This window comes from Kitasatospora sp. NPDC085464, assembly GCF_044541955.1.
Lineage (GTDB): Bacteria > Actinomycetota > Actinomycetes > Streptomycetales > Streptomycetaceae > Kitasatospora.
Map to the genome: position 1 here is coordinate 56687 of NZ_JBITTM010000004.1, position 112705 is coordinate 169391.

Sequence of the window (112705 nt, forward strand, 5' to 3'; positions counted from 1 at the left end):
GCAGTCGGCGCCGCAGGTCCAGGAGTTCGGGCCGGTGACCGACCGCCGCGCGGAGATGAACGGCTACACGGTCGAGTTCGTCTCCTTCGCCGCCGAGGCCGACCTGGACGGTCCGCTGCAAGCACTGCCCGGCGGGATGTGCCACTGCCCGCACTGGGGCTACGTCATCGCCGGACGCATGCGCTTCGTCTTCGGGGACCACGAGGAGGTGTACGAGGCCGGCGACGCGTTCTACCAGCCGCCGGGCCACCGGCCGTACGTCGACGCCGGAACCGAACTGCTGCAGTTCAGCCCCACCGACGACCTCGCCGTCACCGAGCGGGCCATCATGGAGTGGATGGCCCGCCAGGAGGGCGGCACCCCGTAGTCGCCCCTGGCCGCGCCCGCCCGGCTCACCCCGGCCGGCGCTCCGGGTGGGTCAGGTTGGCGCCGTCGCGGGGGTCGAAGACGTGGATCCGGGCGGTGTCGACCCACAGCTCCAGCGGGTGGCCCTCGGCGGCGCGGGTCGCGGTGTTCAGCCGCGCGACCACGCGGTGCTCCTGCATGCCCGTGTCGGCCCGGCCCGAGTCCGCTGCGAGTTCGGCGAGTTCCTCCGTCGGCGCCGGCCCGCCCTCCTCCGCGAAGTGGACGTACACGTCGGAGCCCACGGACTCCCGGACCTCGACGGTGACGGTGCAGGTGACACCACCGGTGTGCTCGGCCGGCGCGGCGTCCTCGAAGTCCTCGGGGCGGATGCCGACGATCAGCTCACGGGGCGCGTCCGCCCGCTCCAGGGCGCGCCGGGTGCGGTCGTCCAGCGGCAGCGCGCCCAGCGAGGTGCGCAGCGCGTTCTCCTCCAGCTCGGCGCCCAGGAAGTTCATGCCGGGCGAGCCGATGAACCCGGCGACGAACAGGTTGACCGGCTCGTCGTACAGGTGCTGCGGCGAGCCGACCTGCTGGACGACGCCGGCCCGCATGACCACCACGCGGTCGCCGAGCGTCATGGCCTCCACCTGGTCGTGGGTGACGTAGACGGTGGTGGTGCCCAGACGGCGCTGGATCGCGGCGATCTGGGTGCGCATCTGGACCCTGAGCTTGGCGTCCAGGTTGGACAGCGGCTCGTCCATCAGGAAGGCCTTGGGGTCGCGGACGATGGCCCGCCCCATCGCGACCCGCTGGCGCTGGCCGCCGGAGAGGTTGGCGGGCTTGCGGTCCAGGTGCTGGGTGAGGTCCAGGATGCGGGCGGCCTCCTCCACCTTGGCGGCGATGGTCGCCTTGTCGGTCTTGGCCAGCCGCAGCGCGAAGCCCATGTTGTCGCGCACGCTCATGTGCGGGTAGAGGGCGTAGCTCTGGAAGACCATGGCGATGTCACGGTCCTTGGGCGCGCGGTCGTTGACGACCTCCCCGGCGATCCGCAGGGTGCCGTCGGTGATGTCCTCCAGCCCGGCGATCATGTTGAGCGTGGTGGACTTTCCGCAGCCGGAAGGGCCCACCAGGATCACGAACTCGCCGTCGGCGATGGTGAGGTTGACGTCGCGGACGGCGAGGGCGCCGTCGGGGTAGCGCTTGGTGATGCCGTCGAGGACGATCTCGGCCACGGTCCGCCTTCCTGGTCCGCCGGGTGGGGCGGTCTCAACCTTTGACTGCGCCGGCGGTGAGTCCGGCGACGATGCGGCGTTGGAACAGCAGCACGAAGACCACGATCGGGATCGTGATGATCACGGCGGCGGCCGCGATCGAGCCGGTCGGCTGCTCGAACTGGGAGCTCCCGGTGAAGAAGGCGATGGCGGCCGGCACCGTCCGGGCCGAGGTGGTGGAGGTCAGCGAGATCGCGAAGAGGAAGTCGTTCCAGCAGAAGATGAACACCAGGATCGCGGTGGTGAACACGCCGGGCGCCGCCAGCGGTGCGATGACCAGCCGGAACGCCTGCCAGGGCGTGGCGCCGTCGACCTTGGCCGCCTTCTCCAGGTCCCACGGGATCTCCCGGAAGAACGCGGAGAGGGCGTAGATCGCCAACGGCAGCGAGAAGGTCATGTAGGGGATGATCAGCCCGGCCCAGGTGTCGAAGAGGCCGAGCACCCGCTCGATGTTGAACAGCGGTGAGACCAGCGAGATCGGCGGGAACATCGCGATCAGCAGGGAGATGCCGATCAGCAGCCGCTTGCCGGGGAAGCGCAGCCGGGCCACCGCGTAGGCCGCCATGGTGCCGAGGACGACGGCGATGGCGGTGGAGATCACCGCGATGCCGATCGAGTTCACCAGGGCCCGGGTGAACTCCGAGGTCTGGAAGATGCCGCGGTAGTTGGCCCAGGTCCACTCGCGCGGGACGAAGTTCCCGTCGGTGAGGGTGGCGGGGTCCTTGAAGGAGAGCGCCACGATCCACCACACCGGGAAGAGCGCGTACAGGACGACGACCAGGTTGGCGACGCCCCAGCCGGTCAGCGTCCGGGCGTGTCGGGTGCTCATCGGCTCTCCGGTTCCGCGCCCGGCGTCGCCGTGCCGAACAGCTTGACGAAGACCAGGGCGATGAGTGCGACGCAGACGAAGATCAGGACGGAGATCGCCGATCCGATGCCCAGGTTGAGCGCGGTGAAGAGGTTGTCGTAGCCGAGGATCGACACCGAGCCGGTGCCGTTGGAACCGCCGGTCAGCACGTAGATGTTGTCGAAGATCCGGAAGGCGTCCAGGGTGCGGAAGAGCAGGGCGACCAGGATGGCCGGCTTCATCAGCGGCAGGATCACCAGGCGCAGCCGCTGCCCGAAGCTCGCGCCGTCCACCATCGCCGCCCGGACGGTCTCGTCGGGCACCAGGGCGAGTCCGGCGAGCAGGAGCAGGGCCATGAACGGGGTGGTCTTCCACACCTCGGCGAGGATGATCAGGCCGATGGCGGGCCACTGCTCGGTCAGCGGGGCACTGCCCTCGGGCAGCAGGGCGGCGAGGTAGCCGGTGCCGGGTGTCCAGGCGTACTGCCAGGAGTAGGCGGCGACGACGGTCACGATCCCGTACGGCACCAGGACGGCGGTGCGGACGGTGCCGCGGCCGAAGACGGCCCGGTGCATCACCAGGGCGAGGGCGAGGCCGAGGACGAGCTCGACGGCCACCGACACGACGGTGATCAGTACGGTGACGCCGAGCGCCTGCCACCAGTACGGCGAGCTCAGCACCGCGCCGTAGTTGGCGAGCCCGACCCAGTGCGCCTGCTCGGGGAAGCGCAGGTCGTAGCGCTGGAGCGAGAGGTAGACGGCGTAGCCGATGGGGTAGGCGGTGACGGCGAGCATCACGACGACCGCGGGGGCGCACAGCAGCAGGCCGAGCCGGCGTTCCTGGCGGGCGCCACGGGACGGCCCGGCCGGGGCCTTGCCGGCCGTGGCGCGGGAGGCGGTGGACGGTGTCACGGGATCAGCCCCTTCGAACCGAGGGCGTCCTGGATCTGCCCGTGGAGGTCGGCCACGTCCTTCTCCGGGCGGATGTCGGCGGGCGGGGAGAGGGTGTGCGAGACGGCGATGGAGACGTTCTGGTAGGCCGGGGTCTTCGGCCGGATGCTCGCGGAGTCCAGGGCGGCGAGCACGTCCGCGGCGAAGGGGTAGCTCCGGGTGAGTTCCGCCGCCTGGTAGAGGCTGCGCAGGGAGGGCGGGAGGCCGCCCTTCAGCGCGTTGGTCAGCTGGTTCTCCCGGTCGCGCAGGCACAGGGTGGCCTCGAAGGCGAGGTCGGGGTGCCGGCTGTAGGCGCCCACCGCGAGGTCGATCCCGCCGATGGTGACGCTGGCGGGGCGGCCGGGGATCACGGCGGGGTACGGGGCCCAGCGGAAGTGCTGGAACAGCTCGGGCTGGTTGGCCTTCATCGAGGGGTAGACGAAGGGGTAGTTGAGTTCGAACGCGGCCGTGCCGGACTCCATGGCGAGCCGGTTCTGGTCCTCCATCTGGTTCGGCAGCGACGGGTCGGCGGCGGGTGAGGTCGCCAGGTCGTGCATCACGGTGGCGGCGGTGACGGCGGGCGCCCCGAGCGAGGGGGCCTGCGCGTCGGGGGTGAGGATCGAGCCTCCGGCGCTGGTGATCAGGGTGTTGAACCAGACGGTGAGTCCCTCGTACTGGGCGCCCTGGATCTCCACGTAGTGCGGCTTGCCGGCGCGGGCCAGCTCGTCCGCCTTGGCCAGCATCTCGGCCCAGGTCCCGGGCGGGGTCTGCACCAGGTCGTCGCGGTACCAGAGCAGTTGGGTGTTGGAGTTGTACGGCGCGGCGTACAGCCGGCCCTGCCAGGTGGCGGTGCGCACCGCCGCGTCGAGGGTGTCGGCGGTGGCCCGGTCGCGCAGTTGCCCGGTCCACTCGTGGATCCAGCCTGCCTCGGCGAACTCGGCGGGCCAGGTGACGTCGAGGCCCAGGATGTCCACGTCGGTGTCGTGCGCGGCCATCCGGCGCACCAGCTGCTGGCGTTGGCCGTCCGCGCCGCGCGGCAGTTTGTTGTAGCGGATCGTGTAACGCCCGCCGGACTGCTGCCCGCAGCGGTCGGCGGCCTGCTGCAGGGCGCCCGAGTCGTCCGGGAAGTTGTACCAGTTCAGGGTGGCCTGGCCGCTCTGCCCGCTGCTCCCGCAGCCCGTCAGAGCGGACGCGACGACGGCCAGCCCGGCGGCGGCACTCGCCCACCGTGAGCGGAGACTGGGGACCCTCGGCATCGTTCTCCCGTGGTGGGGCGGACCGGCCCCGCCGACCCTAGCCCGGCGCCACCGCCGCTCCCCGACGTGCCGCGCCGCCGGCCATCCGGACGGGTGAACCCCGGCCGGGGTCACCGGCCGCGGCGCACGAGGCCGCCACCCGGGGCCGGTGCGTCGTGGCGACCGGGAATCCTCCACCCGGGTCCGACACGCCACGGGCGGCGGACCATCGCCCGCCGCCCCGGGGGGCGACGCCTACTGTCACCTTCGCCCCGACCGGGGACGAACACTGACAGAAGCGGAGAAACACCCATGAACCGTCGCCTCACCCGAACACTGATCCTGCTCGCCGCCGCCGGCCTGGCCGCCGTGCCGACCGCCGCGAGCGCCGAGGTCGTCTCCGGCGGCAACCACGGGACGGTCATCGTCGGCGACAACAATCAGGTCGCCGGCTACGACATCATCAACGCGGGCCACGACGCCACCGTCGGCTCCCACAACGGCGCGAGTGGGACGACGGCCGGGGTCGCCACCGGCGCCATGGAGGCCGCGCAGGCCACCGGCGGCAACTACGGGACGGTGATCGTCGGCGACAACAACCAGGTCGCCGGGGACGACATCGTCAACGCCCTCAACGACGCCACCGTCGGCTCCTACAACGGCACCTCCACGATGGCCGCGACGATGACCGCCGCCCTGAAGGCGATCACGGGCTGAGCCCCACGCGCCCCGCGACTCGCGCCGCCGCCCCGGAACGGGCTTCCGGGGCGGCGGCGCGTGTCCTGCCCACGTCCGGCACTCCGGCGTGGCCGGGACGGGACGGGAGTCGACGGAGGGAGGCGGGTCAGGTCCGGAAGAGGGCGACCTTGAGCGCCCCGGTGCCGGCCGCGTCCGCGAAGGCGTCGTACGCGTCCTGCATCTCGCCGAGGCCGAACCGGTGCGTGACCAGGCCCCCGACGTCCAGCCGGCCGACGGCCAGCATGTCGAGCAGCATCGGGGTGCTGTGGGTGTCGACCAGGCCGGTGGTGACGGTGACGTTGCGGATCCAGAGGTCCTCCAGGTGGAGCGTCGCGGGCCCGCCGTGCACGCCGACGTTGGCCACCCGGCCGCCGGGGCGCACCAGTCGGGTGCAGAGTTCGAAGGACTCGGGCACCCCGACCGCCTCGATCGCGACGTCCACGCCGAGCCCGTCCCGGCTCAGGCCCCGGACGGCCTCCGGGGTGGCTTCGGCCACGGTCAGGGTGGTGTCGGCGCCGAAGCGCTTGGCGGCGTCCAGGCGGCTCTGCGCGAGGTCGACCGCGATGATGCGGGCCGGGCTGTACAGCCGGGCGGTGAGGATCGCGGCGAGCCCGATCGGCCCGGCGCCGACGATCGCGACGGTGTCGCCCGGCCCGACCCGGCCGTTGCGCACGCCGACCTCGTACGAGGTGGGCAGGATGTCGGCGAGCAGCAGCGCGTCCTCGTCGCGGACCCCGTCGGGCAGCTTGTACAGCGAGGTGTCCGCGAAGGGCGTGCGGACGTACTCGGCCTGGCAGCCGTCGACCAGGTGTCCGAGGATCCAGCCGCCGCCCCCGGTGCACTGGCCGTAGCTCGCGGCGCGGCAGTAGGCGCAGCGGCCGCAGGCGGAGATGCAGGAGATCAGGACGCGGTCGCCGGGTGCGACGGTGCGGACGCCCGGCCCGGTCTCGGTGACGGTGCCGACGGCCTCGTGGCCGAGGACGCGGCCCTCCTCGACCTCCGGGACGTCGCCCTTGAGGATGTGCAGGTCGGTGCCGCAGATGGTGACCGCGTCCACCCGGACGACGGCGTCCTCGGGGTCGCGGACGACCGGGTCGGGGACGTCGCCCCAGGTGCGGCGGCCGGGTCCGTGGTAGGTGAGCGCTTTCATGCTGCGGTCGCTCCTCTCGGACGGCGGAGCCGTGGCGGTCCCGCTCGCCCTTCCAGCGTCATCCGCGGCCCCACCCGCCGCCAGGGGGCCGGTGGGGTGCTCCGACGGGGCCGTTGGACCCCCCTTCCGCCCGACGCGGCCCGGGCCGCGCGCCTACGCTGGTCCGTGGGCCATCGGGGTCGAGCCAGGGAGGTTCCCTTGGACAGCGCGTCGGAGGCCGGTGCGTCGCAGCCGGGCGCCCCCGTGCCGAAGCTGCGGCTGGACGAGCTCCTGGACGAACTCCAGGCCCGCCTGGACGCCGCCCGCGGCACCCGCGACCGCGTCCACAGCCTGCTGGAGGCGGTGCTGGCGGTCGGACGCGACCTGGAGCTGACCCAGGTGCTGCAGCACATCGTGGAGGCGGCCGTCACCCTGGTGGACGCCGAGTACGGCGCGCTCGGGGTGATCGGCGAGGACCAGCGCCTCTCGCAGTTCATCCCGGTCGGGGTCACCGACGAACAGGTCGCGCTGATCGGCGCGCTGCCGTCCGGGCACGGCATCCTCGGCGAGCTGATCCGCCACCCCGAGCCGCTGCGGCTCTCCCGGCTCTCCGAGCACCCGGCCTCCTACGGCTTCCCGGCCGACCACCCCCCGATGCGGACCTTCCTGGGCGTGCCGATCCGGATCCGCGACAAGGTGTTCGGCAACCTCTACCTGACCGAGAAGCGCGGCGGCGGCGACTTCGACGCCGAGGACGAGTCGGTGCTCGCCACCCTCGCCGTCGCCGCCGGCGTGGCCATCGACAACGCCCGGCTGTACGCCCGGGCCCGGCAGCGGCAGCGCTGGCTGGAGGCGAGCGCCGAGGTGACCAGCAGCCTGCTCTCGGGCAGCGCGGAGCAGGAGGTGCTGGACCTGCTGCTCGCCCGGGCGGCCGAGATCGCCGGCGCGGACCTCGCCGTGTTCGCCGTGCCGGTGCCGCAGGCCCGCGAGCTGGAGGTGCGGATCGCCGTCGGGCTGCGTGCGGAGGAGCACCGCGGTCTGGTGCTGCCGGTCGAGGGGTCGTTCGTCGGCTCCGCCGTGCGCATCGGCGGGCTGGTGGTCAGTCCCGACGTCCGGCGGGACCCGAGGATCACCGCCGGGCCGCCGCGCTGGGAGGGCCTCGGCCCGGCCGTGGCCGTCCCCGTCGGGACCGCCGAGCGCGGCATCCGCGGGGTGCTGATGCTGGCCAGGGCCACCGGGGCGGCGCTGTTCGAGGAGGGCGGGTCCGGGCCGCTGCTGGGCTTCGCGGGACAGGCGGCGGTGGCCATGGAGCTCGGCGAGCGGCGCCGGGACTCCGAGCAGGTCGCGCTGCTGCGGGAACGCGACCGGATCGCGCGCGACCTGCACGACCTGGCCATCCAGCGGCTGTTCGCCACCGGAATGACCCTGCAGGGCGCGACCCGCTTCATCGACCACCCCGAGGCGGCCGACCGGGTGCTGCGGGCGATCGACGACCTGGACGAGACCGTCCGGACCATCCGCGCCACCATCTTCGGCCTGCGGCTGCGCAAGCGCGGCCCGGCGGCGGAGGGACTGCGCGGCCGCGTCGTCGAGGTGGTCGACCGCGCCGCCCGCTCGCTCGGCTTCGCGCCGGCCCTGCGGATGACCGGCCTGCTCGACGTCACGGTGCCCGCCGAGGTCGCGGACGCGGCCGTCGCCGTCCTGGAGGAGGCGCTGTCCAACGCGGCCCGCCATGCGAAGCCGACCTCCGTCGAGGCCACCATCGCGGTCGGCCCGGACGTGACCGTCACCGTGACCGACGACGGCGTCGGCCTGCCCGAGGGCGGCCGCCGCAGCGGCCTGGCCAACCTCGCCGACCGCGCCACCGCCCTGGGCGGCACCTTCACCGCCCGGGCCCGCCCCGAGGGCGGCACCGAGCTGGTCTGGCGGGTTCCGCTGTCCTAGGGTCCGTCTTCAACGCCGGGTCCCAGGGCTCCGGGATCAGGGCCGGTCCAGTACCTCCCCCGGGGCCAGCCGGGGTGTCGGGGCGCCTTCGGGGCCGTAGCCGAGGCGGATCAGGATCTGGACGTGGCCGGGGCCGCGGTGCGGGTCGCGGGCCTCCCAGCGCAGGTAGGGCCACTCCATGGCCTGGTGCAGCAGGGAGGCGCGGACGCCGTGGACGGTGGCGGCGAGCAGGACGTGTTCCAGGGCGAGGCCGGCCCGCAGCCAGTCCCGCGGGGCGTCGTGCTCGGTGGCGAGGACGGCGATGCGGGGCTCGGCCTCGAAGCGCGCAGGGGCACGGTGCTCATCGGCGTGAATGGCCGAGAAGTCGCGCATCGGCAGTCGGCCGGCCGCGTCCTGGGGACCGAGCGCGCCGACCGGGATGCCGTACGGCGGTGCCTCGCCGCTGCGGATCCAGCTGCGGCTCTCGGTGCGCTGGGCTTCGTCGGTGGTGTTGCGGCGCTCGGCCTCGGCGGTGAGGTGCAGCAGTCGGGCGGTCTCCGCGTGGTCGGGCAGGTGGAGCAGGGCGCCCTCGGACCGGGCGGCGGTGGCCAGTTCGTCCAGGACGGCCGGGGGAACGGGCTCGCCGGTGAACGGGGTGCGACTGGAGTGGCGGCGCCAGATCGCCTCGTACAGCTTCTCGGTGCCCGGCACCGGTGCGCCGGCCGGAGTGTCGAGTTCGACGGCGGCCAGCAGTCCGGGTTCGGCCGGGTCGGGCAGCAGCCTCACCTCGGGCGCCCAGCCGAGGTGGCGGGCGGCGACCCTCAGGTTGAGGACGGCCGCGCCGACGGAGATGTGCAGCGCCCGGCCCTGCGGGTCGACGGCCGGGACGGCCCGGCTGCGGTCGGCCCGGACCTCCAGCGTCGAGGTGTCCGGCTGGAGCCGGAAGCGCCAGGGCTGGCTGTTGTGGATCGAGGGTGCCGCCACCGCGGCGGAGACGAGCTTCTCCAGCGCGGGGGCGTCGAGGGTGAGGGTGGGCATGGCCGCCTCCAGGGAGATCGATCACCTCCAGCATGCGGCCGGGAGCCGGCGCGCCGCTTGGGCCGTTCGGCTCCGTCTCCGGGGCCGGCCGGGCCCCTCGGGCTCACTGCAGGCGACGGGCTCAGTGCGGGCGCTGGTGGTGCTGCTCGGTCGGCTCGGCATGGGCGGCCAGGACGGCGGCCTGGAGGCGGCGCTCGACGCCCAGCTTGGCGAGCAGCCGCGAGACGTGGTTCTTCACCGTCTTCTCGGCCAGGAAGAGCTCCCGGCCGATCTGCCGGTTCGTCTTGCCCTCCCCCACCAGGGCGAGGATCTCCCGCTCGCGGGGCGTCAGACCGGCGAGAGCCGCGTCGCTCTCGCTCTGCTCGTCGTGGTGGCGCAGGCTCTCCATCAGCTTGCGAGTGGTGGCCGGGTCGAGCATCGACTGGCCGGAGGCCACCGTACGCACTGCGCCGACCAGGTCGGCGCCCTTGATCTCCTTGAGGACGTAACCGGCCGCGCCGGCCATGATCGCGTCGAGCAGGGCATCGTCGTCGTCGAAGGAGGTCAGCATCAGGCAGGCGAGGCCGGGCAGCCCGTCCCGGAGTTCCCGGCAGACGCTCACGCCGTCGCCGTCCGGGAGCCGTACGTCGAGCACGGCGACGTCCGGGCGCAGCGCGGGCACCCGGGCGAGGGCCTGCGCGCAGCTGCCGGCCTCGCCGACGACCTCGATGTCCGCCTCGGCCTCCAGGAGGTCCCGGACGCCCCGCCGGACCACCTCGTGGTCGTCCAGCAGGAAGACGCGTACGGGCCGGGGCGTGTCCATGGCCTGCTCCGTGGGGGTGCGCGGGCGGTGACACCACCGATTCTGCGCCGCCGCGAAGCGCTGCGCACGGGCGGCGGCGCCTCCGGCCGCGGCGCCGACCCGCCGCTCCGGGGTCACTCCTCCTCGAAGGCCGGCCCGGCGGCCGCGGGGCGCCGGAGCCGCCGCAGGTAGGGGTCGAAGGACGGCCTGCGTTCGAGGCGCACCCGGGCGTCCACGCAGACCGCGCCGTCCGGGCGGACGATGACGGGGTTGAGGTCGGCCTCGACGAGTTCCGCGACGTCCTCGGCGAGCAGGGACAGCCCGGTCAGGACGGACCGTACGGCGGCGAGGTCGACGGCCGCCCCGCCGTTCCGGCCGAACAGCAGTGGGGCGCTGCGCAGTTCGGTGACCATGGTGGTCAGGTCGCGCTCGCTCAGCGGGGCGAGCCGGGCCACCCGGTCGGCCAGGACCTCGGTGGCGGTGCCGCCCAGTCCGAGGACGACGAGCGGGCCGAAGACGCGGTCCTGCACCACGCCCGCCAGCAGCTCCAGCCCGGGCGCGGCCATCGGCTGGACGACGGCGCCGACCAGCTCCGCGCCGAAGCGCTTGGTGAACTCGCGGTAGGCCTCGCGGACGTCGGCGTCCGTGGCGAGGCCGGTGCGGACGGCGCCCACGGCGCTCTTGTGCACCTGCCCGGGCCAGTACGCCTTCAGGGCGACCTTCGCGTCGTGCCCGAGCCCGCGGAGCCCGTCGGCCGCGGCCACCGCCGCCTGCTCGTCCCGCACCCAGACGGTCGTGGTGAGCGGCAGCCCGTAGGCCGCCAGCAGGTCGGCGGTGGACAGCGGGTCCAGCCAGCCGCCCTCGGGGTGAGCGGTCAGGTAGCCGTCGACCAGGCTGCGGGCCGCCTGCCGGTCGCAGTCCGGGGCGGCGACGGGTGCGGACGGCGGTTCGGCGAGTCGGCGGGCGCGGTCCCGGGCGTGGACGAGGGCCCGGGCGGCGGCCACCGCGTCCGAGTAGGCCGGCAGCACGCCGCCGTCGGCGCAGCTGCGGTACCGGACGGGTACCTGCTGGTCGAGCAGCACGGCGACTATCGGGACGCGGCGGCGGGCCGGGCCCTCCACCAGGGCGCGCACCGGGTCCTCGCCGGTGGCGGCGCCCAGCGCGGTCGGCACCAGGCACACCAGGATCGCGTCGACGGCCGGTTCCTCCTCCAACGCCCGGAGGAGGTGGGTGAGTTCGACCGGAGTGACGGCCGCCGTGGTGTCCACCGGGTTCCGGACGGACGCGCCGGCGGGGAGCAGTTCGGCCAGGCCCTGCGGGAGTTCGGGCAGCGCGAGACCGGCTTCGGCGCAGGCGTCCGCCGCGAGGATCCCGATGCCGCCCGCGTTGGACACCACGGCGACCGCTCCGCGCGGTGCGGGCAGCGGCTGGGCGTGGAACAGGGCGGCGGCCGCGACGAGTTCGTCGATGCTGCGGGTGGCGGTGATGCCGGCCTGCCGGAACAGCGCCTCCCGGGTGACGGTGGGGGTGGCGGCCGCGGCGGTGTGCGAGGCGGCGCCGCGGCGGCCGGCGGTCGAGCGGCCGGCGTCGACGGTCAGCACCGGGATCGTGCGGGTGACCCGCCGGGCGGTGCGGGCGAAGGCGCGCGGGCTGCCGAAGGACTCCAGGTGGAGCAGTGCGAGGTCGGTGCGGCCGTCCGCCTCCCACCACTGGAGCAGGTCGTTGCCGCTGACGTCGTACTTGTCGCCGAGCGAGACGAAGCTCGACACCCCGATGCCCAGCCAGGTCAGCCGCGACAGCAGGGCGATCCCCACGCCGCCGCTCTGCACGGCCACTCCGGCGGTCCCGGGCCGGGGGAAGGCGCCGCCGAACTCGGCGTCCAGCCGGACGGCGGGATCGGTCTGGGCCAGGCCCAGGCTGTTCGGCCCGACCAGCCGCATGCTGTGCCGGCGGCAGGCCCGGATCAGCCGTCCGGCCTCCTGCGCCCCGAGGCCCGAGGTGAGCACCACCAGTGCCCGCACGCCCGCCTCGCCGCACTCCTCGGCCACGCCGGGGACGGCGCCGGCGGGCACGGCCAGCACGGCGAGGTCCGGCACGGCGGGCAGCGCGGAGACGGACGGGTACGCGAGCTCGCCGCCGATCTCGCGTGCATGCTGGTTGACCGCCCAGAGCGGACCGGCGAACCCGCCCTGCCGGATCTTCGCCAGGACGGTCCCGCCGACCGAGCCCTCCCGTCGGGACGCCCCGACCACGGCGACCGAGGCCGGGCGCAGCAGCGCGGCCAGGCTCGCCACGTCGGCGCGGCGCCCGCGCTCGTCGACGGCCGAGCGGTAGTGCTCGTCGCCCTCGTCCAGCGGCACCCGGATCCTGACCTCGCCCTGGGCGTGGTGCCGCCGGACGGGCAGGCCGAGATCGGCGAAGACCTGGTGGACGGCCCGGTTGCTGTAGAGGGTGTCGGCCTCGAAGAACCGGATCCCGGCGGCCCGGGCGGCGTGCACCAGGTGTTCCAGCAGCAGGGTGGCCACGCCCCGGTGGTGCCAGCGGTCGGCCACCGCGAGGGCCAGCTCCGCGGTCCGCGACGGTTCGTCCAGCAGCTCGCAGTCCGCCTCCCCGACCAGTTCGTCCCCCGCCCAGGCGCCGAGCGCCAGGACGCCGGTGCGCGACGGCCCGCACAGCCGGTCCGCGGCCTGGGCGGGCGCGTTGCGACTGACCCCGAAGAACCGCATCCGGCGGCTCTCCTCGGACATCCCGGCGGCGTGCAGGTCGAGGACCGCCCGGTGGTCGTCCGGCCCCAGCGGCCGCAGCTCCACGGTGGTGCCGTCGGCCAGCAGGGCTTCCGCGGTGGTGAGCGACGGGTGGGCAGCGGTCATGGCGCACCTCCTGTCTCCGTCATCCAGCCTCGCCACCCCGCCACGGCCCGGGGAAGGGCCGATCGGCCCCGCCCGCGGGCCGGACGGCGGCGGGCGAGCGGAGGGCGGCGGGCGGGCGGCCCGGCCGCGGGCAGGCGGCAGGCGGGCGGGCGGCGGGCGGCCCGGCGGCGGGATGCGCAGACTGGAGGCAGACCGGTCGGCACGGAGGTCACCTCGTGGCAGCGGACCCACCAGCGGAGCATCCCGACATGCCGGACCCGTGGACCCTCCGCTACCAGGGCTTCGACCCGGCCGAGGAGGGTCTGCGGGAGGCCCTGTGCGCGGTCGGCAACGGGTACGTGGTCAGCCGGGGCGCCGCGCCGGAGGCGGTGGCGGACGGGGTGCACTACCCGGGGACGTACCTGGCGGGCTGCTACGACCGGGCGGAGTCGGCCGTCGCCGGGCGCGTGGTCACCAACGAGGACCTGGTCAACTGCCCGAACTGGCTGCCGCTGACCTTCCGCCCGGCGGGCGGGGCGTGGTTCACCGGGCCGCCCGCCGAGCAGACGCTGGAGCTCGACCTGCGCCGGGGGCTGCTGACCCGCACCGCCCTCGTCGTCGACGGGCAGGGGCGGCGGACCAGGCTGGTACAGCGCCGCCTCGCCAGCCAGGCCCGGCCGCACCTGCTGGCCCTGGAGAGCACCTTCACCCCGGAGAACTGGTCCGGCCTGCTGGAGGTGCGCTCGGGCCTGGACGGCGACGTCGCCAACACCGGGGTCGCCCGCTACCGGGGGCTGGTCGGGCGCCACCTGGCCCCGGCCGGTCAGGGGATGGACGGCACGGGGCTGCTCCGGCTCGAAGCCGAGGCGCTGCACTCGCCGCTGCGGATCGCCCTGTGCGCCCGCACGAGCGCCGACCGCGCGCACACGGTGGCGACCGAGCAGCGCGAGGGCTGGACGGCCCACCTCCTCGCCCTGGAGGCCACCGCGGGGCGGCCCGTCACCGTCACGAAGACGGTCGCCGTGCACACCTCCCGCGACCGGGCGACCGGGACCCCGCTGCGCGCCTCCCGGCTGCTCGCCGCCGAAGCCGCCGACTTCGGGCAGCTGCTCGCCGAACACGCCCTTCGCTGGGCCGAGTTGTGGCGCCGCTGCGGGATCGAGGCCGACTTCGACGGCGCCGGCCCGCTGCACCTGGACCTGTTCCACCTGCTCCAGACGTACTCCGAGCACTCCGTCGACCTGGACGTCGGCATCCCGGCCCGGGGGCTGCACGGCGAGGCGTACCGGGGGCACGTCTTCTGGGACGAGCTGTTCGTGCTGCAGCTGCTCGACCTCCGCTTCCCCGAGCTCGCCCGGGCCGTGCTGCGCCACCGCCACCGCCGCCTGGAAGCCGCGCGGCGGCAGGCCCGCGCGCTCGGCCTGCGGGGGGCGGTCTATCCGTGGCAGAGCGCCGGCGACGGCCGGGAGGAGTCCCAGCAGCTGCACCTCAACCCGCTGTCCGGCCGCTGGCTGCCGGACCACAGCCACCTGCAGCGGCACGTCGGCTCGGCCGTCGCCTACAACGTCTGGCAGTACTACCAGGCCACCGGGGACCGGGACTTCCTCGCCTCGGCCGGCGCCGAGATGCTGCTGGAGATCGCCCGCTACTGGTCCTCCGCCGCCGACTACGACCGGGCCCGGGAGCGCTGGTCGATCCGCGGGGTCCTCGGCCCCGACGAGTACCACGACGCCTACCCCTGGGCGGACCGGCCGGGCCTGGACGACAACGCCTACACCAACGTGCTGGCCTCCTGGGTGCTGGCCCGCGCCCGCGACGCCCTCGACGCCCTGCCCGGCTACCGCCGCGACGAGCTGCGCGAGCGCCTGGCCCTCGGCACCGCGGAGCTGGAGCGCTGGCAGGACGTCGGCCGGCACCTGCACGTGCCCTTCCACGACGGCGTCCTCAGCCAGTTCGACGGCTACGAGCGGCTCGCCGAGCTCGACTGGGCGGGCTACCGGCGCCGCTACCCGGACCTGCGCCGGCTCGACCGGATCCTGGAGGCCGAGGGCGACAGCGTCAACCGCTACAAGGCCTCCAAGCAGGCCGACGCGCTGATGCTCTGGTACCTGTTCTCCGCCCACGAGGTGCGCGACCTGCTGCGGCGCCTCGGCCACCCGGCCGGGCACGAACTGCTGCGCCGTACGACCGACTACTACCTGCGGCGCACCGTCCACGGCTCGACGCTCAGCTCGGTGGTGCACGCCTGGGTGCTCACCCGCTCCGACCGCCGCGCGTCCTGGCGGTACTTCCGCGACGCCCTGGTGGCCGACCTGCGGGACAGCCAGCACGGCACCACGGCGGAGGGCGTCCACCTGGGCGCCATGGCGGGCGCGGTGGACCTGCTGCAGCGCTGCTACACCGGCCTGGAGGTCCGCGAGGACGCGCTCTGGCTCGACCCGCACCTGCCCTCCGCGCTCGGCCGCCTGGAGCTGGACCTGCGCTACCGGGGCCACTGGGGCCTCGGCATCGCCGTCGACCGCCGCACGGTCACGGTGCGGCTGCGCGCGGACCGCCAGGAGCCGGTCCGCGTCCGCCTGCGCGGCGCCGAGGCGACGATCCGGCCCGGCGAGACCCGGCGCTTCCACCTCTGACGGGCGCGCGGCCCTCGGCGCCCGCGCCCGCGCGCCTGCCCGCCCGCCTGCGCTGCGCGCCTGCCCGCGCGCCTGCCCGCCCGCCTGCCTGCGCGCCTGCGCTGCAGCCGGTGCGGCCGGTGCGGCCGCCGGGCCGAACCGCCGTCCCCACGAGGGCCTGCCGGCCCCGATCCGGGCCGAACGGCCCACCGCCGCCGGACGCCGTCGGCGCGAGGCTGGAGGTGACGAAAGGTGGCGACCATGCACACCGTGATCGTGTACGAGAGCATGTACGGCAACACCCGGGAGATCGCCGAGGCGATCGCCGAGGGGGTCCGCCGGGCCGACCCCGGGGCGGCCGTGGACTGCCTCGCGGTGGCCGAGGCCGACGCCGAGCAGACCCGGTCCGCGGACCTGCTGGTGGTCGGCGGCCCGACCCACATGCACGGCATGTCCTCCGGGCTCAGCCGCCGGATGGCCGCGGCGGCCGAGGGGCGCCAGGAGGGCCGCGAGACGGCGGCGGCCGAGGCACGGGAGACCGCCGCGGGCCCGGGCCTGCGGTCCTGGTTCCACGACCTCCCGACGACCGAACCGGGCACCCACGCGGCCGCGTTCGACACCAGGGTCGACATGGCCCGGTCCGGCGGAGCGGCCGAGGGCATCGCCCACCGGCTCGCCCACCGCCACTTCGACGTGGTCGCCGAACCCGAGGGCTTCATCGTGGAGGACAACGACGGACCGCTGCGCGCCGGCGAGCTCGACCGCGCCCGCGCCTGGGGTGCGGGGCTGGTCTGAGCGGGACGGCCGGAGACCCGGGGTCGGGACGGCCGGAGACCCGGGTCGAGCGGTCGGTGGGCGTTCGTCCCCGGTGTCCGGAAATCGCCGCTTGTCCGTAATGAACGGTTGTGTTCCCTATCTCCCCGGACTAGTGTCGGTGGAGGTGAACGAATCCGTCCCCTCCCCTCGTTCACCCCCGAGTCATTGGGGAACCTGCCATGGTCACCTCGCGCGCCCTGGCCACGACTCCGCCCGCGACCGCACGTCGGGGCCAGCACCCAGGGATAGCCCTCACCGTCATCGCGGCCACCCAGCTCATGGTCGTCCTCGACATCACGATCGTGAACATCGCGCTGCCGCACATCCAGCAGGCGCTGGGGTTCAACACCACCGACCTGTCCTGGGTCATCAACGCCTACACCCTGACCTTCGGCGGGCTGCTGCTGCTCGGCGGCCGGGCGGGCGACATCCTCGGCCGACGCCGGGTGTTCATGGTCGGCGTCCTGGTCTTCAGCCTGGCCTCGCTGCTCGGCGGCGTCGCGCAGTCCTCCGCCTGGCTGCTCGCCGCGCGGTCCCTGCAGGGCCTCGGCGGCGCGATCGCCTCGCCGACCGCGCTCGCGCTGATCGCCACCAACTTCAAGGAGGGCCCGGAGCGCAACCGGGCCTTCGGCGTGTTCTCCGCCGTCGCGGGCGCGGGCGGTGCCATCGGGCTGCTGCTCGGCGGCATGCTGACGTCCTGGCTGTCCTGGCGCTGGGTGTTCTTCGTCAACGTGCCGATCGGCATCGCGATCGCCCTGCTGGCGCCGCTCTACATCAACGAGTCCGAACGCCACCCCGGCCGCTTCGACCTCACCGGCGCATTCACCGCCACCGCGGGCATGGTCTCCCTGGTGTACGGCTTCATCCGCGCCTCCGAGCACGGCTGGACGGACCCCGTGACGCTGACCGCGTTCAGCCTCGCCGTCGTCCTGCTGGCCGCCTTCCTGCTCAACGAGCGGCGCGTGCCGCAACCGATCACCCCGCTGCACCTGTTCCGCGACCGCAACCGCTCCGGCGCGTACGGGCTGATGCTCTGCGTGGCCGCGGCGATGTTCAGCATCTTCTTCTTCATCACCCTGTTCGTGCAGGAGATCCTCGGGTTCAGCCCGCTGCGGGCCGGCTTCGCCTTCCTGCCGATCAGCGTGGCCATCATCGCCGCCGCCCAGTTCGCCGCCCGCAACCAACTGCGGTGGGGCCCCAAGCCGTTCCTGGTCACCGGCTCCGTCCTGGTGCTGGCCGGCGTGGCCTGGGCGACCCAGATCGACATCAACACCACCTACGTCGGCGGCGTCCTCGGCCCGACCCTGCTCTTCGGCTTCGGCATGGGCTCGATCTTCGTCCCGGTGATGCTCACCGCCGTCTCCCACGTCGCCCCGCACGAGACCGGCGCCGCCACCGGCATGCTCAACGCCACGCAGCAGGTCGGCGGGTCCCTGGGCCTGTCGATCCTGGTCACCGTCTACGGCACCGCCAGCCGCAACGAGGCCGGCAAGCAGGTCAGCGCGTTCCTGCAGCAGGCCACTCCGCAGGAGGCCCTGCGCTTCAAGGCCACCGGACAGCTCCCCGAGCCCTACTCCTCACAGGTCCTGGTGCACGGCATCGCCAGCGCCTTCCAGATGGGCCTGGTCTTCGCGGCGCTCGCGGTCGTGATCGCCACGCTGGTCATCAAGGTCCGCCGGCCGGCGGCGGACGTCAGTCCTTCGGGGGGCGGTGCTTGACAGGGCATCAGGGTGGGCGCAACGCTTACCAGTAATGGTTTTCATCTTCGATAACCATGGCGGTGGCTGCTGCCCACCGACGCCCGGACACGCCCCACACCCCCGAAAGAGGACACCCATGTCGCTCGACGTCTCCCCCGCCCTCCTCGCCCAGGCCCGGGAGGGCCGCGTCGACCAGGCCGACTTCCTCGCCACCGTCCGCGACTCGCTCCCGTACGCCTACCAGGTCGTCGCCGGGCTCAGCACCGAACTCGCCGCCGGCGACGACGAGTTCACCACCGACAACACCACGCCCAGCGACGAGCAGCGGGCCCAGCTGCTGCGCGCGCTCGCCAGCAACGCCATCCGGGGCAGCCTGGAGGACCACTTCGGCGTGAAGCTCGCCTTCGTCAACTGCCACCGCGTCGGCGCCTTCCGGCCCGGCGCCGAGGACAGCGAGGCGTTCCGCGAGTTCACCTCGCTGCACAACCAGATCCGCAACCAGAGCCCGGAACTGCGCAGCTGCTGACCGGCGGTCCCACGCGGGGCTCGCGCCGCACCCGGGCGCGGGCCCCGCAACGCACGACGCCGTGCTGCGCGGCGTTGCCCGCCGTTGCGGGTCCGTTGCGGTCGGGTGTCCGGATCGCGTGCCGATCTTGTCGGACCGGGACCGGGACGCCTACGTTCGAAGGGCACCACCGCTCCGGCCCTCCCCCGGGCCGTCCCACAACCCGCGGAGCCGCCCACCATGTCGCCGGACCCTCGCCCCCTGCGGAAGCTCGGCTTCCTGACCATCGGGCTCTTCGACGAGGCCGACCCGCGCCGCGGCCACGAATCCACCCTGGACCTCATCACCCTCGGCGAGCAGCTCGGCTTCGACCACGCCTGGCTGCGCCACCGCCACCTCCAGTACGGCATCTCCTCCCCCGTCGCCGTGCTCGCCGCCGCCACCCAGCGCACCAGCCGCATCGGGCTCGGCACCGCCGTCACCCCGCTCGGCTGGGAGAACCCGCTGCGCCTCGCCGAGGACCTCGCCACCCTGGACGTCCTGTCCGACGGCCGGCTCAACCCCGGCTTCTCCGTCGGCCCGCCCGTCCACTACGAGCACGTGCGCGGCGCGCTCTACCCCGACACCGGCGGGCACGAGGACTTCAGCCCCCGCCGCGCCGAACGGCTGCTCGCCCTGCTCCGCGGCGAGGACGCCTCCGACTTCGAGGGCACCGAGGGCATCGAGGCGTACTCCCGCAGGGTCCAGCCGCACGCCCCCGGCCTCGCCGCCCGGCTGTGGTACGGCGCCGGCAGCCTGCGCTCCGCCCGCTGGGCCGGCGAACAGGGGATCAACCTGCTCACCAGCAGCGTGGTGAAGGCCGGGACGGACGACGGGCCGCCCGACTTCGCCGCGATCCAGGCCGAACAGATCCGCGCCTTCCGTGAACGCCACCCCGACGGCGAGCGGGCCCGGGTCTCCCAGGGGCTGGTGGTCATCCCGACCGACAGCGCCACGCCCGAACAGCGCGCCAGGTACGAGGCGTACGCCCTCGCCCGCACCCCGCGCACGCTCGCCCCGCAGGGACCGGCCCGGCTGCTGTTCGCCCCCGACCTGGTCGGCACGTCCGAGCAGCTCGTCGAACGGCTGCACGCGCACGCCGGGTACCGGGAGGTCGACGAGGTCGCCTTCGCCCTGCCGTTCACCTTCGAACACCGGGACTACGTGCAGATCCTCACCGATCTGGCGACCCGGCTCGGGCCCGCGCTCGGCTGGCGGCCGGGCCACCCCGCTCCGGCGGCCGGCGAGGACGCGACCGGGTGACCGGGTGACCGACCTGCCCCGACCGAGCGACCCCCGCCCCGGCCGACTGGACCCGCGACGCGCCGGATATCCCCAACAAGCTTGCACTCGGCGCGAGTTGACCGCAACCACGGCGGTCGCTTCGGCGTCCTGAGCCGGTACGGACGGACGGCCGCCCCGGCCGGACGCCGCCACGGGGGAGATCACGATGGGGACCCACGACGCCGTACCCGCACCGCCACCGCCGCCGCCGCCACAACCGGCCTTGCGCCCCTGCCCGCGCTGCGGGCTCACCGACCAGGTCCGCAGCGTCCCGGCGGTGTACCACTCCGGGCGCAGCAGCGTGACGTCCCGGCACCCGCACGGTGACCACCACCACTCCCGGACCCGGGAGATCGTGTCCGACCTGTCCCGCGCCCTGGCGCCCGCGCCGATCGACAACCGGGCGTCCGTCCGGACCGCGGTGGGCGTGGGGGTCGCCCTGCTCGTGATCGCCTGCTTCACCTTCCTCGCCGGATCCTTCGCCGGCGACTTCAACGCCGACGACCCTCAGTTCTCCACCTTCCAGGACCACCACGCCTTCGAGATCTCCCCCATGGTGCCCGCCGTCGCCGTGATCCTCGCGGGCCTCCTCTTCCTGACCGCGGTACTGCTCCACACGTCGGCCGAGAAGGAACTTGCCGGACGGCCCCGGGCCGAACGCCTGTGGGCCGAGGCCTGGTACTGCGCCCGCTGCGGCACCGTCCACTTCCCGCCCGCCGTCGGACTGGGCACGGCCGCCCTCGACCTCCGGGAGTTCCGCCGCATCGTCTGGCAGACGGGCGGCTACGGCCACCTCCTCGACCGTTACTGAGTACCGCGCCGGGCGCCGGTGTCGGCGCCTGCCGGACTTCCGAAGGTGGCAGGCTCTGGTCAGATGAATAAGCGCTTGCTTAGAATCGGGCCGTCGAACTTCCCGAGCCGAGTGCGCACCCAGGAGACGTCATGACCGAAGACACCGGAGTCAACCGCCAGATCCGCCTCGCCCGTCGGCCGGTCGGGGAGGTCCGGGCGGAGGACTGGGCGCACGGGAGCGAGCCGGTGGCGGTGCCCGGGGACGGCGAGTTCCTGGGGCGGACCCGGTACGTGTCGCTGGATCCGGCGATGCGCGGGTGGCTGGACGACCGGCCGTCGTACCTGCCGCCGGTGGGGCTGGGCGAGGTGATGCGGGCGGGGTCGGTGGTCGAGGTCGTCGCGTCGAACCACCCGAAGTTCCGGGTCGGGGACCACGTGGTCGGGGCCTTCGGGGTCCAGGAGTACGCCGTGTCGGACGGCAAGGGCGCGATCACCGTCGATCCCGCGCTCGCGCCGGTGTCCACCTACCTCGGCGCCCTCGGGATGCCCGGCATGACGGCCTACTTCGGGCTGCTGGACGTCGGGGCGCTCAAGGAGGGCGAGACCGTGGTGGTCTCCGGCGCCGCCGGGGCGGTCGGCACCATGGTCGGGCAGATCGCCAAGGTCAAGGGCTGCCGGGTGGTCGGCATCGCCGGCGGTCCCGAGAAGTGCGCGCTGCTCACCGGGGAACTGGGCTTCGACGCCGCGATCGACTACCGCGCCGAGGACGTCCGCAAGGCGCTGCGCACGCACGCCCCGGACGGCATCGACGTCTACTTCGACAACGTCGGCGGGCCGATCCTGGACGCGGCGCTGACCCGGCTCGCGATGCACGCCCGGGTCGTGATCTGCGGGGCCATCAGCCAGTACAACAACGAGAGCACCGTCGAGGGCCCGTCCAACTACCTGTCACTGCTGGTGCGGCGGGCGCGGATGGAGGGCTTCGTGGTGTTCGACTACGCCCGCCGGTACGCGGAGGCGGCCGCCGAGATCGCGGGCTGGATCGGCGACGGCCGCATCAAGGTGAAGGAGCAGGTGGTGGAGGGCACCGTGGACGACTTCCCGGAGACCCTGCAGATGCTGTTCCGCGGCGAGAACACCGGCAAGCTGGTGCTCCGCCTCCGCTGATCCGCTGCCACGGATCAGCCCCGGGCGAGGAGACTCCCCGGGCGGCCGCTTCCCCCGGGCGGCCGCCCGGGGCCCTGCCCCGGGGCCCGGCTGTCAGAGCAGGCGCTTGATCTCGCCGCGCGCCCGGTAGAAGCCGCCGGACGCGGACTCCCGCACCTCGGCGACCACGTAGCGCGCCCCGGGGACCCGGATGTCCTTCGGGAACTGCACCCGCCACGTGGGGTCGTAGCCCTGCGAGAGCACCCGCACCCTCAGCCGGGCGCCGTCCTGGACGCACTCCACCTCGATCCCGCCGCCGGTGCCCGCACCCGGGGCCACCGCGACCGTCTCCAGCTCCGCTCCGGCCAGCACCGGCTCCCAGCCCGCGCTCCCGACCTCCGCGGTGCTCGGCAGCGTGCCGCCCTCGGCCGCCCGGACGGCCTGCTCGCTCGCGTCCAGGCAGGCCAGCGAGCCGTCGGTGGTCACCAGGTACAGCCGGCCGTCCCGGTACTGCATGCTGTACGCCGAGCCGCAGCCGGTGGCGAGCTTCCACAGCCGGGTGCCGTCGGCCGCGAAGCAGTAGACCGAGGAGTGGTTGTCCCCGGCGAAGACGTACTCGCCGTCCGGGGAGGCCGCGCAGGAGAACACGGCGGCGTCGCAGCGGTAGGCGGCCACCTCGGCGCCGTCCGACTTGCGCAGCCGGTGCACCCAGCCGCGCCCGGTGCCGGCGAACACCTCCTCGGCCTCCTGCCAGCCGAACAGCACCTCGCCGTTGGTGGGGGTGTGCCACCGCGGGTCGCCGCTGCGGTTGTCGTAGCGGGCGACGCCGCGCGAGTGGCCGTGGTAGACGCCGTCCGCGTCGCAGCGCACCATCCAGCCGGCCCGGCCGTCGGCCTGGCGGCGCCACTGGAACTCGTCCTCGTGGTCCACCGTGGTCAGGCCGCCGCGCTCGTCGGCGACGCCGAGCACCCCGTCGTGGATGTCGAGCCAGAAGATGTCGACGTCCTGGGCTATCTCGTAGGCGACCCGCGGGACCTTGCCGCCCAGGTCGTACACCTTGCCGTCGTCACAGCCGGCGTAGATCCACCAGTCGTCCGCGACGATGCACTTGACGCCGTCCGGCAGGCCGTAGCGGGCGGTGACCTCGCCGTCGTGGGTGAGGGTGTACACGTCGCCGCGCTCGTTGCCGACCCAGGCGTGCTCCTCCCCGACGAAGATCCCGAAGGCGGGCGAGCCGGAGCGGAACCGCCACAGCAGCGGAGCCTGGCGGGCGGTGGAACGGGTGCTGACGATCTGCCGCCTGGTCACCGCGCGGCGCTGGCGCACGCCCTGGACGGCGGGGGCGTAGCCCTTGCGGACCTTCTCGCCGATCTTCTTCGCGGCCGCGGCGGCCGCCTTCTCGGCGCTGGGGTAGCTGGTGGCCTTGCTCTGACCGGGCTCGCCGATCCGCCCGTACCGGACCGTCACCACCGCACCGGCGATGCGCACCTCGTAGAACTTGTGCGCACTCCCCTCGTCCTCGGACAGTTCGAGGTAGGTGACCTGCTCTCCCACGGCGACGGACACGGCGAAGACCCCTTTCGGGCAACGGAGATGGAATCGCGGGGGCGGCTCAGGCCCTCCGACGACCCCAAACTATGCCCTCGCACCGACAATCGCCCGGGCCGGGCCTTGTCCCGGGATCAGCGCCGGCCGCGCTCGTCCGTCGGCCCGGTGTCCAGCAGCCGGACCATGTGCAGCTTGGCGACGGCCCGCCCGTCCACCAGGACGGCCCTCGGCTCCCGCCCCCACACCTCGAACCCGCAGGCGGTGTAGAGCCGCAGGGCCGCCTCGTTGCCCTCCGAGACGGTCAGCAGCACCTGCTGCAGCCACGGGTCCGCGGCGGCGGTCCGCAGCACCTCGCGCACCAGGGCCCGCCCGGTCCCCCGCCCGGCCGCGCCGCGGGCCACCGCCATGCCGTACAGCGTGCCCTTGTGCCGCTCCTGGCTCCGCCGCGCCACCGTGAGCCCGGCGGTGCCGACCAGGGTGCCGTCGGCGTCGAAGGCCCCGAGCAGCGCGCCCGGCCCGTCCTCGGCCTCGGCCAGGCGCCGGAGCGTCGCGGCCATCGGCCTGGCGCACTCCTCGGCGTAGCCGGAGGTGAAGGCGCTCGGCGTCTCGCGCAACGCGGTGAGCCGGAACGCCCGGTACGGTTCGGCGTCCGCGCGCCCCAGGCGGCGGATGGCGACGGGCGCCGGGGCGCTCCCGGCGACGGGCTCAGCCGAGGCGGACACGGGTGCACCTCGTCAGGTACGGCAGCCGGATGACGTCCCGGCCCGCCAGGTCCGGGTGGGTCGCGAGCAGGTGCCCGACGTCGGCCAGCAGACGGGCGCGTTCGGCCTCCGGCAGCGCGATGACGTAGCTGCGCGAGGCGACCATCTCGACGATCCCGGCCGGCGTGGTCTCGTGCTCCCAGCCGATCTCCAGCCGCTCGGGCGGCCCGAACGGCGCCGGCAGGACGGGCCGGGTGTCGATCCGCTGCCGGGCCGGACGGTGCATCAGCGCCCCGAGTTCGGCGGCCCAGGGCTCGGACTCGTCCCGGACGTTCCACACCAGGGCGAGCGTCCCGCCGGGGGCGAGCACCCGGGCGATCTCCGGGACGGCGGCCGCCGGGTCGAACCAGTGCCAGGCCTGTGCCACCACGACGGCGTCCACGCTCCCGTCCGGCAGCGGGATGCGCTCCGCCGAGCCGGCGCGCACGGCCGCCTTCGGCACCGCCGCGGCCAGCTGCGCCCGCATGCCCGCGTCCGGCTCGACCGCCACCACGTCCAGGCCCGCCTCGACCAGCAGCCGGGTCGACTTGCCGGTGCCGGCGCCCAGGTCGAGCACCCGCCGGGCCTCCCGGGGCACCGCCGATCCGATCAGCGCCTGCGGGTACCCCGGCCGCCCGGCCTGGTACGCGGCCGCCGCGATCCCGAACGACCGGGCCCGCAGCCGTCCCGCCCACCGCCGCGTCGCCCCCTGCCGGGTCATCCCGCAGGCCCGCCCGATCTCCTCCCAGGTCGCCTCCTGCCCGCGCCGCAACTCCTCCACCAGCTCGGTCCGCCGCTCCTCCAACGCCTCGATCACCCCCGACAGCCGCCGCAACCCCGCCACCCCGCCCCCACCGGCCACGTCCTCCGCCACCCGCCGACCAAGATCGTCCGTCTCCATGGGACCGCACTGTAGGGATCGCTGCCGCGGTCCGTCAATGACTGTTGCCACGGAACGCAACAGTTGTTGCCCCGGCGGGCCGCCGCGGCCCCGGCCGTGGTGCGGCCGGGGCCTCCGCTCTACAACGGCCGGAGGGTCAGTGCGAACTGGGGAAGCGCCAGGAGGAGCAGGACGGTCCCCACCTCGATCCAGCGGTACTTCGCCCAGATGATCGCGCTGGTCCCGGCCAGCGCGGCGAGCAGCGGGCCGGCCGGGTCGCGCCCGGCCCGCGCGAACGCGCGGCGCAGACGGTCCGGGCCCGCGCCCGGGGCGATGTGCTCGAAGTACCCCGGGCCGGCCAGGTCTGCGCCACGCCCCTTGCGGTGACGCGGCACGAGCGCGGAGACGAAGCAGGCGACGGCCAGCAGCGCGCTCGCCACGGCGGTCCACCGCAGCAGCCGGCCCCCGGGAGCGGTGCCGCCGGTGTCCAAGGGGATGAAGGTCGCGAGCACCGCGCCCGTGAACGCCAGGAACACCGCCGCCTTGGTGTCGGCCCGCACGGAAGCGCGCGGGTTCGCGAAATCCTGGGCGCCGCCTTCACCGCCAATGCCCGTCAGTGCCAGCACATGCGTGCCGCACCTGGCGGAGGCCACGGCCCGGCACGGCAGGAAGAGCGTCCGCCGCTACGGCCGGTCTGACCCTCCGGGCGGCTGTAGCAGCGGCACCTCACCGGCCCTTCGACAAGGAAGGAAACACGATGGTCTTCGTCGGAGTCCACGGCCAGTGGGGCCGCGTCGACGTCACCCAGGCCGACCTGGGCTGCGGCCAGGACCGCGAGAGCATCTACAAGACCAAAACGCCCTCGCCGCTGACCTGCTACGAGTGCGAGTGGCGGCTGCACCTGGTCCACCGCACCCACGGAGCCTACGAACTATGGTTCCTGTGCCACGCCAACAACGCGCCCCACTGCGAGGCCAAGGCCGCCGGCGAGGGCATGCAGCACCACCTCCTCAAGCTCGACCTGGCCCACCACGCCCGCGCGGCCGGCTGGAACGCCGAGTCCGAGGTCCCCTCACCCGACGGCTCCTGGCGAGCGGACGTGCTGGCCACCTCCCCGGACGGCAAGCGCCGCCCTGGAAGCCCAGATGGCAGCCGTCGCCATCACCGGCATCGAGGCGCGCACCGCCCGCTACCGGGCGGACGGGATCGAAGTGTGCTGGTTCACCGACCGCAACACCGTGCCCTGGCTGGACGCCGTGCCCTGCGTCCAGGCCCTGTCCTCCCGAAGCTACGGCGAAGTGACAAGTAGCGCTCTGTAACTGAGGTGACGTTCGGTCATGCCTTGCGGCCCGATTGTCCCGGGATTTCCTCATCAAAGGGTGTTGCGAGGTTCTTGAAGAGGCGGGTTTTTTGAAGGAGTTGTTGAGGGTCCTGGGGGCTCGTTTCCGTTGAACGACATCTGATCTTCAGCGCAGACGACACCGTTTCTTCAGTAGTGTCAGTCCGAATGCCGGTGGTGTTCTATCCACCGCGCGTCAAACTTCGGCCTGGCGGAGGGTGTGCCAGGCAGGCGCGGTTCGCGACGGTTGGGCCACCGACCCTTCAGCTGCTAGTGGACCTTGCCGCGTCTGCGATCGATGTGCCGGCGCGGTCGCCGGTGCCCGGCAGGTCCTTGGCGAGCCGGCCTGCGAGTGCGCTCACCGGGCACCGACCGGGTGAGGACGCCGAGTGTGAGCAGAGCGAGCGCCGGCAGCACGGCGACGATGATTCCCATCGGCAAGGCGTCGGTGGCGCCACCCGCGCCGGCCAGCGGAGCAAGTGCCCCGCCGAACATGAACTGGCTGAAGCCGAGCAGAGCGGCGGCCGACCCGGCGTGTCCGCCGTGGTCGGCCAGGGCCTGGGCCGCGGCGTTCGGCATGACGAGGCCCACGCTGGAGACCAGGACGAACAGGCCGATCAGGAGCGCGGGCAGGGGTGCCCGTGTCAGCACCGCGCCCAGGACCGTGGTGCCACCGGCTGTGGCGCCCAGCAGACCGGCGAGCAGCAGCACGCGGGCGCCGGCCCGGGCCACCAGCCGGCCGCTGATCTGGGCGGCCGCAATGAGTCCGGCGGCGTTGACGGCGAACACGGCGCTGTACTGCTGCGGTGACAGGCCGTGGATTTCCTGCAGGACGAACGGCGAGCCGGAGATGTAGGCGAACATCGCCGCGAAGACCAGGCCGTTGGCCAGGACGTACCCGGTGAAGACCCGGTCGCTGAGCAGCTGCCCGACGACAGCCGGCAGCGGCTGGCGTGACGCGGAGGACCGGGTCTCCGGCAGTCCTGTGGCGGAGGCCGCCAGCATCACGGCGCCGAGTACGGCCAGGCCCACGAAGATCCCCGGCCAGGCCGTGACGCGCAGTAGCTGGCCGCCGAGGACCGGCGCGAACACCGGCGCCAGGCCGGTGATCAAGGTCAGTGCGGAGAAGAGACGTGCGGTGCGGGTTCCGGAGGTGCGGTCGCGGACCATGGCGTTGGCGATGACGATGCCGAACGCCCCGCCGATGCCCTGGACCAGGCGTAGGCCGACGAAGGTCCGGACGTCGGGCGCCACCGCGCAGAGCGCGCTGGCGATCGTGTAGAGGGCGAGGCCCGCCAGCAACGGACGCCGCCGGCCGTAGGTGTCGCTCAGCGGCCCGGCGATCAGCTGCCCGATGGCCAGCCCGGCCAGGCAGGCGGTGATGGTGAGCTGGGTGGCCGCGGCGCTGGCGCGCAGGTCGCCGGCGAGGTCCGGCAGTCCGGGCAGGTAGCCGTCGATGGACAGTGGTCCCAGGGCCACGAGCGCTGCGAGCAGGACGATGAATCGGGTTTGCCGGCCGGCGGCGTCGTTGCTCATGGCTCAGTACGCCACGGTGATGCGGCGGCGGATCGCGGTGCCGCTCTCGATCGTGTCGGCCAAGGCGATCGCGTAGTCGGCGTACGAGATGCGGCTGTTGCCGTCGTCGTCGGTGAGCAGGGTGTCCCCGGCGCTGCGGTAGGCCCCGGTCCGCTCGCCCGCTCCGATGACTGCGGCGGGCGACACGTACGTCCAGTCGAGGTCGTGCACGCCGCGGTAGAGGTCGAGCGCTTCGGACTGGGCCTCGGCGTTGGCCTTCCACAGCGCGGGGAAGTCCGGGTCGTCCATGACCCGGGCGCCGGTCGGCGTGCGTAGGCTACCGGCACCGCCGATGGTGACCAGGCGGGTGACACCGGCTCGGCGGAGTCCGTCGATCAGCGCACGGGCGGCACCGAGGATCGTGGCGCGGTCGTTCTCCTGGCCGATCCGGGGGCCGACGGCCGACAGTACGGCGTCGTGGGAGGCGGCGAGGCCGGCGACCGCGGCGGCGTCTGTGACGTCACCGGTGGTCACGGTCAGGGCCTTGTGCGTGAGTCCGTCGATGTGGCCGGCTCGGGTGACCGCGGTGACGGTGTGGCCGCGACGCAGTAGTTCCTCGGTGGTGGGCCGGCCGATGTTGCCGCTGGCACCGAACAGGACGATCTTCATGTGTTGCTCCTTGTTTCTGATGGTCAGAGGACGGGCTGGCCGTCGGCGATGATGGCCGCGGTGATGCCGCGCTCGTCGGCGGCGTGCTGGAAGCGCTGCTCGATGTCGGGTTGTTCGGTGTAGAACGGCGGGTTGTGGAACAGGCCGTAGTGCATGGCGCAGACGGTGCCGGCGCCGAGTGCGACGGCGGCCTCGACGCCCTGCTCGGGGGTCATGGTCGCCGGGACGTTGGCCGCGTAGCCCTCGAAGTGGGCGATGACGCCGTTGACCGGGACGAACGCGACGTCGAACGGGCCGTGGTCGCGGGCGATCTGCCACCAGCTGCCGTGCCACTGGGTGTCGCCGCAGTGGATGACCCGCCGACCGGCGCCTTCGACGACCCAGGCGACCTGGTCACAGTCGTTGCCGCGCCAGTCCAGCGAGGTCACCGGGGTGACGGTCAGCTCTCCGATGCGGCGTGACTGGCCCAGGTCCTGGGCGACGGGGGTGATGCCCACCTCGTGCAGCGCCGCCGCGCTCGGGGTGTGGCAGCCGATCGTGCCGGTGGCCGCGATCCGGGCGATCAGGTCGTGGTCGTAGTGGTCGGGGTGCAGGTGGGTGATGAGGGCGTGGGTGCCGGGCGGGGTATCGACCGGGTCGACCGGCCGGTGCGGCGGCCCCATCACCGGCGCCAGCGGAGCGACGTTCTCGAGCGGGTCGATCAGCAGGCGGGTGTCGCCGAGACGGATCTCGACGCCGGCCCAGGCCAGCCGACGCACGGAAAGGGTGGAGGTCATGGGCAGCGACGCTAGACGGACGTTGTTGAGAAAGTCAACAAGAGAGTTTTGGATCTCAACACCACGATGTAGGATGGTGGCATGCGCACCTACGGGCAGTACTGCGGCATCGCGAAAGCACTGGACACCATCGGCGACCGATGGACCCTGCTGATCGTCCGTGAACTGCTCGCCCTGGGTCCTTGCCGGCACACCGACCTGCGCAACGGGCTGCCCGGGATCGCCAGCAACCTGCTGGTCGACCGGCTCCGCGAACTCGAGGAAGCCGGCCTGATCCACCGCGAGGCCGCCCCGCCGCCGGTGGCCACCACCCTGTTCTCCCTCACCGAGCGTGGCCGCGCGCTGGAGCCGGTGCTGCAGGAGCTGAGCCGGTGGGGCGTGCCGCTGTTGCGTGAGCCGGGCGGCAACGACACCTTCCGCACCCACTGGCTGGACATGCCCGCCCGGGCACTGACCGACCACCGCCCCGACCAGCCGGCAATCGCCCTGCAACTGCACGCCGACGGCAGCGAGGACCTGGTCATCGAAGTCAAGGACGGCTCGGTGCACACACACGCCGGCCGGGTCGACCACCCCACCGCGTCACTGACCGGACCGCCGCACCTGCTGGCTGCGACTCTGCTCGGCGACCTCGATCTGAGCGCCGCAGTACAGCAAGGCCTGCGGCTCAGCGGCGAACGCGAGGCAGTAATGCGCATCCTGCCCCGCTGATCGACCGGCCGCTCGCGGGCCTGCGATCTCAAGCTCTACCGAGTCTGCTTACCGCTTCAGCAGGTCGATCGCGTCCATCACCGGCCGGTAGGCGGTGTTGTTGCACTTCAGCTCCAGCGCCCCGAGCAGCGGGGAGAGCATCCGCCGCCAGTGCCCCGAGTACGACGAGCGCAGCACCGTGCGCACCCGCGCCCGGTAGCGGGCCTCGTTCGCCGCGGCCTCCGCGGCCAGCGCCTTCAGCGTCGCCTCGCCGGCCACGGGATGGGGCCCACATCACTGACGGGTGGCGGCGGGCGACCCGCGCCAGCCCCGACACCGCCGGCTGAGTCGGCGCGCCGGCCGAGCAGCTGGTGGCGGTGAGGCTACCGGGGCAGCTTGGTGGTGCGTTCCGGGTGGGCGGTGGTGACGTAGCGCATGGCGGTGTCTTCGGTGATGCCGAAGAGCCGCATGAGCTTGAGCGGGTCGCCGGTGGCGAACGCCTCGTCGAGGATGCGGTCCTGGCGGAGCTTGTCGAGGGTGCGCCCCTTGGGCAGGACCAGGTTCAGCTGCATGGTGATCCGGCCGACAGCTGGGTGGTCCGGGTCGAGGGCCGTCTTCTGGGTGACCAGCAGGTGGGGGTTGACGCTGGTGGGCCAGCGCCGGTGGCGGTAGGTGAGCCAGTCGGCGGCCAGGCGGTGGGTGAACTCCTCCAGGTAGAGGGTGTGCCGCCGCATGCCGCGGCGCAGTACGAGGGTGCCGCTCCGGTCCCGCAGGACCAGGGCCCGGTCGCGGCGCCCGGACCAGCGGTGCCACAGGATCTCCTGCCAGGGGGCACGGGTGGCCTGGGTGTAGACGGGCCGGTCGGTGTCGGTGGTCATCGGAGTCCTTCGGAGGTGTGGGCGGGGTAGTGCGGCTGCGGCTCGCCGCGCTTCCAGGCCTCCAGGGCCCAAACAGCGATGTCACGCCCGACGATTTCGGAGCCTCCACCGGCCACCGCGACGAGCAGCCTGAACTCTCCGGTGCGCATCCCCTGAGCGAGCACCGTGAGCAGCGACTCCACGGCGGCCTGCAGCGTCTCGTCCCGGAGGGCCCTGTGACACCATTCGAGCAGCACGAGGCTGGTGCGGCCGTAGCGGCCGTCATCGTTGAGCGCACTGCGGATGAAGGCGATGACGGCATCGGTGAACTCGGTCTCGGTGAGCAGCTGTTGCTGGAACCACGACGGGTCCAGCAGCAGGTGGGGAAAGACGCTCAGCGCGAGCTCGCCGTCACGCCCCGGTCGGCTTGCCCACTCCATCAGGTGGCGAAAGACGGCGACCTGGTTTCCGCCCGCGAAGAGGCTCGTCAGTGCCCACTCGACAGCTCGGGCGACCGTCTGCTCATCGCCTTCCTCCCCGCGATGACAATGCCGGAGCAGTGAGATCGCGAAGGCCGGCCGGGAGGCACCGAAATCCATGCCACAGGCATCGGCCACGGTCGACCGGAGCCGCCAGCCTCCGTTGAGGCTCCAGCTCCTGAGCCGGTACTTCACCTCTCCGGCGAGCACCTCGTTCTGCGCCGCGATGCCCAGCGCGTACGCGGCCGTGCGACGGCTCTGCGCGCGGTCGGACCGAGCCAGTTCGTGGATGTGCCGCAGCGCCCGACGGCCCCCGCTCCAGCCGGCGGCGAGTCCCATCACGCGGCCCACGGGTCGGGCCAGTTCGGGCTCGGTGCCGGGGACGTCGTCCATCCACTCGGTCAGCAGTCCGGACACCTCGCCGTACTGCCGCCACACGTGCCGCAGCACAGTCTCCGCCTGCCGGTGCCGCTTGAAGCGGACAGGCTCCACCGTGAAGGTGTAGCCCTCGGCCTCCCGGACCTCGCTGGGCAGGTACTCGGCCCGAACGGTCTCCAGCAGTTCGTCCAATGACCGCCGGAAGACGAACCGCGGGTTCGGCCGTGGGGTCTCACCGCGCATGCCTTGACCCTGATCGCCGTCCCGGTCCACGGGCCGGAACACCGCATCGAGGCGGCCGTCGGCCAGCTTGAGCAGCCTGTCGGTCTCGTCCCGGACGAGCCGGTGATCAAGCCCCTCGAAGACGCTGGTCACCAGCAGGAACGCCAGTGCGTCCGGGTCCTCTCGAAGCGCGCTCAGGAGGTCGGGGACCTCCGTCTCGGCGAGGAAGCTGAGGCGCTGGCCCAGGTCGGCCAGGTCGGGTTCTTCGTCGCCGGCCCGGCTCACCGTGTCCACGAGTTCGGCGACCTGGGCCGGCACCAGCTCGGGTGCCAGCAGCTCGTCCAACTCCTGCCCCAGGGTGAAGCGTCTCGGCGACGCGACGGAGGGCGGCGGGGTCACCGATGGCGATCGCCTTCCGTCGGACCTCGACCCGTTGGGCGCTGAGCCCCGCGAGCGCCGTGGTGACGGTGTTTCGGGACACGCCGAGGTGCTGGGCCAGTTCGTCGCGGGTCAGGGCGAGTTCGGTCCGCCCCTCCCGGCTCACTCCCCCGGAGACATCGGCGAGCGCGACCAGCGCGGCAGCCAGCCGTGCCGTCACGTCGCCACCGGAGCGCGCCAGGTCCGACTCCCGCAGCCGGCCCATGGCGTAGCGCACCATCACGGGGAACAGGCCCTGCTCGGTGACGAAGCGCAGGAACACTGTCTTGGTGAGCACCGCGACCGTGCAGTCCGATATGGCGTGCACGCTCGCCGAGCGGGCGCCGTCGTCCAACACCGCCACCTCGCCGAGCAGTTCGCCGGGGCCGCGGAACGCCAGCAGCCGGACGTCGCCGTTGCGCTCCCGACGGCAGACCTTGGCGACCCCGGCCAGCAGGGCGAGGACATGGGTGCCCGGCTCGCCCTGCCGCAGCAGGGTGGCGCCGATCGGGTGCCGGCGCTCGAACGCGTCCTCCAGCATGCCCGTCCAGACCCCGTGGCCCATGAGGTGGCACAGGGTCTGGCCCAGCGGGTCCGGGCTTCGGTGTCCGTGGTCGGTCATGCGATGACCCTAGGAGGCGAGGCACTCGACACGCAGACGAATCCGCGCTTCGAGGACGGCATCGAACAGCTCCGGGCCGCGCCGGAGCGCACCACACCGCCGACGACCCCCTCGTCCGGGTGATCAACTGGCGTGACATTGACCGACATCGACGGCCTTTAGCACGAACTCGGCGAACTCCGCGGGGACTTGGGCCGGAAACCCTTCACATGGGCGAATCCGGGCCGGGTTGCCGGTGCGCGGGCGGCAGGGCGAGAAGCCTGGTGCGGGGCGGCGATCCGCCGGGTGTGGGACTGGTGTGCGAGATGTCGGTCATGTCCGGCAAGTTGCCACAAGTCGGTTGAGAGACAGTATTTTTGAGTCTTGGTCAGGATTGTCCTGAACTTGGCTATGCTGCAGCACCACGCCTCCGGAGCCGGTCGCCGTCCGTCCCCGTACTGTTCCGATCGTTTGAGGATGCTGAATGCTTCGACCTGGATCGTCACCCGCCAGACGGCGCCCCGCGCCCCTGCTCGGCTGGCTGCTGCCGACGGCCGTGATGGCGGCCGCCGTCGCGGTCGCCGCGGCGGTGGTGGGCGCCGGGGCCCGGGCCGGGGTGCTGTGGTGCGGGGCGACGGGCACCGTGCTGGTGGCCGTGGTGGCCGCCGAATCGGCCCGCCGGGGGCGTGCGCTGACCGAGCTGAGGGACCGCAGCGCCCGACAGGCGGAGGACCTGCAACGCCGGCTGGCCGGGCAGGAGAACGAGCTCGCGCGGCTGGCCGAGGTCGAGCTGCGCCGGGTCGTCTCCGGGTCCCGGTACGGGTACTCGATGGACATCCTGCTGAAGCCGGTCGAGCAGGGCGACGCGTCCGTCTCGCCGCGGTTCCGCAAGTCCCTGGTGTCCGTGGCGCACGGCATCGCCGTCGCCGTCGACGACGAGGTCAGCCGGCGCGACTCCGCCGAGCGCGCCTTCGTCAACATCGCCCGCCGGGTCCAGGCGATCATCCACCGGCAGGCCAAGGACCTGCGGGAGATGGAGGACCGGCACGGCAACGACCCGGCCGTCTTCGACGACCTGCTGCGCCTGGACCACGGCAACGCGCTGACCGGCCGCCTCGCCGACAGCATCGCCGTCCTGTCCGGCGCCCGCCCCGGCCGCCAGTGGACCCGGCCCATCGCGCTCTACAGCGTGCTGCGCGGCGGCATGTCCCGGATCCTGGAGTACCAGCGGGTGGACCTGCACCCGGTGGCCCAGATCTCGGTCACCGGACCGGCCGTCGAACCGCTGATCCACGCCGTCGCCGAGCTGCTCGACAACGCCACCCGCTACTCCCCGCCGCACACCCACGTGCACCTGAGCGCGTCCGAGGTGCAGAGCGGGATGGCGATCGAGATCGAGGACGGCGGCCTCGGCCTCACCGACGAGGCCCGTGCCCGCGCCGAGCAGGCGATGCGCGAGGCCATGGTCTCCAAGGACTTCGACGACCTCACCGAGTCCCCCCGGCTGGGTTTCGCCATCGTCGGCCGTCTCTGCCAGGCGTACGGCTTCCAGGTGTCGCTGCGCCGCTCCGCGTACGGCGGGGTGCGCGCGGTGCTGGTCGTGCCGCAGGAGCTGCTCACCACCGCTCCCCCGACCGGGCGGGCGCACGGCATCGGCGCCTTCTCCGGCCCGCGCCCGCTCCCGGCGAACCCGCCCCGGCACGCGGCCCCGGCCCGGGCCTGGGGCGCCCCGACCACCTCGGCCGGCGTCGGACCGTCCTACGGCTCGACCAACCCGTGGGGGTCCCCGTCCACCGCGGCGGCGCCCGCCGGGGACGACGAGGTGATCGTGACCGAGCGGACGGCCAACGGGCTCCCGCAGCGCCGCCGCCACCGGCCGGTGCCGCGGACCGGCCCCGCCGGACCGGCGCGCACCGCCGCCCAGCCGGCCGGGCCGACCTCGGGACCGATGGCGGGACCGGCGGCCCGGGCGCCCCGCCCGGCCAAGGAGCCGAAGCAGCCGGGCCTGTGGCTGGAGGCGTTCATGGACGGCTACAAGGGCACCGGCGGCGACGGCCCGGCCACCGGTCCGACCGGACACACCAGTGAAGAGACTGCAGGGAAGGGCGATTGGCAGTGATTCCGCACCGGAGCAACATGGACTGGATCCTCAACGACCTCGCGGACAGTGTCCCGTACGTACGCCACATCATCGTGCTGTCCGCCGACGGGCTGCGGATCGCCCAGTACGGCGCCGACCCGGACACCGCCGACCGCCTCGCCGCCGCCTGCGCCGGGCTGCAGAGCCTGGCCGCCGCCGTCGGGCACGAGTTCCCGCACGGCGACGGCTCGATGCGGCTGGTGGTGATCGAGGTCGACGGCGGCTACTTCTACCTGATGGCCGCCGGCGACCGCGCCTACCTCGCGGTGCTCGCCGACGAGGGCGTGGACGCCGGGCTGGTGAGCCACCAGATGCGCGACCTGGTGGCCCGGATCGGCGAGCACCTGTCCACGCCGCCGCGCAACCCCGAGGTGGTCGCGTGAACCGGCCCCCGGACCGGCCCGGCGGCGGGACGGCCGCATGAACGAGCACAGTGAGGCGCTTGCATGACGGCAGACCAGGGCGGCTGGGACGGCCCCGAGCCCGACCGCCTGTACGTGATCACCCGCGGCCGCAGCGGTCCGTCCGGGCCGGGCGTCTTCGACCTGGTCACCCTGATCGTCTCCCGCGGGGAGCCGACGCCCGCCCTGCAGCCCGAGCACGCGGCCATCCTGCGGCTGTGCCGCTCCCCGCTCTCGGTGGCGGAGGTCTCCGCCTACCTGGAGCTGCCCACGAGCGTGGTCATCGTCCTGCTGGCGGACCTGCTCGACGACGAACTGATCGAGGCCCGCGCCGCCGTACCGGCGGCGGAACTTCCCGACCGGGCCCTGTTGGAGGCGGTGATCCATGGACTTCAGCGGCTCTGACACGGTGGTGGGGCCGGCCGGCGCGGACCTGCTGCCGGACAGCGTCAGCACGGCGGTCAAGGTGGTGATCGTGGGCGGCTTCGGCGTCGGCAAGACGACGCTGGTCGGCTCCGTCAGCGAGATCCGCCCGCTGACCACCGAGGAGACCATGACGCAGGCCGGGGTCGGCGTGGACGACCCCACCGGGGTCGAGGCCAAGACCTCCACCACCGTGGCCATGGACTTCGGCCGGATCAGCATCAGCGACCGGCTCGTGCTGTACGTCTTCGGCACCCCCGGACAGGAGCGGTTCTGGTTCCTCTGGAACGGCCTGTTCGAGGGCGCCCTGGGCGCGGTGGTCCTGGTGGACACCCGCCGGCTGGAGGTCAGTTTCGAGGTGATCGGACGGCTGGAGGAGCGCGGCGTGCCCTTCGTGGTGGCCGTCAACGGCTTCCCGGAGGCACCGAGCTTCCCCCTGGAGGAGCTGCGCGGGGCGCTCGACCTGCCGACCGAGGTGCCGATCGTCGCCTGTGACGCGCGCAGCCGCCAGTCCAGCCGGGACACCCTGATGACGCTGATGCACTACCTGTACGAGCTGGCCGCGCCGCCCGTCCGCTGACGCCGCCTCGACCGACCCCCGTGACCGGAGATCCTGTGACCACCCCGCTCCCCGAAGACGCCGTCCCCACCCCGCCGCCCGGTTGCCCGGCGCACGACCGCGCCACCGCGCCGGCCGCGACGACCGGCCCCTCCGGACCCACCGCCTCCCCCGGGGCCCCCGGCCCGATCGGGACGCCCGGCCCGATCGGCCCCGGCGGCCTGCGGCGCCTCTACGGACCGGAGGCCGAGGCCGACCCGGCGGGCCTCTACGAGAAGCTGCGCGCCGAGTACGGCGAGGTCGCCCCGGTGCTGCTGCACGGCGACCACCGGGCCTGGCTGGTCCTCAGCCACGGCGCCAACATCACCGCGATGCGCACCCCGTCGCTCTTCTCCCGCGACTCGCGCCTGTGGACGGCGATGCGCTCCGGCGAACTCCCGATGGACTCCCCGCTGCTACCGGTGATCGCCTGGCAGCCGATCTGCGTGTTCGCGGACGGCGAGGAGCACCGCCGACTGCGCGGCGCCGTCCTGGACGGCCTGAACCGCTTCGACCGGCGCGGGATCCGCCGCCACGTACGGCGGTTCACCACCGACCTGGTCCAGGTCGTCGGGCCGACCGGCCGGGCCGAGCTGATCACCCAGTTCGCCGAGCACCTGCCGATGCTGGTGATGACCAAGCTGCTCGGCATGCCCGACGAGTACGGGCCGCAACTGGTCGACGCCGCACGGGACCTGATGAAGGGCACCGAGACGGCCATCGCCAGCAACGAGTACGTGGTGGCCGGCCTGCGCCGGACCATCGCGATCAAGCGCGAGGCCCCCGGCGACGACCTGACCAGCCGTCTGCTGGAGCACCCGGCCGGGCTGACCGAGGACGAGGTGATGGAGCACCTGCGGGTGGTGCTGCTCGCCGCCAACGAGACCACCGTCAACCTGATCGCCGACTCGCTGAAGATGGTCCTCACCGACCCGCGCTTCCGCGCCCACCTCTCCGGCGGCCAGATGACCCTGGGCGAGGCGCTGGACCAGGTGCTGTGGGACTCCCCGCCGATGTCCCTGGTGGCCGGCCGCTGGGCCACCGCCGACACCGAGCTGGGCGGGCAGCAGATCAAGGCCGGGGACCTGCTGCTGCTCGGGCTCGCCGCCGGGAACGTCGACCCGGTGGTCCGCCCGGACCTGGCCACCCCGCTGTACGGCAACCGCTCGCACCTGTCCTTCGGCGCGGGGCCGCACGAGTGCCCCGGCCAGGACATCGGACGGCACGTCGCCGAGGCCGGCATCGACATCCTGCTCACCCTGCTCCCGGACCTCCGGCTCGCCGTCGAGGAGGAGGACCTGACCTGGACCTCGGCCTGGATCTCCCGCCATCTGACCGCGCTGCCGGTGGAGTTCACCCCGCGCGACATCGAGCCGGACCCGGAGTCGGTCGCCGAGGCCGAGCGGGCGGCGGCCGAGCGGGCCGAGCTGGCGCAGCTGGCGGCCGAGGCGGAGCGGGCGGCGCAGGGCGCGGGGAGGGCGGGGGCCGCGGCCCCCGCCCTCCCCGCTCAGCGGCGCAGCTGGTGGGACGTGCTGACCGGCATCTTCCGCCGCTGAGGGAGGGGACCCGCGGGGTGAGGGCCGGGGGCGGGTGCGTCCCCGCCCCCGGCCCTGCCCCAGCCCCGGTCTCAGCCGTCGCGACCGTCCGTCCGGCGCCGGTACAGCGTGAAGGTGTCCACCGGCGTGAGGTCGCCGTGCGGCCCGTCGAAGGTGTAGTAGGTGACCTTCATGGTGGTGGTGCCGCCGCGCCGGTCACCGGGGTCGACCTCGAAGGCCGCGAAGCCGTGGGCGTGTTCGCGGTCCTGGACGGCGGCCCACGGCGCGTCCTCGGTGAGCCAGACCGATTCCCGGTACGGCGCGCCCGGCTTGGGGGCCTCCAGTCCGATGACCACCCGGCCCTTGGGCTGCTCGAAGAGGTCGTCCTGGGTGGTGGCCGCGTTGCCGCCGGCGCCGATGATCATGTGGACGGTTCCCCGCCCGGTGTCGATCATGTCCGTGCGGGTGTCGGTCGGCACCGGGGTGCGGGTGTCGTTGGGCAGGGTGCCGCGGACGGGGTGGGAGCGCTCGTAGTAGTGCTCGTGGCCGCACACCACCAGGTCGACCCCGTAGGCGTCGAACAGCTTGCCCCAGGTCTCGCGGATGCCGAGGTCGCTGCCGGCGCCGTGCATCGAGCTGGAGATCATCGGGTGGTGCATGCAGACCACGATCCAGTCGATCGCCCGGTTGCTCCGAGTCGCCCGCAACTCTCGCTCCAGCCAGCGCTGTTGGGCACCGCCGGAGTAGCCGCGCAGATAGATGTCGCCGGAGTTCTGGATGGCCACGTCGTCGTTGGCGAGGCTGATGAAGCGCACCGAGCCGACGGTGAAGGCGTACCACATGCCCCGGGTCTCCTCGTCGGAGGAGGCCGTGGAGTCGGGGAGGGAGAAGTAGGCCTGGTAGCCGAGCGCGCCGATCGGTCCGTTGCCGCCCTCGTTCTCGTGGTTGCCGACGCAGGGCATCCAGGGGCGCAGCCGGGTGGAGCGGCTGTTGCTGATGAACCAGTCGGCCCAGGTCGCGGTGCGGCTCTGGCCGTGGCGGCCGGCGTAGGAGGAGTAGCAGAGGTCGCCGTTGATCAGGTTGAACAGCGGCCCGATGCGTTCGACGGCGGCGACGATGTCCGCGGAGGCCGCGGTGCCGACCTGGCTGCTCATGAACACCGGGTACTTGCCGAGCGGCGAGGGCATGCCGTCGGGGAACGTGACCAGGCGCCGGAGGTTGGGTGCGGCCTGGTCGCCGAAGCTGGTGAAGGTGAAGGGCGCCCGGCCGCGCGGGGCGGTGGTGAAGGTGCCGGTCTCGGGATTGGCCCCGTCGTGGCCGGCGCTGTACAGGTAGGTGGTGCCCGGGCGCAGGCCGGTGAGGCGCGCGTGGTGGACGTACACCTCGACCTTGTCGATCGAGTCCCGGTAGGTCCGGGTCTCGGCCTGGACGACCCGGCCGAGGCCGCCGTCGGGTGTGCCGTAGCGGACCTGCGGGCGGCGGACGGACTGCGGGGTGAGCCAGGAGACGGTCATCTCCGCACCGGGGTCGTTGCCGAACTGCAGGTGCAGGCCGATGACGCCGGCTGCGCCGCTGCGGTGCGGGGTGGACTGCAGGAGCGGGCTGGTGGGGGCGTCATCGGCCGGTTGGGCGGCCGCGGGTTGCGCGGCCGTCGTCGTGCCTGCTGCCACGAGGGCGGCTCCGGCCGCCGAGGTGCCTTTGAGGATGGACCTGCGTGCAATGGTCATGGGGACTCCGCTTGCCGAGTGGGGGTTCGACAGGCAGTCACTTTAATGACATGTGCACGTAAGGTCGATCGTTTCGGCAAGCTCCCGTTTGACGGTCGTCGAACTGACGGAATATCGGCGGTGGCCGGCCGCGCGGGGCCGGATCTCGACGGGGCGGACCTCGCCCGGCCGGACCTCGACGGGGCCGGACCCCTGGGCGGTCAGACCTTGCGGCCCACTCCCCCGTACACCGGGACCTGCTCGTCGGCCAGCCCCGGAGAGGGGGCGTCACCCAGCTCCGGGTGCCAACGGTTGATCAGCACCACACCGGGGTCGTCCAGTTCGAGGCCCGCGAAGAAGCGCACGACTCCCTCCCGCGGCCGCATGTGGACCTCGATCCCGGCCTCCGCGTAGCGGCGGGTGCCGATCTCGGCGCGGTCGGGCGCGGTGTCGCCGGTGCCCGCGGTCAGCGCGAGGAAACTGCCGGCGGGCAGGGCGTCCAGGAGCTTGCGGACGGGCGGGTGCGCGGCCTCGTCGGTGAGGAAGTGCACGATGTTGATCAGCGTCAGCGCCACCGGCTCGTTCAGGTCCAGGGTGCCGGCCACCGCCGGGTCGGCGAGGAACTTCTCCGGATCGCGCAGATCGCCCTGCACGTAGGCGGTGCGGCCCTCGGGGGTGCTGGTGAGCAGCGCGCGCGAGTGGGCGAGCACGATCGGGTCGTTGTCCACGTACACCACGCGGGAGGACGGATCGACCGACTGGACGATCTCGTGCAGGTTGGGCGCGGTGGGGATGCCGGTGCCGACGTCCAGGAACTGGCGGATGCCGTGCACCTCGGCGAGCCGGCGCACCATCCGGTGCATCACCGCCCGGGCGGCGGTGGCCCCCTCGCGCGCGCCCGGGAGGTCGGCCATGACGCGGTCGCCGACCTCGCGGTCCGCCGGGAAGTTCGTCTTGCCGCCGAGCAGGTAGTCGTAGACCCGGGCGGAGTGCGCCCGGTCGGTGCGCAGGTCGACCTGCGGCGGCTCCTCGAACCCGGCCTCGGTCAGCCAGCTCTCGGAAGCGTCGGTGTCGAATCCGCTGTCGTCGAATCCGTCGTCGCCGAATCCGCTGCTGTCGGATCCGCTGCTCCCGGCTGCACTGTCCGGTTCGTTGGTGTCCGGCCTGTCGGTACCCACGCTCGCCCTCCCCGTTCGGCGTATGTCCGGACCACTCAACCACAGGCGATGATCGTCCGTCAGGTGGATGCCGGTGAACGGCGGGACACGGCCGCGGTGTCCCGGACGGCGGCCGCGAAGGAGGGCACCTTCATCGCCGTCAGAAGCCCCAGGGCCGGGCCGATCGTGCACACCGTGACGTACCAGGGGATCACGCCGAGCAGGTGCCGGTCGCCCAGCCATGCGGCGAGCAGCGGGAAGGTGCCGCCGAACGCGGCGATGGTGGCCGCGTTGACCACGCCGAGGCCGACCGCCCGCACCTCGGTCGGGAACAGCAGCCCGGTGAACACGTTGAGCGTGCCGAGCACCGTCGCCACCAGCATCCCCAGCACCACGGCGACGACCTGGAACGGTAGCCAGCCCCCGCGCAGCCCGGCGAGCAGCAGCCCGACCAGCGGGATCGGCAGGCCGAACCCGATCCGGGCGACCGGCAGCAGGCCGAAGCGGTCGGCGGCGGCGCCGGTGAGCAGCATCGTGACCAGCACGACAGCGAGCACCACGGTCATGAACGAGGCCGCCGACTCCTTGTCGATCACGTGGTACGCGGCGGCGTACTGCGGGAGGTAGACCAGGGCGAAGTAGTAACCGACCGTCCCGCCCAGGGTGTTGAGGAAGACGGTGAGCGCCGCCCACCGGTGCTCACGGAGCATCCGCAGGAACGGCGGGCGGCCGCCGGCGGCGGCGCGCTCCCGGGCCCGGTGGAACTCCGCGCTCTCCGGCGCCTGCCGCCGCACCCAGACCGCGGCCAGCCCGAGCAGCGCGGCGACCACGAATCCCCAGCGCCAACCGCCGTTCTCCAGGCCGGACTTGCCGACGGTGTGGATCAGCAGTGTGAGCACCCCGAAGGAGAGCAGCGAGCCGAGGATGACGCCGCCGTACGACACCGAGCTGAACGCGAACCGGTGCCGCGGCGGGGCCGTCTCGGTCACGTACGCGGCCACGCTCGGCGCCTCCCCGCCGAAGGCGAGCCCCTGCACCACCCGTGCGACCACCGCCAGCACCGCCGCCCAGACCCCGATCGCGTGCCGGCCCGGCACCGCCGCGATGCCCAGGCTCGCCACGGCGATCACCGCCATGCCCAGGCTCAGCGCGGAACGCCGCCCCCGGGAGTCACTGAGCCGCCCGATCAGGTAGGAGCCGACCGGCCGGGCCACGAACCCCACCGCGAAGGTGACGTACGCGCCGAGCACACCGCCGACCCCGTGCTTGCCGTGCCCGAAGAGGTCCGCCGCGAAGTACGGCGCGAGCACGGCGTAGATGTTCCAGTCGAAGGACTCGACCACCGACCCCACCGTCGCCGCGGCCAACTCCCGCCGGCGTCCGCCGACTTCCGACCGCTCACGGAGCGGGACGGCCGCGCTGCTTTCCGTCATGTCCCCAGCATGGCACCGTTCGGCGGTCGACGGAATCGTGCCCGTCGGTGCGGCGCTGCACCGCGCCGCACCGACGGTGACGGACGCGGGCGCGGGCGAGCACGCGGGTGCGGGTGCGGGTGCGGGTGCAGGTGCGCAGCGGTCAGTGCGCGCCGGGGTGGTGGACGAAGCGGTAGGTGTCGCGGTCGAGTTCGGTGACCTGGACGCCGAGGGCGGCGGGCCGGGTGATCCGGGAGCGGAGGATCGTGAGGATCCGGTCCGTCAGTTCGGCGCGCTGCTCCGCGGTGCGGCCGGCCAGGATCTTGACCTCGACCAGGACCGCGGCCTCCCCGGTCGTGCCGTCGCCGACGCGGTGGTGGTCGGCCGGGCGGAAGAGCGTCTTGCAGTGGTCGACGGTGGTGTCGATGACCTCGGTGATCGCCTTGTGGACCTCGTCGGCGAAGGCCGTCCGGTCGAAGTCGAGTTCGGCCGAGTGGTCGACCAGGATCTGCGGCACGGGAACCTCCGGGGAGTGGGATCAGTTCGGTGCCGACGCTACCGCGTGCCGTCCGCCCGGGGCGAGCCCTCCACCGGAAGGGCCGACGGGCCGACGGGGCGCGACCGGTACGACGGGTACGACGACGGGCGGCACCACCGCGTGGGGTCGGTGGTGCCGCCCGTCGTCAGTCCCTGCCACCGGCCGCGGCCGTTGCGCCGTCGGGTGCCGGGAGGGACGTCGGTGCCGGTCTCCGCACGGGCCTCGGCGATGCCCGGGTCGTACCCCACGAGCCGGAAGAACCCCCGTTCCTGCCGGCTCTCGGAATCCGTCACCCCCCTCGAACCGGGGTACTCGCGACGGTTCCTGGAACCCGGGTGACGCCGCGGCCCGCTCCCTGGCGGATCCTGGTCACCGCTCGGCGCGCCGCGTCAGGAGACCGCCCTGCCGCCGGTCGCGAGCCGCTGCACGATCCGCATGGTGTCCCCCTCCTCGCCCCCGGCGCCGTGCCGGACACTTTTCGTCTGCAAAGAAGTCTGCGGATCGCGGCACGGGCACCACAATGTTCTCGGTCGAGTCCGGACGAACCCGGTTGCCCAGCGCGGGCGGCCGGTCTCACAGGGGGAATCGCATGACGGAAGTGCAGCCGCGTCGGCAGGCGGACGAACCGGCCGGGAGCGTGGCCGCCTACATACGTGAGCTGCGTGCGCTGAAGGTACGGGCGGGACAGCCGTCCCTGCAGGAACTGCAGCGGCGCAGCGGTGTCGCGCGCAGCACCCTGTCCGATGCGCTCAACCCGCGTCGGCGCGAACTGCCGCGGCTGGAGGTCTGCCTGGCCCTCGTCCGTGCCTGCGGCGCGGCCCCGGCGGAGCAGGCGCGGTGGCGGGAGCGGTGGCAGCAGATCGCCCGGGACCGTGACGAGTTGCGCTCGATGCCGGCGGCCGGGAGGCCCGACGCGGCGGCGCAGTACCGGTCGGTGCCGCAGTACCGGTCGGTGCCGCAGGACCGGTCGGCGATGCAGGACCGGTCGACGGCCCCGGGCCGGACCGTCCCCCAGGCCGAGGTGCCGCGTCAGCTGCCGGCGGCCGTCCGGCACTTCACCGGGCGGGCCCGCGAACTCAAGGAGCTGCACGCGCTGCTGGGCGATCGGGTGCCCGACTGCGGCGCGGTCGTGATCTCGGCGATCGCGGGCACCGCCGGGGTGGGCAAGACCTCCCTGGCCGTGCACTTCGCCCACCAGGTGGCCGACCACTTCCCGGACGGCCAGCTCTTCGCCGACCTGCGGGGTTTCGACCCCGTCGGCCCGTCGGTCGACGCAGCCGGTGTGGCGCGCGGCTTCCTGGCGGCGCTGGGCGTGCCCGCCACCCGGATCCCCGCCGACCCGGAGGGGCAACTCGCGCTGTACCGCAGCCGGTTGGCCGACACCCGGACCCTGGTCGTCCTCGACAACGCCCGGGGGGTGGAGCAGGTGCGACCGCTGCTGCCCGGATCGGCCGGCTGTCTGGTGCTGGTCACCAGCCGGAACCGGATGCCCGCCCTGGTCGCCCTCGACGGCGCGGTGCCGCTCGCCCTCGACGTGCTCTCCCGCGACGAGGCGCTCGAACTGCTGGCGCGGCGCCTGGGCGGCGAGACCGTGCTGGGCCGACCGGACGCGGCCGGGGAACTGGTCGAGCTGTGCGCCCGGCTGCCGCTGGCCCTGAACATCGCCGCCGCCCGCGCCGCCGAGCACCCGGGCACCCCGCTGGACGTGTGGACGGACGAACTGCGCGACACCCGCGCCCGGCTGGACGCGCTGTCCGTCGACGACGCCCACGCCGACGTCCGGGCGGTGTTCTCCTGGTCCTACCACGCCCTGGCCCCGCAGGCCGCCCGCCTGTTCCGCCTGCTCGGCCTGCACCCCGGCCCGCACATCAGCGCGGCCGCGGCCGCGAGCCTCGCGGGGCTGCCGCCGGCCGAGGCGCGTCGTCTCCTGGACGAACTCCACCGCGCCCATCTGATCACCACGCCGGACCGCGAGCGGTACAGCTTCCACGACCTGCTGCGCGCCTACGCCGCCGAACAGACGGTCCGCCACGACTCCCCGCGGGAGCGGGCCGACGCGACGCTGCGCATGGTCGACCACTACCTGCACACCGCCCACCTCGCCGGACTGCACGCGTACGCCGACGACGTCTCCTGGCCGCCGCTCGACCTCGCGGAACCGTCCGCCGGGGTGACGCCGGAGAGCCTCACCGACCGCCCGCACGCCCTGGACTGGTACCGGGAGGAGCAGCAGGTCCTGGAGGGCGTCGTCGTCTGCGCGCAGCGCGCGGGGCTGGACGGGCACACCTGGCAGCTCGCCGGGGCGCAGGTGTCCTACCTGCTCAAGTCGGGCCTGTGGCAGCAGTGGCAGCAGGTCAGCGAGACCGCCCTGGCCGCCGCCGAGCGCACCGGGGACCTCGCGCGCCGGGCGCACGCGCACCGCTGGCTCGGCCAGGTGCACCGCTCGCAGGGCCGCCAGCCCCGGGCGCACCGCGAACTGCGCCTGGCACTCGACCTGTTCGCCGAGCTCGGGGACCGCGCGCGGCAGGGCAAGACCCAGCTCGACCTCGCCATCACCCACGGCGAGGAGCACGCCTACGCCGAAGCGGTGGCCGAGTCCCGACGGGCGCTGCGGGTGTTCGAGTCGATCGACGACCTGCACGGGCAGGCCCTCGCGCTCAACAGCGTCGGCTGGTACCTGACGCTCCTCGGCAGTCCCCGGGAGGCCCTGCCCTCCTGTCGGCGCGCCCTGTACCTGGCCCGCGAGTGCGGCAGCCTCCCCGCCCAGTCCTCGATCCTGGACAGCATCGGCTACATCCACCACAGCGTCGGCGAGTACCCCGAGGCGCTGCCCGCGTACCAGGAGTCGCTGCGGCTGCGCCAGGTGATCGGCGACTACTTCCTCCAGGCCGAGATCCACACGCACATCGGCGACACCCACCTCGCGCTCGGCGACCGCGAGTCGGCCGTGCACTCCTGGAGGCAGAGCCTCGCCATCCTGGAGGACCTGCAGCACCGGGACGCCGACGCCGTCCGCGCGCGGCTGGACCGCCACGGCTGACACCCCCGCACGAGGGGCGGGCCCCGGCGCGGGGTGCGTCGCCGGGGCCCGGTCGGGGGGGGGTGGAGCTCAGGCCGGTGGAGGGTGGAGCGGAGCCGGGTGGGAGGGTGGTGGAGCGCGGGCCGGACGTCAGCCGCGCGGCAGCACCAGGGACTGCACCGCCGGCAGCTTGCGCCAGTCGCTCGACACGATGCTCGCGTGCGCCTTGGCCAGCTGCTCGGCGCGGGCCCGCGCCTGGTCGGCCGTCGGGTCGGTGCCGCTGATCTCCGGCGCGACCTTGTGGGCGTCGGTCATCACCAGCAGGTAGTGCGCGGTGTCGTACCACGCGGTGTCGATGCCGCCGGTGTACGTGGCGGCGTCGCCGTCGAAGACCACGAACCACGGCCGGATCGATGCGTCCGCACCGGTGTACCGGCTGCGCGGGTCGCCGCTCGCGGCGCCCAGCACGGACGGGAACAGCTGGGCCTGGCCGATCCGGCCGGCCGCCGCCAGGTCGCGCAGGTGCCGCCCGTACTCGACGTCGGTGTGCAGGGTGTCGAAGGGGTTGCCCAGTTCGACCGTGCCCGGGATCGCGTACAGCAGCACCTTCCCCGCCAGCTTCGAGCGGCTCGGCCAGTTGCCGGCCCGGACCGCCTCGTCGAGGCTCGCGTACGAGCCGCCGCCGGGCTTGGCCAGCAGGTCGGCGGGGCGCAGCACGGCGGAGCCGAGGTGCTGGGCGATCAGCGCGTCCAGCTGGTCGGGGCCCATCCCGAGGTTGGCGGAGAAGCCGGGCTTGAGCTCCAGCTTGACGACCAGCGGCCCGGCCGCCGGGTGCGCGGCGAGCCAGACCCGGACGTCGTCGAGGCAGTTCTCCAGGTTCTTGTTGGTGCCGCCGCCGTAGAGCTGGGCGGGGGTGGTCGCGGCGGTGCAGTTGTTGCTGTTGCCGAGCGGGTTGGAGTGGCTGACCTTCCACTCCTTGGTGATGATGTCCGGCCAGAGGTCCAGCTCGATCATCCCGGTGCCGGTGTCCAGGCCCTGGGCCAGGTACGGGAAGGCGGCCGGGTCGTAGGTGTTGTGCAGGCCGACGGTGGTGGCCGAGCCGAACGGCAGCTCGCCCGTCCCGCCCGGGGCGGCGCCCGCCGGTGCGGTGGTGATCAACGCGCCGGCGCCGGCGAGCAGGCCGGCCGCCAGGAATCCGGCCAGGGTGCGGCGTACGGTCATGGGAACCCCCCGAGGTTCGACGTGTCGGCCGCCTCCTCCGGGCAGCCTGACGGAGCATCCCCGATCAAGGCGTGCTCCGCGTGAAGAAGGCACGACAATAGCGTGACGAGTGCACTGACTCTCCCCCGGTCCCTTCCCCTTCGTCCACACCTCTCACGCGCGCCCGCCCGGTCCGTTCCGGCCTCCGTCCGGTCCGCGTCCCGTCCGCGCCCGGTCCCGTCGGGTCCGCCACGCCAGGGACGGTGACGGAGCCTCAGGAATCGGGGCCCGCGGGCTAGCGTGGCGCGAACGGGGTGCGGCCCGCCCGCACCGAGGCACCGAGCGGCGGAGGAAGCCGATGTCCCTGGTCCGGGTCCACAACTTCTCGATCTCCCTCGACGGCTACGGCACGGGCGAGGGCCAGACCCTCGACGAGCCGTTCGGCCACGCCGGCCACCGGCTGCACCAGTGGTTCTTCGACACCCGGACGTTCCGGCGGATGCATGGCAAGGAGGGCGGCGACACCGGCGTGGACGACGCGATGGCCCGCGCCTGGGCCGACGACATCGGCGCGGAGGTCATGGGCCGCAACAAGTTCGGGCCGCAGCGCGGCGCCTGGCAGGACGAGGAGTGGAAGGGCTGGTGGGGGCCCAACCCGCCGTTCCACACCCCGGTCTTCGTGCTCACCCACCACCCGCGTCCGACGCTGGAGATGGCGGGCGGGACGACCTTCCACTTCCTCGACGCGACGCCCGAGGAGGCGCTGCGACAGGCCCGCGAGGCGGCCGGCGGCAAGGACGTGCGGATCGGCGGCGGCCCCCGCACGGTCCGCGCCTTCCTGGAGGCCGATCTGATCGACCACCTGCACGTGGTCGTGGTGCCGATCGTCCTCGGCCGGGGCGAGTCGCTCTGGGCGGGGCTCGAAGGGCTGGAGGGGCGGTTCCGCACCGAGGCGGTGTCCAGCCCGAGCGGTGTCACCCACCTCACCTTCACCCGGCGGTAGCGGCCCGCACGCCCGACGGCGGCCTCCCCGCGGGTGCGGGGAGGCCGCCGTCGGGCGTTTCGGACCGGGGTCAGACCCGGTCGGCCGCGATCAGCACGTACTGGAACGAGCCGTCCTTGTAGGACTCGATGAACGCCTCCTCGATGCCGGTGACGAGCGAGGTGGTGTTCCGCAGCTCCCAGTACGGCAGGGTGTCCGGAGTCAGGTCGATGACGGCCTGCGGCACCAGGCGGTTGTCGGCCATCGCCCGCAGGTACTCGCGGCGGGAGTGGATGTTGCACTCGAAGTGGGCGTTGATCTGCGAGACCCACTTCGACGGCTGGCCGTACTTCGGGTTCCAGCAGCCGGTGATGGTCACGTACCGGCCGCCGACCGCGAGCACCCGGGAGTGCTCGGCGAACAGGTCGTGCAGGTCGACGTACATGCTGGACTCGTTGTTCCACGAGCCGGCGATGCTGCCGTTGGCGAGCGGCATGTCCAGCATGTTGGCGACCCGCGAGCGGACGAACCCGCCGATGCCGAGCTCGGCGGCGCGCTTGTTGCCGAAGTCCGCCTGCTGGGTGGAGAGGGTCAGGCCCTCGACCTTGCAGCCGAAGCGCTGGTGGGCCATCACCATCGAGCCGCCACGCCCGCAGCCGGCGTCCAGCAGGGTGGAGTCGGGCCGGATGTCGCCGAGGTGGTCGAGCAGCACGTCGGCCTGTGCGGACTCCAGCCGGTGCAGCTCGGCGATCACCTTCTTCTCGCGCTCGCTGTCGGCCGGGTCGCCGATCGCGCCGAGGTCGATCTCGCCGATGCCGTAGTGGTGGTGGTAGAGGCCGTCGACGTCGCCCAGGCGAAGGTTGACCGGGCGAGCCTCGTGGTCCCAGTAGCGTGCGATGTCGCCCTGGTACGGAGTTGCCGGGCCGGGGATGGCGTTGCCGGAAGTGGTGAGGTCGTCGGTCAGGGACATGGGTCAACTCCAAAGGTTCTTACGAAGGGTTACCGGGAACGGTGCCGCCACCGGGGCGGTCACCAGAAGTCGGGCAGGTTGTAGCGGTGGGTGTTGGTCCGGTGCCAGTAGTGGTTGCCGTCGAGCCACACGGCCACGCCGCGCAGGAAACGTACGAGGGTCGGCACCGGGCAGGCGACGGCCAGCGCGGCCGACTCGGCCTCGAAGGCGTGCATCAGCTCGTTGTGGACCCCGACGGCCTTCAGGTAGCCCTCCTTGCGCGAGACGCCCTCGCATTCGGAGATCACCACCGGCAGGTTCAGGTGCAGTCCGGGGCTGGACAGCTCCTTGGTGTACGAGTACAGGTCGTTGACGATCGTGGTGGCGTTGCCGGCCAGTGCGATCACCCGCTGCATCGCGGGCAGGGCGTGCAGCTCCGCGGGCAGCTCGTAGCCGCCGACGGTGTCGGTGATCGTCGGGCAGGGGCGGAAGTTGTTGAACTGGCGCATGGCCAGGTACTCCCAGACCTCCGGCACGTGGTCCGTCTCCGCCCACGCGGCCTCGGCCAGGTACCCCATGTGCAGCCGCGCCATGTCGTGCCGGAAGCGGTCCGCCTGGGAGGGCGTGGAGGCGCGGACGAAGTAGTCCATCGCGGAGCGGTACGAACGCCGGGGCGCGTCCTCGGAGAGCGAGGCCTCCCAGGCGGGGTGGTACTCCGGCGTGGTGTGCAGCGGGTCGAGGGCGGTGTGCGCGAGCAGCAGGCGGCTGCCCAGGCCGACCGGTGATCCGCCGAGGTCCTCGCAGTAGCAGTCGTCCACCGCGTTCTCGGCCACCATCAGGCGGGCCGCGAGCATCAGGTGGTCGATGCTGGGCGCGTCGGGGTGGCAGGCCACCATGTAGCGCCCGGTGGAGAAGCCGTCGAAGTCCTTCTCCCACTCCGGCGGGTAGAGCTCGATCTCGTCGATCGCCCAGGCCTTGATCTTCAGGCTGAGCGCCTCCACCCGTGCCGGGTCGGGCTCGGCGATGGGGTGGTGGTACAGACCGGGGATGGGGTCTCCGGTCCTGGGCTTGCCGCCGTCCGGCGCCGCGGCGGCCGGAGCCACCCCGAGCGCGGCCATGCCGAACGCAGCCGCACCGGGCAGGGCCGGGACGGACGGCGCGGGGAGGGACTGGGCCGGGACGGACGGCGCGGGAACGGAGGGCAGTTGGACATCGGGGACGACGGCCTCGGACACCGGGGCCTCCGCAGCCGAGACCTCGGGGGCCGGGACCTCGGGCACCGTGACCGTGGCCACCGGGGCCCCGGCCGTCGGAACCGCGATCGCCGGGGCTTCGACGGCCGGAGCCTCGGCCGCCGGAACCGCGACGGCCGGCGCCTCGACCGTCGGCGCCTCCGCGGCCGGGACCTCCGCCGCCGGGGCCTGCGGCCTCAACTGCAGCCCGGCGGTGCCCAGTCCGGTGGGTCCGCGCAGGATGCGCTCGATCGCCGGGGAGCTCATGAGCCCACCGCCGCAGCGGCGGCGGACCCTGGTGGTGAGTCCGTTCTGACACGCAGGGGCATGGAGCCTCCTCTGGAATGGGTCGCACGATATGACGGGTCGTCATCTCGCCCGCCGCGAAGAGAACTCCGGGCGACGGGCCCCGTCTCGCTCGGTTCCCAACCGTAGGCGCGAAGGCGCGTTCCGGAACGCAACGGACGATCTTCTACACCCGATAGGGTGAACGTTCGTGCTGACGGTGTTTGGGAACGCCCCTGTCATGCATCGGTCCGGCCCACGCCGGGGCGCCCCGGCGCCGAACCGGCCGACCCGACCCGCCCGCGTGCCGCGTCAACCCGGCGACCACCCCCGTGTCCCGCCGGGGCCGCGCCGCAGGCCGTACAGGGGCCCTATCCGGCGCAGGCCGTTCGACGGCGAATGACCGGCGGCCCCGGCGCTCCCCGGCGCCGGGCACCTCCCCCTCGTTCCCCACCGCGGACCGGGCGGCCCTCCCCCGCGCGGCCGGACAGGACCGGGCGCATAAGGGGGACGAGAATGGGCACGGCGCCGTGGACGATCGGGGCCAGGAAGGAAGAGCAGCGCATGGAGAGCCAGGCCCGCAGCCGCACCGCACTCGTCGAGGCGCTCATGGAGCGCTATCCCGACGTGCCCCGGGAGGCGGTGATCAAGGAGGACCTGCTGCGCGGCGGAATGGCCTTCGACGAGTCCGCGCTCAGCGGCAACGCGGAGGCCGACGGGGGCGGCGAGGTCAAGCCGAAGTCGTACTTCATCTTCTCCTTCGACCACCGCACCCTGCCCGAGCTGGGCGCCGCCGCGCTCAACCGGCCGCCGGAGGAGGTCGTGCTGACCGGCGGGCCCTACGGGCTGCGCCGCACGGTGGTGTCGGTGCGGGTCAACCCGGACTCGCCGTACCGCGTCGGCGCCGGGGAGGACGGCACCCTCGGCCTCTACCTGGACGGCGCGCGGATCGCCGACGTCGGCCTGCCGCCGATGCCGGACTACTACCGGCACACGCTCGCCAACGGGAAGTCGGTGATGGAGGTCGCCCCGACCATCCAGTGGGGGTACCTGATCTACCTCACGGTGTTCCGGGTCTGCCAGTACTTCGGCGCCAAGGAGGAGTGCCAGTACTGCGACATCAACCACAACTGGCGCCAGCACAAGGCCGCCGGCCGCCCGTACACCGGCGTCAAGCCGGTCGAGGAGGTCCTGGAGGCGCTGGAGATCATCGACCGCCACGACACCGCGCGCGCCTCCCGGGCGTACACCCTCACCGGCGGGGCGATCACCTCGCAGGTCGGCGGCCGGGACGAGGCCGACTTCTACGGGCAGTACGCCAAGGCCATCGAGGAGCGCTTCCCCGGTCGCTGGATCGGCAAGGTGGTGGCGCAGGCGCTGCCGCGCGAGGACGTGCAGCGCTTCCACGACTACGGCGTGCGGATCTACCACCCCAACTTCGAGGTGTGGGACAAGCGGCTCTTCGAGCTCTACTGCCCGGGCAAGGAGCGCTACGTCGGCCGCGACGAGTGGCACCGCCGGATCCTCGACTCCACCGAGGTGTTCGGCCCGCAGAACGTGATCCCCAACTTCGTCGCGGGCGTGGAGATGGCCGAGCCCTTCGGCTTCACCACCGTGGACGACGCGATCGCCTCCACCGAGGAGGGCCTGCGCTACTTCATGTCCCACGGCGTGGTCCCGCGCTTCACCACCTGGTGCCCCGAGCCCACCACCCCGCTCGGCAAGGCCAACCCGCAGGGCGCGCCCCTGGAGTACCACATCCGCCTGCTGCAGACCTACCGCGCGACCCTGGAGGAGTTCGGCCTCTCCTCGCCGCCCGGCTACGGTCCGGCCGGCCCGGGCAACGCGGTCTTCTCGGTCAGCTCCTTCATGGACTCGCTGCCCGCCTCCTGAGCCCGTACCCGCGCTGCTCCCCGACGGCGCCGCCACCGCGACCGGTGGCGGCGCCGCGTCCGTCAACTGCCCTGCTGCAGACGGACGGTGAGGATCTGCTCGGCGCGGCCGACCGGCCCCTGCCGGTCGTGCAGGACGGTGCTGGTGACTCCGTGGCCGGTCGGGCCGAAGCTGACGGCGGTGTCCAGACCGGTCCAGGGGCCCTCGGGGCGGCGGTGGAGGTGGATCGTCAGGTCGGTGTTGGGGAACATCCAGGCGGTGGGGTCCTGGCGCGCCGCGATGCCGTTGGCGGTGTCCACCAGGGCGATGAACGAGGCGTACGGGCTGCTCGGCTCACCGGCGACCAGCTCGACCGGGGTGGAGATCCAGGCGGCGGCGCGGCCCGGGGCCGACTCCCGCCGGCGGACGTCGATCGACTCGATGTAGCCGCCGCCCCACAGTCCGCCCATCGCCCACGGCTCGAACTCCTCGGGCCCGGGCAGCGGCCGGTCGTGCGTCCCGGCGACGGCCGCGGTGTCGAGTTCGGCGAGGAACCACGCGCGGGCCCGGACCACGGCGCGCTCCCCGGCCACCACGGTGGCCTCGACCAGCTCGATGGTGCGCCCGGGCCGGACGGTCTCCACCGTGACCTCGATCTCGTCGAGGGGGATCAGGCCGAGTATGTCGAAGCTGATCCGGGCCAGCGCCAGGGCGCCGCCAGGGCGGTCGGTCCGCGCCCGGTCGGTGCGGTGGCGGTCGATCGCGTGGACGACCAGGCCGCCGAGCGGGCTGAAGTGCTGCTCGTCGGGGTGCCAGGCACCCTGGGCGTGGGCGGTGGGCTTGTAGCGGTTCTCGCCGGTGCGCTGGAAGTAGCTGTCGGGCGCGGCGGTGGGGGTGGTCACGTGCGCTTCTCCTGGGGCTGATCGCTGGGCGCCGGGCGGGCGCCGCCGGGGTACGACGGCGCCTGACCTCGGCGTTCAGGATCGTAGGGGGCCGAACCGCAGGTGGGGCGAGTCGGTGACGCATCCCACACCCGGCGCCCGGCCCCCGGGCCCCGCGCGGTGTCAGTGCGCGGCGAGCGGGTAGTGGTCGGAGAGATCGGTGTAGGTGTAGCTCTTGCCCCAACTGCTCCACGTCCAGGGCGCGCTGTGCACCCGGAGGACCTGGTTGGTGTACTGCTGCGGCCGGGCGTGGTCGGCGCGGTAGAGGACGTAGTCGAGGTCCTCCTTGGGGTCGCCCGGGTAGCGGTAGGCGGCGACGGAGTTGTCGGCGGTGTCGAAGGAGTACGGCCAGCCGGTGCGGGCGGAGGCCGGGGCGAGGTTGCCGTTGTCCAGCAGCGCCTGGTACTCGGAGCCGTGCGAGTCGATGTTGAGGTCGCCCGCGAGGACGATCGGCTCGGCGGCCGGGATCCGCTTGGCGTCCAGGAAGGCGCGCATCGCGCCGAGCTGCCTGGCCCGGATGTCCGCCGCCTGACCGCTGGAGCAGCCCGAGTCGGTGGACTGCAGGTGGGTGCCGACCACGTGGGTACGGCGGCCGTCGACGTCCAGGACGGCGTAGACGAAGCCCTTGTTGGAGAACCAGTCCGAGCCGCAGGCGTCCTTGTAGACGTACTGCTCCTTGTGCAGGATCGGCCACTTGCTGAGCAGGGTGACCCCGCCGTCCTCGGGCGTGGTGGAGCTGTAGCTGCCGGAGGTGGCGTCCCAGCCGCCGGTGGAGCGGCCGACCACGGGCGTGTGGTACGGGTAGGCGGCCGAGGCCTTGGCGGTCAGCGCGTCGGAGGACGCATTGTCGAAGGCCTCCTCCAGCACGACCACGTCGTGGCCCTGGAAGAAGTCCGCCGAGGCGATCGCCTGCGCCCGGTACTGCTGGCCCCAGTTGGGGTAGAGCGACGTGCTCATCAGGAACACGTTGTAGGTCAGCACGTCGAGCGGGGGCGCGGTCAGCGGCGCGCTCTCGGCCGAGGCGGGGGCGGCGCCGAGCGTGGCGATCACGGTGGCGGCGGCACCGGCGGCGAGGGCACGGCGGACGGACGACAGCGGCATCTGGGCTCCGTGGGGCGTGTCGTGGACCCGTCGGGTCGCGGGATGTTGTGCATCCAACTTGTTGAGCGGCACGGGCGGCAAGACTTCGGACGAGCTTGGGGGAACTCGTCGGTAACTTCCGCGCGACCGCCTGCCGGTGGCCGAGGCCCCGGAGATCCGGCCCCGCCCTTCCGGACCTCCGGAGCTGCGGTCACACTGTCGCAGGCACGCACACCACGCACGACGCACCACGCATCAGGCACCAGGCACCAGGACCAGGCACTACCGGACGGGGGCTCCATGGCGGGGAAGAAGAAGCAGAAGAGACCGCGCGCCGACGGGGTGGTCCCGCCCCCGAAGCGGGTCCGCAGGCTCCCGGCGCCGCAGTTGTCACCACGGGCCGTCCGCCGGACGGCGTGGCTGGTCGGGGTGCTCACCCCGGTGCTGATGGTCGGTCTGCTGGCGATCGCCACCGACCCGGACTACCAGGTGCCCTGCGCGATCGCGGCGTTCCTGGTGCTCGCGGCGGGCATCACCGGCCTGGGGTTCGTCCGGCCCAGCAACTGGGTGATCTGGCCGGCCGTCCTGGCGGGCGTGCTGCTGATGATGCTTCCGACGGCGAGCCTCCGCGCCCAGATCCTGTCCCACCGCGGGGTGGAGACCGAGGTGGTGGTCACCGGCGCCCACAGTTCGAAGGACCGCAGCGGGAGGGTCAGCTGGACCTGCGACATCCGCCGGGCCGACGGGCAGCCGCTGCCGCACGGCCAGGTCGGCGGCTTCGGCTGCTCGGGCCGGTCAGACGTCGGCAGCACCATGAACGTGCTGGTCGACCCGGAGGGTTGGGCCCCGCCGGCCCCGCTGGACGACGACCTCTCCATCCTCGGCGGCGGCGTCTACGTCACCGCCGTGCTCGCCGTCCTGTGGGGCCTGCTCACCCTGGCCGCGGCCCGCCGCACCCTCCGGGAGCCGGCCGCGGCCCGGCGGGGCCGCAGGTAGGGGCGCCAGCAGGGGCGCCAGCAGGGACGGCAGCAGGGACGGCAGGCCGCGGGCGAGGCCGTCCCCGCGGCCGCCAGGCAGGGTGCCGAACACCCTGAGCCGCAGGATCAGGGCGGCGTGGGGCCGGTCCAGCCGGTGGGCACGTGGCCGAGCCGGACCCGCTGCGGGTGCCGGCCGACCGCGACCGAGGCGGTCTTGAGCCCGGTCGCGAAGTCGATCGCGGTGACCCGGTCCGCGCCGCTCTCGGAGATCAGGCAGGACTTCCCGTCGCCGCTCACCGTCGCCCAGTACGGCTTGGACGCGGGCACCAGCGGGCCCTCCTGGAGCGTGGCGCGGTCGACCACCGTCGCGTAGTCGTCGACGGTGCCGGCGACGCAGAGCCGGTCGCCCGACGGGCTCATCGACAGGCCGTGGTGGCGGGAGTCGTTGGGCCAGGTGGTGCGGTCCGTACCGGCGGCCGGGGCGGCCGGCAGGGTCTTCACCCGGGTGATCCGGTCGGCCGCCACGTCGTACTCGACGAAGCCGTTGAAGAACGACACCTGGAAGTAGAGCTTGGAGCCGTCCGGGGAGAAGACGGCGGGCCGGACGGCGTTGGACAACCCGCCGAGCCCGGCGTCGTCGAGGCGCTTGCGCATGTCGATCACCCGGATCGGCGCCAGGGTGGCCGCGTCGACGACGGTGATGTGCCGATCGCCCTTCGTCCAGTCCAGCCACGGTGCGTCCAGGGCGGTTTCGACGTTGCCGATGGACATGTTCCACAGCTGCCGGCCACCGTCGGTGAAGATGTTCTCGTGCGGCTTGTCCCCGGTGTGGAACGAGCCGAGCTCGGTGCCGGTGCGGACGTCCAGGACGTGGACGGTGTTCGCCGTGGAGGCGGAGACCGCCACCCGGGTGCCGTCCGGCGAGAGCGCCATGTGGTCGGCGCGGTAACCCGCCACCGGGAAGCGCCACTTGATCCGTCCGGTGGCGAGGTCGAGGGAGACGACGTCGGCGAAGCTGGGCCGGGAGACGACCACGGCGGTGCCGTCCGGCGTGCTGTACATGTCGTCGACGAACTGGTCGTGGCCCTCGCCTGGGCCGAGCCGGACGCCGAGGAAGAAGGCGAGCTTCACCGGGTCGAGGTAGATCTCGGCGAGCCGCTGGTCCTTGTCGGGGATGACATCGATCCGTCCGACCTTGCCGAGGCCGCCGGAGGACTCGATCACGTCGGCGGTGCCCTCCCAGTTGTTGCCGACGAACATCACCTCCCGCAGGGCCGGCGCCGCACCGGGCGCGGCACTGCTGCTGGTGGCGGCAGCCGGGACGAGCAGGCCGAGGGCGGCCGCGAGAGTGCAGAGGGATCGGACGCCGAGGCGGCGCCGGGGACCTGTCCGTGGCATCGTCGCTCCTTCACCGGGTGGCACGACGTCTCGTGAGCCCGCCCCAGTGTCTTGTGAGACGGTCTGTCAGCTTGCGCCCTTCGACGGTAGGGAGGGACCGGGCCGCCTGGCAAGACGCTCGCACCCCCCTGTTCCGGTCCGGAAGCACAGGCGTAGTGTGCGCCGGGTGAACGAACTGATCTTCCGGGGGAAAGACCTGTTCCGGCCCTCGTGGTCGAATCTCCTTCCGCTGCTCCTCGTCCTCGTGACCCAGTTGGTCCTCGGCGAGTCGAAACTCGGCTCCACCGGCACGCTCTGGCTGGTCCTCGGCACCCTGGCGCTCTGCGTCCCGGCCTTCGTCCTCAGCTGGCGCTCCTGGAGCCGGGTCGGCGCCGACGGCGTCACCGTCTGCTGGGGCCTCGGACGCGGCCGCACCTACCCGTGGCACGAGATCAAGTGGGTCGACGTGCGGGAGACCAAGGCCAACGGCTCGGTGTCCAGCGCGGCACGGATCTTCATGACCAACGGGCGCCGCCGCTCGCTGCCGGGCCTGGCGACCAGCCGGATCTACCCGGCCGCCGACTTCCAGACGAACGTCCAGCGGCTGGTGAACTGGTGGGAGTACAGCACCCACCCCACGCAGCGGGTGAAGCCGCCGAAGCAGTTCCGGGACCGGCTGACGCCCACCGTGCTGGGCGTCCTCGGCACGATCGTCATCGCCGCCGTCGCCTGCGTCATCGTCGCCCTGCAGCACTCGTAGGCGGTCGTGGCCGCCGCGGCGGCAGCCGCCACGGGAACCACGCGGCCCCGGCCCCCATGCGGGGAGCCGGGGCCGGGGCGTGTTCAGCCCGCCCGGGGCGGGGTCACCGCTGCGCGGGGTAGCCCGGCTGGCCGCCGTAGGGCTGCTGCTGCGGGTAGGGCTGACCCTGCGGCGGGTACGGCTGCGCCGGCGGGGCCGGGTACGGCTGCTGCTGCGGGTAGGGCTGACCCTGCGGCGGGTACGGCTGCGCCGGCGGAGCCGGGTACGGCTGCTGCTGCGGGTAGGGCTGACCCTGCGGCGGGTACGGCTGCGCCGGCGGAGCCGGGTACGGCTGCTGCTGCTGCTGCTGCGGGAACGGCTGACCCTGCGGGGCCGCGTACGGCATGCCCTGCGGCGCGAGTTCGAACGGCTGCGAGGCAGCGTCGATCGACCCGGGCGGGAAGGCGGTGCTCAGCTGGTCCAGCTCGGCCCGCCAGTAGCGGTGGATGTTCAGCCGGGTCGGCTTGCCGCTGGTGGGCAGCTGCAGGTACATCGAGCTCCAGATCGAGGCCCGCTTGACCCGGCTGACCGGGAAGGCGTGCCGCGGGAAGACCGCGACGACGTCCCCGGGGCGGTTGGTCCAGCGGCTGGCCGAGTTGACCACGATCGAGCTGTTGGTGAGCGTCAGGAAGTAGAACTGACGGGTCAGTGCGACGATCAGGCCGAGCAGCGGCACCTCGTCGAAGACCGCGTTGAGCCACGGGCTGGGTCCGGTCTCCACGTGCACGCACGCGATGAAGGTCTCCCCCGGCGGCGCCACCTGCGAGAGCTTCTCGATGACCTGGGCCTTCTGCTTCGCCCGGCGAATTGCCATGCTTTCGGTACCTCATGCCCCGTCTGTCCGCCGACCTGCCCGGCGGGAAATCGGCTGAGGCTAACAAGGGGCGCCAGGGGCCTGAACACCCCTTCTCGGCAAAGGTTCTGCCATGGTTCGGCATGGTCCGGCCGGGCTCCGGATGCGCGCGGCGGCTCGTGGCGGCTCGTGGCGCCTCGGCGCAGACCTCGCGCAGGGCGGACCGATCCGGCCATTGTGGACGTTTCCGGCCAGATCGCTTAAAGCCTGCGCCAAATAATGGTGTGACGGCTTGCTGATAATGTGATCACATGTGTATGCGCTGTGGCGCTGCACGCCACAGGGGAGGGAAGGCCCGGTCGTCCGATCGGGCCCAGTCACACAGGAGTTGCACCATCAACACCGCCATCCGCAAGGCCGCCCGCGGTGCGATGCCCGTCGCCGTCACCGCTTCCGTCCTCGCCACCGGTCTCGCCGCCTGCGGCACCGTCGAGCAGCTCTCCGCCGCCCAGAAGGTCTCGAAGGCCTTCGACAAGGTCGGCGACGGCAAGTCGGCCGGCTTCAAGCTCTCCATCGACGCCACCCCCGAGCAGATCGTCGCCTTCGCCAAGGCCACCGGGGAGAAGGGCGCCGAGGGCGGCGGGATGGACGAGAAGAGCGCCAAGGCGATGTCCGGGCTCTCCATCGCCGTCGCGGTCTCCGCCGACAAGCCGCTCAAGGAGATCGAGGCGTTCAAGAACGCCAAGGGCTCGGCCGCCGACAAGGACCTGACGCTCGACAAGTCGGTGCGCATCTCCTACGTGATCGCCGACCGCAACGGCGCCTCGCTGCTGGAGTACCGCCAGGTCGACGCCAAGGGCTACCTGCACGTCGACGCCAAGGGCCTGGTGAAGCTCGTCGGCGAGGACCCCTCCCAGGTGGACGCCGTCAGCAAGGACCTGCCGGCGGACATGGGCGCGGTCAAGGAGGTGCTGGCCGGCAAGTGGATCTCGCTCGACCTCCAGGAACTCGCCGACGAGGCGAAGAAGAACGACGGCAAGAAGGCCACCCCGAGCGGTGCGCCGACCGCCGACCCGGAGGCCGCCAAGCAGCTCGTCAACTCACTCAAGGACGTGCTCACCCGCACCGTCACGTACGAGGACAAGGGCACCAAGGACGGCACCGAGCACATCTGGATGAGCGCCCCGGCCCGCCAGCTGGTGGACGAGATGTTCAAGGCCGTCAAGCCGGTCGCGGACAAGTTCCCGCAGCAGTTCAAGAAGTTCCCGAGCCAGGCCCCGAGCGACGTGCCGGACCGCAAGGTCGGTGTCGACCTCTACCTGAAGGACGGCGCCTTCTCCTCGGCCGCCTTCGACTTCGCCCAGCTGGCGGACAAGATCGAGCCGGGCGTCAACTTCCCGGTGAAGCTGGCCTTCGACAAGTCCGCGCCGAACGTCCAGGCCCCGGGCGACGCGGTCAAGACGACCACCGAGGACCTGATGAAGGCGGTGCTCGGCCTCGCCGCCGGCGGCCCCGGCCCGCGCCCCGGCGCCGGCCTCGACCCCGAGAACGGCCCGGCCACCGCCGTGGCGCCGCTGACCGACGCCCAGCTCAAGGAGCTCGCCAAGCTCGGCGTCCCGGAGACGCAGGCCCGCGCGTTCAACTCGCTCGGCATGAGCTTCGAGGACATCAAGGAGATCACCCAGCAGGGCTGATCCCGCCCGTCTCGCGACACACGACCGGCCGACCGCACCCGCGGTCGGCCGGTCGTGTTTCCGGTACCGGGCCTCGGGCCGGTCTTCGGACCCCTGCAGGCGGGGGTCCGAAGACCGGCCCTCAGAGCACCCGGGCGGGGCGCGCGGCCGGCACTTCCACCCGGCCGGAGCGCAGATGGCTGCGGTGCCCGTCGGTGAACTCCAGCCGCAGACTGCCGTCCGCGGGGGCCGCCACGACGACGGCGCTCTCGACCGCGGCGTAGGACGACTCGCGGTACACCCACACCTGGTCCCCGACGTGGAACTCCGCCGTCTCCGAAACGATCACCGCACTCACCTCCCGGTCCGCTCGGGCCGCTCGGGCCGCTCATCGGGTAGTACGGGCGAGGCGGCCCCGGTGCTCAGGCGTGGGCGCCGGTCGGGCGGGCCGGGCTCAGGCGTGGGCGGCCACGCACTCCGGGTGGCCCCAGCCGGCACCCACCTTGGTGATCTTGTCGCCCTTGGCGTACGGGCGGCTGCACGGACACGTCCCCGGGTAGCGGGCGGCCAGGGTGCGGGAGGTGCCCGAGGAGGTGCGCTTCGCGGCGGTGCCGGCCGCGCCGGAACGGGTGCCGGTGCTGCGCACCGTGCGGGGCTTCGAGGCGGCGGCCGGGTCGGGCTCGGGCAGGTCGGCGGCGGTGCCGGAGGCGCCCTGCTGGGTGCGGGCCGCGTCGCTGGCGGCCTTGTCGGCGACGGCGTTCAGCGGGTCGCCGTCCACCTGGTGCGCCGGCACGTACACGAAGGTGACGTCCCGGTCCTCCAGCAGCGCGTCGATCGCCTGGATCAGCTCCTGGTTGGCGACCGGCTTGCCGGCCGCCGTCTTCCAGCCGTTGCGCTTCCAGCCCTTCAGCCACTTGGTCACCGAGTCGCGGGTGTAGGTGCTGTCCAGCCGCACCTCCAGCGGCACGGCCGGGTCGGTCGCCGCCAGCAGCCGCTGCAACGCCGTCAGCTCGCCCACGTTGTTGGTGCTGTGCCCGAGCGCCCCGGACTCCCAGCGCTGGGGCGTCCCGGCGGCGTCCGCCACCACGTACGCCCAGCCCGCCGGGCCGGGGTTGCCCTTGGCTGCTCCGTCACACGCTGCAATGACTCGTTCGACCATGCCCCGATCATGCCTGGTCGGGCGGCCGGGAGCCAAAGCCGCTCGACGGGGCCCGCCGATCTCACCGGTCCCGCCGATCCCGCTAGCCCAGGATCTCGGGCACGCCGGGGGTGAGCCAGTGCAGGCGGTCCGCCAGGCCCGCTGCGGCGAAGTGCGCGGTGGTCTCCTCACGCCCCTCGGTGAAGTGCTCCCACGAGGTGTAGTGCACCGGGACGACCCGGCGGGCACCGAGCGAGGCGGTCAGCGCCGCGGCCTGCGCCGCGTCCATGGTGATCAGTTCGCCGCCGCCGAAGGCCTGGATCCGGGCGGCCCCGAGGTGCAGCACGGCCGTGCCGATCGTGAACCGCCGCCCGACCTCGTCCAGTTCGGGGAAGTGGACGGTGTCGCCCGAGACGTAGAGCGCCTCCGGCTCGCCCGGCACCTCCACCACGAAGCCGGTCACCTCCCCGACCGGACCGTGCAGCCCGGGGGTACCGGTGACCCGCAGGGTCCGGCCGTCCACCGTCAGGTCGCGGGTCTGCCACGGTGCCAGGCCCAGCGCGCCGCCGCCGAGCCGGGCCGCGCCGCCGACCGTGGTCAGCACCGGGCGGCCGGCGAGCAGGGTCCGGCCGGTGGCGTCCAGGTTGTCGGGGTGCTCGTCGTGGCTGAGCAGCACGGCGTCCACCGGGGGCAGCTCGTGCGCGCCGATCGCCGGGCCTCCGGTGCTGCGCAGCACCACCGGGTCGTGGCGGTACTCGGCCGGGGCGGGGTCGAAGGCCGGGTCGGTGAGCAGCCGCAGGCCGCCGATCTCCAGCAGGACGGTCGCGGTGCCGATGTGCGTGGCCGTGATCTTCACGGTGGTCGTTCTCCTTGGGATGGTCGTTCCGTCGGGGTCGGTGATCCACCGGTCGGTGATCCGTCAGGCGGTGGTCGTGAGGCCGAACCGGCGCCGGTAGTCGCCGGGGGTGGTGGAGAGGTGGTCCCGGAACACCCGGTGCAGCGTCTCGACCGAGCCGAAGCCGCACGCGCGGGCGATCCCCGGCAGCGGGTGGTCGGTGCGCTCCAGCAGCCGGCGGGCGGTCTCCAGGCGCAGTTCCTCGACGTACGCCCCGGGTGTGGTGCCGGTCTCGGAGCGGAAGACGCGGGCGAAGTGCCGTTCGCTCATGGCGAGTCGGGCGGCGAGCGCGGGTACCGAGAGGTCGGCATCCGGGTGCTCGCCGATCCAGCGGCGCAGGGTCCGCAGGTCCGCCCGGGCGCCGGGCCCGTGGGCCAGGGGGACGCTGAACTGGCTCTGCCCGCCCGGGCGTTGCAGGTACATCACCATGATCCGGGCGATCTCCAGCGCGAGGTCGTCGCCGTGGTCGTCGGCGACCAGGGCGAGGGTGAGGTCCATCGAGGCGGTCAGGCCCGCACTGGTCCACAGCCGCCCGGAGCGGATGAACACCGGATCGGCGTCCACCTCGACGGCCGGGTGGTCCGCGGCCAGCCGGTCCGCGGTCGCCCAGTGGGTCGTCGCACGGTGGCCGTCCAGCAGTCCGGCCGCCGCCGCGACGTGGGCGCCGGCGCACACCGAGGCGACCCGCCCGGCGCCGGGCCCGACCTCCCGCAACCAGGCCACCACCGCCGGGTCCACCCGCGGCACCGGCCCGTCCGGGCCCAGGTCCACCCGCCCCGGCACCAGCACCGTGTCCGGGCGCACCCGCTGCTCGGCGAGCGTCGCGGTCACGTGCAGCGGCACCCCCGAGAAGGTCTCCACCGGCCCGCACCGCTCGGCGCACACCCGCACGTCGTACCCGGGCCGCCCGGGCGGCAGCAGCCGTCCGGCCAGCGCCAGCACCTCGGCGGGCCCGGTCACGTCCAGCGCGTTCACCCCGGGGAAGACCGGGATCACGACCAGGTGCGGCAGGCGGAGTGCGTCGTCCATGGCCCCAGCCTCGCCCGGCGGCGGTGGTGGCGGCAATGACGGGACTCTGCAAGATCCGGCCATCCGGGACGGCCGCGCCGCGCCGTCCGGCCTACGTCCCCGGCCCGACCGTCCCTGCGACCACCGCCCGATGGACGGCCCGACCGCCCGGCGCAGCAGGATGGACCGCATGTGGAGCAAGTGGATCGACTGCCGGGTCCGGGCCGGCGCCCGCGAGGCGTTCGCCGCCGGCCAGCGCCGCTGGTCGGCGGTCTCCGACCAGCCCGGCCTCGTCGGGCAGGGCGGCGGCTGGGCGCCGGACGGCGACCGGGCCCTCCTGCTCGCCCTGTGGACGGACGAGCCCGCCTACACCCGGTTCATGCGCGAGCGCCACGACCTCGTCGCCGACGAGGCGGCGCAGCAGGGCAGTTGGACGGACCTGCGGATCGCCGCCGGCCCGGTCGTCCGCGCCATGCCCGGCGCGGCCGCCTCCCCGGCCGACGCCCTCGCCCGCGCCACCGTGCTGCGCGCCGCCGACTGTCGGCTCCGCCCCGGCCGCGCCGCGCACTTCCTGGACGTCCAGGACCGGGTCTGGACGCCGGGCATGGCGGCGGCCGAGGGCATGCTGGCAGGGGCCGTCACCCGCCTCGCCGCCGACCGGTTCCTCGTCACCACCCTCTGGTCCACCGCCACGGCCCACCGCGCCTACGCCACGCACCGCCTCCCGGCCCTGCTCGCCCGCGCCGACGTCCCGACCGACGTCCACGCCCTCACCGGGCACCTGGTCCCGCTCGAACCGGCGTGGCTGGTGCGAGGGGAGCCGGGTCCGTCCTGACCTGAGTCAGGGGGCGCACCCAGCGGACGCACTCAGCAGGCGCACTGCGCCAGGCGGGCCCGGCAGGTGTGGAGCGCCTCCGCGACGGTCCCACGCCCGTCGCCGTCCGCCGGGTCGAGGAGTTCCCCGGCGGTCACCAGCGCCGCCCAGAACTCCCGCGGCCGACCACGACCGGTCCGGGGGCCGAAGCGGACGAGCGTGAGGAAGGCGCTCACCGTCTCGCCGCGGACGAACCGGCGGGACAGACCGGCGCCGTGGCCGCTGCCGATGCCGCCCATCGCGTCCAGGGCCGCCCGCAGGTGCTCCATGACGGCCTGCGCCCGCTCGTCGAGTTCCTCGGGGACGTCGAACGCGCCGATCCTCTCCAGGAGGTCGCCGTACAAGTCCTCCTCGCCCGGGCGGAGTTCGGCCTGCGCCGCGTCCGGATCCCTGCTCACCCGTCGGGCCGGCTCCGCTTCCGACAGCCCCAGCGCCCGCCCGACCACCAGGGCGGCCTCCCACCAGCGGGTCCTCCCCACGGCGAGTTCGCCGCAGACCGTGCCCGGCGACTCGCCCGCCGCCAGCCGCTTCCGGGCCTCCTCGGCCGTCATCTCGCCGCCCGCCATCGCGCACCCCTGTCCCCCTCCTTCGGCCGGCCCCGCGGCCGACCTGGTGGAGCGAGTCTCCCGCAGGGCACCGCCGGGCCCGAGCTCCGGGCACGTGGACCGGCCCGGCCGGGCTCCGGAAGTGGCTCGGCGGCAGCACGGTGGCGGCTCGGCCAGGCCCGGGGTGGACGGTCGGACGGGCGGGCGATCGAGCCCGGTACGGTGCCTGCTGACGGAGTGTCGGGTGTGCGGAGGGCGCGATGACGGGTCAGGGTTCCCAGGGGCGGGGCGAGCGCGGGCGGAGCTTCGAGGTGCGGGCGATCGGGCGGGTGGAGTCGCCGTTGGTGGAGCGGGCGCAGGCGCCCCGGCAGGGGGACGAGGGCGGGCCGGACGCGTGGGTGGTGTTCGACGCGTCGGTGGAGCGGGCCCTGCGGGACCTCGCGGTCGGGCAGGACGTGCTGCTGCTGACCTGGCTGGACCGGGCCGACCGGGAGGTGCTGGCCGTGCACCCGCGCGGCGAGCGCGACCGGCCGGAGACCGGGGTGTTCGCCACCCGCTCGCCGGACCGGCCGAACCCGATCGGCCTGCACCGGGTCACCGTCCTGGCCGTGGAGGGCCCGCGCCTGCGGGTCAGTGACCTGGAGGCGATCGACGGCACCCCGGTGCTGGACGTGAAGCCGGTCCTGCCGGGCAGCTCCGAGCGGTAGCGGGCCGGCGGACCGGCGGACCAGCGGCCCCGGGGAGTCGGTGCGTGACTCAGGCCGGCCAGCGCAGGACCGCGCCGAGGCCGCCGGGCGGGCCGGCGAGGGCGTCCGGGACGAGCAGGGCCTCGGCGTCGCAGGCCGCGCCGGCGCGCAGCAGGGCGTCGGCGGCGGGGGCCTGTGCCGGGTGGGCCACGCCCATGCCGCGCAGGTCCGCGCGGTGGACGCCGATGTGCTCGGGCTCGGGGCCGGTCCACACCGGGCGGTCCGGGTCGTGGCCGCTCGACTGGAGGAGCAGCGCGGCGAGTTGGTGCTGCCGGGCCGCGCTGATCACCGCGGGGATGCCCTGAGCGGCCGGTCCGGGCGCGGTCTCGGTGCCGGCGCCGTCGGTGCCGTGCTCGCCGGGGCGGCCGAGGGCGGTGCGGAAGGTGTCCAGCACCTCGGTCAGGTGCCGGGCGCGGTGGTCGTTCCAGGCTGCGGCGAGGCGCCGGTCGAAGGACTCGCGGGCACTTCCGTCGGCCCGGCCGCCGCCGTCCAGTTCGACGGTCAGGGACCGTACGTGCCCGGGCAGCTTCGCGGCCACGGCCCGGCGTTCGCGGATGTCGCCGGTGAGGACGAGCAGGTGGGCGCCGCTCTGTGGCCAGGTGCGGGCGAGGTGGTCGGCGATGATCCCGGCGGTGCGGTCCCAGGTGTCCTCGACGCGGTGCCGGTAGTGCCACTCGCGGCGGTCGGCGGGCGGGGCGCGGTGCCCGCGTCCCTGCCACTGCGGGGCCTTTACCGTGCCGGCCGGTGTGCCGCGGCCGAGTCGGTAGCGTTCGAGCGCGGCGCCGGTGCGGTCGACGGCGGCGACCAGGCAGGCGGGTACGGCGTCGTCGAGGAGGCCGACCAACGGGCCGGTGTGCGGGAGCGGGGCCCAGGTGGCGGTGACGTCGGGCGGGGAGGCGGCGAGCGGGACGTCCAGGGCCACCTCGCCGTCCGCCGCGAACAGCGCCCGTCCGGGCGGGGAGCCCGCGGTGGGCTCGGCGGCCAGGTGGTCGCGGACGGCCGCGCAGGTGCGCTCGTCGGCACCGGCGTCGGCCAGTCGGCTGACGGCGGCGCGGTCGATCAGCGCCCGGCGCCGGGCGGCGTCCTCGGTGGCGCGGTCGGTGTCGAGGTAGACGGTGGCCCAGGGGCCGGGTCGGTCGAGCAGCGGGGTGAGGAACGCGAGGTCCATGGTGGCCTCCCGTGGTCGATGGGCTTGTGTGCCCCCGAGGGTGAGCTTGTTCGCGGGCGGGAGTCGCGGTCGCCGTGCCGTGGCGCCTCATCCGGGCACCTACCCGGCCGCGGTGGTCGGACACCGCTACGACGGCGGCACCCGCAGCTCGCACCAGACCGCCTTGCCCGGTCCCAGGGGCCGCCAGCCCCAGCGTAGGCTGAGCCGCTCCACCAGGTGCAGTCCGAGGCCGCCCGATCCGTTGTCGGTGTACGGCGCCCGGGGCACCGGCGGGCGGCGGCTCGGGTCGCTGACCTCGATCCGCAGCGCCCCGTCGCCCCGGACGAGCAGCAGGGCGCCGGGGCCGGCGGTGTGCCGCTGGGCGTTTCCGACCAGTTCGGAGACCAGCAGCACGGCGTCGCGGACCAGTTCCCGGTCGGTCACGTCGGCCATGAAGCGGGCGGTGACGGCGCGTGCTTCGGCCGCCGCTCCGGGCCGCTCCGCGAGCGGCAGCCGGACTGCCTTCGCGGCCCGGAGGACGGACGGCGCCCGGACCCCCGACATGCGATCACTCCTCCTCCGTACCGGTGGGACGGACGGTGCTCAGGGTCCGAACAGGTGCCGCATCCAGCCTCCCGATCGCGCCGGTTCCTCCCGGCCGCCCTGTTCGGCGGCCCGCTCCTCCGGGGGCGCGACCTCCTCGTCGCTGCCCCGAGCCCCGCTGCCCCGAGCCCTGCTGTCCCGAATGTCGCTGCCCCGAACGTCGCTGCCCGGCGCGTCGGTGACCGGCGCAGTGGAGACCGGCGCGTTGGTGACCGGCGCGTTGGAGACCGGCGCGTTGGAGACCGGTGCAGTCGAGACCGGCGGTTCGGTGGCCCTGCCGTCCTGGGCGGGTGTGTCGTAAACGGGTCGTTCGTAGCCCGGCGCGGCGCGCTCCGCCGGTGCGGACCGCCGTACCGGGTCCACGGGTTCGGCCTCCCGGTAGCCCGCCCGGTGCCGCGCCGACCGGGCCGCGCCGACCGGGCGCGCGGTCCGCCGCCGGGACGACCACATCAGGGCGAGGCCGAGGCAGAAGAGCAGCGCGAGGGCCACACCGGCGAGGAAGACGCCCAGGGTGTTCAGCCGTACGAGGTCGGTGCCGAGGATCGTCGCCTGGTATTCGGGCCCACCGGAGAGGTTGTCCGCGATCAGCAGCCCGACGAACGCGCCGGACGCCGCCATCAGCAGGAGTCCCAGCAGCAACATGGGGGATCCGTCCTTTCCGTGCCGTTCTCCTCCCCCGACGGGTCGCGCCTACCCGGGTCCCGCGGTCCGTAACGGCCGCCCCCGGTCCCGTCGCACCGGACGGTCCGGCTACTCGGTCTGGACGGCGATCAGGCAGGTGTCGTCGTCGGTGTCCGCGGGGCTGAGTTCGAGCAGCCGGTCCAGGTACTGCTCCAGGTCCGGGCCGGGGGCGCCGGCCGCGCGGATCAGCTGCTCGACCGACTCCTCGACCGGCCGGTCCCGGCGCTCGACCAGGCCGTCGGTGTAGAGCAGCAGGACGTCCCCGGGGTCGAGCCGGGCGGTGCGCTCCTCGTACTCCGCGTCGTCCAGCGCGCCGAGCAGCACCCCGTGGGGCAGCGGCAGCACCTGGGCGCCGGCCGCGCCGAGGCGGATCGGCGGCAGGTGGCCGGCCCGGGCCCAGCGCAGTTCGCCGCCGCCCGGGTCGAGCAGCACGCAGACGGCGGTCGCGGTGACCTGCCCGGGTTCGCGCAGGGCGACGGTGTTGGCCCACTCCAGCAGCCGGGCCGGGCCGGCGCCGGTCACCGCGAGGCCGCGCAGGGCGTGGCGCAGCGCGACCATCCCGGTGGCGGCCCCGACGCCGTGCCCGGCGACGTCGCCGACCGCGAGTAGTACCCGCTTGTCGGGCAGCGGCAGCACGTCGTACCAGTCCCCGCCGACCCGGTCGCGCTGGGCGGCGGGGCGGTAACGGACGGCGGCGTGCACCCCGGTGACGCCGAGCGGGGGCGGCGCGGCGGGCAGGATCGCCTGCTGGAGCCGGAGCGCCAACTGCTCGCGTTCGGCGGACTCCTGCTCGCTGTCGGCGAGCCGCTCCCGGGTGGCGCCGAGCGCGACCTCCGTCCAGTGCTGGGCGGACACGTCGTGGTAGGCGCCGCGGACCGCGGTCAGCTGCCCGAGGTCGTCCAGGACGGGCTCGGCGATCACCCGGGTGAAGCGGTGGGTGCCGTCCGGCCGGTCGAGGCGGACGACCGCCGAGGCGGTGCGGTGGCGGTGCCGGACGGTGTCCAGCAGGCGCCGGATCGCGGGCCCGTCGTCCGGGTGGGCGTGCCCGGCGAGCCGGGCCAGCGGTACGGGGTCCGCGTCCGGCGGCAGCCCGTAGAGCTCGTGCAGGCCCTCGCTCCAGCGGATCCGGCCCTCGCCCGGCCGTTCCTCGAACCCGGCCACCCGGGCGAGCCGCTGGGCCTGGCGCAGCAGCGCGGTCCGCTCGTCCTCCGCCGCTCCTGCGTCGTCGAGCTGCCAGCTCACCAGGAGCCGGTCGCCGAGCGGGGCGACGGCGAGCAGGACGGCGGTGGGGACGGCCTCGGGGGTGGCGGCCCCGGTGGCCCGGAAGGCGAGCCGGACCTGCTCGGCCGCCTGCGGAGTGCCCGTCTCGTGGGCCCTGACCAGGCGTTCGAGCAGGCCTGCGGCGACGGCGACCGGGTAGGTCTCCAGCAGCGAGGCGCCCTCCAGCGTGTCCCGGGGGCGGCCGAGCGGGTCGCGGAACCGGGCGTTGACCCGCCGGATGGTGAAGTCGGCGGCCCGGCCGTCCCGGACGACGGGCTCCAGCAGCACGGCCGGGGTGAGCAGCCCGTCCAGGAGGACGTCGGTCTCCTCGGGTGTCACGGGTGCGCGGGGCGGGCCGAGCAGGGTCGCGCAGAGGTCGGCGAGCGCGCACAGCCGGCGGCGCTCGGGCCGGCCGAGGTCCGGGGCCGGGCCGGGCCACACCAGCTCCAGTGCGCCCCGGCGGCGGCCCCGGTCGAGCAGCGGGAGGACGGCCCGGGCGGAGCCGGTGCCCACCGAGGGCGCGTCGGTGCCCGGCTCGCCCGGCCACAGCTCCGCGCCGTCGGCGACGACCCGCTGCGCGGGGGTGGGCACGCCGGGCGGCACCCGGTCCCAGGCGGTGGCCTCGTCTGCGGACAGCCCGGCGTGCGCGGCGAGGGCGAGCGCGCCGCCGGGCAACCGCAGCCAGACGGCTGCGGCGCGGGCGCCGAGGGCCGCTCCGGTCTGGTCGAGCACGGCCTCGACGGCGCGCTGCAGGTCGGCCGTGGCGGCGAGCGCGGGGGCGACGGGCGGACCGGTGTCGGGCAGCCCGGTGGCCGGGGCGCCGGTGTCGGGCGGCCCCGCTCCGAGGGCGCCGAACTCTTCCGTGTCCGGCTCCGGTAGTCCCGCGACGTCCGCCGCCAGCGCGACGACCGGCACTCCGGCGTCCCGGGCCAGCCGGGCGAGGTGCACGGCGGCCTCGGCGACCGGCAGGCCGAGCCGCTCGGCCAGGATGCCGGTGGCGAGGTCGACGGCGGTCCTGGTGCGCGCCTCGGCGTGGATGCGCACGGCGGTCCCCTGGAGCCGCCGGACGGCCTCGGCCAGGGCCCGGGCGGTGGGGTCCGTGGGCTCCGGACCGGTGGTCATGACGGGTCCGGTCGGCTGGTGGTCATGACGCGGCCAGCCAGTCCCGCATCCGGTCGAACAGCCGGGCGGTGTCCACCGGCTTGGTGACGTGGTCGTCGGCGCCCGCCGCCAGGCTGCGGTCCCGGTCGCCGGGCATGGCCTTGGCCGTGACGGTGACGACCGGCAGCCGGTCGAAGCGGGGGTCGGCGCGGATCGCCTCGATGGCGGCGTAACCGTCCAGTCCGGGCATCATGACGTCCATCAGGACGAGGTCGGTCTCGGGGTGGGCGCGCAGCAGGTCGAGCCCGGCGTGGCCGTCGCCGGCGTGCCGGACGATCAGTCCGTGCTGTTCCAGGGCGGCGGTGAGCGCGAAGACGTTGCGGATGTCGTCGTCGACGATCAGGACGGTCCGCCCGGCGAGCGGGTCGTCCTCGGGCACGGACGCCAGCACGGACGCCGGCACGGACGCCGGCACGGACGCCGGGACGGACGCGGGCGCCGACCCGGGCGCCTCTCCCGCCCGCCGGCCCGCACCGCCGCCGTCACCGCGGCCCTCTCCGCCGTCCTCGCCGACCACGCCCCCGTCGGCACCGTCGCCCTCGCCGCCCCCGTCGCCGCCGGACCCGAGCAGTCCGATCACCCGCTCCCGGAGGTCGTCCAGTCCCGAGGCGCGCTCCACGCCTGCGGGCGCGTCGCCGTCGCCCCCGTACCCGAGCACGGGCGTGCCCGCCGCCACGGTGGCGGCGAGGGCGGGCGCGAGGTCTCCGGAGCCGGCGAGGTCGAGCAGGACGCACCGGTACGGCCCGTCCGCCAGGGCCGCCCGCAGCGCCGTCTCGTCCCCGGCGCCGTCCACCCGCGCCTGCTGCGCCGGCCCGCCCGGTTCGGCCGCGGCGGAGCGGGCGAGCTGGGAGAGCAGGGCCGGCGGGTCGGGCTCGACCACCAGGACGCGCGGCGCGGTCCGCGGGTGGTCGCCGGGCCGCCGCGCGGGGCCGGCGAGCGGCAGGTAGAGGGTGAAGCGGCTGCCCTGCCCGGCGGTGGACCGGACGGTGATGGTGCCGCCGAGCAGCCGGGCGAGTTCCCGGCTGATGGACAGCCCGAGGCCGGTGCCGCCGTAGCGCCGCGCGGTGGAGCCGTCGGCCTGCTGGAAGGCGCCGAAGATGGTGTCGAGGTGGGCCGGTTCGATGCCGATCCCGGTGTCCTCGACGTGGAAGGCCACCGCCTCCCTGGTCCGGCCGAGTTCGGGCGGCAGGTCCGCGCCCTCGACGCGTTCGATCCGCAGTTCGACCCGGCCCTCGTCGGTGAACTTGACGGCGTTGGAGAGCAGGTTGCGCAGCACCTGGCGCAGTCGGGACTGGTCGGTGACGACCTGCTCCGGTACGGACCGGTCGACGGTCATCCCGAAGCTGAGGCCCTTCTGGTCGGCCAGCGGCCGGAAGCCGGACTCGACGTACTCCAGCAGCTCGCGCAGCGCGAAGGGTTCGGGCGTCAGCTCCATCTTCCCGGCCTCCACCTTGGACAGGTCGAGGATGTCGTTGATGAGCTGGAGCAGGTCGGTGCCGGCCGAGTGGATCACGCCCGCGTACTCGACCTGTTTTCCGGTGAGGTTGCCGCCCGCGTTCTCGGCGAGCAGCTGGGCGAGGATGAGCAGGCTGTTGAGCGGGGTGCGCAGCTCATGGCTCATGTTGGCCAGGAACTCGGACTTGTACAGCGAGGCCCGGGTCAACTCCCTGGCGCGTTCCTCCAGTTCCTGGCGGGCCTGCTCGATCTCCAGGTTCTTCGCCTCGATGTCCCGGTTGCGCTGGGCCAGCAGGGCCGCCTTCTCCTCCAACTCGGCGTTGGAGCGCCGCAGTTCTTCCTGCCCGTCCTGCAACTCCTCGGACCGGGCCTGGAGTTCTGCGGTGAGGCGCTGGGACTCGCCGAGCAGTTCGTCGGTACGGGCGTTGGCGAGCAGGGTGCCGATGTTGACGCCGCAGGCCTCGGCGAACTGGTCCAGGAAGTCCCGGTGGACCTGGGTGAAGGGGTGGACGGAGGCAAACTCCATGACGCCGATGAGCCATTCCTCCAGCGCGATCGGCAGCACGACCACCGAGCGGGTGTCACCGGCGCCCGTGCCCGAGGCGAAGGCGGCGTAGCCGGGCGGCAGGTCGTCCAGCACGACGGTGCGCCGGCTGCGGGCGGCCTGGCCGACCAGGGACTCGCCCATCCGCAGCCGCCGCTCCTCCCCGGCCGGGCGGCCGTAGGCGCTGATCAGCACCAGTTCGGGGCCGGCCTCGCCCTCCTCGGCGAGGAAGAACGCGCCGTACTGGGCGCCGACCAGCGGGGTCAGCTCGTCGGTGATCATCTCGGCGACGGAGCGGATGTCCCGGCGGGCCTGGATGGCGGCGGAGAAACGGGCCAGGTTGCTCGTCAGCCACTCCTGTTCCTGGTTGGCGAGGGTGGTCTCGCGCAGCGAGCCGACCATGGCATTGATGTTGTCCTTGAGGTCGGCGACCTCGCCGGAGGCGTCCACGCTGATCGAGCGGGTCAGGTCGCCGGACGCGACGGCGCCGGTGACCTCGGCGATCGCCCGGACCTGCCGGGTCAGGTTCCCGGCCAGCTCGTTGACGTTCTCGGTGAGCCGTTTCCAGGTGCCGGAGACGCCCTCCACCCGGGCCTGGCCGCCGAGCCGGCCCTCGCTGCCGACCTCCCGGGCCACCCTGGTCACCTCGGCGGCGAAGTCGGAGAGCTGGTCGACCATGGTGTTGACGGTGGTCTTCAGCTCCAGGATCTCGCCGCGCGCGTCCACGTCGATCTTGCGGGTGAGGTCGCCCTCGGCGACGGCGGTGGTGACCGAGGCGATGTTGCGGACCTGGCTGGTCAGGTTGTGCGCCATGAAGTTGACGCTGTCGGTGAGGTCCTTCCACGTCCCGGCGACGTTGGGCACTCGGGCCTGCCCGCCCAGGGTGCCCTCCGTGCCGACCTCGCGGGCCACCCGGGTGACCTCGTCGGCGAACACGGACAGGGTGTCCACCATGGTGTTGATCGCGTCGGCGAGCGCCGCGACCTCGCCCTTGGACTCGACGGTGATCTTCCGGGACAGGTCGCCGCGCGCCACGGCGGTCGCCACCTCGGACATCGAGCGGACCTGACCGGTCAGGTTGGAGGCCATCACGTTGACGTTGTCGGTGAGGTCCTTCCAGGTGCCGGAGACGCCCCGCACGGTGGCCTGGCCGCCCAGGTTCCCGGCGGTGCCGACCTCGCGGGCCACCCGGGTGACCTCGTCGGCGAACGAGGACAGCTGGTCGACCATCGTGTTGATGGTCTCCTTCAGGTCCAGGATCTCCCCGCGCGCGTCGACCCGGATCTTCTGGGTGAGGTCGCCCTCGGCAACGGCGGTGGTGACCGAGGCGATGGCGCGCACCTGGGCGGTGAGGTTGTCGGCCATGACGTTGACGGACTCGGTCAGCGCCTTCCAGGTGCCGGAGACGTCCCGGACGTCCGCCTGGCCGCCGAGCCGGCCCTCGGTGCCGACCTCCCGGGCCACCCTGGTCACCTCGGCGGCGAACGAGGACAGCTGGTCGACCATCGTGTTGATGGTCGTCTTGAGTTCGAGGATCTCACCGCGCGCGGCGACCGAGATCTTCTGGGTGAGGTCGCCATCGGCCACGGCCGTCGCGACCTGGGCGATGTTGCGCACCTGCCAGGTCAGGTTGCCCGCCATCGCGTTCACCGAGTCGGTCAGGTCGCGCCACGTCCCGGCGACGCCCGGCACCTGCGCCTGGCCGCCGAGCCGGCCCTCGGTGCCGACCTCCCGGGCCACCCTGGTCACCTCGGCGGCGAACGAGGACAGCGTGTCCACCATGGTGTTGACGGTGTTCTTCAGCTCCAGGATCTCCCCGCGCGCGTCCACCTCGATCTTCTGGGTGAGGTCGCCGCGGGCCACCGCCGTGGTCACCTGGGCGATGTTGCGCACCTGCCAGGTCAGGTTGCCCGCCATCGCGTTCACCGAGTCCGTCAGCTCCAGCCAGGTCCCGGTCGCGTCCGGCACCTGCGCCTGGCCGCCGAGCCGCCCGTCGGTGCCGACCTCCCGGGCCACCCTGGTCACCTCGGAGGTCACCCGGGCCAGCTGGTCGGCCATCCCGTTGAAGACCTCGGCGATCTCGCCGAGCACCCCCGGCCGACCGGGGGCGAGCCGGGTGCGGAAGTCCCCGTCGCGCACGGCCGTCAGCCCGGCGAGCAGCCCGCGCAGCGCCTGCTCGGCCGAGTCGGCCGCGGGGCCGCCGGGTACGGGGTGCTCGTCCATCCGTCCCACCGTCCGGATTCACCGCTCACACGGATCCGTCACTCGCGCGGATCCATCGGCCGCGCGGATCCGTCACTCGCGCGGCCCGGTGCACCGTCCGGACACCCCGGACCCGCGGGCGGCCGGTCCGCCGCCCTGCTCCCACTCTGCCACCGCGGGCCCGACGGCGGCGGTCGGGCGGGCCGCGGGCCGGCGGCGGTCAGGGTCAGTCCGGCACGGTCTCGCGGATCGGGAAGGCATCGGTGGCCCCGGTGAGTTCGAGCATGCGCAGGATCAGCGGCCGGGGCCGGGCCAGTTCGGTCCGGCTGCCCGCAACGGCGGCCCGGGCCCTGGCCCGGAGCAGGGCGTTGAGCCCGGTGGAGTCGCAGAACTCCAGCCCGGCGCAGTCGATCACGAGCACACCGGGCCGCCCGGCGAGCGCCCGGTCGACGGCCGTGCGAAGGTCGGCGACCGCGTCGAGGTCCAGTTCGCCGTGCAGCGCGAGCACGGTGCCCCGGGCCCACGGCCGGGCTTCGACGGTGAGCCCCCCAGCCCGCTCGGCCACCTGCTCCGCGGACCTCTGCAGGCGCTGTGTCATGGTCGCAGGCTCCTCTCGCTCCGTCCGGACCGCGTGCCGACGGGAGCCCGGTTCTCCTCCCGCCCTCCGGTGCCCCTCGACAGCGCGACTGTCCCGTACGGGCGGCCGGAAACGCGCCGGGCGGAAGAAATACGCACGCGCGAGCCGACGCGTCCGGCGGCCGTCAGTCCTCCCTGCCGCGGTCCCGCCCTCAGTCCCGGCCATCGGCCCGGGAGTCGGCTGGCGGGGCCGGCACCTCCAGCCAGACCAGCTTCCCGTCGTCCTCGGGCTGTGAGCCCCACGCCCGGGAGAGCCGGTCCACCACCCGCAGGCCGTGGCCGCCGGGCCGGCCCGGGTCGGCGTTCGAACGCAGCCTCGGCAGCACCGGGCTGGCGTCCGCGACCTCGACCCGCAGCCGGGCGCCGTCCCACCGCAGCCGCAGCTCGCGCGGGCCGCCGGGCGCGTGCAGACAGGCGTTGGTGACCAGCTCGGAGACCATCAGCAGGACGTCCTCGACCACCAGCTGCTGGTCCTCGGACGCGGTCGGCAGCCAGTTCCAGAAGAGCAGTGCCTGTCGGCTGAACTCGCGGCTGCGCTGCACCGCGCCGGCGCTGCCCGCGAGCACGAGTCGCCTGGTCTGCTCGGGGCCTGGCCCCCCTTCGATGCCGGGTCGGCTCACGGGGCGGCCCCCCTCAGGACCGGTCGGGCGGGTCGGCGGGCCCCGGCTCGGGGGCTCCGAGCGCCGTGCCGAGGTCGGGGTGGATCCGCAGCACGCCGTTGGCACCGGTGATCGCGAACAGTCGCGCCACGACGGGGCTCGGGCCCGCCACTTCCAGCCGGAACCCGGCTGCCTCCGCGTCCAGGCGTGCCCGGAGCAGGACGTTCAGCCCGGTCGAGTCGCAGAAGCGCAGGTCCGCGAGGTCGACCACGATCCGCTCGACGCCGGGCACCGACGGCCGGACGAGCGCGGCGCGCAGCCCGTCCGCCGTGTCGTGGTCCAGTTCCCCGGCGGCGGTGACGATCCGCACCGGGCCCCGGTCCAGCACCTCGACGCGCAGGCCGCCGGACTCGTTGTGCCCGGTCGGCTCGCAGGGTTCCTCGGATGGCCGTGGCATGGCTCGCTCCCGGTCCGTTCGCAACGGCGTGGCACCGTCGTGACCATCATCGCGCGCACCGTACCGTACCGCGCCGCGCGCAGCGCCGTGCCCCGTCCCCGGCCCCGGCCGCCCGGGAACCACGGTGGCGCGCGTCGTCGTCCGTCGGTCGTCCACAGTCGGCGTCTGCCCCGGCCCGGGGGGCGCAATCGCGGCGCCGGGGCAGCGCGGGCCCGGGGCGTCACGGGGCATCACGTCCGTCGAGGGTCCCGGCCCGGCCCGGCTCGGCCCGGACGGCGCGGAAGCCGGGACGGAGCCCCGAGGAGGGTTCACCGCCGCCCGGCCGGCCTGGCAGGATCTCTCCCCATGACGCCGAGCGAGACCCCTCCTGCCGGCCCTCGCGGCTCCCGCGGCCGGCGTGTCCGGGGCAAGGACGACCCGCCGTGGCCGCGGCGCCCACTGCTGACGGCCCTGTGGATCCCGGCCGCCGCCGTCCTGCTGCCGCTCGGCGGGGCACTCGGCGCCTTCGGCCCGTGGCTGCTGGTGCCCTCGCTGGTACTGGTCATCACCGCACTGATCGGCCTGCTCCACACCCTGTTCGCCCTCTGCCGGTCCGGTCCGCTGCGCGTCGCCGCGATGACGCTGGTGCTCGCCCCGGTGCTCGGCGTGCCGCTGCTGAGCATGCACACCGCGCAGGCCACCGTGCTCGGGATGCGCGGCGTCGCCCACCAGGGCACGGTCACCGGGGTGCGGGTCAGCCACGGCAAGACCACCACCTACCGGTGCGCCGTGCGCTACGAGGACGACCCGGGCCGCGGTGGCTCGGTGGAGTGCGGCGCCGGGGACGCCGTGGGCGAGCACGTCGGCGTCACCGAGGACCCGGGCGGCCTGGTCGATCCCGAGTTCACCGCCGCCGCGACCGGCGGCCGCGCCGACCTCCTCCTGGTGGGCTTCTCCGACGCCGCCCTGCTCGTCGTCGCCGGCGGGGCGGCCGGTCTCGGCGCCGCGCTCCACCTCGCCCGCACCCGCGGCACCCGCCGCCCGCCGGAGCCCCTGCAGCCGCCGTATCCGCCGACGCCACCGACGCCACAGAATCCGGTTGCCCGTTGAGCCGGGCACGGACCATCCTCGCTCCATGGAACCCCTGCAACCCCTGGAATCCCCGGTGCCCCTGGCCGAGCTCGCGCCGCCGGAGTCCCCGCAGCCGGTCATCGACCTCGGCGGGCTGACGCTGCGCCGGTTCGCCGGCGAGGCCGATCTGGACGAGTACGCCGTCGTCATCGAGGAGTCGCTGGAACACCTGCGGCCGTGGATGCCGTGGGTCGCCGGGCACAGCCGCACCACGGCCGCCGAGTACCTGGCCACGCGGGCGGAACGCTGGGCGAGCGGCGCCGACTTCGCCTACGCGGTCGTGCTGGACGGCGCCATCGTCGGCGCGTGCGGGCTGTACCGGCGCGACGACTCCCCGGACGACGTCCGGGAGATCGGCTACTGGCTGCACCCCTCGGCGACCGGGCACGGCCTGGCCACCCGGGCCGCGGCGGCCCTGGTGGAGCAGGCCTTCCGCCTCCCCGGGGTGGAGCACGTCGACATCGTGCACGACGCGGCGAACCGCGCCAGCGGCGCCGTCCCGGCCCGCCTCGGCTTCACCGTCCTCGTGCGCCGCCCCTGCGAGGCGGTCGCTCCGGCCGAGAGCGGCGAGGAGCAGGTGTGGCGGCTCTCCCGCCCGCGGGGCGCCGCGAACGCCGGGCGGTGACCCCGGCGCCGACCCCGGCCGGCGAGCCCGACGGCTGACCCCGGCCGGTGACCCCAGTGGGTGACCCCGGCGGTCCGCCGCAGGGAGGGAACGGACGGACCGCCGGGTGCGCCCGGCCGGACGGGACGATCCGGCGGCGCCGGGAACGGACGCGGCGGAGGCCGTGCCTCCGCGCGGAGCGCCCCTTGTCGAACTCCGCATCCCCGCCGCGGACCCTCACCCGCGGCTTCGTGCGTCCGTTCCCGTACCTGGGAGACCGCAGCGGGCCGCGCCGATAACACTTTCTCCGGATCGGTCCGTGCGGCACCGGCCTGACGCCCGGCCAGGGCGCCGGAAGGCTTCACCGGAAAACGGCACCGGACCTCCGAACGGCGGACGCGCAGGCTCGGCCGCCCGCGCGCGGCTCCGCCGACACCCGGCCAGGAAGCTTGTACCGAACTGTCCGTTTCCTGATACTTCCGGTCAGCGCCTGTCAGGGGCAGATCATCCGTCGTGCTTCCGGACAGCACGCCGGAGTCCGCCCACCGTCTGACCGCGCCTCACGGCCCCCGGACCCCGGAGGGGCCCCACTCCCAGGAGGAGATCGGTGAGGACCAAGCGCGGGACCCCCCGCACCGGCACCACACGACGCCGCACCCGCCTGATCGCCGTCGCCCTCGGCCTGCTGACCGCCACCGCGGTCGCCGTGCCGAGCGCCGCGGCCGCCCCCACCCCCCAACCCGAACAGCTCGCCGCCATCAGCGACGCCGTCCTGAACGCCGAGGTCAACGGCACCGCGTGGTACGTCGACGAGGCCGCCGGACGCGTCGTGGTGACCGCCGACAGCACCGTGTCCACGGAAGCGCTCGACCGGATCACCCAGGCCGCCGGCGCCGACGCCACCGTCCTCACCGTCCGCCGCGTCCCCGGCACCCTCCGCCCGCTGGTCTCGGCCGGCGACGCGATCTACGGCGGCCAGTACCGCTGCTCGCTGGGCTTCAACGTGATGAGCGGCAGCACCTACTACTTCCTCACCGCCGGGCACTGCGGGAACGTCGCCTCGCAGTGGTACACCAACGCCTCCCACGCCACGCTGATCGGACCGACCGTCAACTCGGTCTTCCCCGGTCACGACTACGCGCTGGTCCGCTACGACAACTCCGCCCTGAGCCACCCCGGCGGCTTCACCTCCGCGCCGAACGCGGTCGTCGGCGAGGCGGTCAAGCGCACCGGCTCGACCACCGGCACGCACAGCGGAAGGGTCACCGGGCTCAACGCCACCGTGCGCTACAGCGACGGCAGCATCGTGCGCGGCCTGATCCAGACCAACGTCTGCGCCGAGCCGGGCGACTCGGGCGGCCCGCTCTTCGACGGCACCAAGGCGCTCGGCCTCACCTCCGGCGGCAGCGGCAACTGCACCGTGGGCGGGACGACCTTCTTCCAGCCGGCGAACGCGGCGCTGGCCGCGTACGGGGTGCACGTGTACTGACCCCCGCCCCGGCCCTCCGGGCCCGGCCGTCGGCCCGCTGCGCGGATGCAGCGGGCCGACGGCCGTTCCGGGCGGGCGCGCTCAGCCCGCGTACACGTCCTCGACGTACCGCCCGGCCTCGACCAGCCCCTGCAGCCAGTCCTGCGCCCGCCGCTCGTCGGCGCCCGGCGTCCGCTCCCGGTACAGCTCCCGGAAGGCCGCCCGGACACCCGGCGCCATCCGCGCGCCGCCGCCGCACACGTACACCTCGGCGCCCGCCGCGAGCAGCTGCCAGACCTCGGCGGCCTCCGCCGCGAGGCGGTCCTGCACGAAGCGCCGCCCGTCCTGCGGCCGCTCGCTGAAGGCCGGCCGCATCGACACCGCGCCGGCCCGCTCGGCCGCCTCCAGCTCCGCCCGGTGCAGGTAGTCCCCCGCCGGGTCGTCGCAGCCGAAGTACAGCAGCGCGGGGGCGAGTTCGGCACCCTCGGCGAGCAGCGCACGGCGGTCGGCGACGGCGCCGCGGAAGGGCGCCAGGCCGGTGCCGGCCGCGATCATGATCACCGGGGTGCGGTGGCCGATCCGGAACGCCTCCCGGCAGGGCCGGACCCGGGCGAGCACGGTGTCGCCGACCGCGACCCGGGCGAGGTGGCCGGAGCCGGTGCCGCGGAAGGTGCCCCGCCCGGAGCGGGCCGGGGCGCTGAGCACGGAGACCATCAGGTCCACCTCGTCCGCACCGGCGGCCGGCGAGGAGGAGATCGAGTAGTGCCGGGGCCGGATCGGCGGCAGCAGCTCCAGCAGCACCGGCCAGGTCAGGCCGCCCTGCAGGGCCGGGTGGTCCTCGATGAGGTCCAGCAGGGTGCGCGGGTCGTCCTCGGGCACGGCCCGCAGGGCGCCCTGCTCGGGCGGGCAGGGGTTGAGCGCGGCCAGCACGGCGCGCTGCCCTGCGGTCGGGCGGTCCTGCAGCTCCACGTGGTGGGTGAGCAGTTCGCGCACCGTCAGCGGGCGGTCGACGGTCAGGCCGGTGCGCCGGTGGGCGACGATGTTGAGCACGGTCCGCGGATCGGCGCCGAACAGCTTCGCCGCACGCTCGACCAGGGCCGGGTCGTTGGCCGGGAGCACCGTGAGGTGGTCGGCGGTCCGGTAGCCGGTGCCCGCGGGCAGGGCGAGACGGACCAGGCGCTTCACCCGGGGGTGGCCGGGATCGGTCAGGCTCTCGACGGCGGTGACGGTCAGCTCGGTCATGTCGTGCCGGGCGGCGAGCGCGGCCAGCGGTCCGCCCGTCACCTCGGTCACCGTGTACACGGCTTCCGGGCGCGGCGCGGCGGGGGCGTCGGCGTCCCCGTACCGCTCCAGCAGGGCGGCGCGCAGGTCCTCGGTGAACTGCCGCACGGTGCCGGACAGGTCGCCGGAGGCGTCGGCCTCGGCGCGGGCCACCAGCCGGGTCGCGCCGAGGGCGGCGAGCCGGTCGTCGATCAGGGCGGGGACGCGCTGGTAGGTGGCGGCATAGGTGCGGTCACCGATGCCGAGCACCGCGTACTGCACGCCGTCCGCGGCGCCGTCCTCCTGGAGGCGGCGGACGAACACGGCCGCGTCGTCGGTCGGCTGCCCGTTGTACGAGGCGGCCGTGATCACCACCGGACGGTCGGTGGGCAGCCCGTCCGCGTACGCGTCCAGCGGGGCGATCGCGGTGTCGCAGCCGAGGTCGGCGGCGGCCTCCGCGAGCTGCCGGCCGAACTCGCGGCAGGCGCCGTAGTTGGAGCCGTGCAGGAGCAGCAGCCCGGTGCCCCGGCGGACCCGGCCGGGGCGCCCGGCGGCGGCTCCGGTGCGCGCGGCCGGGCCGGCCGCCGGCCCGGTGGCGGCCGTGGGCGCGGGCGTGCGCCGGGCGAGGCCGACGGTGAACTCGTCGGGCTTGATGGTGAGCGTCTGCTTGATGGTCAGCCGGTAGTCGGCGTGGTCGATCAACCGGTAGCGGTGGACCAGCATGCCGAGCAGCATGGTGGCCTCGTGCAGGGCGAACTGCCGCCCGATGCAGGCGCGTTCGCCGGTGCCGAAGGGCTTGAAGGCGTGCGGGGAGCGGGCCGCCTCGGGCTCGGCGTCGAACCGGGACGGGTCGAACAGCTCGGGGTTGTCGCCCCACACCGGGTCGCGGTGCAGCATCGGGGTCGACACGAAGACGGTCTCCCCGGCGCGCAGCGGGATCCGCCCGCCGAGCAGGGTGTCCTCGCGCGCCTCGCGGCTGAAGGCGGGCGCGGTGGGCCACAGCCGCAGCGCCTCGTTGAGCACCTGGCGGGTGTACCGCAGCCGTCCGACGTCCTCGTAGGACGGCTCCGGGTCGGCCCGGTCCCCCCAGAGCGCGTCCACCTCCCGCTGGACCTCGCGCAGGACGGCCGGGTGCTTGACGAGGTAGTACATCGCGAAGGACAGGGCGCCCGAGGTGGTCTCGTGACCGGCGATCAGGAAGGTGATCACCTGGTTGCGGATGTTCTCGGCGTCCAGCCGGGTGCCGTCCGAGGGGCGCACCGCACCGAGCATCAGGGCCAGCAGGTCCTCGGCCGGGCCCTGCTCGTCCTCGCCCGCGCGGGCGGCGATGACCTCGTCGACCACGTCGGCCAGGTAGTCGGCGTCGGCCCGGAAGGCGGTGTCGCGCTCGCCGTGGTCCTGCTCCGGGTCGCGGGTGAGCCTGGTCATCGCCCACTCCAGGCAGCGCACCATCGCGTCCACGAACGGGTGCGGCTCGTCCCGCTCGAAGGAGCCGAAGTCGAAGCCGAAGCCGGCCAGTCCGATGGTGTCCAGGGTCATCCGGGTCATGTCGCCCGGCACGTCCACCGGCAGGCCGGCGGCCTCCCGGCGGTCCCAGGACTCGATCAGCCGGCGGGCCACCCGCAGCATCACCGGGTGGTACGTGCGCATCGAGCCGAGGGCGAAGGCGGGCATCAGGATGTCGTGCGCCCGGGCCCAGTTGGGCTCGTCGTTGTACGCGGTGAACAGGCCGTCGCCGGTGAACCGGCGGACGTTCTCCAGGCCCGGGCCGATCGACTTGGTGAACCGGGTCTCGTCGGCCAGTTCCTCGACCAGCTCCAGCCCGGTGACCACCAGGGTGTCCCGGCCGTGCAGCCGCTGGACGAAGGCCGGGCCGTGCTCTCTGGCCAGCTCCATGATCCGCAGCATCGGGGCGGCGACCGGCGGCGCGGAGGAGATGTCCACCAGGGGGACGGCCCGGGGCCCGGCGGCGGGTCCGCTCCCGGCTTCGACCCGCGCCCCGTCCCGCGCTCCGGCCGTTGCCTCGGCCGGTGCTTCGGTGATGGTCTCGGTCATGGTGGTCCCTCCCGCAGCAGATGGTTTTTCGGCTCCCCCCACTCTGCGCCCACCGGAAGGGAGTCCCGGCTGTGATCACTACATGATTGTGTAGTACCCGGGACATCCGCGGACTTGCCGACGAACCGTCAGCTCTGCCACGCACGTGCGCGTCGGGCAACGAGAGTGCGGACGCCACGGGAGGAGGAGCAGACATGCGATCGACCGAGGGCTGCGGTCCGGCACCGGGGAGCCGGCCGGACGCGGCGGTGATCTGGCGCAACCGGGCGCTGCGCCTGCTGGACCACGTGCCGCTGCCGATCGCGGTGGTCGAGTTCGGCGGCCGGACCCTGATCGTCAACCGCGCCATGGCGGCCGAGTTCGGCCTGCTGCCGGGGCAGTTCCGCGACCGGAAGATCCTGGAGTTCTTCACCCTCCGGGACAGCGACACCCTGCAGGCGCTCGCCGAGGCCGTCCGGATGCACCGGCGCTCGCAGTACCCGGCCCGGGTCTCCTGGATCCCCGCCCGCGGTGACGAGCGGCACGGCGAGATGACCGTCGACCTGGTCGCCGACACCCCGGAGCAGACCCCCGCCCTGCTGCTCTCGCTGCGCACCGTCGAGGCCCCCCGGGTGGTGCCGTCGCCGGGCCCGCGCGCCGAGGTCAGCCCGGTCGAGGGCCGGATCCTCGCCGCGGCCGCCCGGGGCGCCACCACCGCGCAGATCGCCCGCGAGATCGGGCTCGGCCCGGACGGCGTCAACTACCACCTCGCCCGGCTCTCCCGGCGCTGGCGGGTGCCCAACCGCACCGCGCTGGTCGCCCGCGCCTACGCCACCGGCGTCCTGGCGGCCGACACCTGGCCACCGGAACCCGCTTCCGACTGACAGAAGTTGACGAAACGTCAAAGCCGTTTCCGCCGAGGGCGATCGGGACCCACCCGGCCGGGTGACGGCGGGCTTCGGTCCGGCCGCTCCTGGGCAGTCTCCCCCGGCGGGGGCCGATTCGAGGAGGAGGACGGCATGCGGCAGGACGAGGACCGGACCACCGGCGACCGGACGGCGGCAGGGGCGGCGGACGGCGCCGGGGCGCGCCCCGCGGCACCACCCGGGACGGCAGCGGGCAGCACGGCGGAGACCACGGCGGGCATCACGACGGGCATCTCGTCGGGCATCACTGCGGGCATCACTGCGGACGATCGGGAGGCGGGTCTGCGGCAGTCCGCCGCCTTCCTCGTCGACGAGGCCCTCGGCTTCCTGTTCCCCGCCGCCCTGCGCGCCGCCGCCGAGGTCGGGGTCGCCGACCACCTCGCGGACGCCCCCCGCACCCCCGCCGAACTCGCCGCCGCGACCGGCACGGACGACCGCAACCTGTACCGGGTGCTGCGCCTGCTCGCCACCCGGGGCGTCGTCACGGAGGACGCGCAGGGCCGCTTCGCCCTCGCACCGGCCGGGCAGGCCCTGCGCAGCGGCGTCCCGTACTCCGTCCGGGCGGCCGTCCTGATGCTCACCGACCGCACCATGTGGCGCCCCGCCGGGGAGCTGACGCACTGTCTGACCGACGGCACCACGGCCTTCGAGAACCTCTTCGGCGTGCCGTTCTTCGACCACTTCGCCAAGGACGAGCGGACGGCCGCCGTCTTCCACGTCGGCATGGCGGCGATGTCCGACCCGGAGAACGCGCTGATCGCGGCCGCCTGCGACCTCCCGGCGACCGGCACGGTGGTGGACATCGGGGGCGGCCACGGCGGCCTGCTGCTGGAGGTGCTGCGCGCCAACCCGGGCCTGGAGGGCGTCCTCTACGACCGCGCCCACGTGCTCGCCGGGCACCGGCTGGCGGCGCACGGGGAGATCGCGGGCCGCTGGACGCCGCAGGAGGGCGACTTCTTCGCCTCCGTGCCGGACGGCGACGTCCACCTGCTCAAGCGGATCACCCACGACTGGAACGACGAGGACTGCGTCACCCTGCTGGGGCACTGCCGCCGCGCCCTGCGGCCGGGCGGCCGGGTCCTGGTCCTGGACGCCGTGGTCCCGCCGGGCAACGCGCCGCACCAGGCGAAGACCCTGGACCTGATGATGATGGCCTCCCTCACCGGCCGCGAGCGCACCGAGGCCGACTTCGCGGAGCTCCTCGGCCGGGCCGGGCTGCGGCTGTCCCGGGTGCTCCCCACGCCGACGGTGCTGTCGGTGGTCGAGGCGGTGGCCGCCTGAGCGGACCGGCGGGCGGGCCCGCGCCCCGGCGTCAGGCCGGTGTGCAGCGCAGCGCCGCCCACAGGTCGAGGCGGTCCTCCAGCTTGAGCAGGCTGCGGCCGGTGAGCTCCTCGATCCGTTTGACCCGGTAGTGCACCGTGTTGACGTGCAGGTGCAGCGCCTCCGCCGTCCTGGACCAGGAGGCGCTGTGCCGGAGGAAGGCGTCCAGGGTGTCCAGCAGGGAGACGGTGTTGGCCCGGTCGTGCTCGATCAGCGGTGCGAGGACCCGACGGCGGAACTCTGCGGTGATCTCGGCCGGGACGCCCCGCAGCAGCGCTTCCAGGGAGGTGATCCGCGAGCAGCGGCCGACGGCTCCGGGCGGCTCGACGTCGAGCGCGTAGCGGGCCTGGACGAGTGCGGCCCGGAGCTCGTGGGCGAGCGGTTCGACGGTGGCGCCGATGCCCAGGCGCAGCCGCCTGCCGCCGGTCAGGGCGGCTTCCAGGCGTGGGAGGACGCGCTGCAGGGTCTCCGCGATCCGGTCCTCCGGGGCCGGGGACAGGGCCACCGCGCCGCCCCGGCCGTCGGGGGCGGCGACGAAGGGGGCGGGCAGTTCGTGGAGGGCTTCGGCCAGGGCCGCGGCCGGCCAGGTCGCGGGTGCGCCGTCGATCCGCGCGGCGACCGGGGTGAGCCGCTGCTGCGGGGGCAGGCCGGAGAGGGCGAGTGCGCGTTCCGCCTCGGCCTCGGTGTCGGCGCCGGAGTCGAGCAGTTCGATCAGCCGGGTGCCGGTCTGGCGCTGGGCGGTGGCGGTCGCGCGGTCGCGGGTGGCGAGCGGGGCGAGCAACTCGGCCAGGCCGTGCAGCAGGGCGGTCGCGGTCGGGCCCGCTTCGGTGTGCGGCTGCAGCAGCCAGCCGTCGAACGGGGAGTCGGCGGGCGGGCCGACCGGGACGGGCGTCGCGGCGGTGCGCGGGGCGCGGCGAGGCGGGGTGTGCGCCGCAGCGGAGGCCGGTGCGAGTGCCGGGCCGTGCGCGGAGCCGTGCGCCGGGCCGTGTGCCGGGCCGTGTGCCGGGGGCTGCGCCGAGGTGGCCAGGACCCGGCCGGAGCCGGTGGTCAGGGAGCACCCGGGCAGTCCGAGGTCGGCGACCGCCCGCTCCAGGAGCTCGTCCGGGGAGGCCTGCGCGCGCAGCAGCTGGGTCAGGGCGCGCCGGGCGGCGGCCGGGAGGGCCGCCTGCCCCTCGGCGTGCGCCTGGAGGTCCCCCCCCAGCCGCAGGTAGACGCGGTCGGTGACGGAGCGGAAGCTGGTGCCGGTGGGCACCGACAGCAGGGGGATGCCGTGCCGGCGGCAGGCCTCGACCAGTTCCGCGGGGACGGTGCCGTGGGTGCCCTCGCCGGCGAGGAGCGCGGCGACCTCGGCGATGCGCAGCGCGTTGGCGAAGCGCATCGCCGCCTGGCCCTCGCCCGGCCGCCACCAGACCAGCCCGGAGAGGACCAGTTCACCGCGCTGCAGGTAGCGGGCCGGGTCCTGCAGGTCGGTGGAGGTCACGCCGGTCACCTCGCGGTCGAGCAGGTGGGGGCTCGCCCAGGCGACCTCGATGTGGAGGTCGTCCAGCTCCAGGAGGTCTCCGACGATCATGCTGTGCTCCTTGTGCACCATGGACGAGTGGGGGTCTCGCACATGCGATGGCTGACGCGTGTCAGGCATCGTAAACACAAGGCGGACGGGGCGGTTCGGCTCTTGTGGGATCGCCTGACGGCAGGGCGGCGGACGGGGGTGCGCTCCGGTGGTCCCGACAGTGGACCGCCCCATCCCCGGCCCGCACCTGGCCCGCCCCCGGCCCGGCGCGGCCGGCTCACGGTGACGCGGGCCGCCGCCGGTGCTCGTCGAGGGCCCGCCAGACCTTGTCCCGCAGGAACGGCGCCTCGGTGAAGCGGATGCCGGTGGCGTCCCGCAGGGCGTTGGCGAAGGCCGGCGGCACCGGGTTGAACGGGCTCTCCGACATCGACTTGGCACCCAGCGGCCCGATCGCGTCGGAGGTCTCGGTGAAGTGCACCTCGGTGCGCGGCACGTCCGCGAACGCGGGCAGCCGGTAGCGGCGGAACGCGGCCGTGGTGACCTCGCCCCGGTCGTCGACCAGGACCTGCTCGAACAGCGTCGCGCCGAGCGCCTGGGCCACGCCGCCCTCGACCTGGCCGCGGCACTGCAGCGGGTTCATCACCCTGCCGGCGTCGGCGCCGTGGACGCTGCGCAGGATCCGGATCTCACCGGTGTCCGGGTCCACCGCGATCCGGAACCACTGGGAGTTGAACGCCACCGAGCGCGGCGAGCCGCCGAAGTGGCCGTCGGCGCCGAGCTCCACGCCCTGCCCGTGCGCGGCCTCGTACACCTCCTTGAGCGGCACCGTCCGCCCGTCGCACTCCACCGCCTCGGCGGTCAGCGGCAGCAGGCTGCGCGGGGTGCGGGCGTACTCGGCGGTGAAGGAGAGGATCCGCTCGGCGAGCGCGTTGGCGGCCTTCATCACCGCCTTGCCCGCGACCACCGTACCGGCCGAGCCGAACGCGCCGGTGTCGTGCTTGACGACGTCGGTGTCGGACTGCCGGACGGCGATCCGGTCCACGGTGGTGCCCAGCGCGCCGGCGGTGATCTGCTTGTGCACCGTCGTGGTGCCGTTGCCGAACTCCGCGGTGCCCACCGCGATGTCGTACGTGCCGTCGGCCAGCAGCTTCACCGTGGCGTCGGCGATGTGGCCGCCGGGCGGGCCGCAGGCGATGGCCGCCATGGCGAAGCCCTGGCCCACCAGCCAGCCCTCGGGGGCGAGTTCGGCGCTGGTGTCGTCCGCGAGGGCGTCGCGGACCACCCGCAGGCACTGGTCGAGCCCGTACGAGGCGATGTGCAGGTCCTCCTCCTCGCCGAGCGGGCCCTCCATGTGCTCGCCGGGCCCGATGACGTTCCTCTCCCGGAGCACCAGCGGGTCGATGCCCAGGCGGCGGGCGAGTTCGTCCATGGCCGACTCCACGGCGAAGGTGACCTGGCCGAAGCCGTAGCCGCGGAAGGCGCCGGCGGGCACCGCGTTGGTGTAGACGGAGTAGGCGTCGACCTTCTTGTGCGGCGCCCGGTAGACGCCCATCGACTCGCCGATGCTGTGGAACATCACCGCCGGCCCGTGGTTGCCGTAGGCGCCGGTGTTGGCGACGACCCGGAACTGCAGGGCCGTCAGGGTGCCGTCGCTCCTGGCGCCGAGCTTGACGGTGACGGTGAACGGGTGCCTCGTCGTGGCGCCGAAGAACTGCTCGGCGCGGGTGAACTCCAGCTTGACCGGCCGGTGCAGGCGCAGCGCCGCCAGCACCGCGATGTCCTCGGTGAGCATCTCCTGCTTTCCGCCGAACCCGCCGCCGACCCGGCCCGCCACCACCCGGACCTTGTCCATCGGCAGGCCGTGCAGGTCGCACAGGGCCCGCCGGGTCAGGAAGGGCACCTGGGTGGAGGAGCGCACCACGACCCGCTCCTCGCCGGTCTCCTCGTTCTCCTCGAAATAGGCGACGCAGCCGTGCGTCTCCAGGCTGGCGTGCTGCACCCGCTGCGTCCGGAACGTCTCCTCGTACACCACGTCGGCCTCGGCGAAGCCCTGCTCGACGTCGCCCAGTTCGCCGTGCGCCTCGCCGCAGACGTTGTCCTGCGGGCGGGCGATCCGGGACTCCGGGCCCTTGGGGTGGATCACCGGGGCGCCCGGGCCCATCGCCTCGTCCGGGTCGAGCACGTACGGGAGCGGCTCGTACGTGACGACGATCCGCCGGCAGCCCTCCTCGGCCGCGCCCTCGCTCTCGGCGACGACGGCGGCCACCCGCTGGCCGACGAAGCGGACGGTGTCGTCCAGCAGCCGGGTGTCGTCCGGGTCCTCGGTCGGGTGCTCGTGGCGGGCCGAGGAGTACAGGGTGTCCGGCGCGTCCTCGTGGGTGAACACCGCGACCACGCCGGGGACGCGCAGCGCGTCCCCGGTGTCGACGGCGACGATCCGGGCGTGCGGGTGGGGCGAGCGCAGCAGCTTCATGTGCAGCAGGCCCGGGACGTCGACGTCGAAGGTGTAGCGGGCGGTGCCGGTCACCACCTGGGGACCGGCGGGGGCGCCCAGGCTGCGGCCGACGGCCTGGCCGGCGCACGGCCGTTCGGTGTGCCGCACGCCGCGGACGGCGTCCTCGATCGCCCGGTAGCCGGTGCAGCGGCACAGGTTGCCCTTCAGTGCGCGCGGCAGGTCGGCGAGCTGTTCCTCGTCGAGGGCCGAGGCCGTCATCAGCATGCCGGCCGTGCAGAAGCCGCACTGGAAGCCCTGGGCGTCCAGGAACTTCTGCTGCAGCGGGTGGAGTTCACCGCCCTCCTCGGCCAGTCCCTCCACGGTGGTGACGGCGCGGCCCCCGGCGCGCAGCGCCGGGTAGAGGCAGCTGTGCACCGGCTCGCCGTCCACCTGGACGGTGCAGGCGCCGCAGTCCCCGGCGTCGCAGCCCTTCTTCACCCCGAACCAGCCGCGTTCGCGCAGGTAGGTGCGCAGGCACTGGCCGGCGCGCGGCTCGGCGTCGAAGTCCTCGCCGTTGACCCGGACGGAGAAGCTCATCGTGCGTCCTCCTCACCGCTGCGGTGCTCCTGGACGATCTCGCGGCGGATCTCCTCGGCCAGCCGGAAGGTCATGTGCCGCCGCCAGGCCGGGTGCCCGTGGATGTCGTCGAAGTACTCCTGCGGCTCGATCCCGCGGGCGATCGCCTCGTGCACCGCCGCCGCGTTCGGCGGCAGCGGGAAGCGCAGCCGGATCGGGCGCACGGTGGAGGCGGTGACGGTCAGCACCAGCTCGCCGTCGAGCGGGTCGCGGGTGCCGATGATCAGCGCGGCGGACCGGCCGAGCCCGTAGAGGGAGGCCTGCCGGAACGCCGTGCGCCGCGCCAGGGCCCGGGCGGGCAGGCGGATCGAGCGGAGCAGTTCGCCGGGGCGCAGGTCCTTCACCCCGGCGCCGACGACGAAGTCCTCGACCGGCAGTTCGCGCACCGCGCCGTCCTGGGCGAGCAGGGTGCAGACGCCGTCCAGCGCGGCGGTCAGCGAGATCATCGGCCCGGCGGGCAGCCCGTTGCACAGGTTGCCGCCGACGGTGGCCATGTGCCAGATCTTCCAGGAGGCGAGGAAGGCCCGGCAGCACTGCTCGACCAGCGGGGCCGCCGGCCGGTCCAGGGCCTCGGCGAAGCGCGGCAGTTGGGCGATCGTGCAGGTGGCCGCGATCTCCAGGTCGCCGTCGGGGGTCAGCCGCACCGGCTCCCAGCCCATCCGGCTGAGGTCGATCAGCCGGCGGATGTGCGGCTGCGGCTCGGAGAACAGGTACGTCCCGCCGCCGAGCCAGGCGTCCCCCTGGCGCCAGGGCCCGCGCCGCCGCGCGTCGCGCAGCTCCACCACCGTGTTCAGGTCCACGTTCCGTCACCGTCCTCGATTGATCGACACGGCGATTGAAGCAACGCGAGACCGGGCGGAACGAGTGGTCGCACGCACCAGGCGCGGGCGCCCGGACTGGGTGATCGACCAGCGCATGGACATGACGCCCGACCGGCCGGGGGCGGTTCGACAGCGGGTCGGGGGCCCGGCGGCCGGGCCGGCCCGTGGCGGCGCGGTCAGCCGTCCGCACGCCGTACGGCCTCGATGAAGCCCCTGGTGGTGGGCCGCGACAGCGGGCGGCCGTACGTCTCGCCGAGGCCGTCCAGGGTGGTGAGGGCGGTGGTCCAGCCGTGCCGGTCGAGCCAGCCGTGGGTGTCGGGGCCGAGGCCGCCGCGCCACAGCCCGGTGATGTGGGCGAGCGCCGGGTCGTGCGGCGTGGCCTTCACGTCCTGGCCCTTCTCCAGCAGCAGCCGGCTGCCGGGGGCGGCCAGGCCGGCGACCGCCGTGAACAGTCCGGCCGCCTCCTCGGGCGTGAAGTAGACCAGCAGGCCCTCCGCCAGCCAGGCCGAGCGGCGCGCCGGGTCGAACCCGGCCCCGACCAGCCGGGCGGGCCAGCCGTCGTCGAGCAGGTCGGCGGACAGGGTGGTGCGCCCACTGCTCGGCACGGCGCCGAGCCCGTCGAGGACCCGCTCCTTGAAGGCCAGCACCGGGGCCAGGTCGAGCTCGAACACCCGGGTTCCGGCGGGCCAGTCCAGCCGGTACGCGCGGGTGTCGAGCCCGGCCGCGAGCAGCACCACCTGGTCGGCCCCGGCGGCGAGCAGGCGGTCGTCGTAGAAGCGGGTGCGCAGGATGCCGTGCGCGACCAGGGCCTTGGCGAGGTCGCTGCCCGGGCCGGTGGCGGGCATCGGCGCGTCGGCCGCCGTGACGAACGCGGCGGCGTACGGGTCGACGAACAGCGGGTCGGGGCGGGAGCTCTCGTAGGCCCGGACCCGGGCGACGGACAGGGCGGTGCGGGACACCGGGCTCAGCGGTTCGGAGGTCGTCATGGCGGCAATGTACCGACCCGAACGCGCCGCCCGTCCGGCGGAGCCCGTCACCGCGACTTCCACAACTGCTTCACAAGAGCGCCGAGTTGCTCCCCGCCGACCGCCGCCCTGGAATCATCCCGCTGGGCGCCCGGGGAGGTGCCCGGGACGCGATCGTGGGGGTGGCGATGGAGACGTGGATGAGGGACCCGGGGGCGTCCGGCACCCGCCGACGGGCTTCGCTGCCGCCATGGGATCGGCCCTGACCGTGCATGGCCTGGTCCGCTCGCGCAACCGTGGCCGCGGCGCGGGCGCCGGCCTCGGCATCGGCTTCCTCGCCTTCGTCGGCGGCTCCCTGCTCCTGCAGATGGCGTTGCCGCTCGCCGTCACCCTGGGCATCCCCCTCCTCGGCTGGGTCGCGCTGGTCGCCACCGCCGCCGCGCTCCCCTGAGCGGACCGGCCACGGCGACAGAAGTTCCACAACTGCGTTACAAGGAGTTCGAATTGACTTCCCCCGCCGGGAAGCTCCCTGGAATCATCCCTGCTGGGCATCGGGGAGGTGCCCAGGACGGGATCGAGGGGGTTCGATGAACGCACGGATCGAGGACGCGAGGCCGCCCGGCCGGCCCCGGCTCCACTGGGTGATCGCCCGGGGCCTGGCCCGGGCGCTGCTCGTGGCGGCGGGCCTGGCCACCGTCCTCTTCGCCTTCAGCTGGTTCGTGGACGCCTACCGCTCGGTGGACGCCTACCGCGCCGCCCCGGCCTGCGGCACGGCCGCCGCCGCGCCCGGCGCCCCCTGCGTACGCCACGAGACCGGCAAGGTGACGGCACGGAAGGTCGACAACAGCAGCGACTCCACCACCTACGACCTGACCGTGGCGCGCGAGACCGCACCCGGCCGCACCTTCAGCGTCGGCGAGGCCTTCTACCGGGAGGCGAAGATCGGAACCGACGTGGACGTGAAGGTCTGGAACGGCCGGCCGGTCGAGGTCTCCTGGCACGGGCACCGCGCCTCGACCCCCGACATCCCCTGGCTGTCCACCCTCAAGGTGGCCCTCCTGGTCGGCGCCGGGACGGCCCTGACCGCGTACGGCCTGGCCTGGCCACGCGACAGCTACCTGGGGACCCCGGTGGTCGCCGCCGTCTCGATCTTCTTCCCCACCTACATCGGGGCCCTGATCCTCTGCCTGGCCCAGTGGCCGCTCATCGTCACCCTGGTGATCCCCGGGCTCGCCTGGCTGCTCCTGACCGCCACCGCCGTGGCCGCGTCCAGCGAGGCCTGAGCACCGGGACCACCCCGACGGCCCGTGCGTCCGCGATGGGATGATGGACCGGACGATTCCGCGGGTGAGAGGTGGCGCATGAGCAGCAGACTGCGGGTGCTGCGGAAGCAGAACCGGCTCAGTCTGGAGGCGCTCGCCGAGCAGGTCGGCGTCACCAAGAGCTACCTCTCCAAGGTCGAACGGGGTCTCAGCGACCCGTCCATCTCCACCGCGCTCAAACTGGCGCACGCCCTGGGCGTCGACGTCGGCCGGCTGTTCTCGGACGAGGTGGAGCCCGAGCTGGTGACCGTCGTACGCGCCGGCGAACGCACCCCGATCGCCGGCGGGACCGGCCCGGGCACCCCGCACTACGAGGGCATCGCGACCGGCCTCAGCGGCAAGCAGATGGTGCCGTTCGTGATGTACCCGCCGACCGACGCGACCGGCTCGGCGTACAAGTCCCACGCGGGCGAGGAGTTCCTGTTCGTCCACGCGGGCACCGCGGAGCTGGAGTTCCCCGAGCGGACCGTACGGCTCGGCCCCGGGGACAGCGTCTACTTCAACTCCGCGCTGCCGCACCGCTGTCGGAGCACCGGGGCGGAGCCGGCCGAGATCCTCGTGGTCATCCACGACGACCCGGCCGGCCCGTCGGACCGGGTCCCCACGCTGCCCTGACGCACGACGGGTCCGACGGACGGCGGTGACGCCCGGCGCGCGGGCTCAGGCCGGCGCGCCGGCGCCCGCCTCGGCCAGCAGCGCGGCCAGCCGCTCCGCCCGCTCCCCGGCCAGCGGCAGCAGCGGCCGCCGCGGCTCGCCGACGTCCAGGCCGCGCAGCGCCAGGCCCGCCTTGACCGTGGTCGGCAGGCCGCCGCCGGTCAGGAACTGCAGCACCGGCAGCTGCCGGTAGAAGACCTGCCGGGCGGTGTCCAGCGCTCCGGCGCGCACCGCCCGGTACAGGGCCAGGGTGAGCTCCGGGATCAGACAGGGCGCCGCCGTGCACCAGCCGGCCGCGCCGGCCGCGAAGGCCTCCAGCGCCAGCGGGTTGGAGCCGTTGTAGAACGGCAGGGCGCCGTCGGACAGTTGGGCGAGCCGGTGCATCCGCTGGATGTCGCCGCTGCTCTCCTTGACCATGGTGATGTTCTCCACCCGGTCGACCAGCCGGTGCAGGAGTTCCGGCGGGAGGTCCACCCCGGCGGTGGCCGGGTTGTTGTAGACCATCAGCGGGATGCCGATCGCGCCGGCGATCTCCTCGTAGTGCCGGGTGACCTCCCGTTCGTCCAGCCTCCAGTAGGACAGCGGCAGCACCATCACCACGTCGGCGCCGACCTGCTCGGCGTACCGGGCCCGGCGGACGGCGCTGCGGGTGGTGAGGTCGGCGATGCCGACCACGGTCGGCACCCGGCCCGCGACGGCGGCGACCGACGCCTCGGTGACGTCGAACCACTCCCGGTCGTCGAGGTAGGCGCTCTCGCCGGTGGACCCCAGCGGGGCGATCGCGTGGCAGCCGGAGGCGACCAGCCGCTCGATCAGCTCGGCGAGCCGGGTGAGGTCCGGGCTGCCGTCGGTGCGGGAGAACGGGGTCACCGGGTAGGCGATGATCCCGTCGAGGACGGTCGCGGCCATCTCAGGAGTCCTTCCGGGTGGGGGCGGCAGCGGGCAGGTGGTCCACGGCGTCGCCGTGTCCGGCGCGCAGTGCGCGGCGGGCGTAGTAGGCGAAGTTCGCCTGGCCGCGCTTGGGGGTGGAGATCCAGTCGTGCGCCTCCTGCGCCAGCAGCTCGGGGATCTCCTGGATCCTCCCCGCGGCGCTCGCCAGCAGCTGGAGCTTCGCGGCCCGTTCGAAGAGCAGGGCCAGGGTGCAGGCCTCCTCGACGGTCCCGGTGGCGACCAGCTGGCCGTGGTGGGCCAGCAACAGCGCGCGCTTGTCGCCGAGCGCGGCCGCGATGATCTCGCCCTCCTCGTTGCCGACCGGGATGCCGGGCCACTTCTCCAGGAACGCGCAGTCGTCGTACAGCGGGCAGGTGTCCATGTGCGAGACGACCAGCGGGGTTTCGAGCATGGACAGCGCGGAGATGTGCAGCGGGTGGGTGTGGATGATGCAGTTGACGTCCGGTCGGGCGCGGTAGACCCAGCTGTGGAACCGGTTGGCCGGGTTGGCCATCCCGTCGCCCTCCAGGACGTCGAGGTCCTCGTCCACCAGCAGCAGGTTGGACTCGGTGATCTCGTCGAAGCCGAGTCCCAGGCGCTGCGTGTAGTAGGTGCCCGGGCGTTCGGCCCGGGCGGTGATCTGCCCGGCCAGGCCGGAGTCGTGCCCGGCGTCGAACAGGATGCGGCAGGTCAGCGCGAGCTTCTGGCGCACCGTCCAGCCGCTGTCGGGGATCGCGGCCTGCATCCGGCGGCGGGCGAGGTCCACCAGCTCGGACTTGTCCGCTTCGAACGTGTCGGCCATGCCGTGGTTCTCCTTCACTTCCCAGGGGTGTTCGGCCCTGCGGGGCGGGGCGGAGGCGCAGCGGAGCGGGCAGTGCACGGCAGCGGGCAGCGGGCAGCGGGCAGCGGGCAGCGGGCAGCGCACGGTAGCGACCCGCGCCGGCCGGACCTCCGGGAGCGCCTCGGCGAGGACACGATGTCCACCATAGGACACAACGTGTCCTGCGTCGACCGTCGGTTCCGGACCGGTGCCGGACCGTACACGGCGGTGCTCCACCGGAAGTGACGACGGCTCAGCTCGAACACGGCGCGGGCACGGCTCGGCGCGGCTCGGCGGAGACGGACACCGGGGATCATCATGGGTCCCGGGAGAAGGTTCACCGGGAGGCAGCACATGACCGATGCCGTCGTCGTCGGCTCCGGGCCCAACGGCCTGGCCGGCGCCGTCACGCTCGCCGAGCACGGCCTCACGGTCACCGTGCTGGAGGCCGCCGAGGAGATCGGCGGCGGCGCCCGCAGCGGCGAGAGCACCCTGCCCGGCCTGCTGCACGACCACTGCTCGGCGGTGCACCCGTTCGGCGTGGCCTCCCCACTGCTGCGCTCCCCCGACCTCACCCGGCACGGACTGGAGTGGGCCTGGCCCGAGGTCGACCTGGCGCACCCGCTCGACGGCGGGGAGGCGGCCGCGGCCGTGCGATCGGTCCGCGACACCGCCCGCGCCCTCGGCGCCGACGCCGACGCCTGGCTGCGGGTGTTCGCCCGGCCCGGCGAGCACTTCGACGCCCTGGCCGAGGACGTACTGCGCCCCCTGCTGCGGTTCCCCCGGCACCCCCTGCTGCTCGCCGACTTCGGCCGACGGGCCGCCCTGCCCGCCACGCTGCTCGCCCGCACCTGGCGCACCGCCCGGGCCCGGGCCCTGTTCGCCGGCGCCGCCGCACACGCCTTCCGCCCGCTCGACCGGCCCCTCACCTCCGCCGTCGGCCTGCTCCTCCTCGCCGCCGCGCACCACCGCGGGTGGCCGGTCGCCCGGGGCGGCTCCGGCCGGATCACCGCGGCCCTCGCGGCGCGGCTCGCCGAACTCGGCGGACGCATCGAGACCGGACACCCGGTCCGCGCACTGGCCGACCTGCCGCCCTGCCGGATCGTCCTGCTGGACGTCGCGCCCGGCGCGGCCGCCGACCTCTGCGGCGACCGGCTGCCCCCACGGGTACGGCGCGCCTACCGGCGCTGGCGGTACGGGCCCGCGGCGTTCCGCATGGACTTCGCCGTCCAGGGCGGCGTCCCGTGGCGCCACCCGGACTGCCGCCGGGCCGGCACCGTGCACCTCGGGGGCACCCTGGAGCAAGTCGCCCACGCCGAACGGGAGACCGCCCGCGGCCGGCTGCCCGCACGCCCCTTCGTCCTGGTCGCCCAGCAGTACCTCGCCGACCCCGGCCGCTCCCGCGGCGACGTCCACCCCGTGTACGCCTACGCCCACGTGCCGCACGGCTTCGACGGGGACGCCTCCTGGGCGGTCCTCGCCCAGATCGAACGCTTCGCGCCCGGGTTCCGCGAGCGCGTGCTGGCGACCACCACCCTGCCGACCCGCCACCTGCCCCGCCACAACCCCAACCTCGTCGGCGGCGACATCAGCACGGGCGCCAACACCGCCCGCCAGACCGTCCTGCGCCCGCGCGCCGCCCTCGACCCGTACGCCACCGGCATCCCCGGCGTCCACCTCTGCTCCGCCGCCACCCCACCCGGCGCCGGCGTCCACGGCCTGTGCGGAATCCACGCGGCCCGCTCCGCCCTGCGACACGCGGGGATCCCGGTGACCGGCTGAGCGGTCGGCGTCGGCGTCGGCGTCGGGGTGTCCAATGCCGTCGGCGGCGCCGTCGGGCGGGCGCAGCCGACCGGGCGTGGCAGCGCCCAGCCGGGCGGTGGTCGCCGCGAGCATGGGGACGGTGCCGCCGTCCGCCCGGTCGGCGGCAGCGGCAGGCTCCCGGCCCCGAGGAAAGGCGTCGTACCCGATGAACCGACCGCCGAGGACCGTGCGCCCGCCCCGGCCCGCCGCGCCGGAGGCCCGCGCCAGGCGACGGTGGCTCCTCGTCGCGGGCGTCGCCGCCGCGCTGTTCACCGCCCTCGCCGTGCTGCTGGCCACCCGCGCCTGGGCGCCGTTCCCCTTCGAGCGGGCGGCCGCCGACTGGGCCGCCGACCACCGCCCGGCGGTCGCCCGGAGCTCGGCCGTCGCACTCACCCGGCTCGGCAGCGCCGTGGTGCCCTACCTCCTCGCCCTGGCCGCCGGGGCCGTCAGCGTCCGCGCCACGCCCGCGCCGCGGCCCGTCCGCCGAACCGCCCTCCAGCTGGCGGCGCCGGTGCTGTGGCTGATCGCGGGCCAGCTCCTACGGCTGGGCGTGATGCACGCCTGCGGACGGCCCCGGCCGCCCCAGGCGGAGTGGGCGACGGACGCGTCCGGGTTCTCCTTCCCGTCCGGCCACTCCTTCACCTCCGCCGTCAGCTCCGGCCTGCTCGCCCTGGCCGTCGCCCGGGCCCACCCGGCGGCGGCCCGGGCCGCCGCCGGGTGGGCCGCCGTGTTCACCCTGGTGGTCGGCCTCAGCCGGATCTACCTCGGGGTGCACTGGCCCCTGGACGTCCTCGGCAGCTGGCTCCTCGCCGCCGGATGGCTCGCGATCGGCGCCGTGGTCCTGCACCCGCTCCAGCCCACCGCCGCACCTCCGGACACCGGCGGCGCAGCCTGACCCGCTCGGGCCGCCCTCGCGGCCCGCACCCCCGGACCGCTCGCCGGACGCCCGACCGCCGGTGGCGCCCGCGGCGGCTCAGACCGGCGGCTGCGGCCGCGTCAGCCCGCGGTCGTACGCGAAGATCACCGCCTGCACGCGGTCCCGGGCGCCGATCTTCGCCAGGACCCGACTGACGTGCGTCTTGACGGTCGACTCCGCGAGGACGAGGCGTGCGGCGATCTCGCCGTTGGTCCAGCCGTGGGCGATGGCGACGAGGATCTCCCGTTCGCGCTCGGTCAGGGCCTCCAGCTGCGGGTCTGCGACGGGCGCCGCGCCGGGCGGGCGGACCGGCAGGTGGTGGGCGTAGGTGTCGAGCAGTCGGCGGGTGATGGCGGGTGCGACGACGGCGTCGCCCTCGGCGACGGAGCGGATCCCGGAGAGCAGGTCCTCGGGGCGGGCGTCCTTGAGCAGGAAGCCGCTGGCTCCGGCGCGCAGGGCGGCGTGGGCGTACTCGTCGAGGTCGAAGGTGGTCAGCACGAGGATGCGGGAGCGGCCGCCGGTGGCGACGATCCGGCGGGTGGCGTCGATGCCGTCCATGCCGGGCATCCGGATGTCCATCAGCACGACGTCGGGCCGCAGGTCGGCGGTCAGCCGGACGGCCTCGGCGCCGTGGGCGGCCTCGCCGACCACCTCGGTGTCGGGTTGGCTCTCCAGCAGCATGCGGAAGCCGTAGCGCTGGAGTGGCTGGTCGTCCACGATGAGGACGGTGGTCACGTCGGGCCGCCTGTCGGGTCGGGGGTGAGGTCGAGTACGGCCTCCACGGTCCATCCTGCACCGGGGCCCGGTCCGGCCGTGACGCTGCCGCCGTACAGCGCCGCGCGTTCGCGGATGCCGGCGAGGCCTTGGCCCTCGCCGCCGGGGTGGGCGGGGGTGCGCACGCCGGGGGGCGGGCCGCTGTCCTGGACGCGGACCCGCAGGCCGTCGGTGCCGGCGCTCAGGGTGACGTGGGCCCGGGTGTCGGGGCCGGCGTGCTTGAGGGCGTTGGTGAGCGACTCCTGGACGATGCGGTAGGCCATCAGCTGCATGCCCCGGTCGAGGTGGCCGAGGTCTCCGGCGGCGGTGTAGACCACCTGGGGGCCGGCGGCGCGGATGCGGGCGCACAGCCCGTCGAGGTCGGCGATGCCGGGCTGCGGGGTGAACTCGGCGGTCTCCTCGCCCTGCTCCCGCAGGACGCCGAGCATCCGGCGCAGTTCGCCGAGAGCCTGGCGGCTGGTGTCGCCGATCAGCTGCAGGGCCTCCCGGCCGCGTTCGGGGGCGGCCTGGGCCGCGTAGGCGCCGCCGTCGGCGAGGGTGACGATGACGGACAGGTTGTGGCCGATGATGTCGTGCATCTCGCGGGCCACCCGGGCGCGCTCGGTGGCGGCGGCGAGTCGGCTGCGCTGGTCGCGTTCGATCTCCAGGCGGGCCGCGCGTTCGCGCAGTCCGGCGAGCTGGGCGCGCCGGATGCGGACCGCGATGCCGAGGGCGACGGCCGCCGTCGCGGCGCTGAACAGGAAGAACAGGGCGTCGCCGACGGGCAGCCCGCCGCCGGAGACGGCCACCGCGACCAGGGCGATGGCGCCGACCATGGCGCCGCAGGACCAGGCCAGGTGCCGCAGCCGGCCGTGCAGGGCCAGGCTGTAGAGGGCGACCAGCAGGGCGGCGTCGGCGCGCAGGCCGACGCCCAGCGACCACTGCAGGACGAACACCGCCATGATCGCGACGAAGGCCTCCGTGGGCCGGCGGCGGCGCCACAGCAGCGGGACGACCAGGCCCGCCTGCAGCGCGAGCATCGCGGCCAGCGGCGGCCGGGCGAGGACGATCCGGTGCTCGCGCGGGCCGCCGTCGCCGTGCCAGGGGAACAGGTCGGGCAGGCAGAAGACGACGAAGACGGCGACGACCACGGCGGTGTCGAGCACCCACGGGTGGTTGCGGTCGGCCTGGCGCACCCGTTGGCCGATCCGGGCCAGGCGCGCGAACACCGGGCCGGAGAGGATCTCGGCTCCGGCGGACGGGTCCGTGGAGGTGACGTGGTCGCTCACCGGGGGCACCTCCGTGGTTCTGCAAGCGCTCGGCGATCGTGGGGACGATCGCGGAAGGGATCCGGGCCGGGATCGTGGACGGTTTCGCGGCCGGGATCGTGGAGAGCGGCGCCGGTCCGTGCCGACGCCGCCCTCCGAGTCTCTCAGGCCCGCGGGTGCCGCGGGCCTCGTGGGTGCCGCGGGTGCCGCGGGCCTGAAGGGTGGGTCAGGCGTCGGTGCGCACCAGGCGTACGGCGGCTCCCGCCAGGGCGAGGACCGTCCAGCCCAGGAAGACGACCAGCCCGGCCGTCGGCGAGAGCGTGGTGGCGTCGTGCTGGAGGGCGAACATCGCCTGGCCCGCGTGGCTGGGCAGGTAGGGGCTGATGTGGTCCTGCCAGGAGCTGGGCAGCAGCGCGGTGAGGCCGGGGATCAGCATCAGGGAGGCCACCAGGACGGCGATGCCGCCGGCCACCGAGCGCAGCAGGGCGCCGAGCGCGACGCCGATCACGCCGACCAGCGCGAGGTAGAGCCCGGCCCCGAACAGGCCGCGCACGACCCCGGCGTCGGAGATGGTCATCGCGGCGCGGGTGCTCGCGAGGATCCGGCTGTCGACGAGGAAGGCGGTGAACGCGCCGGCGGTGCCGAGCAGCAGCGCGATCACCCCGTACACGGTGGCCTTGGACCACAGCACCGGCAGGCGGCGCGGCACGGCGGCGAGCGTGGAGCGGATCATGCCGGTCGAGTACTCGCCGGCGGCGACCAGCACGCCGAGGACGCCGAGTGCCAGCTGGGAGAAGTTGGTGCCGAACAGCGACAGGCTGAGCGTGCTCGCGGCGGCGAAGTCCCGGTCCATCGGGCGGCCGTCGCTGATCCGCGACTTGAACTGGGACGCGGCGATCAGGCCGAAGGCGACCAGGAACAGCAGGGCGAGGCCGAGGGTGATCCAGGTGGAGCGCAGCGACCACAGCTTCGCCCACTCGGAGCGCAGCACGCGCAGCGCCGTGACCTTGTACGCGGGGCGGGCGGCGGGCAGGTCCGTCGGAGCGGACGTGGCGCTGGGTGCGACGGTACTCATGCCACACTCCTGGTGGTCTCGGTGCCGGTGGTGCCGGCGGCAGTGGTGGTGGTGCCGTGGTACTCGACGGCGTCGCGGGTCAGCTCCATGAACGCCTCCTCCAGGGAGACCGTCCGGGGGGTGAGCTCGAACAGGGCGATGCCCTGCTCGGCGGCGGCGAGGCCGATCTCGCGGGCCGTGCGGCCGCTGACGAGGAGCTCCTCCGAACCGGCCCGGCCGGTGATCTCCACTCCCGGTCCGGCGAGCGCGGTGCGCAGCCCGGCCGGGTCCGCGCTGGCGACCTTGACCACGTCGCCGCCGGCCTCGCGGACCAGGTCCTGCACGGTGGTGTCGGCCAGCAGCCGGCCCCGTCCGACGACGATCAGGTGGTCGGCGACGAGGGCCATCTCGCTCATCAGGTGCGAGGACACGAAGACGGTGCGTCCCTCGGCGGCGAGCCCGGTGAGGAGGTTGCGGATCCACAGGACGCCCTCGGGGTCGAGGCCGTTGACGGGCTCGTCCAGCATCACGGTGGCCGGGTCGCCGAGCAGGGCCGAGGCGATGCCGAGCCGCTGGCCCATGCCGAGCGAGAACGCCCCGGCGCGCTTGCGGGCCACCGACTGCAGCCCGGTCATCTCGATGACCTCCTCGACCCGGCGGCGCGGGATGCCGTGGGTGTGGGCCTGGGCCATCAGGTGGTTGAAGGCGGAGCGTCCGGGGTGGATCGACTTGGCCTCCAGCAGCGCGCCGACCTCCTGCAGCGGCGCCGCGTGCTCGGCGTAGCGGCGGCCGTTGACGCGGACCGTCCCGCCGGTGGGGGCGTCGAGTCCGACGATCATCCGCATGGTGGTGGACTTGCCCGCCCCGTTGGGCCCGAGGAAGCCCGTCACCGTACCGGGCCGGACCGTGAAGTCCAGCCGGTCGACGGCCGTCTTCTCGCCGTACCGCTTGGTCAGCTGGTGCGCCTCGATCATCGGTCATCCCTGTGCTCCGGGGCCGGGCCGTCCCGGCCGCCCTGGTCTTCCACGCTAGGGGGCGGGGACGGCCCGGACCGTGGTACCGGGGGCCGATCATCGGCGCGCCCGTAGTACCGCGGTACCACGGGCTTCGCGGCGTTCCGGGGCGCCGCTGCCGCGTGGCCGGCGGCCTCCGGTTCAGTGGGAGCCGGTGCGCCGTTCGAGGCGGGTGTCGCTGCGCCGTTCGAGGCGGGTGCCGGTGCGCAGGGTGATCGACATCAGGTCGCTGGGGGCGTCGAGCTCCAGGCGGTGCCAGCGGCCCCGCGGGACGATGACCGCGCGGCCGGCCGTCAGCCGTACCGTCTCCTCGGCGTCCCCGGGCGCGGCGGGGCGGAAGTGTACGCGGACTCCGCCGGTCAGACAGCAGACCGCTTCCTCGGCCGCTGGGTGCATCTCCCAGTGGTCGGCGTGGACGTCGGCGTCGGTCTCCACGTGGAAGGTGGCGACCTGCCAGGCGCCGGGGTCGCCGCCGGTCATCCGGCGTCCGGTGGCCAGGACGTTCCCGTCGGGGTGGATGTGCAGGGCCGAGGCGAAGAGGTCGACCGCGGTGGTCGGGGTCGTCGTCATGCGGGGGTTCCTTCCGGTTGCTTCTCCGCCGGGGCGGCGGGTCGGGGGCCGGGGGTGTCCGGCCGGCGGCGGGGCAGCACGACGGTCGCCACGACCGCCGCGAGGACGAAGAGGGCGGCGCAGACGGCCAGCCCCACGGCGTAGCCGTCGTTGAGCGCGCCGGGGTCGGTGGAGGTTCCGGTGCGGTGGGCGGCGACGGTGGCGAGGGCGGCCAGCCCGACGCAGCCGCCGAGTTGGCGCGAGCTGTTGAGCAGCCCGGAGGCCCGGCCGGCTTCGTGCGCGGCGATGCCGGTGGTCGCGGCGGCGGCGACCGGCGCGAGCACCAGCCCGGTGCCGATGCTGGTCACGAGGGACGGGCCGAGGACGTCGGTGAGGAACCCGCCGTCAGGGCTGATGCCGGCGAACCAGGCCAGGCCCGCGGCGGCCAGGAGGGCGCCGGGTACGAGCGCGGCGCGCGGGCCGCGGGCCGCCGTGACCCGGGTGGCGACGACGGTGCCCGCGACCAGCCCTGCCGAGAAGGGCAGGAACGCGGCACCGGTGGCCGCCGCGCCCAGGCCCAGCACCTGCTGCAGGCAGAGGGAGACGAAGTAGAAGGCGGTGAACTGCCCTGCGGCGGCCAGGAACACCAGCAGGTTGGCCCCGGCGACCCAGCGGCTGCGCAGCAGGCCGAGGCGCAACAGCGGTGCGGGCGCCCGGGTTTCGGTGACGACGAAGGCGGCCAGCAGTACGGCCGCGGCGGCGAGCGTGGCCAGGGTGGCCGGGGCGGTCCACCCCCGGGCCTCGGTCCGGACGACGCCGAACACCAGCAGCCCCACTCCCCCGGTCGCGAGGACGGCGCCGGGCACGTCCGGCCGCTCCCGTCGGGCGGACCGTTCCTCGGCGGACCGTACGCCGACGGGCCGTTCGCCGGAGGACCGTACGCCGACGGGCCGTCCGCCGGAGGACCGTACGCCGACGGGCCGTCCGCCGGAGGACCGTACGCCGACGGGCCGTCCGCCGGCGGGCCCGGCCGCGGGGAGCAGCGCGAGGGCCACCGCCACGACGGGCAGGTTGACCAGCATGACCCAGCGCCAGCTCGCGTACTCGGTGAGCAGTCCGCCCGCGAGGACGCCGAGGGCGCCGCCCGCCGCGTTGGCCGCGCTCCACACGCCGAGCGCGCGGACCCGGCGGGGGCCCTCGGTGAACGTGGTGGTGAGCATCGCGAGCGCGGCCGGGGCGGCGGCCGCGGCGCCGATGCCCTGGCCGGCGCGGGCGGCGACCAGTTGCCATGGCTCCTGGGCCAGCCCGCCCGCGAGGGAGCAGAGTCCGAAGACGGCCAGGCCGGTGACGAGCAGGCGCCGCCGGCCGTAGAGGTCGCAGGCGCGGCCGCCGAGCAGCAGGAGGCCGCCGAAGGTGAGTGCGTAGACGTGCACGACCCAGGACAGGTCGAGTGGTGCGAATCCCAGGGCGGTGCGGATCGCGGGCAGGGCGACGTTGACCACCGACATGTCCAGCGCGAAGACGAACTGCGCGACGGTCACCGCCGCCAGCACCAGGCCGGGGCGTAACGAGTTTTTGTACATGTAAGGAAACTACCCCGGACGATCTCCGCTGTCGAGCGCCGGGGGATGATGGGGGCATGACGCAGCAGCCCGCCGCACCGCGCAAGGCCACCGGCCGCCCTCCCCGCATCTCCCGCGAGGAGGTCGTCGGCGCGGCCCGCCGGATCGTGACCGAGGAGGGCGTCGGGAAGCTGACGATGCGTCGCCTGGCCGCCGAGGTCGGCAGCACGCCGATGGCCCTCTACCACCACGTCCGCGACAAGGAGGAGTTGCTCGTCCTGCTGCTGGACGACCACGCCGCCCGCACCCTGACGCCCACCGGGCTGCCGGCCGAGCCGCGCGAGCGGGTCGTCACCGCGGCCGCCGCCATCCACCGGGCGCTCGCCGCCTGCCCCTGGATCGTGGAGGTCCTGACGGCCGACGACCTGATGTCCACCCACGCCCTGTGGTTCGTCGAGCAGATCGTCGACGGCCTGGTCGACTGCGGGCTCCCGCCCGAACGGGCCGTGCAGGGCTACCGGGCGATCTGGTACTACACCGCCGGCGAGATCGTGGTCCGGGCGACGGCAGCCCGCCGCCGCGCCGCGGACGACCGCCCGACCTACCGCGAACAGGTCTTCGCCGGACTCGACCCGGTCGCACTGCCCCGGCTCGCCGAGGTCGGCGAGCACTGGGAGCGGCTGACCGCCGAGGACACCTACGAGGACGGGCTGCGCTCCCTGGTGGCCGGACTGCTCACCGGCCGCTGAGCCGGCGGGCTCAGCCCTCGGCCTGCTCGCCGAGGATCCGCTCCGCCGCGCGGACCCGGTCCTCGATCCGCTGCCGGTACTCCGCCAGCGCCGGGCCGTGGCTCTCGACGTACCGGGTGTCGTAGGCGGACTGCACGGCCAGCGAGATGCCGACCAGGTTGGTCGACACCTTGCACGCCACGTCGTCGGAGGCCTGCCGGAGCTCCCGCGCCGAGTGCCGGACGGACACCACGCCGTTCACCTCGGCCGTCCCCGGCAGCAGGGAGGTGTCGGCCAGAACGTCCTGCGGCGTCGGGTAGCGGTAGCCCTTGGTCGCCATGCAGGAGCTCCACGCGGCGAAGGCGGCGCGGACGCGCGGATCGCCGGTGGGGACCCCGGGGCCGTGGTCCGGCAGGGCCTGCGGGTCGGGCAGCGGGAGCGCACCACCCGCGCCGCGGGTGCTCTCGCCCTTGCAGCCGCCGGCCGGAACGGCCTTGCCGGCGTACGCGGGCACCGCCTTCCCGGTCGGGTCCACCCCGTGCTCCACCGTCATCGTCTCCGGCGAGGGCGGTGCGGCCGCGGGTACGGGCGCGGCCGGCGCGGACCGGGCGGGGACCCGGTCGTACCCGCTCACGGCGGCCCGCTCCGGGTCGAAGAAGCCGTACAGCGGGGCGTGCGTGCGGTCGTACCGCAGGGCCTGCTCGTCGAACCCGATGAGGTCGGAGGCCACCGGCGGCAGTCCGAACTCCCGCATGCACCGCGCGTTCAGGGCGTTCGCGGCGGCCTGCAGGGTGGTGACCTGCTGCGGGGTCACCAGGTAGGTGTCGATGGGCCGGACGATCTGCTCCACCGTCGTGATGGTCGCGACGGGGCCGATGGCGGGCACCGCCGCCACGGCGCCGCCGCCGGAGGCCGGGCCGCAACCCGCGACGGCCGCCGCCGACACCGCGACCGACACCGCCAGGGCGAGCAGCCCGGCCGCGCGTCGGGTCGTACCGCGCAATGCGTTCATGACGAACCGTCCCTGGGAGCGGCGGCAGGCGCCGGGACCGTGCCCGGCGCCCGCCGCGGTGGAGACTAGGACCAGATGTTGACCGAGTACGTGGTCGAGTTCATGTCGATGTAGGGCGTGATGCTCCACGGGTTGAAGCGCGCGCCGGTGTCACGGCCGCCGCTGGTGTAGTAGTTGGTGTAACCGGTGTTCACACCCGAGCCCACGGCGGAGGTGCCGGTCATCCAGACGCTGAGCGTCTGGGAGCCGCTGCCCGTGAAACCGAAGCAGCGCACCGCGTGGTAGTTGTTCGGGCCACCGGAGTAGACGGTCACCCCGCGGCCCTGGGCGGCACCGCAGTCGATCGGCTTGACCTCGGCGCTGGCCGGCGCGGCGAGCGCGACGGTCCCGGCGAGGATGCCGCCGGCGACGGCGCTGACGACGAGCTTCCGGCTGATCTTCACGCGCGTTCTCCCTTGATCCGCTGTCCTGGAAAGTCCTGGAAGGCTGTTCACCGCAGGCCGGGCCTGCTGGAAGTGCGGTGGCACGGAGTCGGAGCCTCGGCGTGTTTCCCACCGTCGGTCTCCGGCCCGCCATCAGGGAATCGCATCGCCGGAGCCCTGGCGAGCGGGCTCCAGCGATCGTCGGGGCCGGCTCCACAGGCCGTCCGGCCGGCCACTCGGGATCCGCGAGAGGTTCCGTCCTGACCAGCGGTGGTCCGCTCCTGTCGAGGGCGCGCCCGGGCGGTCAGTCCCGTGCGGAAGCGGCCTCAGCGGCCAGCCCGACGATCGTCGCGGTCAGGATGCGGGCCAGCCGGGGTTCGACCTCGATGACGGCGTGGGCGAGGCGCGGGTCGCTCCGGTAGAGGGCCGCGACCTCCGCACCCGGGTTCGCGATCTGCCACATCGCCCCGGCGAGCGAGACGGCGGTGGCGACCAGGTCGACCACGTCCTGGTCGCTCAGGGCGGGCACCTGCGCCCGGACGGCTGCGGCGATCGGCTCGCGGGCCGCGCGGGTGGCGAGCTTGAAGTCACGCACCGCGTCGAGCGAGACGTGGCGTTCGAGGTTGAGCGGGGCGTGCGCGAGCAGGTCGCAGAACAGCCCGCGAGCCGCGAGGGTCCCGGCGAACGCCCGGGCCACGGCCGCCGGGCCCGGGTCCTCGGCCTCCCGCAGCAGGGCGGACAGCGCGTCCGACCACTCCTGCCAGCCCTCCGCGGTCAGCCGCAGGAAGATCTCCTCGCGCGTCTCGAAGTACCGCAGCAGCGCCGACTTGTGCATCCCCACCGCGGTGGCGATGTCGGTCAGGGAGACGTCCCTGATGCCGCGCTCGCGGCCGAGTGCCCGGGCCGCCTCCAGGATCGAGGCCTCGCGCTGCCGCTTGGCCTCGGGCGAGCGCGCCCGCCGGAACTCCGATGCTGCTGCTTCCACCCGGCCATCGTAGAGCAACACCGTTGCCGTATTACCACAACACCGTTGCGCTATTACCGCAACGGTGTTTTACTAAGGGCATGGAACAGATCGTGGAACAGACCGTGGAACAGACGTGGTTCATCACCGGCAGCTCCCGCGGCTTCGGCCGCACCCTCGTCCGCGCCGCCCTCGAAGCCGGCCACAGGGTGGCCGCGACCGCCCGCCGCCCCGGTCAACTCAGCGACCTCGTCGAGGAGTTCGGCGACCAGGTCCTCCCGGTCGCGCTCGACGTCACCGACCCGGAGGCCGCCCGCGCGGCCCTCGCCGAGGCGCACGCGCACTTCGGCCGGATCGACGTGCTGGTGAACAACGCCGGCTACGCCAACGTCTCGCCGATCGAGACCACCGAGGACGCCGACTTCCGCGCCCAGTTCGAGACGAACTTCTGGGGCGTCTACAACGTCACCAAGGCGGCCCTCCCGCTGCTGCGCGAACAGAAGGGCGGTCTGGTCATCCAGTTCTCGTCCATGGGCGGGAGGGTCGGCGGCTCGCCCGGCATCGCCTCCTACCAGGCGGCGAAGTTCGCCATCGACGGGTTCAGTCGCGTCCTGCGGGCCGAGACCGCGCCGTTCGGCGTGAAGGTGCTGGTCGTCGAACCCAGCGGCTTCCGCACCGACTGGGCCGGCTCCTCGATGCTCGTCCACGACATCCCGGAGGCCTACGACGAGACGGTCGGTGCCGTCCACCGGCGGCTCCGGCAGGGCGGCGACGGAGCGAGCACGGCCGGCGACCCCGTCCGCGCCGCCGAGATCCTGGTCCGGATGGCCAAGCGGCGCGACATCCCCCACCACCTGCCCCTCGGCGTCAACGCGGCCGAGGGCTCCATCGCCATGGACCGCGAACTGCTCGCGGACGACACCAAGTGGCGCGAGGTCTCGCGCTCGGCGGACTTCGCCGAGGCCTACCCGGTGCTCTTCCCGCCGGACCAGGCCGACTGACCGACTGACCGACGGGCTGACTGAGCGCCGGGCCGACGGGCCGATGCACCGCCGGACCGGGGCACCGGCAGCCGGCCGCGACAGCTCCCGCCGCGGCCGGCCCGTGCCCTCAGGAGCGCGTCGCGGCCCCCGCCGTCAGCTCCGCCACCAGCCGGGCGGCGAGCGGCACGGGGACACCCTGCCGGTCCGCGGCGCGCAGCAGCGCACCGCCGATCGCGTCCAGCTCCAGCGCGCGGCCCGCCTCCGCGTCCCGCTGCATCGAGGACTTCGCCTCCGCCGGGAAGGCGTCGTACAGCGCCAGGGTGCGGTCCGGATCGACGACGGCGCCGCAGAACCGGCCGACGGCGGCGGCCTCGGCGACCAGGGCCGTCAGCTCGGCCCGGTACTCGGTACGGACCCGGCCGATCGGCAGCCCGTGGCGGGTGGTGAGCAGCGCGAACGGCGCCAGGAAGGCGAGCTTGCCCCAGAGCACGGTCGGCTCGTCCTCGATCACCCGGGTGCGGACGCCGCCGGCCCGGAGCATCCCGGCGAGGTCCGCGAGCCGCTCGGGCGGGCCGGCCAGGTCGATCTCGGTGAACGGACTGCCGTGCTCTACGGCGCCGGGGGCGACCCTGGTCGACTCGACCCGCACCACGCCGGGGACGACCCGTTCCTCGCCGAACCGCCGACGCAGCTCGGCCGCGTGCTCGACCCCGTTGAGCAGCGGCACGACCACGCCGTCGGCGACCGCCTCGGGGGCGATCCGCTGCACCGCCGCGGTCAGGGCGGTCTGCTTGACCGTCACCAGGCAGAGGTCGACGGGTTCGTGGAGTTCGGTGCGCGCCTCGACCCGTGCGGTGAACTCCCCGAACTGGGGGCTGCGGACGTGGATGCCGTCCCGGCGCAGGACGCGTGCGGTCGGCTCACCCGCCAGGCAGATCACGCGGTGGCCGGCGCGGGACAGCACGGCGGCCAGCAGGCCGCCGACTCCCCCGGGGCCGAGCACCGCCACCGTCCGGCGGGGGACGGCGTCGGTCTGCTCGGCGGGGGTGGTGCAATTCTTCTCGGACGGAACGGACACGGTGGTTTCCTCTCGGCACGTCATGGGTCGGCACCGCGCGCCCCCGCCGTGCGTCCGGATCTCGTCCGGATCGCTTTCGGATCGCGTCCGGATCGCCGCGGGGTCGAGCCGGTTGCCGCCAGGCCCTGCAGTGATGATCGAATCCGCCCGGCCCCCCGGTCAATCCTCGGGATTCATGGGAACACCCCAAGCGTTCCCTTGGGTTGTCACCGGTGGCACCGATAATGCGGGCGGCTGCCTGCCGCTGTACCGCAGACTCGAACCGAGCACTTCCAGACCCGAGGATGGTTTTCATGATTGACCGGCCGTTGACGCTGATGGCGGTGCACGCCCACCCCGACGACGAGGCCAGCGGGACGGGGGGTGTCCTCGCGCGGTACGCGGCGGAGGGCGTCCGCACCGTCCTCGTCACGTGTACCGACGGCGGTTGCGGTGACGGGCCCGGGGGTGTCAAGCCCGGCGACCCGGGGCACGACCCGGCGGCCGTCGCCGCGATGCGCCGTGAGGAACTGGAGGCGAGCTGCGAGGTCCTGAAGGTCAGCCACCTGGAGCTGCTGGACTTCGCCGACTCCGGGATGATGGGCTGGCCGACCAATGACGCGCCCGGCTCCTTCTGGCAGACCCCGGTCGAGGAGGGCGCCGCCCGGCTCGCCGAACTGATGCGCCGGTACCAGCCCGACGTGGTCGTCACCTACGACGAGAACGGGTTCTACGGGCACCCGGACCACATCCAGGCGCACCGCATCACGATGGCGGCGCTGGAACTCACCGACATGACACCCAAGGTCTACTGGACGACCGCACCGCACTCGATGGTGCGGCGGTTCGGGGAGGTCATGCGCGAGTTCGGGGCGGACTTCGAGGAGCCGGAGCAGTCCGAGGCCGGCGAGATGCCGGAGATCGGCCTCCCCGACGAGGAGATCACCACCTGGGTGGACACCACCGAGTTCGCCGACCAGAAGTTCGACGCCCTGGCCGCGCACGCCAGCCAGGGCGAGAACATCTTCTTCCTGCGGATGGGCAAGGAGCGCTTCAACGACCTGTGGGGCGTGGAGACCTTCGTCCGGGTCCGTGACACCACGGGCGCGGACGTGCCCGAGAACGACCTGTTCGCCGGACTGCGCTGACCGCTGCCGCAGCCCCGCCGCTCCGGTGCGGCGCGCCGCCCGGCTCGCCCGGCCCTCGGGTCGGCCGAGCCGGGCGGCGCGCCCGTTTCCGCCTCCGCCTCCGCTCCCGATTCCTCCTGCTTCCGCCTCCGCCCGCTTCAGTGTTCTTCTCCGCCTCCGCGCCGGGGGCAGCCACTGTCGGCATTGCTTGCTACCGTGAATGTCAGGAAATATCGGGGGAGAACGCCATGACGGACTTTCACGTCAAACCGGCCGACATGCTGCTGTCGTCCGCCGGGTTCACCGATCTGCAGAACTCCGCGGCTCAGATCTACCGGAGCCTGGTGTTCGCCATGGACGCCACGGCGGGCATGGCGGGCGACGACGAGGCCGGCAGCTCGTTCGCCGCCGCCTACGATCCGGCCGCGCAGAAGCTCGTCGACGCGATGGCCCAGGTGGTCGGCCAGCTCGGCCAGACCTCCAACGGCCTGTACACGATGGCGATCAACTACCTCAGGACCGACGCCGACATCGCGGCCTCGATGATGGCCCCGCAGAAGCTCCCCGCGTCGAGCGCCCCGGAGTGCGACGAGGAGGTCGCCAAGGCCAAGCTCCGCTCCGCGGCCGGGCACAACGACAGCGGCGCCGTCCACGACCTCCTCAAGAAGTTCTGGCCGCAGGGCGATCCGGGCAGGCTCCGGCAGGCCGCGAGCGACTGGAAGGGCTTCGCGGAACTCGTCTCCAGGCTCGGCGCCGAGGGCGACAAGCGGGTCCTGCGCGTCACCGCCTCCAGCACCTCCGGCGCCGTCACCTCCTTCGCGCAGAACTGGGCGAAGGTGCACGACGGCTGCGCCACCGAGGGCCCGCTGCTGAACAGCCTCACCAACGCCGCGTTCAAGCTCGGCCAGGCCTGCGAGGCGTACGCCAAGCAGGTCGAGGACCTGCGCGACACGCTCGAGGACCTCGCGATCACCGCCGGCATCGTCGCCGGGGCGGGCATCCTGCTGACCGTCGTCACCCTCGGCGGGTCCGACGTGGCGGCCGCCGGCGGCGAGGCCGCGATCGCCGCCGAGGCCGGCGCCGCGGCGGTGGCCATGACCGCGGCGGTCGAGGGCAGCGCGGAAGTCGCGGTCCTGGCCGAGGCGGCGGCCGTGGTCGACGCGGCGGCGGCGAGCCTGATCCCCGTCGGCGCCGGGCTGACCGCCGTGGCGACCACCGCCGTCGTCCTGGCCGGGGCGACCGACGCCGCGGCGGCCCCCGCACCCAAGCCGCCGCCGTTCACCGTCACCCCCGGGATGCCGCCGCTTCCCCGCGATCCGAACAGCCCCTTCCCGGCGCTGTCGCCGCAGGACCAGGCCGCCGTCCGGGCCTGGATGACGCAGATGGAGCAGGACGGCCGGACCTTCCCGGCGCTGGGCCCCTCCGCCAAGGGCGACCCCAAGATCGACGCGCGACGGGCCTATCAGGTCCGGGTCGCCGGATCGACCGAGTACCGGCTGTACACCTCGGTGACCGACCCGGAGACCGGCCGCGAGCTGGGCATGGACGCCGACGGCGTCCGCCCCGAGGACGGCGCCGCGATCGACGCCAAGTACATCGGCCAGCAGAAGAGCTGCAAGTCCCCGTTCCGGCTGAACAACGCCGACGGCGTCTTCGAGTTCGCGTACGAGAACACGATGGACGGCGAGGCGAAGAAGCTGGACAAGTACGCCTCGGCGCTGAACGACCCCCGCAACAAGGTCAACCACCTGGAGCTCATCACCAACGACGCCAAGGCCAGCTCCTACTTCCAGGCCCTGATGACCGCCAAGGGCGTCACCGGGAACGTCCGCGTCGTACCGTGACAGTCGACACGAGACCGATCCGCACCACCGAGAGAAGCGAGAACACCCCGTGGGAGCCACCTTCTACGTCAGCGCCGACCAGGAACAGACCGGGCCGTGGACCTTCACCGGCGAGCAGCTGAAGGAGTGCGTCCGCCGCCACTGGCCGGACGCCACGGTGAGCGGCGCCTTCGAGAACTTCCTGGAGATCCACGCCGAGGTCGAGCCCGGCCGCTGGGCGGAGCTGGCGTACAACCTGCGGCACGGCGCCTTCTCCTTCGAGGACCGGGAGCCGCACTCCGCGCCGCTCACCGTCATCTACACGGCACTGCACGAACTGGCGCCCGCGGTACCGGTGGTGTGGTGGATCGACTACGACGCGGAGCTGGCGCCCCTCGACCTGGCCGGCGGCCGGGAGGCGTTCATCGACAGCTTCCCCGCGTAGGCGCCACGCCCGACCGCACGTGCCCGTCGGCCTTCCTGACCGGTCGCCTGCCGGCCGGCTCCTCAGGAGAGTTCGCGCTTGAGGATCTTGCCGGTGGCGGTCATCGGCAGGCTGTCGACGATCTCCACGATGCGCGGGTACTTGTGGCCGGCCATCTGTTCCCGGCCCCAGGCGACCAGTTCGTCCGGGGTGGCCGCGGCACCGGGCCCGAGGATGACGAAGGCCTTGACCTCCTCACCGTGGCTCTCGTGCGGCACGCCGACGACCGCGGCCAGGCTGATC

Annotated in this window: 100 protein-coding genes and 1 pseudogene (2 of these 101 cut by a window edge); 40 read left to right on the top strand and 61 right to left on the bottom strand. The window is 74.1% G+C overall.

Going from position 1 to position 112705, the window contains the following annotated elements; all coding sequences use genetic code 11:
- Positions 1 to 367: the 3' portion of a hypothetical protein gene (locus ACIGG8_RS04745; RefSeq protein WP_396545826.1), read on the top strand. It extends 17 nt beyond the left edge of the window; the window shows 367 of its 384 coding nt (coding positions 18–384); its start codon lies off the left edge, out of view; its stop codon occupies positions 365 to 367.
- A 25-nt stretch (positions 368 to 392) separates the two neighbouring features.
- Here the strand turns inward: ACIGG8_RS04745 and ACIGG8_RS04750 are convergent, their stop codons facing one another.
- From ACIGG8_RS04750 to ACIGG8_RS04765, 4 genes are read right to left on the bottom strand one after another with little or no spacing between them, the layout of a single operon-like run.
- On the bottom strand, positions 393 to 1577 hold the full coding sequence (locus tag ACIGG8_RS04750; RefSeq protein WP_396545827.1) for an ABC transporter ATP-binding protein: 1185 nt from the start codon (positions 1575 to 1577) through the stop codon (positions 393 to 395).
- Positions 1578 to 1611: 34 nt separating this feature from the next.
- Positions 1612 to 2445, bottom strand: a complete 834-nt coding sequence (locus ACIGG8_RS04755; RefSeq protein WP_396545828.1) for a carbohydrate ABC transporter permease — start codon at positions 2443 to 2445, stop codon at positions 1612 to 1614.
- On the bottom strand, positions 2442 to 3374 hold the full coding sequence (locus ACIGG8_RS04760; protein WP_350523145.1) for a sugar ABC transporter permease: 933 nt from the start codon (positions 3372 to 3374) through the stop codon (positions 2442 to 2444). The genes ACIGG8_RS04755 and ACIGG8_RS04760 overlap by 4 nt, the downstream gene beginning before the upstream one ends.
- A complete protein-coding gene (locus ACIGG8_RS04765; RefSeq protein WP_396545829.1) occupies positions 3371 to 4648 on the bottom strand; it encodes an ABC transporter substrate-binding protein in 1278 nt (425 codons plus the stop codon). The genes ACIGG8_RS04760 and ACIGG8_RS04765 overlap by 4 nt, the downstream gene beginning before the upstream one ends.
- A 291-nt stretch (positions 4649 to 4939) precedes the next feature.
- On the opposite strand from ACIGG8_RS04765, the gene ACIGG8_RS04770 reads away from it, so the two are divergent.
- Positions 4940 to 5344, top strand: coding sequence for a hypothetical protein (locus tag ACIGG8_RS04770; RefSeq protein ID WP_396545830.1), 405 nt, complete (start codon positions 4940 to 4942; stop codon positions 5342 to 5344).
- Positions 5345 to 5471: 127 nt separating this feature from the next.
- Here the strand turns inward: ACIGG8_RS04770 and ACIGG8_RS04775 are convergent, their stop codons facing one another.
- Positions 5472 to 6515 carry an alcohol dehydrogenase catalytic domain-containing protein gene (locus tag ACIGG8_RS04775; RefSeq protein WP_396545831.1) on the bottom strand — a complete coding sequence of 348 codons (1044 nt, stop codon included), beginning with the start codon at positions 6513 to 6515 and terminating at the stop codon, positions 5472 to 5474.
- A 198-nt stretch (positions 6516 to 6713) separates the two neighbouring features.
- Here ACIGG8_RS04775 and ACIGG8_RS04780 point away from each other — a divergent pair, with 198 nt between their 5' ends.
- Positions 6714 to 8438: a GAF domain-containing protein gene (locus ACIGG8_RS04780; RefSeq protein ID WP_396545832.1), complete on the top strand. Its 1725-nt coding sequence runs from the start codon at positions 6714 to 6716 to the stop codon at positions 8436 to 8438.
- A gap of 36 nt (positions 8439 to 8474) precedes the next feature.
- Here ACIGG8_RS04780 and ACIGG8_RS04785 read toward each other — a convergent pair whose 3' ends face one another.
- From ACIGG8_RS04785 to ACIGG8_RS04795, 3 genes are all read right to left on the bottom strand, one after another.
- The gene (locus ACIGG8_RS04785; protein WP_396545833.1) at positions 8475 to 9455 is read right to left on the bottom strand and encodes an Acg family FMN-binding oxidoreductase; all 981 of its coding nucleotides are present in this window, start codon (positions 9453 to 9455) and stop codon (positions 8475 to 8477) included.
- 121 nt (positions 9456 to 9576) lie between these two features.
- Positions 9577 to 10257 carry a response regulator gene (locus ACIGG8_RS04790; RefSeq protein WP_396545834.1) on the bottom strand — a complete coding sequence of 227 codons (681 nt, stop codon included), beginning with the start codon at positions 10255 to 10257 and terminating at the stop codon, positions 9577 to 9579.
- 113 nt (positions 10258 to 10370) lie between these two features.
- Complete coding sequence (locus tag ACIGG8_RS04795; RefSeq protein WP_396545835.1) at positions 10371 to 13106, bottom strand: GNAT family N-acetyltransferase; 2736 nt, start codon at positions 13104 to 13106, stop codon at positions 10371 to 10373.
- A 248-nt stretch (positions 13107 to 13354) separates the two neighbouring features.
- On the opposite strand from ACIGG8_RS04795, the gene ACIGG8_RS04800 reads away from it, so the two are divergent.
- The 7 genes from ACIGG8_RS04800 (at position 13355) to ACIGG8_RS04830 (ending at position 22000) form a co-directional block, all read left to right on the top strand.
- Complete coding sequence (locus tag ACIGG8_RS04800) at positions 13355 to 15718, top strand: glycoside hydrolase family 65 protein (protein WP_396545836.1); 2364 nt, start codon at positions 13355 to 13357, stop codon at positions 15716 to 15718.
- Positions 15719 to 15958: 240 nt separating this feature from the next.
- Entirely contained in the window at positions 15959 to 16492 is a 534-nt protein-coding gene (locus ACIGG8_RS04805; protein WP_396545837.1) for a flavodoxin family protein, read from the top strand.
- 200 nt (positions 16493 to 16692) lie between these two features.
- A complete protein-coding gene (locus ACIGG8_RS04810) occupies positions 16693 to 18231 on the top strand; it encodes an MFS transporter (RefSeq protein ID WP_396545838.1) in 1539 nt (512 codons plus the stop codon).
- A gap of 118 nt (positions 18232 to 18349) precedes the next feature.
- Positions 18350 to 18739, top strand: a complete 390-nt coding sequence (locus tag ACIGG8_RS04815; protein ID WP_396545839.1) for an SCO5389 family protein — start codon at positions 18350 to 18352, stop codon at positions 18737 to 18739.
- 219 nt (positions 18740 to 18958) lie between these two features.
- Positions 18959 to 20020, top strand: coding sequence for an LLM class flavin-dependent oxidoreductase (locus ACIGG8_RS04820; RefSeq protein WP_396545840.1), 1062 nt, complete (start codon positions 18959 to 18961; stop codon positions 20018 to 20020).
- Between the two features lie 187 nt (positions 20021 to 20207).
- Complete coding sequence (locus tag ACIGG8_RS04825; protein WP_396545841.1) at positions 20208 to 20852, top strand: hypothetical protein; 645 nt, start codon at positions 20208 to 20210, stop codon at positions 20850 to 20852.
- A gap of 131 nt (positions 20853 to 20983) precedes the next feature.
- Positions 20984 to 22000 carry an NADP-dependent oxidoreductase gene (locus ACIGG8_RS04830; protein WP_396545842.1) on the top strand — a complete coding sequence of 339 codons (1017 nt, stop codon included), beginning with the start codon at positions 20984 to 20986 and terminating at the stop codon, positions 21998 to 22000.
- A 93-nt stretch (positions 22001 to 22093) separates the two neighbouring features.
- Here the strand turns inward: ACIGG8_RS04830 and ACIGG8_RS04835 are convergent, their stop codons facing one another.
- The 4 genes from ACIGG8_RS04835 to ACIGG8_RS04850 all read right to left on the bottom strand — a co-directional run bounded on the left by ACIGG8_RS04835 (position 22094) and on the right by ACIGG8_RS04850 (position 25773).
- On the bottom strand, positions 22094 to 23545 hold the full coding sequence (locus tag ACIGG8_RS04835; RefSeq protein WP_396545843.1) for a WGR domain-containing protein: 1452 nt from the start codon (positions 23543 to 23545) through the stop codon (positions 22094 to 22096).
- 116 nt (positions 23546 to 23661) lie between these two features.
- Entirely contained in the window at positions 23662 to 24249 is a 588-nt protein-coding gene (locus ACIGG8_RS04840) for a GNAT family N-acetyltransferase (RefSeq protein WP_396545844.1), read from the bottom strand.
- Entirely contained in the window at positions 24233 to 25168 is a 936-nt protein-coding gene (locus ACIGG8_RS04845; protein ID WP_396545845.1) for a class I SAM-dependent methyltransferase, read from the bottom strand. Before ACIGG8_RS04845 ends, ACIGG8_RS04840 begins: the two co-directional genes overlap by 17 nt.
- 119 nt (positions 25169 to 25287) lie before the next feature.
- Positions 25288 to 25773, bottom strand: coding sequence for a Pycsar system effector family protein (locus tag ACIGG8_RS04850; RefSeq protein WP_396545846.1), 486 nt, complete (start codon positions 25771 to 25773; stop codon positions 25288 to 25290).
- Between the two features lie 519 nt (positions 25774 to 26292).
- On the opposite strand from ACIGG8_RS04850, the gene ACIGG8_RS04855 reads away from it, so the two are divergent.
- Positions 26293 to 26466: a hypothetical protein gene (locus ACIGG8_RS04855; RefSeq protein ID WP_396545847.1), complete on the top strand. Its 174-nt coding sequence runs from the start codon at positions 26293 to 26295 to the stop codon at positions 26464 to 26466.
- Positions 26467 to 26756: 290 nt separating this feature from the next.
- Here the strand turns inward: ACIGG8_RS04855 and ACIGG8_RS04860 are convergent, their stop codons facing one another.
- The 3 genes from ACIGG8_RS04860 to ACIGG8_RS04870 are packed head-to-tail and all read right to left on the bottom strand — an operon-like array spanning position 26757 to position 29446.
- On the bottom strand, positions 26757 to 28022 hold the full coding sequence (locus ACIGG8_RS04860) for a multidrug effflux MFS transporter (RefSeq protein ID WP_396545848.1): 1266 nt from the start codon (positions 28020 to 28022) through the stop codon (positions 26757 to 26759).
- Between the two features lie 3 nt (positions 28023 to 28025).
- Positions 28026 to 28670 carry an NAD(P)-dependent oxidoreductase gene (locus ACIGG8_RS04865; protein ID WP_396545849.1) on the bottom strand — a complete coding sequence of 215 codons (645 nt, stop codon included), beginning with the start codon at positions 28668 to 28670 and terminating at the stop codon, positions 28026 to 28028.
- A 23-nt stretch (positions 28671 to 28693) separates the two neighbouring features.
- Entirely contained in the window at positions 28694 to 29446 is a 753-nt protein-coding gene (locus tag ACIGG8_RS04870; RefSeq protein ID WP_350523168.1) for an MBL fold metallo-hydrolase, read from the bottom strand.
- An 81-nt stretch (positions 29447 to 29527) separates the two neighbouring features.
- Between ACIGG8_RS04870 and ACIGG8_RS04875 the strand changes: the two genes are divergently transcribed.
- The gene (locus tag ACIGG8_RS04875) at positions 29528 to 30157 is read left to right on the top strand and encodes a helix-turn-helix domain-containing protein (RefSeq protein WP_360189592.1); all 630 of its coding nucleotides are present in this window, start codon (positions 29528 to 29530) and stop codon (positions 30155 to 30157) included.
- A gap of 48 nt (positions 30158 to 30205) precedes the next feature.
- Here ACIGG8_RS04875 and ACIGG8_RS04880 read toward each other — a convergent pair whose 3' ends face one another.
- The 4 genes and pseudogenes from ACIGG8_RS04880 to ACIGG8_RS04895 form a co-directional block, all read right to left on the bottom strand.
- Positions 30206 to 30415 (bottom strand): hypothetical protein, encoded by a 210-nt coding sequence (locus ACIGG8_RS04880; RefSeq protein WP_396545850.1) that lies wholly within the window; start codon positions 30413 to 30415, stop codon positions 30206 to 30208.
- 104 nt (positions 30416 to 30519) lie between these two features.
- Positions 30520 to 31014, bottom strand: a complete 495-nt coding sequence (locus ACIGG8_RS04885; protein WP_396545851.1) for a hypothetical protein — start codon at positions 31012 to 31014, stop codon at positions 30520 to 30522.
- Positions 31011 to 32417 (bottom strand): hypothetical protein, encoded by a 1407-nt coding sequence (locus ACIGG8_RS04890; RefSeq protein ID WP_396545852.1) that lies wholly within the window; start codon positions 32415 to 32417, stop codon positions 31011 to 31013. The genes ACIGG8_RS04885 and ACIGG8_RS04890 overlap by 4 nt, the downstream gene beginning before the upstream one ends.
- 91 nt (positions 32418 to 32508) lie before the next feature.
- Positions 32509 to 33111 (bottom strand): annotated as a pseudogene (locus ACIGG8_RS04895) (Crp/Fnr family transcriptional regulator); the annotation flags it as partial.
- Between the two features lie 463 nt (positions 33112 to 33574).
- Here ACIGG8_RS04895 and ACIGG8_RS04900 point away from each other — a divergent pair.
- The 5 genes from ACIGG8_RS04900 to ACIGG8_RS04920 all read left to right on the top strand — a co-directional run bounded on the left by ACIGG8_RS04900 (position 33575) and on the right by ACIGG8_RS04920 (position 38208).
- Positions 33575 to 35209: an ATP-binding protein gene (locus tag ACIGG8_RS04900; protein WP_396545853.1), complete on the top strand. Its 1635-nt coding sequence runs from the start codon at positions 33575 to 33577 to the stop codon at positions 35207 to 35209.
- A gap of 17 nt (positions 35210 to 35226) precedes the next feature.
- A complete protein-coding gene (locus tag ACIGG8_RS04905; protein ID WP_396545994.1) occupies positions 35227 to 35613 on the top strand; it encodes a roadblock/LC7 domain-containing protein in 387 nt (128 codons plus the stop codon).
- A 63-nt stretch (positions 35614 to 35676) separates the two neighbouring features.
- On the top strand, positions 35677 to 36036 hold the full coding sequence (locus ACIGG8_RS04910) for a DUF742 domain-containing protein (protein WP_350523174.1): 360 nt from the start codon (positions 35677 to 35679) through the stop codon (positions 36034 to 36036).
- Entirely contained in the window at positions 36017 to 36634 is a 618-nt protein-coding gene (locus ACIGG8_RS04915) for an ATP/GTP-binding protein (protein WP_350523175.1), read from the top strand. The genes ACIGG8_RS04910 and ACIGG8_RS04915 overlap by 20 nt, the downstream gene beginning before the upstream one ends.
- 35 nt (positions 36635 to 36669) lie before the next feature.
- Positions 36670 to 38208 carry a cytochrome P450 gene (locus ACIGG8_RS04920; RefSeq protein WP_396545854.1) on the top strand — a complete coding sequence of 513 codons (1539 nt, stop codon included), beginning with the start codon at positions 36670 to 36672 and terminating at the stop codon, positions 38206 to 38208.
- A 71-nt stretch (positions 38209 to 38279) separates the two neighbouring features.
- On the opposite strand, the gene ACIGG8_RS04925 is transcribed toward ACIGG8_RS04920, so the two are convergent.
- The 4 genes from ACIGG8_RS04925 to ACIGG8_RS04940 form a co-directional block, all read right to left on the bottom strand.
- Positions 38280 to 39914 carry a purple acid phosphatase family protein gene (locus tag ACIGG8_RS04925; RefSeq protein WP_396545855.1) on the bottom strand — a complete coding sequence of 545 codons (1635 nt, stop codon included), beginning with the start codon at positions 39912 to 39914 and terminating at the stop codon, positions 38280 to 38282.
- 200 nt (positions 39915 to 40114) lie between these two features.
- Positions 40115 to 40942, bottom strand: a complete 828-nt coding sequence (locus ACIGG8_RS04930) for an SAM-dependent methyltransferase (protein ID WP_396545995.1) — start codon at positions 40940 to 40942, stop codon at positions 40115 to 40117.
- Positions 40943 to 41130: 188 nt separating this feature from the next.
- Positions 41131 to 42483: an MFS transporter gene (locus tag ACIGG8_RS04935; RefSeq protein WP_396545856.1), complete on the bottom strand. Its 1353-nt coding sequence runs from the start codon at positions 42481 to 42483 to the stop codon at positions 41131 to 41133.
- A gap of 142 nt (positions 42484 to 42625) precedes the next feature.
- Positions 42626 to 42979 (bottom strand): 5-carboxymethyl-2-hydroxymuconate Delta-isomerase, encoded by a 354-nt coding sequence (locus tag ACIGG8_RS04940; protein WP_396545857.1) that lies wholly within the window; start codon positions 42977 to 42979, stop codon positions 42626 to 42628.
- A gap of 610 nt (positions 42980 to 43589) precedes the next feature.
- On the opposite strand from ACIGG8_RS04940, the gene ACIGG8_RS04945 reads away from it, so the two are divergent.
- On the top strand, positions 43590 to 46040 hold the full coding sequence (locus ACIGG8_RS04945; RefSeq protein WP_396545858.1) for an ATP-binding protein: 2451 nt from the start codon (positions 43590 to 43592) through the stop codon (positions 46038 to 46040).
- Positions 46041 to 46169: 129 nt separating this feature from the next.
- Here the strand turns inward: ACIGG8_RS04945 and ACIGG8_RS04950 are convergent, their stop codons facing one another.
- Positions 46170 to 47240 carry a phosphatidylinositol-specific phospholipase C domain-containing protein gene (locus ACIGG8_RS04950; protein WP_396545859.1) on the bottom strand — a complete coding sequence of 357 codons (1071 nt, stop codon included), beginning with the start codon at positions 47238 to 47240 and terminating at the stop codon, positions 46170 to 46172.
- 337 nt (positions 47241 to 47577) lie between these two features.
- On the opposite strand from ACIGG8_RS04950, the gene ACIGG8_RS04955 reads away from it, so the two are divergent.
- Positions 47578 to 48222, top strand: coding sequence for a dihydrofolate reductase family protein (locus tag ACIGG8_RS04955; RefSeq protein ID WP_396545860.1), 645 nt, complete (start codon positions 47578 to 47580; stop codon positions 48220 to 48222).
- Between the two features lie 70 nt (positions 48223 to 48292).
- On the opposite strand, the gene ACIGG8_RS04960 is transcribed toward ACIGG8_RS04955, so the two are convergent.
- Positions 48293 to 49171, bottom strand: a complete 879-nt coding sequence (locus ACIGG8_RS04960) for a geranyl diphosphate 2-C-methyltransferase (RefSeq protein WP_396545861.1) — start codon at positions 49169 to 49171, stop codon at positions 48293 to 48295.
- 59 nt (positions 49172 to 49230) lie between these two features.
- On the bottom strand, positions 49231 to 50649 hold the full coding sequence (locus ACIGG8_RS04965) for a family 2 encapsulin nanocompartment cargo protein terpene cyclase (protein WP_396545862.1): 1419 nt from the start codon (positions 50647 to 50649) through the stop codon (positions 49231 to 49233).
- A 582-nt stretch (positions 50650 to 51231) separates the two neighbouring features.
- Here ACIGG8_RS04965 and ACIGG8_RS04970 point away from each other — a divergent pair.
- Entirely contained in the window at positions 51232 to 52560 is a 1329-nt protein-coding gene (locus tag ACIGG8_RS04970; RefSeq protein WP_396545863.1) for a radical SAM protein, read from the top strand.
- Between the two features lie 62 nt (positions 52561 to 52622).
- Here the strand turns inward: ACIGG8_RS04970 and ACIGG8_RS04975 are convergent, their stop codons facing one another.
- A complete protein-coding gene (locus ACIGG8_RS04975; RefSeq protein ID WP_396545864.1) occupies positions 52623 to 53441 on the bottom strand; it encodes a thioesterase family protein in 819 nt (272 codons plus the stop codon).
- Between the two features lie 162 nt (positions 53442 to 53603).
- Positions 53604 to 54581 (bottom strand): sphingomyelin phosphodiesterase, encoded by a 978-nt coding sequence (gene sph, locus ACIGG8_RS04980; RefSeq protein WP_396545865.1) that lies wholly within the window; start codon positions 54579 to 54581, stop codon positions 53604 to 53606.
- Positions 54582 to 54860: 279 nt separating this feature from the next.
- On the opposite strand from sph, the gene ACIGG8_RS04985 reads away from it, so the two are divergent.
- Complete coding sequence (locus ACIGG8_RS04985; protein WP_396545866.1) at positions 54861 to 55556, top strand: hypothetical protein; 696 nt, start codon at positions 54861 to 54863, stop codon at positions 55554 to 55556.
- A gap of 107 nt (positions 55557 to 55663) precedes the next feature.
- Here ACIGG8_RS04985 and ACIGG8_RS04990 read toward each other — a convergent pair whose 3' ends face one another.
- A complete protein-coding gene (locus ACIGG8_RS04990) occupies positions 55664 to 56935 on the bottom strand; it encodes a YncE family protein (protein WP_396545867.1) in 1272 nt (423 codons plus the stop codon).
- A gap of 166 nt (positions 56936 to 57101) precedes the next feature.
- Here ACIGG8_RS04990 and ACIGG8_RS04995 point away from each other — a divergent pair, with 166 nt between their 5' ends.
- Entirely contained in the window at positions 57102 to 57674 is a 573-nt protein-coding gene (locus ACIGG8_RS04995; RefSeq protein WP_396545868.1) for a hypothetical protein, read from the top strand.
- A gap of 103 nt (positions 57675 to 57777) precedes the next feature.
- Here the strand turns inward: ACIGG8_RS04995 and ACIGG8_RS05000 are convergent, their stop codons facing one another.
- Entirely contained in the window at positions 57778 to 58527 is a 750-nt protein-coding gene (locus ACIGG8_RS05000; RefSeq protein ID WP_396545869.1) for a hypothetical protein, read from the bottom strand.
- A gap of 410 nt (positions 58528 to 58937) precedes the next feature.
- Here ACIGG8_RS05000 and ACIGG8_RS05005 point away from each other — a divergent pair, with 410 nt between their 5' ends.
- Positions 58938 to 60200 carry a hypothetical protein gene (locus ACIGG8_RS05005; protein ID WP_396545870.1) on the top strand — a complete coding sequence of 421 codons (1263 nt, stop codon included), beginning with the start codon at positions 58938 to 58940 and terminating at the stop codon, positions 60198 to 60200.
- Positions 60201 to 60321: 121 nt separating this feature from the next.
- Here ACIGG8_RS05005 and ACIGG8_RS05010 read toward each other — a convergent pair whose 3' ends face one another.
- The 4 genes from ACIGG8_RS05010 to ACIGG8_RS05025 all read right to left on the bottom strand — a co-directional run bounded on the left by ACIGG8_RS05010 (position 60322) and on the right by ACIGG8_RS05025 (position 63241).
- Positions 60322 to 60528 carry a hypothetical protein gene (locus ACIGG8_RS05010; RefSeq protein WP_396545871.1) on the bottom strand — a complete coding sequence of 69 codons (207 nt, stop codon included), beginning with the start codon at positions 60526 to 60528 and terminating at the stop codon, positions 60322 to 60324.
- A gap of 105 nt (positions 60529 to 60633) precedes the next feature.
- Positions 60634 to 61338: a ribonuclease H gene (locus tag ACIGG8_RS05015; protein WP_396545872.1), complete on the bottom strand. Its 705-nt coding sequence runs from the start codon at positions 61336 to 61338 to the stop codon at positions 60634 to 60636.
- An 82-nt stretch (positions 61339 to 61420) separates the two neighbouring features.
- Positions 61421 to 62173 carry an MBL fold metallo-hydrolase gene (locus ACIGG8_RS05020; RefSeq protein ID WP_396545873.1) on the bottom strand — a complete coding sequence of 251 codons (753 nt, stop codon included), beginning with the start codon at positions 62171 to 62173 and terminating at the stop codon, positions 61421 to 61423.
- Between the two features lie 63 nt (positions 62174 to 62236).
- Positions 62237 to 63241 (bottom strand): GlxA family transcriptional regulator, encoded by a 1005-nt coding sequence (locus tag ACIGG8_RS05025; protein WP_396545874.1) that lies wholly within the window; start codon positions 63239 to 63241, stop codon positions 62237 to 62239.
- A 130-nt stretch (positions 63242 to 63371) separates the two neighbouring features.
- Between ACIGG8_RS05025 and ACIGG8_RS05030 the strand changes: the two genes are divergently transcribed.
- On the top strand, positions 63372 to 64055 hold the full coding sequence (locus ACIGG8_RS05030) for a DUF4937 domain-containing protein (RefSeq protein WP_396545875.1): 684 nt from the start codon (positions 63372 to 63374) through the stop codon (positions 64053 to 64055).
- Positions 64056 to 64087: 32 nt separating this feature from the next.
- Here ACIGG8_RS05030 and ACIGG8_RS05035 read toward each other — a convergent pair whose 3' ends face one another.
- Positions 64088 to 64660: a hypothetical protein gene (locus tag ACIGG8_RS05035; protein WP_396545876.1), complete on the bottom strand. Its 573-nt coding sequence runs from the start codon at positions 64658 to 64660 to the stop codon at positions 64088 to 64090.
- Positions 64661 to 64899: 239 nt separating this feature from the next.
- Between ACIGG8_RS05035 and tsaA the strand changes: the two genes are divergently transcribed.
- Positions 64900 to 65346, top strand: coding sequence for a tRNA (N6-threonylcarbamoyladenosine(37)-N6)-methyltransferase TrmO (tsaA, locus tag ACIGG8_RS05040; RefSeq protein WP_396545877.1), 447 nt, complete (start codon positions 64900 to 64902; stop codon positions 65344 to 65346).
- 49 nt (positions 65347 to 65395) lie between these two features.
- On the opposite strand, the gene ACIGG8_RS05045 is transcribed toward tsaA, so the two are convergent.
- The 8 genes from ACIGG8_RS05045 to ACIGG8_RS05080 form a co-directional block, all read right to left on the bottom strand.
- Positions 65396 to 66553, bottom strand: a complete 1158-nt coding sequence (locus ACIGG8_RS05045) for a hypothetical protein (RefSeq protein WP_396545878.1) — start codon at positions 66551 to 66553, stop codon at positions 65396 to 65398.
- Positions 66554 to 66679: 126 nt separating this feature from the next.
- Entirely contained in the window at positions 66680 to 67096 is a 417-nt protein-coding gene (locus ACIGG8_RS05050; protein ID WP_396545879.1) for an ATP-binding protein, read from the bottom strand.
- Positions 67097 to 67135: 39 nt separating this feature from the next.
- Positions 67136 to 67777, bottom strand: a complete 642-nt coding sequence (locus ACIGG8_RS05055; RefSeq protein ID WP_396545880.1) for a hypothetical protein — start codon at positions 67775 to 67777, stop codon at positions 67136 to 67138.
- A gap of 108 nt (positions 67778 to 67885) precedes the next feature.
- Positions 67886 to 70198: a SpoIIE family protein phosphatase gene (locus ACIGG8_RS05060; protein ID WP_396545881.1), complete on the bottom strand. Its 2313-nt coding sequence runs from the start codon at positions 70196 to 70198 to the stop codon at positions 67886 to 67888.
- A 22-nt stretch (positions 70199 to 70220) separates the two neighbouring features.
- The gene (locus tag ACIGG8_RS05065) at positions 70221 to 74459 is read right to left on the bottom strand and encodes a HAMP domain-containing protein (RefSeq protein ID WP_396545882.1); all 4239 of its coding nucleotides are present in this window, start codon (positions 74457 to 74459) and stop codon (positions 70221 to 70223) included.
- A 205-nt stretch (positions 74460 to 74664) separates the two neighbouring features.
- Positions 74665 to 75036 (bottom strand): STAS domain-containing protein, encoded by a 372-nt coding sequence (locus ACIGG8_RS05070; protein WP_396545883.1) that lies wholly within the window; start codon positions 75034 to 75036, stop codon positions 74665 to 74667.
- Between the two features lie 190 nt (positions 75037 to 75226).
- The gene (locus ACIGG8_RS05075; RefSeq protein WP_396545884.1) at positions 75227 to 75694 is read right to left on the bottom strand and encodes an ATP-binding protein; all 468 of its coding nucleotides are present in this window, start codon (positions 75692 to 75694) and stop codon (positions 75227 to 75229) included.
- A 13-nt stretch (positions 75695 to 75707) separates the two neighbouring features.
- The gene (locus tag ACIGG8_RS05080) at positions 75708 to 76130 is read right to left on the bottom strand and encodes an STAS domain-containing protein (RefSeq protein WP_396545885.1); all 423 of its coding nucleotides are present in this window, start codon (positions 76128 to 76130) and stop codon (positions 75708 to 75710) included.
- A gap of 345 nt (positions 76131 to 76475) precedes the next feature.
- Here ACIGG8_RS05080 and ACIGG8_RS05085 point away from each other — a divergent pair, with 345 nt between their 5' ends.
- From ACIGG8_RS05085 to ACIGG8_RS05095, 3 genes are all read left to right on the top strand, one after another.
- Positions 76476 to 77219 (top strand): hypothetical protein, encoded by a 744-nt coding sequence (locus ACIGG8_RS05085; RefSeq protein WP_396545886.1) that lies wholly within the window; start codon positions 76476 to 76478, stop codon positions 77217 to 77219.
- A 25-nt stretch (positions 77220 to 77244) separates the two neighbouring features.
- On the top strand, positions 77245 to 77865 hold the full coding sequence (locus tag ACIGG8_RS05090; RefSeq protein ID WP_396545887.1) for a GNAT family N-acetyltransferase: 621 nt from the start codon (positions 77245 to 77247) through the stop codon (positions 77863 to 77865).
- Positions 77866 to 78451: 586 nt separating this feature from the next.
- Entirely contained in the window at positions 78452 to 79333 is an 882-nt protein-coding gene (locus tag ACIGG8_RS05095; RefSeq protein WP_396545888.1) for a S1 family peptidase, read from the top strand.
- An 81-nt stretch (positions 79334 to 79414) separates the two neighbouring features.
- Here ACIGG8_RS05095 and ACIGG8_RS05100 read toward each other — a convergent pair whose 3' ends face one another.
- A complete protein-coding gene (locus ACIGG8_RS05100; RefSeq protein WP_396545889.1) occupies positions 79415 to 82627 on the bottom strand; it encodes a bifunctional cytochrome P450/NADPH--P450 reductase in 3213 nt (1070 codons plus the stop codon).
- A gap of 194 nt (positions 82628 to 82821) precedes the next feature.
- Here ACIGG8_RS05100 and ACIGG8_RS05105 point away from each other — a divergent pair, with 194 nt between their 5' ends.
- On the top strand, positions 82822 to 83490 hold the full coding sequence (locus ACIGG8_RS05105; protein WP_396545890.1) for a LuxR C-terminal-related transcriptional regulator: 669 nt from the start codon (positions 82822 to 82824) through the stop codon (positions 83488 to 83490).
- Positions 83491 to 83625: 135 nt separating this feature from the next.
- On the top strand, positions 83626 to 84813 hold the full coding sequence (locus tag ACIGG8_RS05110; protein ID WP_396545891.1) for a methyltransferase: 1188 nt from the start codon (positions 83626 to 83628) through the stop codon (positions 84811 to 84813).
- A gap of 31 nt (positions 84814 to 84844) precedes the next feature.
- Here ACIGG8_RS05110 and ACIGG8_RS05115 read toward each other — a convergent pair whose 3' ends face one another.
- The 4 genes from ACIGG8_RS05115 to ACIGG8_RS05130 all read right to left on the bottom strand — a co-directional run bounded on the left by ACIGG8_RS05115 (position 84845) and on the right by ACIGG8_RS05130 (position 91239).
- Positions 84845 to 86422 carry a PucR family transcriptional regulator gene (locus ACIGG8_RS05115; RefSeq protein ID WP_396545892.1) on the bottom strand — a complete coding sequence of 526 codons (1578 nt, stop codon included), beginning with the start codon at positions 86420 to 86422 and terminating at the stop codon, positions 84845 to 84847.
- Positions 86423 to 86639: 217 nt separating this feature from the next.
- On the bottom strand, positions 86640 to 89393 hold the full coding sequence (locus ACIGG8_RS05120) for a molybdopterin-dependent oxidoreductase (protein ID WP_396545893.1): 2754 nt from the start codon (positions 89391 to 89393) through the stop codon (positions 86640 to 86642).
- A complete protein-coding gene (locus ACIGG8_RS05125; protein ID WP_396545894.1) occupies positions 89390 to 90232 on the bottom strand; it encodes an FAD binding domain-containing protein in 843 nt (280 codons plus the stop codon). The genes ACIGG8_RS05120 and ACIGG8_RS05125 overlap by 4 nt, the downstream gene beginning before the upstream one ends.
- Before the next feature lie 197 nt (positions 90233 to 90429).
- Positions 90430 to 91239, bottom strand: coding sequence for an SAM-dependent methyltransferase (locus tag ACIGG8_RS05130; protein ID WP_396545895.1), 810 nt, complete (start codon positions 91237 to 91239; stop codon positions 90430 to 90432).
- Positions 91240 to 91468: 229 nt separating this feature from the next.
- On the opposite strand from ACIGG8_RS05130, the gene ACIGG8_RS05135 reads away from it, so the two are divergent.
- The 3 genes from ACIGG8_RS05135 (at position 91469) to ACIGG8_RS05145 (ending at position 93155) form a co-directional block, all read left to right on the top strand.
- Complete coding sequence (locus tag ACIGG8_RS05135) at positions 91469 to 91669, top strand: hypothetical protein (protein ID WP_396545896.1); 201 nt, start codon at positions 91469 to 91471, stop codon at positions 91667 to 91669.
- Positions 91670 to 91805: 136 nt separating this feature from the next.
- Positions 91806 to 92501 carry a hypothetical protein gene (locus ACIGG8_RS05140; RefSeq protein ID WP_396545897.1) on the top strand — a complete coding sequence of 232 codons (696 nt, stop codon included), beginning with the start codon at positions 91806 to 91808 and terminating at the stop codon, positions 92499 to 92501.
- A gap of 78 nt (positions 92502 to 92579) precedes the next feature.
- A complete protein-coding gene (locus ACIGG8_RS05145) occupies positions 92580 to 93155 on the top strand; it encodes an XRE family transcriptional regulator (RefSeq protein ID WP_350522792.1) in 576 nt (191 codons plus the stop codon).
- Positions 93156 to 93200: 45 nt separating this feature from the next.
- On the opposite strand, the gene ACIGG8_RS05150 is transcribed toward ACIGG8_RS05145, so the two are convergent.
- Positions 93201 to 94103, bottom strand: a complete 903-nt coding sequence (locus ACIGG8_RS05150) for a dihydrodipicolinate synthase family protein (RefSeq protein ID WP_396545898.1) — start codon at positions 94101 to 94103, stop codon at positions 93201 to 93203.
- Between the two features lies 1 nt (position 94104).
- Complete coding sequence (locus ACIGG8_RS05155; RefSeq protein WP_396545899.1) at positions 94105 to 94926, bottom strand: aldolase; 822 nt, start codon at positions 94924 to 94926, stop codon at positions 94105 to 94107.
- A 372-nt stretch (positions 94927 to 95298) separates the two neighbouring features.
- Between ACIGG8_RS05155 and ACIGG8_RS05160 the strand changes: the two genes are divergently transcribed.
- The gene (locus ACIGG8_RS05160) at positions 95299 to 96726 is read left to right on the top strand and encodes a phytoene desaturase family protein (RefSeq protein ID WP_396545900.1); all 1428 of its coding nucleotides are present in this window, start codon (positions 95299 to 95301) and stop codon (positions 96724 to 96726) included.
- 187 nt (positions 96727 to 96913) lie between these two features.
- A complete protein-coding gene (locus ACIGG8_RS05165) occupies positions 96914 to 97642 on the top strand; it encodes a phosphatase PAP2 family protein (protein WP_396545901.1) in 729 nt (242 codons plus the stop codon).
- Between the two features lie 78 nt (positions 97643 to 97720).
- Here the strand turns inward: ACIGG8_RS05165 and ACIGG8_RS05170 are convergent, their stop codons facing one another.
- The 6 genes from ACIGG8_RS05170 to ACIGG8_RS05195 form a co-directional block, all read right to left on the bottom strand.
- Entirely contained in the window at positions 97721 to 98398 is a 678-nt protein-coding gene (locus ACIGG8_RS05170) for a response regulator (protein WP_396545902.1), read from the bottom strand.
- Complete coding sequence (locus ACIGG8_RS05175) at positions 98395 to 99705, bottom strand: histidine kinase (RefSeq protein ID WP_396545903.1); 1311 nt, start codon at positions 99703 to 99705, stop codon at positions 98395 to 98397. The genes ACIGG8_RS05170 and ACIGG8_RS05175 overlap by 4 nt, the downstream gene beginning before the upstream one ends.
- A gap of 205 nt (positions 99706 to 99910) precedes the next feature.
- Positions 99911 to 100759 carry an ABC transporter permease gene (locus tag ACIGG8_RS05180; protein ID WP_350522799.1) on the bottom strand — a complete coding sequence of 283 codons (849 nt, stop codon included), beginning with the start codon at positions 100757 to 100759 and terminating at the stop codon, positions 99911 to 99913.
- Positions 100756 to 101712, bottom strand: a complete 957-nt coding sequence (locus ACIGG8_RS05185; RefSeq protein ID WP_396545904.1) for an ATP-binding cassette domain-containing protein — start codon at positions 101710 to 101712, stop codon at positions 100756 to 100758. The genes ACIGG8_RS05180 and ACIGG8_RS05185 overlap by 4 nt, the downstream gene beginning before the upstream one ends.
- A 180-nt stretch (positions 101713 to 101892) precedes the next feature.
- On the bottom strand, positions 101893 to 102321 hold the full coding sequence (locus ACIGG8_RS05190) for a cupin domain-containing protein (protein ID WP_396545905.1): 429 nt from the start codon (positions 102319 to 102321) through the stop codon (positions 101893 to 101895).
- A complete protein-coding gene (locus ACIGG8_RS05195; RefSeq protein ID WP_396545906.1) occupies positions 102318 to 103883 on the bottom strand; it encodes an MFS transporter in 1566 nt (521 codons plus the stop codon). Before ACIGG8_RS05195 ends, ACIGG8_RS05190 begins: the two co-directional genes overlap by 4 nt.
- A gap of 56 nt (positions 103884 to 103939) precedes the next feature.
- Here ACIGG8_RS05195 and ACIGG8_RS05200 point away from each other — a divergent pair, with 56 nt between their 5' ends.
- Positions 103940 to 104611, top strand: coding sequence for a TetR/AcrR family transcriptional regulator (locus ACIGG8_RS05200; protein WP_350522803.1), 672 nt, complete (start codon positions 103940 to 103942; stop codon positions 104609 to 104611).
- 10 nt (positions 104612 to 104621) lie between these two features.
- Here ACIGG8_RS05200 and ACIGG8_RS05205 read toward each other — a convergent pair whose 3' ends face one another.
- The 3 genes from ACIGG8_RS05205 to ACIGG8_RS05215 all read right to left on the bottom strand — a co-directional run bounded on the left by ACIGG8_RS05205 (position 104622) and on the right by ACIGG8_RS05215 (position 107009).
- Entirely contained in the window at positions 104622 to 105602 is a 981-nt protein-coding gene (locus ACIGG8_RS05205; protein ID WP_396545907.1) for a hypothetical protein, read from the bottom strand.
- Between the two features lie 65 nt (positions 105603 to 105667).
- A complete protein-coding gene (locus ACIGG8_RS05210; RefSeq protein ID WP_350628471.1) occupies positions 105668 to 106045 on the bottom strand; it encodes a hypothetical protein in 378 nt (125 codons plus the stop codon).
- 283 nt (positions 106046 to 106328) lie between these two features.
- Positions 106329 to 107009, bottom strand: coding sequence for a TetR family transcriptional regulator (locus ACIGG8_RS05215; protein ID WP_396545908.1), 681 nt, complete (start codon positions 107007 to 107009; stop codon positions 106329 to 106331).
- Between the two features lie 80 nt (positions 107010 to 107089).
- On the opposite strand from ACIGG8_RS05215, the gene ACIGG8_RS05220 reads away from it, so the two are divergent.
- Positions 107090 to 107989, top strand: a complete 900-nt coding sequence (locus tag ACIGG8_RS05220) for an SDR family NAD(P)-dependent oxidoreductase (protein ID WP_396545909.1) — start codon at positions 107090 to 107092, stop codon at positions 107987 to 107989.
- 109 nt (positions 107990 to 108098) lie between these two features.
- Here the strand turns inward: ACIGG8_RS05220 and ACIGG8_RS05225 are convergent, their stop codons facing one another.
- Positions 108099 to 109049, bottom strand: a complete 951-nt coding sequence (locus tag ACIGG8_RS05225; protein ID WP_396545910.1) for a ketopantoate reductase family protein — start codon at positions 109047 to 109049, stop codon at positions 108099 to 108101.
- 293 nt (positions 109050 to 109342) lie between these two features.
- On the opposite strand from ACIGG8_RS05225, the gene ACIGG8_RS05230 reads away from it, so the two are divergent.
- The 3 genes from ACIGG8_RS05230 to ACIGG8_RS05240 all read left to right on the top strand — a co-directional run bounded on the left by ACIGG8_RS05230 (position 109343) and on the right by ACIGG8_RS05240 (position 112423).
- The gene (locus ACIGG8_RS05230; protein ID WP_396545911.1) at positions 109343 to 110176 is read left to right on the top strand and encodes a PIG-L family deacetylase; all 834 of its coding nucleotides are present in this window, start codon (positions 109343 to 109345) and stop codon (positions 110174 to 110176) included.
- A gap of 227 nt (positions 110177 to 110403) precedes the next feature.
- Positions 110404 to 111999: a restriction endonuclease fold toxin-2 domain-containing protein gene (locus tag ACIGG8_RS05235; RefSeq protein WP_396545912.1), complete on the top strand. Its 1596-nt coding sequence runs from the start codon at positions 110404 to 110406 to the stop codon at positions 111997 to 111999.
- 49 nt (positions 112000 to 112048) lie between these two features.
- Positions 112049 to 112423 carry a hypothetical protein gene (locus tag ACIGG8_RS05240; protein WP_350522810.1) on the top strand — a complete coding sequence of 125 codons (375 nt, stop codon included), beginning with the start codon at positions 112049 to 112051 and terminating at the stop codon, positions 112421 to 112423.
- 62 nt (positions 112424 to 112485) lie between these two features.
- Here ACIGG8_RS05240 and ACIGG8_RS05245 read toward each other — a convergent pair whose 3' ends face one another.
- A protein-coding gene (locus ACIGG8_RS05245) for a long-chain fatty acid--CoA ligase (protein WP_396545913.1) crosses the window boundary here: on the bottom strand, positions 112486 to 112705 show its final stretch. 1328 nt of this gene lie beyond the right edge of the window; only the last 220 of its 1548 coding nucleotides appear in the window; its start codon lies beyond the right edge, outside the window — the gene reads right to left on this strand; it ends in the stop codon at positions 112486 to 112488.

Coding starts and splice junctions, on each gene's coding strand:
- ACIGG8_RS04845 (WP_396545845.1), bottom strand. CDS start 25,168: ATGGAGACGGACGATCTTGGTCGGCGGGTGGCGGAGGACGTGGCCGGT.
- ACIGG8_RS04870 (WP_350523168.1), bottom strand. CDS start 29,446: ATGACCTCCACCCTTTCCGTGCGTCGGCTGGCCTGGGCCGGCGTCGAG.
- ACIGG8_RS04970 (WP_396545863.1), top strand. CDS start 51,232: ATGGAGAGCCAGGCCCGCAGCCGCACCGCACTCGTCGAGGCGCTCATG.
- ACIGG8_RS05055 (WP_396545880.1), bottom strand. CDS start 67,777: ATGTTGCTGCTGGGACTCCTGCTGATGGCGGCGTCCGGCGCGTTCGTC.
- ACIGG8_RS04815 (WP_396545839.1), top strand. CDS start 18,350: ATGTCGCTCGACGTCTCCCCCGCCCTCCTCGCCCAGGCCCGGGAGGGC.
- ACIGG8_RS05035 (WP_396545876.1), bottom strand. CDS start 64,660: ATGGCGGGCGGCGAGATGACGGCCGAGGAGGCCCGGAAGCGGCTGGCG.
- ACIGG8_RS05130 (WP_396545895.1), bottom strand. CDS start 91,239: ATGACGACCTCCGAACCGCTGAGCCCGGTGTCCCGCACCGCCCTGTCC.
- ACIGG8_RS05160 (WP_396545900.1), top strand. CDS start 95,299: ATGACCGATGCCGTCGTCGTCGGCTCCGGGCCCAACGGCCTGGCCGGC.
- ACIGG8_RS04905 (WP_396545994.1), top strand. CDS start 35,227: ATGGACTGGATCCTCAACGACCTCGCGGACAGTGTCCCGTACGTACGC.
- ACIGG8_RS04955 (WP_396545860.1), top strand. CDS start 47,578: ATGTCCCTGGTCCGGGTCCACAACTTCTCGATCTCCCTCGACGGCTAC.
- ACIGG8_RS05000 (WP_396545869.1), bottom strand. CDS start 58,527: ATGGCAATTCGCCGGGCGAAGCAGAAGGCCCAGGTCATCGAGAAGCTC.
- ACIGG8_RS04830 (WP_396545842.1), top strand. CDS start 20,984: ATGACCGAAGACACCGGAGTCAACCGCCAGATCCGCCTCGCCCGTCGG.
- ACIGG8_RS04875 (WP_360189592.1), top strand. CDS start 29,528: ATGCGCACCTACGGGCAGTACTGCGGCATCGCGAAAGCACTGGACACC.
- ACIGG8_RS05025 (WP_396545874.1), bottom strand. CDS start 63,241: ATGGACGACGCACTCCGCCTGCCGCACCTGGTCGTGATCCCGGTCTTC.
- ACIGG8_RS04885 (WP_396545851.1), bottom strand. CDS start 31,014: ATGACCACCGACACCGACCGGCCCGTCTACACCCAGGCCACCCGTGCC.
- ACIGG8_RS05070 (WP_396545883.1), bottom strand. CDS start 75,036: ATGACACAGCGCCTGCAGAGGTCCGCGGAGCAGGTGGCCGAGCGGGCT.
- ACIGG8_RS05140 (WP_396545897.1), top strand. CDS start 91,806: ATGAACGCACGGATCGAGGACGCGAGGCCGCCCGGCCGGCCCCGGCTC.
- ACIGG8_RS04910 (WP_350523174.1), top strand. CDS start 35,677: ATGACGGCAGACCAGGGCGGCTGGGACGGCCCCGAGCCCGACCGCCTG.
- ACIGG8_RS05110 (WP_396545891.1), top strand. CDS start 83,626: ATGCGGCAGGACGAGGACCGGACCACCGGCGACCGGACGGCGGCAGGG.
- sph (WP_396545865.1), bottom strand. CDS start 54,581: ATGCCGCTGTCGTCCGTCCGCCGTGCCCTCGCCGCCGGTGCCGCCGCC.
- ACIGG8_RS04860 (WP_396545848.1), bottom strand. CDS start 28,022: ATGAGCAACGACGCCGCCGGCCGGCAAACCCGATTCATCGTCCTGCTC.
- ACIGG8_RS05005 (WP_396545870.1), top strand. CDS start 58,938: ATGCCCGTCGCCGTCACCGCTTCCGTCCTCGCCACCGGTCTCGCCGCC.
- ACIGG8_RS05120 (WP_396545893.1), bottom strand. CDS start 89,393: ATGAGCTTCTCCGTCCGGGTCAACGGCGAGGACTTCGACGCCGAGCCG.
- ACIGG8_RS05230 (WP_396545911.1), top strand. CDS start 109,343: ATGATTGACCGGCCGTTGACGCTGATGGCGGTGCACGCCCACCCCGAC.
- ACIGG8_RS05045 (WP_396545878.1), bottom strand. CDS start 66,553: ATGGACCTCGCGTTCCTCACCCCGCTGCTCGACCGACCCGGCCCCTGG.
- ACIGG8_RS05090 (WP_396545887.1), top strand. CDS start 77,245: ATGGAACCCCTGCAACCCCTGGAATCCCCGGTGCCCCTGGCCGAGCTC.
- ACIGG8_RS05185 (WP_396545904.1), bottom strand. CDS start 101,712: ATGATCGAGGCGCACCAGCTGACCAAGCGGTACGGCGAGAAGACGGCC.
- ACIGG8_RS04795 (WP_396545835.1), bottom strand. CDS start 13,106: ATGACCGCTGCCCACCCGTCGCTCACCACCGCGGAAGCCCTGCTGGCC.
- ACIGG8_RS04950 (WP_396545859.1), bottom strand. CDS start 47,240: ATGACCGTACGCCGCACCCTGGCCGGATTCCTGGCGGCCGGCCTGCTC.
- ACIGG8_RS05030 (WP_396545875.1), top strand. CDS start 63,372: ATGGACGGCCCGACCGCCCGGCGCAGCAGGATGGACCGCATGTGGAGC.
- ACIGG8_RS04935 (WP_396545856.1), bottom strand. CDS start 42,483: ATGACGGAAAGCAGCGCGGCCGTCCCGCTCCGTGAGCGGTCGGAAGTC.
- ACIGG8_RS04900 (WP_396545853.1), top strand. CDS start 33,575: ATGCTTCGACCTGGATCGTCACCCGCCAGACGGCGCCCCGCGCCCCTG.
- ACIGG8_RS04825 (WP_396545841.1), top strand. CDS start 20,208: ATGGGGACCCACGACGCCGTACCCGCACCGCCACCGCCGCCGCCGCCA.
- tsaA (WP_396545877.1), top strand. CDS start 64,900: ATGACGGGTCAGGGTTCCCAGGGGCGGGGCGAGCGCGGGCGGAGCTTC.
- ACIGG8_RS04865 (WP_396545849.1), bottom strand. CDS start 28,670: ATGAAGATCGTCCTGTTCGGTGCCAGCGGCAACATCGGCCGGCCCACC.
- ACIGG8_RS05100 (WP_396545889.1), bottom strand. CDS start 82,627: ATGACCGAGACCATCACCGAAGCACCGGCCGAGGCAACGGCCGGAGCG.
- ACIGG8_RS04770 (WP_396545830.1), top strand. CDS start 4,940: ATGAACCGTCGCCTCACCCGAACACTGATCCTGCTCGCCGCCGCCGGC.
- ACIGG8_RS05150 (WP_396545898.1), bottom strand. CDS start 94,103: ATGGCCGCGACCGTCCTCGACGGGATCATCGCCTACCCGGTGACCCCG.
- ACIGG8_RS05145 (WP_350522792.1), top strand. CDS start 92,580: ATGAGCAGCAGACTGCGGGTGCTGCGGAAGCAGAACCGGCTCAGTCTG.
- ACIGG8_RS04925 (WP_396545855.1), bottom strand. CDS start 39,914: ATGACCATTGCACGCAGGTCCATCCTCAAAGGCACCTCGGCGGCCGGA.
- ACIGG8_RS04965 (WP_396545862.1), bottom strand. CDS start 50,649: ATGAGCTCCCCGGCGATCGAGCGCATCCTGCGCGGACCCACCGGACTG.
- ACIGG8_RS04805 (WP_396545837.1), top strand. CDS start 15,959: ATGCACACCGTGATCGTGTACGAGAGCATGTACGGCAACACCCGGGAG.
- ACIGG8_RS05085 (WP_396545886.1), top strand. CDS start 76,476: ATGACGCCGAGCGAGACCCCTCCTGCCGGCCCTCGCGGCTCCCGCGGC.
- ACIGG8_RS04985 (WP_396545866.1), top strand. CDS start 54,861: ATGGCGGGGAAGAAGAAGCAGAAGAGACCGCGCGCCGACGGGGTGGTC.
- ACIGG8_RS04915 (WP_350523175.1), top strand. CDS start 36,017: ATGGACTTCAGCGGCTCTGACACGGTGGTGGGGCCGGCCGGCGCGGAC.
- ACIGG8_RS05105 (WP_396545890.1), top strand. CDS start 82,822: ATGCGATCGACCGAGGGCTGCGGTCCGGCACCGGGGAGCCGGCCGGAC.
- ACIGG8_RS04990 (WP_396545867.1), bottom strand. CDS start 56,935: ATGCCACGGACAGGTCCCCGGCGCCGCCTCGGCGTCCGATCCCTCTGC.
- ACIGG8_RS04785 (WP_396545833.1), bottom strand. CDS start 9,455: ATGCCCACCCTCACCCTCGACGCCCCCGCGCTGGAGAAGCTCGTCTCC.
- ACIGG8_RS04960 (WP_396545861.1), bottom strand. CDS start 49,171: ATGTCCCTGACCGACGACCTCACCACTTCCGGCAACGCCATCCCCGGC.
- ACIGG8_RS05195 (WP_396545906.1), bottom strand. CDS start 103,883: ATGTACAAAAACTCGTTACGCCCCGGCCTGGTGCTGGCGGCGGTGACC.
- ACIGG8_RS04945 (WP_396545858.1), top strand. CDS start 43,590: ATGACGGAAGTGCAGCCGCGTCGGCAGGCGGACGAACCGGCCGGGAGC.
- ACIGG8_RS04855 (WP_396545847.1), top strand. CDS start 26,293: ATGGCAGCCGTCGCCATCACCGGCATCGAGGCGCGCACCGCCCGCTAC.
- ACIGG8_RS05080 (WP_396545885.1), bottom strand. CDS start 76,130: ATGCCACGGCCATCCGAGGAACCCTGCGAGCCGACCGGGCACAACGAG.
- ACIGG8_RS05205 (WP_396545907.1), bottom strand. CDS start 105,602: ATGAACGCATTGCGCGGTACGACCCGACGCGCGGCCGGGCTGCTCGCC.
- ACIGG8_RS05235 (WP_396545912.1), top strand. CDS start 110,404: ATGACGGACTTTCACGTCAAACCGGCCGACATGCTGCTGTCGTCCGCC.
- ACIGG8_RS05060 (WP_396545881.1), bottom strand. CDS start 70,198: ATGACCACCGGTCCGGAGCCCACGGACCCCACCGCCCGGGCCCTGGCC.
- ACIGG8_RS05015 (WP_396545872.1), bottom strand. CDS start 61,338: ATGGTCGAACGAGTCATTGCAGCGTGTGACGGAGCAGCCAAGGGCAAC.
- ACIGG8_RS04765 (WP_396545829.1), bottom strand. CDS start 4,648: ATGCCGAGGGTCCCCAGTCTCCGCTCACGGTGGGCGAGTGCCGCCGCC.
- ACIGG8_RS05165 (WP_396545901.1), top strand. CDS start 96,914: ATGAACCGACCGCCGAGGACCGTGCGCCCGCCCCGGCCCGCCGCGCCG.
- ACIGG8_RS05180 (WP_350522799.1), bottom strand. CDS start 100,759: ATGAGTACCGTCGCACCCAGCGCCACGTCCGCTCCGACGGACCTGCCC.
- ACIGG8_RS04810 (WP_396545838.1), top strand. CDS start 16,693: ATGGTCACCTCGCGCGCCCTGGCCACGACTCCGCCCGCGACCGCACGT.
- ACIGG8_RS04755 (WP_396545828.1), bottom strand. CDS start 2,445: ATGAGCACCCGACACGCCCGGACGCTGACCGGCTGGGGCGTCGCCAAC.
- ACIGG8_RS04775 (WP_396545831.1), bottom strand. CDS start 6,515: ATGAAAGCGCTCACCTACCACGGACCCGGCCGCCGCACCTGGGGCGAC.
- ACIGG8_RS05115 (WP_396545892.1), bottom strand. CDS start 86,422: ATGATCGTCGGAGACCTCCTGGAGCTGGACGACCTCCACATCGAGGTC.
- ACIGG8_RS05220 (WP_396545909.1), top strand. CDS start 107,090: ATGGAACAGATCGTGGAACAGACCGTGGAACAGACGTGGTTCATCACC.
- ACIGG8_RS04820 (WP_396545840.1), top strand. CDS start 18,959: ATGTCGCCGGACCCTCGCCCCCTGCGGAAGCTCGGCTTCCTGACCATC.
- ACIGG8_RS04790 (WP_396545834.1), bottom strand. CDS start 10,257: ATGGACACGCCCCGGCCCGTACGCGTCTTCCTGCTGGACGACCACGAG.
- ACIGG8_RS05200 (WP_350522803.1), top strand. CDS start 103,940: ATGACGCAGCAGCCCGCCGCACCGCGCAAGGCCACCGGCCGCCCTCCC.
- ACIGG8_RS05135 (WP_396545896.1), top strand. CDS start 91,469: ATGGGATCGGCCCTGACCGTGCATGGCCTGGTCCGCTCGCGCAACCGT.
- ACIGG8_RS05190 (WP_396545905.1), bottom strand. CDS start 102,321: ATGACGACGACCCCGACCACCGCGGTCGACCTCTTCGCCTCGGCCCTG.
- ACIGG8_RS05065 (WP_396545882.1), bottom strand. CDS start 74,459: ATGGACGAGCACCCCGTACCCGGCGGCCCCGCGGCCGACTCGGCCGAG.
- ACIGG8_RS04800 (WP_396545836.1), top strand. CDS start 13,355: ATGCCGGACCCGTGGACCCTCCGCTACCAGGGCTTCGACCCGGCCGAG.
- ACIGG8_RS05050 (WP_396545879.1), bottom strand. CDS start 67,096: ATGTCGGGGGTCCGGGCGCCGTCCGTCCTCCGGGCCGCGAAGGCAGTC.
- ACIGG8_RS05155 (WP_396545899.1), bottom strand. CDS start 94,926: ATGGCCGACACGTTCGAAGCGGACAAGTCCGAGCTGGTGGACCTCGCC.